At 74.3% G+C, this 112,814-nt stretch carries 110 protein-coding genes, 1 tRNA gene and 2 riboswitches (2 of these 113 only partly in view); of the genes, 69 read left to right on the forward strand and 42 right to left on the reverse strand.

Going from position 1 to position 112,814, the window contains the following annotated elements; translation table 11 throughout:
• A protein-coding gene (locus TK50_RS30920) for a helix-turn-helix transcriptional regulator (protein ID WP_255700159.1) crosses the window boundary here: on the forward strand, window positions 1-773 show its 3' portion. 7 nt of this gene lie to the left of the window's left edge; the window shows 773 of its 780 coding nt (coding positions 8-780); the start codon falls outside the window, past its left edge; it ends in the stop codon at window positions 771-773.
• A gap of 207 nt (window positions 774-980) precedes the next feature.
• Here TK50_RS30920 and TK50_RS30925 read toward each other — a convergent pair whose 3' ends face one another.
• A complete protein-coding gene (locus TK50_RS30925) occupies window positions 981-1,682 on the reverse strand; it encodes a maleylpyruvate isomerase family mycothiol-dependent enzyme (RefSeq protein WP_052504032.1) in 702 nt (233 codons plus the stop codon).
• Window positions 1,679-2,770 carry an SDR family NAD(P)-dependent oxidoreductase gene (locus tag TK50_RS30930; protein WP_043969049.1) on the reverse strand — a complete coding sequence of 364 codons (1,092 nt, stop codon included), beginning with the start codon at window positions 2,768-2,770 and terminating at the stop codon, window positions 1,679-1,681. Before TK50_RS30930 ends, TK50_RS30925 begins: the two co-directional genes overlap by 4 nt.
• Window positions 2,771-3,002: 232 nt before the next feature.
• Between TK50_RS30930 and TK50_RS30935 the strand changes: the two genes are divergently transcribed.
• Both TK50_RS30935 and TK50_RS30940 read left to right on the forward strand, forming a co-directional pair.
• On the forward strand, window positions 3,003-3,989 hold the full coding sequence (locus TK50_RS30935; protein ID WP_043969050.1) for a DUF1702 family protein: 987 nt from the start codon (window positions 3,003-3,005) through the stop codon (window positions 3,987-3,989).
• Window positions 3,986-5,353 carry a cytochrome P450 gene (locus tag TK50_RS30940; RefSeq protein ID WP_043969051.1) on the forward strand — a complete coding sequence of 456 codons (1,368 nt, stop codon included), beginning with the start codon at window positions 3,986-3,988 and terminating at the stop codon, window positions 5,351-5,353. The genes TK50_RS30935 and TK50_RS30940 overlap by 4 nt, the downstream gene beginning before the upstream one ends.
• A gap of 335 nt (window positions 5,354-5,688) precedes the next feature.
• Here TK50_RS30940 and TK50_RS30945 read toward each other — a convergent pair whose 3' ends face one another.
• From TK50_RS30945 to TK50_RS30965, 5 genes are read right to left on the reverse strand one after another with little or no spacing between them, the layout of a single operon-like run.
• Window positions 5,689-6,201 (reverse strand): flavin reductase family protein, encoded by a 513-nt coding sequence (locus tag TK50_RS30945; RefSeq protein ID WP_043969628.1) that lies wholly within the window; start codon window positions 6,199-6,201, stop codon window positions 5,689-5,691.
• Window positions 6,202-6,240: 39 nt separating this feature from the next.
• Window positions 6,241-6,717: an acyl-CoA thioesterase gene (locus tag TK50_RS30950; protein ID WP_043969052.1), complete on the reverse strand. Its 477-nt coding sequence runs from the start codon at window positions 6,715-6,717 to the stop codon at window positions 6,241-6,243.
• 4 nt (window positions 6,718-6,721) lie between these two features.
• A complete protein-coding gene (locus tag TK50_RS30955; RefSeq protein ID WP_082106793.1) occupies window positions 6,722-12,544 on the reverse strand; it encodes a type I polyketide synthase in 5,823 nt (1,940 codons plus the stop codon).
• Entirely contained in the window at window positions 12,541-13,524 is a 984-nt protein-coding gene (locus TK50_RS30960; RefSeq protein WP_043969053.1) for a hypothetical protein, read from the reverse strand. The genes TK50_RS30955 and TK50_RS30960 overlap by 4 nt, the downstream gene beginning before the upstream one ends.
• Window positions 13,521-15,437: a CRTAC1 family protein gene (locus TK50_RS30965; protein ID WP_229405493.1), complete on the reverse strand. Its 1,917-nt coding sequence runs from the start codon at window positions 15,435-15,437 to the stop codon at window positions 13,521-13,523. Before TK50_RS30965 ends, TK50_RS30960 begins: the two co-directional genes overlap by 4 nt.
• Before the next feature lie 638 nt (window positions 15,438-16,075).
• Here TK50_RS30965 and TK50_RS30970 point away from each other — a divergent pair.
• Entirely contained in the window at window positions 16,076-16,390 is a 315-nt protein-coding gene (locus TK50_RS30970) for a hypothetical protein (RefSeq protein WP_043969055.1), read from the forward strand.
• Between the two features lie 152 nt (window positions 16,391-16,542).
• Window positions 16,543-18,096, forward strand: a complete 1,554-nt coding sequence (locus TK50_RS30975) for an NAD(P)-binding domain-containing protein (RefSeq protein WP_043969056.1) — start codon at window positions 16,543-16,545, stop codon at window positions 18,094-18,096.
• 3 nt (window positions 18,097-18,099) lie between these two features.
• Here TK50_RS30975 and TK50_RS30980 read toward each other — a convergent pair whose 3' ends face one another.
• From TK50_RS30980 to TK50_RS30990, 3 genes are all read right to left on the reverse strand, one after another.
• The gene (locus TK50_RS30980; protein ID WP_199486227.1) at window positions 18,100-18,699 is read right to left on the reverse strand and encodes a nitroreductase family protein; all 600 of its coding nucleotides are present in this window, start codon (window positions 18,697-18,699) and stop codon (window positions 18,100-18,102) included.
• Window positions 18,700-18,880: 181 nt separating this feature from the next.
• Entirely contained in the window at window positions 18,881-19,999 is a 1,119-nt protein-coding gene (locus tag TK50_RS30985) for a carboxylate-amine ligase (RefSeq protein ID WP_043969057.1), read from the reverse strand.
• A gap of 50 nt (window positions 20,000-20,049) precedes the next feature.
• A complete protein-coding gene (locus tag TK50_RS30990; protein WP_043969058.1) occupies window positions 20,050-21,216 on the reverse strand; it encodes a M20/M25/M40 family metallo-hydrolase in 1,167 nt (388 codons plus the stop codon).
• 237 nt (window positions 21,217-21,453) lie between these two features.
• Between TK50_RS30990 and TK50_RS30995 the strand changes: the two genes are divergently transcribed.
• Window positions 21,454-21,999 (forward strand): carboxymuconolactone decarboxylase family protein, encoded by a 546-nt coding sequence (locus TK50_RS30995; protein ID WP_043969059.1) that lies wholly within the window; start codon window positions 21,454-21,456, stop codon window positions 21,997-21,999.
• Window positions 22,000-22,057: 58 nt separating this feature from the next.
• Here TK50_RS30995 and TK50_RS31000 read toward each other — a convergent pair whose 3' ends face one another.
• Window positions 22,058-22,990, reverse strand: coding sequence for a hypothetical protein (locus tag TK50_RS31000; RefSeq protein ID WP_043969060.1), 933 nt, complete (start codon window positions 22,988-22,990; stop codon window positions 22,058-22,060).
• Window positions 22,991-23,138: 148 nt separating this feature from the next.
• Between TK50_RS31000 and TK50_RS31005 the strand changes: the two genes are divergently transcribed.
• Complete coding sequence (locus TK50_RS31005) at window positions 23,139-23,984, forward strand: maleylpyruvate isomerase family mycothiol-dependent enzyme (protein ID WP_043969061.1); 846 nt, start codon at window positions 23,139-23,141, stop codon at window positions 23,982-23,984.
• Window positions 23,985-24,156: 172 nt separating this feature from the next.
• Complete coding sequence (locus TK50_RS31010; protein WP_082106795.1) at window positions 24,157-25,338, forward strand: acyl-CoA dehydrogenase family protein; 1,182 nt, start codon at window positions 24,157-24,159, stop codon at window positions 25,336-25,338.
• A gap of 61 nt (window positions 25,339-25,399) precedes the next feature.
• On the opposite strand, the gene TK50_RS31015 is transcribed toward TK50_RS31010, so the two are convergent.
• Window positions 25,400-26,974 carry an FMN-binding glutamate synthase family protein gene (locus TK50_RS31015; RefSeq protein ID WP_043969064.1) on the reverse strand — a complete coding sequence of 525 codons (1,575 nt, stop codon included), beginning with the start codon at window positions 26,972-26,974 and terminating at the stop codon, window positions 25,400-25,402.
• Between the two features lie 152 nt (window positions 26,975-27,126).
• Here TK50_RS31015 and TK50_RS34020 point away from each other — a divergent pair, with 152 nt between their 5' ends.
• Genes TK50_RS34020 through TK50_RS31035 form a run of 4 tightly spaced genes read left to right on the forward strand, consistent with a single transcriptional unit; the run spans window position 27,127 to window position 30,256 of the window.
• A complete protein-coding gene (locus tag TK50_RS34020) occupies window positions 27,127-27,543 on the forward strand; it encodes a TOBE domain-containing protein (RefSeq protein WP_144420444.1) in 417 nt (138 codons plus the stop codon).
• Window positions 27,540-28,337, forward strand: a complete 798-nt coding sequence (modA, locus tag TK50_RS34025) for a molybdate ABC transporter substrate-binding protein (protein ID WP_043969065.1) — start codon at window positions 27,540-27,542, stop codon at window positions 28,335-28,337. The genes TK50_RS34020 and modA overlap by 4 nt, the downstream gene beginning before the upstream one ends.
• A 6-nt stretch (window positions 28,338-28,343) precedes the next feature.
• Window positions 28,344-29,165, forward strand: coding sequence for an ABC transporter permease (locus tag TK50_RS31030; protein WP_043969066.1), 822 nt, complete (start codon window positions 28,344-28,346; stop codon window positions 29,163-29,165).
• Window positions 29,162-30,256: an ABC transporter ATP-binding protein gene (locus TK50_RS31035; protein ID WP_199486180.1), complete on the forward strand. Its 1,095-nt coding sequence runs from the start codon at window positions 29,162-29,164 to the stop codon at window positions 30,254-30,256. The genes TK50_RS31030 and TK50_RS31035 overlap by 4 nt, the downstream gene beginning before the upstream one ends.
• An 11-nt stretch (window positions 30,257-30,267) precedes the next feature.
• Here TK50_RS31035 and TK50_RS31040 read toward each other — a convergent pair whose 3' ends face one another.
• Window positions 30,268-30,813, reverse strand: coding sequence for a MarR family winged helix-turn-helix transcriptional regulator (locus TK50_RS31040; RefSeq protein ID WP_043969067.1), 546 nt, complete (start codon window positions 30,811-30,813; stop codon window positions 30,268-30,270).
• A 152-nt stretch (window positions 30,814-30,965) separates the two neighbouring features.
• The gene (locus TK50_RS31045) at window positions 30,966-32,099 is read right to left on the reverse strand and encodes a peptidoglycan recognition protein family protein (protein WP_043969068.1); all 1,134 of its coding nucleotides are present in this window, start codon (window positions 32,097-32,099) and stop codon (window positions 30,966-30,968) included.
• Window positions 32,100-32,429: 330 nt separating this feature from the next.
• Here TK50_RS31045 and TK50_RS31050 point away from each other — a divergent pair, with 330 nt between their 5' ends.
• The 3 genes from TK50_RS31050 to TK50_RS31060 all read left to right on the forward strand — a co-directional run bounded on the left by TK50_RS31050 (window position 32,430) and on the right by TK50_RS31060 (window position 35,959).
• Window positions 32,430-34,124: a serine/threonine protein kinase gene (locus TK50_RS31050; protein WP_043969070.1), complete on the forward strand. Its 1,695-nt coding sequence runs from the start codon at window positions 32,430-32,432 to the stop codon at window positions 34,122-34,124.
• 408 nt (window positions 34,125-34,532) lie between these two features.
• A complete protein-coding gene (locus tag TK50_RS35330; protein WP_228986239.1) occupies window positions 34,533-34,919 on the forward strand; it encodes a hypothetical protein in 387 nt (128 codons plus the stop codon).
• 89 nt (window positions 34,920-35,008) lie between these two features.
• Window positions 35,009-35,959: a mechanosensitive ion channel family protein gene (locus tag TK50_RS31060; RefSeq protein ID WP_043969071.1), complete on the forward strand. Its 951-nt coding sequence runs from the start codon at window positions 35,009-35,011 to the stop codon at window positions 35,957-35,959.
• A gap of 36 nt (window positions 35,960-35,995) precedes the next feature.
• On the opposite strand, the gene TK50_RS31065 is transcribed toward TK50_RS31060, so the two are convergent.
• The 5 genes from TK50_RS31065 to TK50_RS31085 all read right to left on the reverse strand — a co-directional run bounded on the left by TK50_RS31065 (window position 35,996) and on the right by TK50_RS31085 (window position 39,843).
• Entirely contained in the window at window positions 35,996-36,400 is a 405-nt protein-coding gene (locus TK50_RS31065) for a YchJ family protein (protein ID WP_043969072.1), read from the reverse strand.
• Window positions 36,401-36,471: 71 nt separating this feature from the next.
• Window positions 36,472-37,131, reverse strand: coding sequence for a C39 family peptidase (locus TK50_RS31070; RefSeq protein WP_043969073.1), 660 nt, complete (start codon window positions 37,129-37,131; stop codon window positions 36,472-36,474).
• A gap of 347 nt (window positions 37,132-37,478) precedes the next feature.
• A complete protein-coding gene (locus TK50_RS31075; protein ID WP_052504033.1) occupies window positions 37,479-38,588 on the reverse strand; it encodes a magnesium and cobalt transport protein CorA in 1,110 nt (369 codons plus the stop codon).
• A 63-nt stretch (window positions 38,589-38,651) separates the two neighbouring features.
• Window positions 38,652-39,275 (reverse strand): class F sortase, encoded by a 624-nt coding sequence (locus tag TK50_RS31080; protein WP_043969074.1) that lies wholly within the window; start codon window positions 39,273-39,275, stop codon window positions 38,652-38,654.
• An 82-nt stretch (window positions 39,276-39,357) separates the two neighbouring features.
• A complete protein-coding gene (locus TK50_RS31085) occupies window positions 39,358-39,843 on the reverse strand; it encodes a hypothetical protein (RefSeq protein ID WP_043969075.1) in 486 nt (161 codons plus the stop codon).
• A 183-nt stretch (window positions 39,844-40,026) separates the two neighbouring features.
• On the opposite strand from TK50_RS31085, the gene TK50_RS31090 reads away from it, so the two are divergent.
• Both TK50_RS31090 and TK50_RS31095 read left to right on the forward strand, forming a co-directional pair.
• Window positions 40,027-40,932: an aldo/keto reductase gene (locus TK50_RS31090; protein WP_241774152.1), complete on the forward strand. Its 906-nt coding sequence runs from the start codon at window positions 40,027-40,029 to the stop codon at window positions 40,930-40,932.
• Window positions 40,933-40,994: 62 nt separating this feature from the next.
• Window positions 40,995-42,185, forward strand: a complete 1,191-nt coding sequence (locus TK50_RS31095; protein ID WP_144420445.1) for a lycopene cyclase family protein — start codon at window positions 40,995-40,997, stop codon at window positions 42,183-42,185.
• A 15-nt stretch (window positions 42,186-42,200) separates the two neighbouring features.
• On the opposite strand, the gene TK50_RS31100 is transcribed toward TK50_RS31095, so the two are convergent.
• Window positions 42,201-43,310 (reverse strand): serine hydrolase domain-containing protein, encoded by a 1,110-nt coding sequence (locus TK50_RS31100; protein ID WP_229405502.1) that lies wholly within the window; start codon window positions 43,308-43,310, stop codon window positions 42,201-42,203.
• Between the two features lie 96 nt (window positions 43,311-43,406).
• Here TK50_RS31100 and rnhA point away from each other — a divergent pair, with 96 nt between their 5' ends.
• The 3 genes from rnhA to TK50_RS31115 all read left to right on the forward strand — a co-directional run bounded on the left by rnhA (window position 43,407) and on the right by TK50_RS31115 (window position 45,425).
• On the forward strand, window positions 43,407-43,889 hold the full coding sequence (gene rnhA, locus TK50_RS31105) for a ribonuclease HI (RefSeq protein WP_043969078.1): 483 nt from the start codon (window positions 43,407-43,409) through the stop codon (window positions 43,887-43,889).
• A gap of 94 nt (window positions 43,890-43,983) precedes the next feature.
• Entirely contained in the window at window positions 43,984-45,204 is a 1,221-nt protein-coding gene (locus tag TK50_RS31110; protein WP_229405503.1) for a cytochrome P450, read from the forward strand.
• Window positions 45,201-45,425, forward strand: a complete 225-nt coding sequence (locus TK50_RS31115) for a ferredoxin (protein ID WP_229405504.1) — start codon at window positions 45,201-45,203, stop codon at window positions 45,423-45,425. Before TK50_RS31110 ends, TK50_RS31115 begins: the two co-directional genes overlap by 4 nt.
• Window positions 45,426-45,636: 211 nt before the next feature.
• Here TK50_RS31115 and TK50_RS31120 read toward each other — a convergent pair whose 3' ends face one another.
• From TK50_RS31120 to TK50_RS31130, 3 genes are all read right to left on the reverse strand, one after another.
• A complete protein-coding gene (locus TK50_RS31120) occupies window positions 45,637-45,867 on the reverse strand; it encodes a hypothetical protein (protein WP_043969079.1) in 231 nt (76 codons plus the stop codon).
• A gap of 65 nt (window positions 45,868-45,932) precedes the next feature.
• Window positions 45,933-46,811: a pentapeptide repeat-containing protein gene (locus tag TK50_RS31125; RefSeq protein ID WP_043969080.1), complete on the reverse strand. Its 879-nt coding sequence runs from the start codon at window positions 46,809-46,811 to the stop codon at window positions 45,933-45,935.
• A 124-nt stretch (window positions 46,812-46,935) separates the two neighbouring features.
• The gene (locus TK50_RS31130; RefSeq protein WP_043969081.1) at window positions 46,936-47,745 is read right to left on the reverse strand and encodes an SDR family oxidoreductase; all 810 of its coding nucleotides are present in this window, start codon (window positions 47,743-47,745) and stop codon (window positions 46,936-46,938) included.
• 88 nt (window positions 47,746-47,833) lie between these two features.
• Between TK50_RS31130 and TK50_RS31135 the strand changes: the two genes are divergently transcribed.
• Window positions 47,834-49,252, forward strand: a complete 1,419-nt coding sequence (locus TK50_RS31135; RefSeq protein ID WP_043969082.1) for an RtcB family protein — start codon at window positions 47,834-47,836, stop codon at window positions 49,250-49,252.
• Window positions 49,253-49,260: 8 nt separating this feature from the next.
• On the opposite strand, the gene TK50_RS31140 is transcribed toward TK50_RS31135, so the two are convergent.
• Window positions 49,261-49,689: an archease gene (locus TK50_RS31140; RefSeq protein WP_043969083.1), complete on the reverse strand. Its 429-nt coding sequence runs from the start codon at window positions 49,687-49,689 to the stop codon at window positions 49,261-49,263.
• Between the two features lie 123 nt (window positions 49,690-49,812).
• Here TK50_RS31140 and TK50_RS31145 point away from each other — a divergent pair, with 123 nt between their 5' ends.
• Genes TK50_RS31145 through TK50_RS31155 form a run of 3 tightly spaced genes read left to right on the forward strand, consistent with a single transcriptional unit; the run spans window position 49,813 to window position 53,136 of the window.
• Window positions 49,813-51,327, forward strand: a complete 1,515-nt coding sequence (locus TK50_RS31145) for a flavin-containing monooxygenase (RefSeq protein ID WP_043969084.1) — start codon at window positions 49,813-49,815, stop codon at window positions 51,325-51,327.
• Between the two features lie 25 nt (window positions 51,328-51,352).
• Entirely contained in the window at window positions 51,353-52,288 is a 936-nt protein-coding gene (locus TK50_RS31150; RefSeq protein WP_043969086.1) for an SDR family NAD(P)-dependent oxidoreductase, read from the forward strand.
• Window positions 52,285-53,136, forward strand: a complete 852-nt coding sequence (locus TK50_RS31155; protein ID WP_043969088.1) for an alpha/beta fold hydrolase — start codon at window positions 52,285-52,287, stop codon at window positions 53,134-53,136. Before TK50_RS31150 ends, TK50_RS31155 begins: the two co-directional genes overlap by 4 nt.
• A 97-nt stretch (window positions 53,137-53,233) precedes the next feature.
• Here the strand turns inward: TK50_RS31155 and TK50_RS31160 are convergent, their stop codons facing one another.
• The gene (locus TK50_RS31160; protein ID WP_043969090.1) at window positions 53,234-54,685 is read right to left on the reverse strand and encodes a cryptochrome/photolyase family protein; all 1,452 of its coding nucleotides are present in this window, start codon (window positions 54,683-54,685) and stop codon (window positions 53,234-53,236) included.
• Between the two features lie 146 nt (window positions 54,686-54,831).
• On the opposite strand from TK50_RS31160, the gene TK50_RS31165 reads away from it, so the two are divergent.
• The 3 genes from TK50_RS31165 to TK50_RS31175 all read left to right on the forward strand — a co-directional run bounded on the left by TK50_RS31165 (window position 54,832) and on the right by TK50_RS31175 (window position 58,108).
• Entirely contained in the window at window positions 54,832-56,286 is a 1,455-nt protein-coding gene (locus TK50_RS31165; RefSeq protein ID WP_229405510.1) for an MFS transporter, read from the forward strand.
• A 107-nt stretch (window positions 56,287-56,393) separates the two neighbouring features.
• Window positions 56,394-57,482 (forward strand): S-(hydroxymethyl)mycothiol dehydrogenase, encoded by a 1,089-nt coding sequence (locus tag TK50_RS31170; RefSeq protein ID WP_043969091.1) that lies wholly within the window; start codon window positions 56,394-56,396, stop codon window positions 57,480-57,482.
• Window positions 57,479-58,108 (forward strand): MBL fold metallo-hydrolase, encoded by a 630-nt coding sequence (locus TK50_RS31175; protein WP_043969092.1) that lies wholly within the window; start codon window positions 57,479-57,481, stop codon window positions 58,106-58,108. The genes TK50_RS31170 and TK50_RS31175 overlap by 4 nt, the downstream gene beginning before the upstream one ends.
• A 52-nt stretch (window positions 58,109-58,160) precedes the next feature.
• Here the strand turns inward: TK50_RS31175 and TK50_RS31180 are convergent, their stop codons facing one another.
• Window positions 58,161-59,006, reverse strand: a complete 846-nt coding sequence (locus TK50_RS31180) for an MEDS domain-containing protein (RefSeq protein ID WP_043969093.1) — start codon at window positions 59,004-59,006, stop codon at window positions 58,161-58,163.
• A gap of 77 nt (window positions 59,007-59,083) precedes the next feature.
• Complete coding sequence (locus TK50_RS31185; protein ID WP_043969094.1) at window positions 59,084-60,499, reverse strand: FGGY-family carbohydrate kinase; 1,416 nt, start codon at window positions 60,497-60,499, stop codon at window positions 59,084-59,086.
• Between the two features lie 143 nt (window positions 60,500-60,642).
• Between TK50_RS31185 and TK50_RS31190 the strand changes: the two genes are divergently transcribed.
• The 12 genes from TK50_RS31190 to TK50_RS31245 all read left to right on the forward strand — a co-directional run bounded on the left by TK50_RS31190 (window position 60,643) and on the right by TK50_RS31245 (window position 72,998).
• Complete coding sequence (locus TK50_RS31190) at window positions 60,643-61,782, forward strand: DUF3626 domain-containing protein (protein ID WP_338390916.1); 1,140 nt, start codon at window positions 60,643-60,645, stop codon at window positions 61,780-61,782.
• Between the two features lie 196 nt (window positions 61,783-61,978).
• Window positions 61,979-62,683: a hypothetical protein gene (locus TK50_RS31195; protein ID WP_043969095.1), complete on the forward strand. Its 705-nt coding sequence runs from the start codon at window positions 61,979-61,981 to the stop codon at window positions 62,681-62,683.
• 91 nt (window positions 62,684-62,774) lie between these two features.
• Window positions 62,775-63,083, forward strand: coding sequence for a MazG-like family protein (locus TK50_RS31200; RefSeq protein WP_043969096.1), 309 nt, complete (start codon window positions 62,775-62,777; stop codon window positions 63,081-63,083).
• Between the two features lie 107 nt (window positions 63,084-63,190).
• Window positions 63,191-66,505: a formate dehydrogenase gene (gene fdh, locus TK50_RS31210; RefSeq protein WP_241774153.1), complete on the forward strand. Its 3,315-nt coding sequence runs from the start codon at window positions 63,191-63,193 to the stop codon at window positions 66,503-66,505.
• Window positions 66,498-67,427 carry a 4Fe-4S dicluster domain-containing protein gene (locus tag TK50_RS31215; protein ID WP_043969100.1) on the forward strand — a complete coding sequence of 310 codons (930 nt, stop codon included), beginning with the start codon at window positions 66,498-66,500 and terminating at the stop codon, window positions 67,425-67,427. Before fdh ends, TK50_RS31215 begins: the two co-directional genes overlap by 8 nt.
• Entirely contained in the window at window positions 67,424-68,437 is a 1,014-nt protein-coding gene (gene nrfD / locus TK50_RS31220; RefSeq protein ID WP_043969101.1) for an NrfD/PsrC family molybdoenzyme membrane anchor subunit, read from the forward strand. The genes TK50_RS31215 and nrfD overlap by 4 nt, the downstream gene beginning before the upstream one ends.
• Before the next feature lie 46 nt (window positions 68,438-68,483).
• Window positions 68,484-68,579 (forward strand) — tRNA-Sec (locus TK50_RS34270).
• 22 nt (window positions 68,580-68,601) lie between these two features.
• On the forward strand, window positions 68,602-69,900 hold the full coding sequence (gene selA / locus TK50_RS31225) for an L-seryl-tRNA(Sec) selenium transferase (protein ID WP_043969102.1): 1,299 nt from the start codon (window positions 68,602-68,604) through the stop codon (window positions 69,898-69,900).
• Window positions 69,901-69,938: 38 nt separating this feature from the next.
• On the forward strand, window positions 69,939-71,702 hold the full coding sequence (selB, locus tag TK50_RS31230) for a selenocysteine-specific translation elongation factor (RefSeq protein WP_043969103.1): 1,764 nt from the start codon (window positions 69,939-69,941) through the stop codon (window positions 71,700-71,702).
• A 107-nt stretch (window positions 71,703-71,809) separates the two neighbouring features.
• On the forward strand, window positions 71,810-72,481 hold the full coding sequence (locus TK50_RS31235; protein ID WP_043969104.1) for a hypothetical protein: 672 nt from the start codon (window positions 71,810-71,812) through the stop codon (window positions 72,479-72,481).
• 58 nt (window positions 72,482-72,539) lie between these two features.
• Window positions 72,540-72,737 carry a hypothetical protein gene (locus TK50_RS31240; protein ID WP_043969105.1) on the forward strand — a complete coding sequence of 66 codons (198 nt, stop codon included), beginning with the start codon at window positions 72,540-72,542 and terminating at the stop codon, window positions 72,735-72,737.
• Window positions 72,738-72,812: 75 nt separating this feature from the next.
• The gene (locus tag TK50_RS31245) at window positions 72,813-72,998 is read left to right on the forward strand and encodes a hypothetical protein (protein ID WP_043969641.1); all 186 of its coding nucleotides are present in this window, start codon (window positions 72,813-72,815) and stop codon (window positions 72,996-72,998) included.
• A 20-nt stretch (window positions 72,999-73,018) separates the two neighbouring features.
• Here the strand turns inward: TK50_RS31245 and TK50_RS31250 are convergent, their stop codons facing one another.
• On the reverse strand, window positions 73,019-73,669 hold the full coding sequence (locus tag TK50_RS31250) for a hypothetical protein (RefSeq protein WP_043969107.1): 651 nt from the start codon (window positions 73,667-73,669) through the stop codon (window positions 73,019-73,021).
• 125 nt (window positions 73,670-73,794) lie between these two features.
• On the opposite strand from TK50_RS31250, the gene TK50_RS31255 reads away from it, so the two are divergent.
• The gene (locus TK50_RS31255) at window positions 73,795-73,995 is read left to right on the forward strand and encodes a hypothetical protein (RefSeq protein WP_043969108.1); all 201 of its coding nucleotides are present in this window, start codon (window positions 73,795-73,797) and stop codon (window positions 73,993-73,995) included.
• Here the strand turns inward: TK50_RS31255 and TK50_RS31260 are convergent.
• From TK50_RS31260 to TK50_RS31270, 3 genes are all read right to left on the reverse strand, one after another.
• Window positions 73,992-74,471 (reverse strand): hypothetical protein, encoded by a 480-nt coding sequence (locus TK50_RS31260; protein ID WP_043969109.1) that lies wholly within the window; start codon window positions 74,469-74,471, stop codon window positions 73,992-73,994. The two genes, TK50_RS31255 and TK50_RS31260, sit on opposite strands and share 4 nt — an antisense overlap.
• Window positions 74,468-74,677 (reverse strand): hypothetical protein, encoded by a 210-nt coding sequence (locus TK50_RS31265; RefSeq protein WP_043969110.1) that lies wholly within the window; start codon window positions 74,675-74,677, stop codon window positions 74,468-74,470. The genes TK50_RS31260 and TK50_RS31265 overlap by 4 nt, the downstream gene beginning before the upstream one ends.
• Window positions 74,678-74,759: 82 nt before the next feature.
• Window positions 74,760-75,641 (reverse strand): universal stress protein, encoded by an 882-nt coding sequence (locus tag TK50_RS31270; protein WP_043969111.1) that lies wholly within the window; start codon window positions 75,639-75,641, stop codon window positions 74,760-74,762.
• Window positions 75,642-75,766: 125 nt separating this feature from the next.
• Here TK50_RS31270 and TK50_RS31275 point away from each other — a divergent pair, with 125 nt between their 5' ends.
• The 17 genes from TK50_RS31275 to gcvP all read left to right on the forward strand — a co-directional run bounded on the left by TK50_RS31275 (window position 75,767) and on the right by gcvP (window position 92,242).
• Entirely contained in the window at window positions 75,767-76,513 is a 747-nt protein-coding gene (locus TK50_RS31275; protein ID WP_043969112.1) for an SAM-dependent methyltransferase, read from the forward strand.
• A 122-nt stretch (window positions 76,514-76,635) separates the two neighbouring features.
• Window positions 76,636-77,823 (forward strand): PP2C family protein-serine/threonine phosphatase, encoded by a 1,188-nt coding sequence (locus TK50_RS31280; protein WP_043969642.1) that lies wholly within the window; start codon window positions 76,636-76,638, stop codon window positions 77,821-77,823.
• A 40-nt stretch (window positions 77,824-77,863) separates the two neighbouring features.
• Entirely contained in the window at window positions 77,864-78,331 is a 468-nt protein-coding gene (locus TK50_RS31285) for a MarR family transcriptional regulator (RefSeq protein WP_043969113.1), read from the forward strand.
• 307 nt (window positions 78,332-78,638) lie between these two features.
• A complete protein-coding gene (gene clsA / locus TK50_RS31290) occupies window positions 78,639-79,289 on the forward strand; it encodes a cardiolipin synthase ClsA (protein WP_043969114.1) in 651 nt (216 codons plus the stop codon).
• Window positions 79,286-80,248, forward strand: a complete 963-nt coding sequence (locus TK50_RS31295; RefSeq protein ID WP_043969115.1) for a DUF881 domain-containing protein — start codon at window positions 79,286-79,288, stop codon at window positions 80,246-80,248. The genes clsA and TK50_RS31295 overlap by 4 nt, the downstream gene beginning before the upstream one ends.
• Window positions 80,245-80,577 (forward strand): small basic family protein, encoded by a 333-nt coding sequence (locus TK50_RS31300; RefSeq protein ID WP_007071104.1) that lies wholly within the window; start codon window positions 80,245-80,247, stop codon window positions 80,575-80,577. Before TK50_RS31295 ends, TK50_RS31300 begins: the two co-directional genes overlap by 4 nt.
• Before the next feature lie 10 nt (window positions 80,578-80,587).
• A complete protein-coding gene (locus TK50_RS31305) occupies window positions 80,588-81,541 on the forward strand; it encodes a DUF881 domain-containing protein (protein WP_043969116.1) in 954 nt (317 codons plus the stop codon).
• A gap of 65 nt (window positions 81,542-81,606) precedes the next feature.
• Window positions 81,607-81,987, forward strand: coding sequence for a glycine cleavage system protein GcvH (gcvH, locus tag TK50_RS31310; RefSeq protein WP_043969117.1), 381 nt, complete (start codon window positions 81,607-81,609; stop codon window positions 81,985-81,987).
• A gap of 210 nt (window positions 81,988-82,197) precedes the next feature.
• Window positions 82,198-82,650, forward strand: a complete 453-nt coding sequence (odhI, locus tag TK50_RS31315; RefSeq protein WP_007071101.1) for an oxoglutarate dehydrogenase inhibitor Odhl — start codon at window positions 82,198-82,200, stop codon at window positions 82,648-82,650.
• A 50-nt stretch (window positions 82,651-82,700) separates the two neighbouring features.
• A complete protein-coding gene (ftsR, locus tag TK50_RS31320; protein WP_176734447.1) occupies window positions 82,701-83,405 on the forward strand; it encodes a transcriptional regulator FtsR in 705 nt (234 codons plus the stop codon).
• A 223-nt stretch (window positions 83,406-83,628) separates the two neighbouring features.
• A complete protein-coding gene (locus tag TK50_RS31325; protein WP_043969119.1) occupies window positions 83,629-84,096 on the forward strand; it encodes a bifunctional nuclease family protein in 468 nt (155 codons plus the stop codon).
• A 195-nt stretch (window positions 84,097-84,291) separates the two neighbouring features.
• Window positions 84,292-84,876, forward strand: coding sequence for a MerR family transcriptional regulator (locus TK50_RS31330; protein WP_043969120.1), 585 nt, complete (start codon window positions 84,292-84,294; stop codon window positions 84,874-84,876).
• Between the two features lie 346 nt (window positions 84,877-85,222).
• Window positions 85,223-86,410 carry a nitric oxide synthase oxygenase gene (locus TK50_RS31335; protein ID WP_043969643.1) on the forward strand — a complete coding sequence of 396 codons (1,188 nt, stop codon included), beginning with the start codon at window positions 85,223-85,225 and terminating at the stop codon, window positions 86,408-86,410.
• A gap of 2 nt (window positions 86,411-86,412) precedes the next feature.
• Window positions 86,413-87,615 (forward strand): globin domain-containing protein, encoded by a 1,203-nt coding sequence (locus tag TK50_RS31340; RefSeq protein WP_043969121.1) that lies wholly within the window; start codon window positions 86,413-86,415, stop codon window positions 87,613-87,615.
• On the forward strand, window positions 87,612-88,232 hold the full coding sequence (locus TK50_RS31345; RefSeq protein ID WP_043969122.1) for a DivIVA domain-containing protein: 621 nt from the start codon (window positions 87,612-87,614) through the stop codon (window positions 88,230-88,232). The genes TK50_RS31340 and TK50_RS31345 overlap by 4 nt, the downstream gene beginning before the upstream one ends.
• A 69-nt stretch (window positions 88,233-88,301) precedes the next feature.
• Complete coding sequence (locus TK50_RS31350; protein WP_043969123.1) at window positions 88,302-89,186, forward strand: NAD-dependent protein deacetylase; 885 nt, start codon at window positions 88,302-88,304, stop codon at window positions 89,184-89,186.
• Between the two features lie 58 nt (window positions 89,187-89,244).
• Window positions 89,245-89,343: riboswitch (glycine riboswitch) on the forward strand.
• 76 nt (window positions 89,344-89,419) lie between these two features.
• On the forward strand, window positions 89,420-92,242 hold the full coding sequence (gene gcvP, locus TK50_RS31355; RefSeq protein WP_043969124.1) for an aminomethyl-transferring glycine dehydrogenase: 2,823 nt from the start codon (window positions 89,420-89,422) through the stop codon (window positions 92,240-92,242).
• A gap of 165 nt (window positions 92,243-92,407) precedes the next feature.
• Here gcvP and TK50_RS31360 read toward each other — a convergent pair whose 3' ends face one another.
• Complete coding sequence (locus tag TK50_RS31360) at window positions 92,408-92,608, reverse strand: DUF5999 family protein (RefSeq protein ID WP_043969126.1); 201 nt, start codon at window positions 92,606-92,608, stop codon at window positions 92,408-92,410.
• A gap of 147 nt (window positions 92,609-92,755) precedes the next feature.
• Here TK50_RS31360 and TK50_RS31365 point away from each other — a divergent pair, with 147 nt between their 5' ends.
• Window positions 92,756-93,928: a chorismate-binding protein gene (locus TK50_RS31365; RefSeq protein ID WP_043969127.1), complete on the forward strand. Its 1,173-nt coding sequence runs from the start codon at window positions 92,756-92,758 to the stop codon at window positions 93,926-93,928.
• Window positions 93,929-93,937: 9 nt separating this feature from the next.
• Window positions 93,938-94,441 (forward strand): peptide deformylase, encoded by a 504-nt coding sequence (gene def, locus TK50_RS31370; RefSeq protein WP_043969128.1) that lies wholly within the window; start codon window positions 93,938-93,940, stop codon window positions 94,439-94,441.
• Window positions 94,442-94,534: 93 nt separating this feature from the next.
• Here the strand turns inward: def and TK50_RS31375 are convergent, their stop codons facing one another.
• Both TK50_RS31375 and TK50_RS31380 read right to left on the reverse strand, forming a co-directional pair.
• The gene (locus TK50_RS31375) at window positions 94,535-95,305 is read right to left on the reverse strand and encodes a GNAT family N-acetyltransferase (RefSeq protein WP_043969644.1); all 771 of its coding nucleotides are present in this window, start codon (window positions 95,303-95,305) and stop codon (window positions 94,535-94,537) included.
• 8 nt (window positions 95,306-95,313) lie between these two features.
• A complete protein-coding gene (locus TK50_RS31380; protein WP_043969645.1) occupies window positions 95,314-95,664 on the reverse strand; it encodes a winged helix-turn-helix transcriptional regulator in 351 nt (116 codons plus the stop codon).
• A gap of 102 nt (window positions 95,665-95,766) precedes the next feature.
• On the opposite strand from TK50_RS31380, the gene TK50_RS31385 reads away from it, so the two are divergent.
• Both TK50_RS31385 and TK50_RS31390 read left to right on the forward strand, forming a co-directional pair.
• Window positions 95,767-96,378, forward strand: a complete 612-nt coding sequence (locus TK50_RS31385; protein ID WP_043969129.1) for a malonic semialdehyde reductase — start codon at window positions 95,767-95,769, stop codon at window positions 96,376-96,378.
• A gap of 172 nt (window positions 96,379-96,550) precedes the next feature.
• A complete protein-coding gene (locus tag TK50_RS31390) occupies window positions 96,551-97,330 on the forward strand; it encodes an endonuclease/exonuclease/phosphatase family protein (RefSeq protein ID WP_043969130.1) in 780 nt (259 codons plus the stop codon).
• On the opposite strand, the gene TK50_RS31395 is transcribed toward TK50_RS31390, so the two are convergent.
• Both TK50_RS31395 and TK50_RS31400 read right to left on the reverse strand, forming a co-directional pair.
• Window positions 97,327-98,211 carry a bifunctional 5,10-methylenetetrahydrofolate dehydrogenase/5,10-methenyltetrahydrofolate cyclohydrolase gene (locus tag TK50_RS31395; protein ID WP_043969646.1) on the reverse strand — a complete coding sequence of 295 codons (885 nt, stop codon included), beginning with the start codon at window positions 98,209-98,211 and terminating at the stop codon, window positions 97,327-97,329. The genes TK50_RS31390 and TK50_RS31395 overlap by 4 nt on opposite strands.
• Window positions 98,212-98,225: 14 nt before the next feature.
• Window positions 98,226-98,302, reverse strand: a riboswitch (ZMP/ZTP riboswitch).
• 26 nt (window positions 98,303-98,328) lie between these two features.
• Window positions 98,329-99,336: a tyrosine-type recombinase/integrase gene (locus tag TK50_RS31400; RefSeq protein WP_043969131.1), complete on the reverse strand. Its 1,008-nt coding sequence runs from the start codon at window positions 99,334-99,336 to the stop codon at window positions 98,329-98,331.
• 690 nt (window positions 99,337-100,026) lie between these two features.
• Between TK50_RS31400 and TK50_RS31405 the strand changes: the two genes are divergently transcribed.
• A complete protein-coding gene (locus TK50_RS31405) occupies window positions 100,027-100,356 on the forward strand; it encodes a TraR/DksA family transcriptional regulator (protein ID WP_043969132.1) in 330 nt (109 codons plus the stop codon).
• Window positions 100,357-100,429: 73 nt separating this feature from the next.
• On the opposite strand, the gene TK50_RS31410 is transcribed toward TK50_RS31405, so the two are convergent.
• On the reverse strand, window positions 100,430-101,158 hold the full coding sequence (locus TK50_RS31410; protein WP_043969133.1) for an SDR family NAD(P)-dependent oxidoreductase: 729 nt from the start codon (window positions 101,156-101,158) through the stop codon (window positions 100,430-100,432).
• Window positions 101,159-101,265: 107 nt separating this feature from the next.
• Here TK50_RS31410 and TK50_RS31415 point away from each other — a divergent pair, with 107 nt between their 5' ends.
• Window positions 101,266-101,727 carry a peroxiredoxin gene (locus TK50_RS31415; RefSeq protein WP_144420446.1) on the forward strand — a complete coding sequence of 154 codons (462 nt, stop codon included), beginning with the start codon at window positions 101,266-101,268 and terminating at the stop codon, window positions 101,725-101,727.
• 66 nt (window positions 101,728-101,793) lie between these two features.
• A complete protein-coding gene (locus TK50_RS31420) occupies window positions 101,794-102,507 on the forward strand; it encodes a hypothetical protein (RefSeq protein ID WP_043969647.1) in 714 nt (237 codons plus the stop codon).
• 98 nt (window positions 102,508-102,605) lie between these two features.
• Here TK50_RS31420 and cydB read toward each other — a convergent pair whose 3' ends face one another.
• Window positions 102,606-103,604, reverse strand: coding sequence for a cytochrome d ubiquinol oxidase subunit II (cydB, locus tag TK50_RS31425; protein ID WP_043969136.1), 999 nt, complete (start codon window positions 103,602-103,604; stop codon window positions 102,606-102,608).
• 14 nt (window positions 103,605-103,618) lie between these two features.
• A complete protein-coding gene (locus TK50_RS31430; protein ID WP_199486228.1) occupies window positions 103,619-105,028 on the reverse strand; it encodes a cytochrome ubiquinol oxidase subunit I in 1,410 nt (469 codons plus the stop codon).
• 188 nt (window positions 105,029-105,216) lie between these two features.
• Between TK50_RS31430 and TK50_RS31435 the strand changes: the two genes are divergently transcribed.
• From TK50_RS31435 to TK50_RS31450, 4 genes are all read left to right on the forward strand, one after another.
• The gene (locus TK50_RS31435; protein WP_043969139.1) at window positions 105,217-105,990 is read left to right on the forward strand and encodes a lysophospholipid acyltransferase family protein; all 774 of its coding nucleotides are present in this window, start codon (window positions 105,217-105,219) and stop codon (window positions 105,988-105,990) included.
• 79 nt (window positions 105,991-106,069) lie between these two features.
• Window positions 106,070-106,837, forward strand: a complete 768-nt coding sequence (locus TK50_RS31440) for a glycerophosphodiester phosphodiesterase family protein (protein ID WP_043969648.1) — start codon at window positions 106,070-106,072, stop codon at window positions 106,835-106,837.
• Between the two features lie 18 nt (window positions 106,838-106,855).
• A complete protein-coding gene (locus TK50_RS31445; RefSeq protein WP_043969140.1) occupies window positions 106,856-108,244 on the forward strand; it encodes an MFS transporter in 1,389 nt (462 codons plus the stop codon).
• A 53-nt stretch (window positions 108,245-108,297) separates the two neighbouring features.
• Complete coding sequence (locus TK50_RS31450) at window positions 108,298-109,017, forward strand: thymidine kinase (protein ID WP_043969141.1); 720 nt, start codon at window positions 108,298-108,300, stop codon at window positions 109,015-109,017.
• An 18-nt stretch (window positions 109,018-109,035) separates the two neighbouring features.
• On the opposite strand, the gene TK50_RS31455 is transcribed toward TK50_RS31450, so the two are convergent.
• Entirely contained in the window at window positions 109,036-109,494 is a 459-nt protein-coding gene (locus TK50_RS31455) for an Rv0361 family membrane protein (RefSeq protein ID WP_043969142.1), read from the reverse strand.
• A 93-nt stretch (window positions 109,495-109,587) separates the two neighbouring features.
• Between TK50_RS31455 and TK50_RS31460 the strand changes: the two genes are divergently transcribed.
• Window positions 109,588-111,321, forward strand: a complete 1,734-nt coding sequence (locus tag TK50_RS31460) for an acyl-CoA dehydrogenase family protein (RefSeq protein ID WP_063838638.1) — start codon at window positions 109,588-109,590, stop codon at window positions 111,319-111,321.
• A gap of 4 nt (window positions 111,322-111,325) precedes the next feature.
• Here TK50_RS31460 and TK50_RS31465 read toward each other — a convergent pair whose 3' ends face one another.
• Window positions 111,326-112,327: a tyrosine-type recombinase/integrase gene (locus tag TK50_RS31465; protein WP_043969144.1), complete on the reverse strand. Its 1,002-nt coding sequence runs from the start codon at window positions 112,325-112,327 to the stop codon at window positions 111,326-111,328.
• Between the two features lie 13 nt (window positions 112,328-112,340).
• A protein-coding gene (locus tag TK50_RS31470; RefSeq protein ID WP_229405533.1) for an ABC-F family ATP-binding cassette domain-containing protein crosses the window boundary here: on the reverse strand, window positions 112,341-112,814 show its 3' end. 1,203 nt of this gene lie beyond the right edge of the window; the window shows 474 of its 1,677 coding nt (coding positions 1,204-1,677); its start codon lies off the right edge, out of view; its stop codon occupies window positions 112,341-112,343.

Raw genomic sequence — 112,814 nt, forward strand, 5'->3', positions numbered from 1 at the left:
ATCGTTACCACGAACCTCTGTCACTCGATGCAATGGCCGATTCAGCCTTTCTCAGCCGCTTTTACTTCTCTCGGCTGTTCCGGTCCAAGACGGGCACTTCGCCGGGCCGTTTCCTGACCGCGATCCGGCTCTACAAGGCCAAGAACCTGCTGCTCGAGACCGACATGAGCGTCACCGACATCGCCTACGCCGTCGGCTACAACAGCCTGGGCACCTTCATCAGCCGGTTCACCCGCAGCGTGGGCATCTCGCCGGCCCGCTACCGCTGGCTCGCCGAGAACGGCATCCCGCAGCTCTCCCGCACCCGCACGACCGGCCCGCGCCGCCGGGCCACCATCTCCGGACGCCTCGTCCTGCCCCCGGTCGACGTGCCGGTCAAGGTGTACGTCGGTGTCTTCGACAGCCCCATCGTGCAGGGCCTGCCCGCCTCCTGCGACATCCTGGAGGCCTCCGGCGAGTACGTGCTGCGCGACGTGCCGGAGGGCGAGTGGTACCTGCGCGCCGCGGCGATCGCGCTCGGTGACATCGCGGCCCGGCCGTCCATGCGCCGCCCCCTCGCCGTCGGCGCGTACGACGCGCTCACCGTGGGCTCCGGCGTCAACCTCACGGTGGACCTGGAGCTGCACCACACCGGCGTGTTCGACCTGCCCATCCTGATCGCGCTGCCCGAGCTGGACAGCACCGACCCGGCCGCCCGCAACCGCCGCGGCTTCGCCCGCAACGACCGGCGTACCGCCCGGCCGTCACGGGTGCTGCACCGGGCCAAGTCGTGACCGCCGCCCCCGGGCGGTGGCGACCCCCGACCCCGGGCCCCGGCCCGGCGCGACGGGGCCGCGGACCGGGCGGCGCGGCCGCCACCGGGGGATGAGGGCGCGCGCCGAACGGGACCCGGCGATGCGCCCAGATCGATCCCCCTTGCAAGAAGGCGGCGGGCCGGTGCCCCGGGGCACCGGCCGGCAGCCGACAGTGGTACGGCAGGCTCAGCCCACGGAGCCGGCGACGGGCGACTCCGGCACCCGGAACGGCCCCCAGGTGAACGCCGGCAGCCAGCGCCCCGGATCGGCGCTCCACCGCAGCGACCGGATCTGCGCCGCGCTGCGCCGACCGGCCAGCGACAGATAGACCTCGTGCCAGGGGCCGGCCACGGTCACCGTCGGCTCGCCCGTCCCCGCCACCGCGTCGCCGTGCTCGGTCCGCACCGCCAGCGGCGGCAGGCCGTGGCCGTCGAGCGAGGCGGACAACCCCTTCAGCAGGACGCCGGAGGCCACCGGCAGCGCCGGGTGCGCGACCGGCGGCGCGACGCCCAGCGCCTGGCGCAGGTCCAGCTCGTGGGTGAACGCGTCCATCACCAGGATGTGCCCGTCCATCGAGCCCGGGCCGGCGAGGAACCCCTCCACCGGCCCGCTCAGCCGCTCCCACTCGGCGAGCAGCTCCGGCACCCCGCCGTCGGGCGCCGGGCCGGGGACGTCGCCGGTGACCCGGCCGTGCACCCGGGCGCAGACCTCCACGAGGTGCGCGACGAGTTCCCGTACGGTCCATCCCGGACAGTGGGCCACCGGCAGCGCGGCTGCGCCGGGCGGCGCCTCGGCCAGCAGCTGCGCCGTGGCCACCCGGACCTGACGGTAGGCCGCCACGGCGGTGGTCCCGGACGGCCGGGACGGGTGTGGTTCGACGATGGTCATGATCGTGCCTCCCTGCGCGGCGGCGCCGCGGCTTCGACGGGACCCGCCGCGGACGCGGCGGGAACGACAGGTGTGCCGGCCCTGCCGGCCTGGCCGGCGGTGAGCCGCCCCGTGCGGTGCAGCCAACGCACGGTGTCGACGAGCGTCTCGCCGATCGGCCGGGGCGCCGGCCCCGCCGACCGGGCCACGTCCTGTGGGCGGGCGTCGGTGGCGCAGACGTAGCAGGCCCCGTACTCGGCGGGGATGTGCCACGGCCAGACCCGCTGCACCAGGTCGGTGGCGTAGGCGAAGGGCAGCATCGCCCGGGCCGGCAGGAACAACGTGGGCAGCCGGCGGCCGGTCGCCTCGCGGACGGCCCGCACGTAGTCGCGGGTGCTCAGGTAGCGGCCGGGGCCGAGGTGCCGCCCGCCGTCCTCGCCGGGCGCGGTGGCCAGCTCCGCGAGCAGCGCGGCGGTGTCCCGGACGTCGCCGACCGGGAAGCCGCCGGTGGGCCACATCGGCATCAGGCCGCGCAGCACGTTGCGCAGCCGGGCGTTCTGGTCGCCGAGCTTCGCATCGTGCGGCCCGAGCAGGGCGGGCGGATAGGCGATCACCACCGGGTCGCCGTGCGCCTGGTGGCCCCGGGCGACCCGCTCCGCGGCGGCCTTGCTCGCCAGGTACGTCTCCCGGGCCGTGGTCGGCGGCGACTGCGGGCCCACCGTCCCGGCCGGGGACGGCTCCAGCGCGCCGAACGTCGACACGTGCACCGAGCGCCCCACCCCGAGCCGGCGGGCCGCCGCCAGCACCACCTCGGTGCCGCGGGCGTTGGTCCGCCGGGTCGCCTCGTGCGACCGGCTGTCGAACGAGTAGACCGACGCGGCGTGCACCAGCGCGTCCACGCCACGAACCGCCCGGGCGACCGCCGTCTCGTCGACGACGTCGCCGTCGACCACCTGCACCGCGTCGTCCGGCACGGACAGTGGGGACAGGGCCGGGGCGACCCGGCGCGGGTCGCGGGCCAGCACCCGCACCCGGTGCCCGGCCGCGACGAGCGCCGCCACCGTGTGCGCGCCGACGAAGCCCGTACCGCCCGTCACGAGCACCAACATCGCGAGCTCCTCTCCGCCCGCGACCGGCGCGTGCCGCGCGGCGCGACGCCGCCGCCGAGGTGGCGGGCGGCTCGATCGTGTCCCGCGTGGCGTCGGCGCACTACTCCCAGCGTGCCGTTGTCCCGGCCGCTTCGCCGCAGGTCAGAGGGCAATCGGGAAGTGGCTGCGGGCGTCGGGTGGCCGGGAGGATAGGGCAGTTGAATCGTCGAATCTGGATGAATGGGAGCAGCAGGTGGCCGGCACCATCAGGGCGCTCAGGCGCCGCGTCCTCACCCCCGACGTCAAGGAGACCCTCGTCTCCACCCGGGGGTTCCACGTCAAGAACCCGGAGTCACGCACCATCCTGGAGACGGTCGGCTCGTCGTTCCTGACCGGGCTCTCCTCGGCCGCCGGCGCCCGCCGGGTGACCGACGTCGACACCGACCTCGCCCCGCTGCCGACCCGCTTCCAGGGGTTCGCCTACGAGGGCGCGGCCATGGGCTTCGCGCTGGTCGACGCGCTCACCCCGGGCGCGCCCCGGCGCAGCGCCGAGTTCCTCGCCGGCACCGGCGACCGGCACGTCTACATGGCGTACGTCGGGATCGGCTGGGCCCTGGCGCGGCTGCCGAAGTTCCTGTGGCGGCGGGCCCTGGCGGGGGCCACCGATCCGCTGCTGCGCTGGCTCGTGCACGACGGCTACGGCTTCCACCAGGCGTACTTCCACACCGCCGAGTACGTGCACGGCCAGCGCGCGGTGACCGACTTCCCGTGGCCGCCCGAGGGCCCCACCGCGTACGCCGCCCGCGCCATCGACCAGGGCATCGGCCGGGCCACCTGGTTCGTCGCCGGCTGCGACCCGACCGTCGCCGCCGACCTGATCGACCGGTTCCCGGCGGCGCGGCACGAGGACCTCTACAGCGGGGCCGGGCTCGCGGCGACGTACGCGGGCGGGTGCACCGCCGACGAGCTGCGGCTGTTCCTGGCCCGCTCCGGCGAGCACGCCCCGTTCGTCGCCCAGGCCAGCGCGTTCGCCGCGCAGGCCCGGATCCGGGCGGGGCTGCTGGTGCCGCACACGGAACTCGCCACGCAGGTGTTCTGCCGGGCGTCGGCCGCCGACGCGGGCCGGGTCACCGACGAGCTGATCCCCGCCGGCCCGGACGCCTCCGGCCTGCCCGCGTACGAGGTGTGGCGGCGGGCCGTGGCCGCGCGGTTCCGGGCCGACGCCCGGGTGCAGCCGTGACCGCGGTCGCCGACCCCGCCCGGGTGCGCCCGCCGGGCCCCTCGCCGTGGACCGCACCGGTGCTGCTCGGGCGGATGGCCCGCAACCGCCTCGACGTCATGCGGGCGGTCGCCGCCCGGCACGGCGACGCGGTGCGGCTGCCCCTGGGGCCGAAGACGCTGTGGTTCTTCAACCACCCCGACCACGCCAAGCACGTGCTGGCCGAGAACCCGGGCAACTACCACAAGGGCATCGGGCTGGTGCACGCCCGCCGCACCCTCGGTGACGGCCTGCTCACCAGCGAGGGCGAGCTGTGGACCAAGCAGCGCAAGGTGATCCAGCCGGTGTTCCAGGCCCGCCGCATCGCCCGCCAGGCCGACGCGGTCGCCGAGGAGTCGGTGCGGATGGCCGCCCGGCTGCAACGCGCCGTCGGCGCCGGCCCGGTCGACATCCGCCACGAGATGACCGAGCTGACCCTCGGCGTGCTGGGCCGTACGCTGCTCGACGCCGACCTCGGCGAGTTCGGCGGCATCGGCGCGGCGTTCGAGGCGGTGCAGGACCAGGCGATCTTCGAGATGATGTCGCTGGGCGCCGTGCCGCCGTGGGTGCCGTTGCCCCGGCAGCGGCGCTTCCGCCGGGCGCGCGCCGAGCTGCAGGAGATCGTCGACCGGCTGGTGGCGCACCGGCGGGCGCAGCCCGGCGGGATCGCCGGCCGCGACGACGTGGTGTCCCGGCTGATCGAGTCGACCAGCCGGGAGACCGACCCCCGGGTGGCCCGGCAGCGGATGCGCGACGAGCTGGTCACCCTGCTGCTGGCCGGGCACGAGACCACCGCCAGCACCCTGACCTGGACGTTCTACCTGCTCGACCGGCACCACGAGGTGTGGGAGCGGATGCACGCCGAGGCCGTCGAGGTGCTCGGCGACCGCAACCCGACGTACGAGGACCTGCACCGGCTGCGGTACACCGCGATGGTGGTCGAGGAGGTGATGCGGCTGTACCCGCCGGTGTGGCTGCTGCCCCGCATCGCCCAGGGCGACGACGTCGTGGGCGGCTGGCACGTGCCCGCCGGCGCGGACGTGGTGCTCTGCCCGTACACCCTGCACCGGCACCCGGAGTTCTGGCCCGATCCGGACCGCTTCGACCCGGACCGCTTCGACCCCGACCGGCGCGCCGACCGGCCGCGGTACGCCTACATCCCGTTCGGCGCCGGCCCGCGCTTCTGCGTCGGCAACAACCTCGGGCTGATGGAGGCGGTGTTCGTCCTCGCCTGCGTGACCCGGCAGCTGCGGCTGTCGCTGCAGCCCGGCTACCCGGTGGTGCCGGAGCCGATGCTGACCCTGCGGGTCCGCGGTGGCCTGCCGATGCACGTCCACGAGGCCTGACCCGCCTGCCCGGCGAACCTGGCGCAACCGGTGCTCCCCGGCCGGTTGCGCCTCGCCGTGTGCCCAGGACCCCGCCGGACCCAGCCCCCGCCGGACTCCAGGACCCCGCCGGACTCCAGCACTCGTAGGGGCTCTACCGCGCACCCGTCAGCCCCACCGCCCTCGGTGGAGCTGCCCCGGCAGCGCGCCCGGCGACGGCAGTCGGTGACGGCCAACGACCAACGGCGATGGCGGCAGCGGTGGACGGCGACACGGCGAACGGCCGGGCGACCACGCGGGGTGCGTGGCCGCCCGGCCGTCGGGTGGTCGGCCCGGCTGGCGCCGGGCCGACCCGGTCAACCCTTGCCGACCTCGCAGAACCGGCCGCCGTGGAACAGCAGCGCGTCGCTGCTGTCACCCCGGCCGGTGCCGAGCACGGAGCCGAGGAAGATGGAGTGGTCGCCGCCGTCGTACACGGCCGCCAGCTTGCACTCCACCCAGGCCACGTTCCCGGACACGATCGGCGCCCCGGTGTGCGGTCCCGCCTCGCACGGCACCGTCTCGAACTCCCGCTCGTCACGGGGCCGGCTGGAGCTGGCGAAGTAGCGCGCCAGCCCCTCCTGGCCGGCGGCCAGGATCGACACCGCGAAGGAGCCCTGCGCCAGGACGGTGTCGTGCATGACCGAGCTGCGCTTCACGCACACCAGCACCATCGCCGGGTCCAGCGACACCGAGGTGAACGCGTTCGCGGTCATGCCGTGCGGCAGGTCCCGGCCCGACGTCACCACCGTCACGCCGGTGGCGAACATCCCCATCACCGCCCGCAGCTCGGCGTGGTTGGCCGCCGTCGCCGGCGGGGGCACCGTCACCGCGCCGGCGACCGGTCGCTGGTCCGCTCTGGTCACCGCTCAGCCCTCCCCGACGCCTTCGAGGACCTTGCGTTGGCCGCCCGCGGCGGGGGCCACCGCGTACCGCGACAGCGCCGCCCGCAGCGTGTCCGGCACCCGGGTCGGCCGGGTGTCGGTGTTCGGGCCGCGCATGCACGCGATCCGCTGCCGCCCCCGGGCCACCAGCTCCTCGAACCCGTCGCGCAGCCGCACGTAGTCGAAGGCGAAGCCGATCTGGGTCTGCGTGAGGTCCTCCAGCCGCATCCGGATCGACAGCTCGTCGAACGCGGTGATCTCGGTGAAGAACTCGCACTCGCACTTGAGGGTGAACAGCTTCAGGTCGTCGCGGATGTCCGCCAGGACCTCCGGCGCCTGGTCCCGCAGGAACATCTCCCGGCACCGGCCCTGCCAGCGCATGTAGTTGACGTAGTAGACGTTCCCGACGAGGTTGGTCTCCTCGAAACCGACCAGGTGCCGGTACTCGTAGTAGGACTCCATGACTTCACCTGCTTCCTTCCGCCAGCATCGTGAACACCACCGGGTCGGCGACGTCGTTGAGCGCGGTGACGAAGGTGGCGACGCGCGCCGCCCCCGACCGCAGGGCCACCCAGCCGGCCGTGCCGTTCGGCTCGGCCACCAGGTCGACCCGGGCGTGGCCGTTCTTGCGCAGGCACTCCACCGCGCCCCAGACCCGGGTGGCGGCGACCGACAGGTCCTCGCCCTGCTCCCGGGCCAGCAGCGTGGCCAGGGCGAGGCCGTCGGCGCCGATCAGGCCGGCCCACTCGTCGGCGGAGCGGGCCGAGGCCAGCTCCACGTCGCAGCCCACCGCCGCGGAGGCGCCGGCGACGGCGACGGTAACCCCGGCGCCGTGCGAGGCGGAGATCCGGACGTCGGCGTCGACCTCCGGCTTGCCGTCCGGCCGGTAGCGCACCGTCGTCTCCGTGCCCAGCGCCCAACTCACCGCGCGGGCGGTCTGCCGGCGGCGGGCCTGCGTGCCGGTGGCGTCGGAGTCGTCGGGCCGCACCACGACGCGCAGCTCGTCGGGCAGGAACGCGCCGACCCGCCGCTCCAGGTACGGGCCGACCAGCGCCGGCAGCCACGGCCCCGTGCCGTCCTGCTTGCGCACGGCGTGCAGGCGCAGCCCCTGCCACCGCTCGACGAGGTTGCCGTCGGCGTCGCAGACGTCCACGTCGTAGTGGTAGGTGTCGCCCTGGCGCAGCCGCTCCACCGCGTGGATGGTGACCGTGTCCAGGGTCGCGGCGACCTTCGGGTCGGCCAGGTGCAGCCGCTCGATCGCGCCCGGCAGCAGGGTCGCGTCCGGCACGCAGCACTGCAACGCGTGCATCACCGTGTCCCGGGTGCCCGGGTCGCCGAGGACCAGGTCGCCGGGGCGGTACCGGGCGAACCACGCGTCGACCGGCCGGTTGGACACCCGCGCCGTGCAGCTCGTCGCCGCCAGGTCCAGGTAGCCCAGCAGGCGCTGGAACCGCCGCCCCTGGAACAGCACCGGGCCGTACAGGTCGCGGGCCGGGTCGATCGGCAGCAGCCCCGCCGCGGCGGTGCCCGCCCGGGCCTCGACCCGCAGCGGCCGGTCCCAGCGCAGCCGGGCCCGGAAGTGGTCGGCGGCGAAGTTGGTGTCGCTGCTGCGCACCACCGCCTCGACCGTGCCGTCGGCGGCGGCGAGCACCGCGATCCGGATCGTGTTGCTGCCGGTGGGCGGCACCACGATCGGACGCAGCAGCTCGACGTCCTCCAGCACCGGCGCCTCGGTGCGCCCGGTGAGCGCCGAGGCCGCCTGCGCCATGGCCTCCATGCCCAGCACGGCGGGGAAGAGCAGGTCCCCGTCGAGCAGGTGGTCGGCCAGGTAGAGGTCGTCGTCGGCGGTGAGGTCCGCGTCCACGACCAGCTCCACGCCCGGGTAGTGCACCTGCGGCCGGTCGACGAAGCGCAGCAGCGGCAGCTCGCGCCGTTCCAGCGTGACCGTCGCCAGGCCGTCGGCGCGGCCCATCACCACCAGCGCCTGCGGCGCGGCGGGGCTGGCCAGCACCTCCTTCAGCGTGGCGATGCCGGCCTCCACGGGGATCGGCGCGATGCCGTCGCGGGTGAGGGCCTCCAGCACCCCGAGCCGCTCGCCCATGCCGGCCCCGGACCACACCGACCACTCCAGCGCCAGGCACCGGATGTGCGGGTAGTCCTCGCCGACCTTGCGGGTCAGGTCGGTCATCCAGTCGTTGGCCGTGGCGTAGTGCCCCTCGCCGCGCAGCCCGGCCCGGCCGATGATGCTGCCGAAGGTGACCAGCAGCCGCAGCGTGTGCGGGTCGGTCGCGGCGAGCACGGCCTCCAGCCCGTCGATCTTCGGGGCGAGGGTCCGCCGGAACGTCGCCTCGTCGAGGTTGGCCACCGCCGTCGGCTCGTTGCGGCCGGCGCCGTGCAGCACGCCGGTGACCGGGCCGAGGACCCGCTCGATGTCGTTGACGGCCGCCTTCACCTCGTCCAGCGCGGTGATGTCCGCGCGGGCGTAGTGGAAGCGCACCCCGGCGGCGGTGAGCCGGTCGAGGTTGGCCGCCAGCTCCGCGTCGGTCGCCGGGTCGGAGCGGCCGATCAGGCCGACCGCCGCCAGGGTGTCCCGGCCCAGCGCGAGGGCGCACTCGGCGGTGATGCCCTTGCCGCCGCCGGTGACCAGCAGCACGTCCTCCACGCCCAGCCCCGGCCCGCCGTTGGGCGGCAGGGCCGCCGGCCGCAGCACGGGCACGTGCCGGTTGCCGTCGCGGTCGTAGTGGACCTCGCTGAACCCGGCGGTGGCCGCCACGTCGGCGACCACCCGGGCCACCGTGGCCGCCAGCGCCTCCTCGGCCGGCTCGTCGACCAGCGGCAGGACGACCACCGTGGTGACGATCTCCGGGTGTTCCTGGTGCAGCGTCTTGGCCAGGCCGGCGGCGGTGCGCCGGTCACCGACCGCCACGAACCGCACGGCGCCGCCCTGCGCCAGCGCGGACCGGGCCGCGCGCAGCATCACCGGGATGTGCTCGGGCTGGCCGTCGCGCGGCAGGCACAGCAGCACCCCGTCGCCCACCCGGGCGTGTTGCAGCGCCGTGCGCAGCGGCTCGGCGAGCGGGTTGTGCCCGGCGGTGAACACCTGCCACCCCCCGTCGACCGGGGCGCCGACGCGTGGACCCACCTCCGTGGGCACCAGGTCGACGGCGAACGCCCGCACCCACGGGGCCACCCCGGCGATCGACGCCTCCTGCTCGTCGCCGCCGGCCGCACCGCCGGCGGCGTCGTCGAGGATCTGCGCGATCTCCGCCACGGTGGCGGTGGCGTAGCTGGAGGTCAGCGTCGGCGCGGCCACGTTGAGCTCCCGGGCGGCCTGGTTGACGATCTGCCCGACGGTGATCGAGCTGAGGTGCAGCTCGTCCAGCGGCCGGCTGTCCGGCCGCACCGCCTCCAGCGGCAGCTCGGCCCGCTCGGCGGCGAGCCGGCGCAGCAGCTCCAGGCTGTCGAGGGTGGCGCCGGGTCCGGACACCGCCACCGACGTGCCGTTCGGCGTGGCCGCGACGGCGGCCAGCTCCTGCGCGGTACGGGCCACTGCGAAGTCACCGGCCGGGGCCGACTCGGCGGGGCTGGCGAAGAACCGCAGCGGCCGGCCCGGCTCCAGCGGCCGGGCGAACCGGTCCTGGAACAACGCCTCGTGGTTCACCGCCGCGCCCGCCGCGTACGCCGCGCCGACGGCGTTGAGCAGGCCCGCGAGGGAGAGGCTGTCGGTCTCCAGCGAGACCGTCGGCACCTGCGGGGCGATGTCGGCGGCCAGCCCACGCAGCACCCGACCCGGGCCGACCTCCAGCAGCAGGTCGGCGTCGTCGGCGAGGCGGCGCACCGCCTGGGTGAACCGCACCGGGTCCAGCACCTGCCGGCGCAGCAGCTCCGGCACGTCGGTGTCGGCCGGCAGCACGTCCCCGGTGACCGTGGAGACCATCGGCCGCGCCAGCGGCGCGAAGGTCCCGCCGCTCAGGTGCTCGGCGAACGCGACCGCCGCCGGGGCGACGGCCTCGGAGTGGAAGGCGTGCGACACCGCGATCCGGGTCCAGAACAGCCCGGCCCGCTCGGCCGCCGCGCCGACCTGCAGCACCGCGTCGACCGGGCCGGAGACCACGGTCTGCTGCGGGCTGTTGTAGCCGGCGATGACGACCGGCGTGCCGGCCAGCAGCGGCTCCACCACCTCGGGGGCGGCGGAGATGCTGGCCATCGTGCCGTCCCCGGCGCTGGCGTCGGCCATGATCCGCCCGCGTGCGCCGGCGGTCGCGATGAGCGTCTGCTCGTCCATGGCGCCGGCCCAGTGCAGGGCGGTCAGCTCGCCGAGGCTGTGCCCGGTCGCGCCGGTGGCCCGGATGCCGAGCATCGACAGCGCCCGCAGGCCCGCGACCGACCCGGTCACGATCCGCGGCTGCGCCACGGCCGTGGCCACCAGGTCCGCGCCGGGCGGCGGCTGGTGGGCCTGGTAGAGGGCGTCGATCTCCTCGAACCGGCGGCGCAGCGCGCCGCCGTCGGCACGCCGTCCCGCGCCCTGACCGGGGAAGAGGAACCCGATCCGCGGGGCGGGGCCCGCCGCGCCGAGGAAGACGCCGCCGGCCGCGTCGATCACCCGCTGCTCGCCCGCGTCGACCAGCTCGACCAGCCGCTCCAGGCGCTGCCGCGCCTGCTCGGGCGAGGCGACGACCACCGCCGCCCGCACCGGTCGCCCGGCAAGCTTCCCGGCCAGGGCCACCGCCAGGTCGCCCAGCTCCGCGTACGACAGGCGGCCCACCCACGGCGCCAGGTCCGACAGCCGCGAGCCCAGCTCCTCCGGGGTACGCGCGTCGAACATCAGCAGCTCGGTGTCCTGCCGGGAGCGCACCAGCGCGGTCGTCGACGCCCCGATGCGGGTGCGCCGGCCGCTCTCCGCGCTCTCGACCACCACGTGCGCGTTGATGCCGCCGAAACCCATCGACGACACGGCCGCGCGGATCGGCTTGTCGGCCGGCCACAGCTCCGCCGTGGCGGGCACCCGCAGGGCGGGCTCCTCCACGTCGAGCACCGGGTGCGTGTCCACGTGCCCGGTGGCCGGGGGGATGACCTGCTGGCGTACGGCGAGGATCGCCTTGAGCAGCCCGGCGACCCCGGCGGCGGCCTTGGTGTGGCCGAAGTTGCCCTTCACGGTGCTGATCGCGGCGGGCGCCGCCGCCGCGTCGGCCTCCTGCCGGGCCTCGGTGAACGCGGTCAGCTCCGTGGCGTCGCCGACGGCGGTGCCGGTGCCGTGGCCCTCCAGGTAGGACACCGAGTCGATGCCGAAGCCGGCCCGCTCGTACGCCCGGCGGATGGCCAGCCGGTGGCCGCTGGCCTCCGGCCGGGTGATGCCGCCCTTGCCGTCGGAGGAGTAGCCCCAGCCGGCGATGACGGCGTGCCGGCGCAGGCCGCGCGCGACCGCGTCCTCGTCGCGCATCAGCACCAGCATCCCGCAGCCCTCGCCGGGCCAGAACCCGTTGGAGTTGCGGTCGTAGACCCGCATCTCGCCGGTGGCCAGCGCGCCGGTCTTGGCGAAGCCGATCACCTCGAACGGGTCGATGCTCAGGTCCACGCCGCCGGCGACGGCGGCGTCGAGGTCGCCCCGGGCCAGGGCGTTGCAGGCGGTGGCGACCGACAGCAGCGACGACGAGCAGGCCCCGTCGACGGTGTAGCCGCCGCCCTTGAAGTCGAAGTGGTTGCAGACCCGCCCGGCGATGGTGTTGGCCAGCCCGCCGGCCAGGGTGTCCTCGTCGATCGGCGGGAACGGCGCCTTGTAGCGCGGCTCCAGCTCGTCGAGGAACGCGCCGACCGCGGCGTCGTCCCAGCCCTGCTCGCGCAGCGCCGCTCCGACCGTGCGCCGCACGTACGGCCAGCGCAGCCGCAGCAGGTTGGCCCGGCTGAACTCGCCGGTGAGGGTGTTGCCGATGACCACGCCGGTGGTGGCCAGCGGCAGCCCCTCGCCGTCGGCGAAGCCGGCGTCGGCCAGGGCCCGGGCGACGGTGTCCAGGGCCAGCCAGTGCGTCATGTCGGTGGACCGGAAGGTGCTCCCGGCGATCTTGTACTTGACCCGGTCGAACTCGAAGCCCTCGATCACGGCGGCCTTGGCCGAGTAGAACCGGTCGGGCGCGGCGGGGTCGGGGGAGTAGTAGTCCTCGGCGTTCATCCGCTCGTCGGGCAGCCGGCGGAACGCCCGGCGGCCGGTGAGCACGTTCTCCCACAGCTGGTTGGGGTCCTCCGCGTCGGGATACCGGCAGGCGATCCCGACGACGGCTATCCGGTCGCTCACGCGAGGCTCCTGGGGGTGTCGAGGGTCAGCTTGGCGGCGGCCCGGGACTTCTTGCGCATGTCCGCGATCCACCAGCCGATGCCGCGGATGCCGCAGACGACGACCACCGCGAAGAAGAGCGTGTAGACGACGTTGAACAGCATCAGCACGCCGTAGGCCATGGCCACGCCGGAGCCGAACATGAACTGGTTCATCGGCTTGACCGGGGTGGTGCCCGGGTCGGTGATCATGTAGTTGGTGAAGAGCACGAACGCCACACCGGTCATCACGGCCAGCGCCGAGAACAGGGCCACGTCCCAGATCCAGGCCCGCAGGAACGCCTGGATGGCGAAGCCGCCGAGCCAGCCCACGATCAGCGGGACCTTGCGGGTCAGCAGCGCGTTGATGACGGTGCCGGCGGTCACGATGATGATCGGGATCATGATCCGGAAGTACGTGTTGGCGTTCTCCGTGAACTGGTACGGCGGGGCGATGGAGATCCAGGAGCCGAAGCAGACCAGCGCCATCGTGATGCCGAAGTTCGACGGGTTCATGTAGTGCCGCATCCGGCCGTAGACCGGGGCCTGGAAGACGTACTTGCCGGTCACGCCGACGATCACGGCGAACGCGATCGGCAGGAACATGTCGTTGGCGTACAGGAGCATGTTGCAGGCCAGCGCGGTGATGTGCGAGGGCAGCAGGAACTCGTACACCCGGCGGCCGCCGCCGCCGAGGAACCGGGGGGTCTCCTTCTTGGCCCGGGCCCGGATCAGCTCGAAGGTCAGCTCGGTGGCATAGCCGGTGAGCACCGCGAAGATGGGCCACAGCCACGGCTGCTCGAAGCCGAGCAGCGTGTAGCCGAAGATGTTGAAGACGCTGATCGAGATGGCGAAGTTGCGCAGCGCCAGGTAGCGGCGGTCGGGCTCGGGCTTGGCCGGCGCGGGGCGGACGGGGGCCGCGGGCGCGGTGTCGATGCTGGGGGGCGGGGCGATCGTGGTCATCGGTTCGGAACCTCCTCGACGCGGTCGGTCAGCACGAGGGTGTGCGTGCCGGCGGTGAGCTGCTGGCTGGTGCTGTGCTGCTGGCCGCTGAGGTCGCGCCAACGCATGTCGACGGTGACCGGGCCGCTGCTGGCCCCCAGCCCGAAGTGGACCTCGAAGCTGCGCTTGCCGCCGTGGCCGCTGCCGCCGTCGAGCTGGGAGATCTGCTTGCGCCCGTCCGGCGTGGTGACCGTGACGGTGGCGCCGTACGCCGGGGTGCAGAGCATCTGGCCCTCCGCGGCGCCGACCGCGGGCCGGTACAGCCGCAGGTTCAGGTAGTTGCCCTTGGCGGGCGCCTCGTTGGCGTAGAACGCCGGCGGGCCCCACTGGCGGGCCACGGCGAGGTCCAGCGCCCCGATGCCGCGGGTGTCGGCGGTGGCGATGCCCCGGGTGGGGATCGGCACGTCCAGGCCGACCTGCTTGGTGATGTTGGCGAACTCGCCGCTTTCGGTGCGGGCGAAGAACGCCAGCGGCTGGCTGCCGGCGATGTCGTCACCGGGCTGCATGTTCGGCCACATCGCCGGGTTGGACATCAGGTCGTCGTTCATCATGGCCATCTCCTGCAGCCACGGCCAGCGGTCGATCTTGCCCTTGACGAAGCCGAGGGTCTGCACGACCTCCAGGTCGCCGCTGTTGAGGAAGTCGCCGAACTTCACGTCCCAGCCCCAGCCGCTCCAGGCCAGGCCGAGCGGGCGGGCCTCCTGGGTGAACGGGGCGACGCCCTTGTCGAGCTTGGCGAGCATGTCGCGCTCGTCGCGGGCCCGGTTGATCCAGACGAAGTTGCTCTCCTCCAGGCCCCAGGCCGTGGTGATGTTGGAGACCATCATGTCGAAGCTGCCGTTGCGGTCGAGGTCACCGAAGTCGATGCCCATGCCCTTGAACGAGCCGTTGCCGAGCACGAACGACTTGGGCGTGGTGGGGGTGCGCTCGCCGACGGCGACCTTGAACTCGATGCGGCCGGGCCGGGAGACGTTGTGCAGCAGGTGGTCGTGGCCGAAGTCGTTGGCGACGTAGACGTCGGGCAGGCCCCGGCCGGTAAGGTCGGCGGCGTTGAGGCCCAGCGTCCAGCCGGTCGACGCGACGAACGGGATCGCGGCGCGCTCCGGCACGAACGTCACCGACGGGTTGTCGCCCGAGGTCGCCGACACCCAGCGCAGGACGTGGCTGCCGCCGCCGTTGGTGGCGCTGGACAGCGTCTCGTTCATCTCGACGTTGTCCTGGCCCCGCGTGTTGAGCACGTCGGACTCGGGGAAGTAGTTGCCGATCACCACGTCCGGGCGGCCGTCGCCGTCGAGGTCGCTGACCAGCGAGGCGTTGGTGTGCCACTTCGGGCCGTGGTAGATCCCGTCGGGCGAGCTCTGCGGCAGCAGCTCCTGGCGCTGGTAGGTGGCGTTGGACACCGTGGTCGCGCTGGCCTTGTGCAGGAACAGGATCGGCACCCGGCCCCAGTAGGTGACCATGAGGTCCATCCGGCCGTCGAGGTTGTAGTCGCCCGGCACGCAGCCCATCGGGGCCATCGTGTCGTCGAAGGGCAGCGGCGCCGGGTCGAGCAGGAACGGCGCGAACTGGTCCTCCTTCGGCGCGGTGGGCGCGTACGTCACGACGACCTTGTTGGTGCGCACGTCCACGAAGCAGAGGCTGTTGGCGCGGCCGTGGCCGGTCAGGTCGTTGATCGCGATGCTCGCCCCGACCGACGAGATCCAGGCCCGGATCTTGTGGTACGAGCGGTTGACGTCGCGAATCGTTTTCTTCGGTAGCTGGTCGTAGCCGTCCGGGTAGGCGATCGACTGCTCGGTGAAGCGGTACTTTGTGGCGGCTTCGTCGGCGCCGGCGACCGACACGCGGCTGTCGATGATGAAAAAGAGCGAGGCCACGAGTAGAATCGCGACTATTCCGGGACTGAGCGAGCGTGCGCGTTGACCCAGCACGGTACGGTCTCCTTACAACAGAGCCATCGGCTTCTGCCAAAGCCGATGGCGTGAACAGGGCAGACGGCATCACCGCGACGGTGTTCCACGGGCGGTCCCGGGGTGCTGCGCGGCAAGGGATGGGGGAGTGTCGCCTGACGTCGGGGGCTTCGCGGCGCGACGGTCCGGCCGGAGGAAGATAGTTTCCCCGGCAATTTTCCGTCGGCGCGTCGAATCTGCTTTCTGAGTGCCTGGTTTCCTCCTGCGGCGGTCGGGAAAAGTGGATGCTCGGCGACCGGATCAGGCCAGGTTCATCGTGCGACGGTGGCGCCGGGGCGCGCTTCTTTCACATTGCTCCCGACGTTTTCGCAGCATGCGGCCGGTTTAGTTCGCGTATAGCGGACGATTTGACGCGTCGGATCCCTATTGGTCGATCTCACCGCGTTGACCCGCTGTGTCCACCCGTCGGCCCAAGACGGCAATATGGCGACTAACTGTCGTCGGCAGGGTGGCTAGCGTGGGTGGCGGCGCTGCCCGAGGCGCCGCCCGGGCGTCGTCCTGCGGGACCGCCCCCGCCCGGGACCCCGGGAAGAGAGGAAGCCGCCGTGTCTGTCGAGGGATTCTGGAAGGTGGCCGTGGCCACCCCGTTCGGCGTCCGCCGCACCGAGTTGGAGCTGTTCAGCAAGGATGGTGTCCTGCAGGGCATCTCCCGCGGCGAGAAGGAGACGCTCACCCTGAACGATCTCACGCTGGAGGGCAACCGGCTGTCCTGGTACCAGTCGATCAAGAAGCCGATGCGGATGGACCTGGCCTTCGACGTGACGATCGACGGCGACGAGATGACCGGCACCGCCAAGGGTGGACCGATGCCGGCGGCGAAGGTCAGCGGCCACCGTGAGCCGGCCGCCCAGCCCGCCTGAGCGCACCGCCCGCGCGCCGGCCGCCCCCGCCGCAGCGGCGGGGGCGGCCGACCGTCGATCTCCGTCCTTCGGCCGCACCATCCAACCCGGATATGTATTGACTTAAGTGCATTTATCCACAATGGTCATGGGTACTCGACGCGGGAGCAGCCATGACCGACTTGCCAGAGGGCACCGAGCACCACCGTTACCTGATCATCGGCGCCGGCCCGGCCGGCCTTCAGCTGAGCTACTACCTCCAGCAGGCCGGCAGCGACTACCTGACGCTGGAACGCGCGGCCGAACCCGGCGAGTTCTTCCGCCGGTTCCCCCGCCACCGCAAGCTGATCTCCCTGAACAAGGTGCACACCACCAGCACCGACCCCGAGATCCGGCTGCGCTGGGACTGGAACTCGCTGCTGCACACCCCGGCCGACCTGCCGTTCGCCGACTACAGCCGCGAATACTTCCCTTCCGCCGACGACATGGTCCGCTACCTCGGCGACTTCGCCCGCCACCACGGGCTCGCCGTCCGCTACGACACGACCGTCGAGCTGGTCACCAAGACCGACGACGGTTTCCTCGTGCGCGCCGGCGGTCGGCTGCTGCACGCCGACTGCGTGGTGTGGGCCGCCGGCTGGGGCCGGCCCAACATCCCCGACGTACGCGGCATCGAGCACGCGATCGGCTACGAGGACATGTCCACCGACCCGGCCGACTACGCCGACCAGCGGGTGCTCATCCTCGGCAAGGGCAACTCGGCGTTCGAGACCGCCTCGGCGATCCTCGGGCACGCCGCCATGATCCACCTGGCCAGCCCGCGTCCCCTGCGCCTGGCCTGGAACACCAAGCACCCCGGCGACGTACGCGGCCACCACGGCGCGGTCCTGGACAGCTACCAGTTCAAGACCCTGCACTCCGTGCTCGACTGCGTCATCGACGAGATCCGCCCGGTGGGGGACAAGTACGAGGTGCACCTGACCTACACCCACGCCGACGGCGAGACGGCCGTGATGGAGTACGAGACGGTGCTGCGCTGCACCGGCTTCGCCATGGACACCTCGGCCTTCGCCGACAACTGCCGCCCCGGCATGGTGCCCAGCGGGCGGCTGCCCGCCACCCGGCCCGACTGGCAGTCGGTCGACGTCGACGGGCTCTACTTCGCCGGCACGCTCGCCCAGGATCGCGACTTCAAGAAGGCGTCGTCCGCGTTCATCGACGGCTTCCGCTACAACCTGCGGACGCTCACCGCCCTGCTGCGCGAGCGGTACGAGGGCGCGCCGCTGGCGTACGAGAAGGTGGCGGCGGACGCCGAGGCGCTCACCGAGGTGGTGCTGGACCGGGTCAACTGGAGCTCGGCGCTGTGGACGCAGTTCGAGTTCCTCTGCGACGTCCTCGTCGTCGACGCGGCCGCCGGGGTGGTGCGCCACTACCACGACCTGCCCGAGGACCATGCGGTCGCCCGGTTCGGCGGCGAGAGCCACTACTACACGTTCTCGCTGCGCTGGGGCCGCGACGAGTACGGCGACGTGTTCGCCATCGAGCGGCACCCGCAGCCGGACCGGGCCGCCGAGAGCGCCTTCATCCACCCGGTGGTGCGCCGCTACCGGGGCGGGGAGCTGGTCGAGGAGCTGCACCTGCTGGAGGACCTGCTGGCCGAGTGGCGCCGGCAGGACCGGCACGTGCAGCCCCTGCGCGAGTTCTTCACCGCGGACCTGGGGCGCTGAGGCCTACCGCAGGACCATGACCTCCGACAGCGACTTGCGGGTCAGCTCCGGCACCGTGACCCCCTCGGCCGGGTAGCCGACCGGCATCACCAGGCAGGCGCGCTCCTCGGCCGGGCGGTCGCAGATCTCGTTGAGGAACCGCATCGGGCTCGGCGTGTGGGTGAGCGTGGCCAGCCCGGACAGGTGCAGGGCGGTGATCAGCACGCCGACGGCGATGCCGACCGACTCCTTGACGTAGTAGGGCTTCGGGGTCTGCGGCCCCTGGTGGACCTCGAACACCACGATGACCACCGGGGCGGTCTCCAGGAACGGCTTCTGCCAGTCGGTGCCCATCGGGGCCACCGCGTCGAGCCACTCCTGGGAGGCACGGCGGGTGTAGAACTCGATCTCCTCGGCCTCGGCGGCCTCGCGCAGCCGCCGCCTGCGGTCGGCGTCGGTCACCACCACGAACCGCCAGGGTTGCAGGTTGGCGCCGCTGGGGGCGGTCGCGGCGGCCCGGACGGCCTCCTCGACGACCTCCAGCGGCACCGGCTCGTCGGAGAAGTGCCGCACCGACCGGCGGGCCGCCATCCGGTCGGCGAACGCCCGGGCGGTGCGGTTCATCAGCGTGGGTTCCAGCCGGTGCAGGTGGAACGGGACGGTCGCGATCTGGTCCATGAACGGCCTCCATCAGCAGGTCGGGCCCTTCCAGCATCACCCACGCCACCCGCCGCCGGTTGTGCGCGATTGCCCAGATTCGCGGGGTCCGGCCGGGGGGACCGACCGCCCGCCGGCCCTCGGCAGGTCAGCCCGCCGTCCACTCCGAAAGCCGGTCGACGACGTCGGCGAGCGTCCCGCCGGCGTGCACGACCGCCCGTTGCCGCCGCGCCCCGGTGCCGTCGGCGGCGAGCTGCTCCAGCCACCGCGCGACGGGGTCGTGGTCGCCGTGGGCACGCAGCGCCGGCTCCACCGTGGCCAGCAACTCGCGGGCCAGCTCGGCCGCCGGCCGGAGCCGGCCCGTGCGCGGGTCCAGGCCCGCGCCGTCCAGGCCGTCGCGGGCGGCCCGCCAGTAGGCCACCCGCAGCAGCTCCCCGGCGACGTGCGGGGCGGGCTCGCCGGCGTCCACCGCCGCCGACAGGTGCGCCACGAGCGCCCGCACCAGCGCCGCGTAGCGCGCCGCGTCCTCGGCGGTGAGGGCCGAGTCGGCCACCCGGACCTCCAGCGTCGGATGCCGTTCCGAGGGGCGCACGTCCCAGAAGATGGTGGCCCGGTCGACGAGGGCGCCGGCGTCCAACAGTCGCCCCACCACCTCGTCGTAGTGCTCCGCCGAGTCGAACACCGGCGGCGGACCGGCCACCGGCCACCGGCCCCAGACCGTGGTGCGCCAGCTCGCGTAGCCGGAGTCGCGGTCGTCCCAGTACGGCGAGTTCGCCGTGAGGGTCAGCAGCAGCGGAAGGTAGGGCCGCAGGTGGTTGCCGACCAGCACGGCCCGCTGCCGGTCCGGCATCTCCACGTGCACGTGCAGCGCGCACAGCGCCAGCTCGTCGTGCAACCCCCGGAAGGTCTCGGTGCCCCGGCTCTGGCGCGGGCCGACGGTCATCGGCGGCGGCACCGCCCCGGCGACGGGGGCCGTGCCGGCGGCCACCACCCGCAGGCCCGCCGCCCGGGCGCAGTCCGCGACGACCTTGCGGGCCTCGCCGAGCTGGTCGGTCAGCTCGCCGAGGGTGCCGCAGGCGTGGGTCCTGGTCTCCAGTTGCAGGGTGGTGATCTCCCCGGACACCCGCTCCCCGAGCGACGCCGACGCCGCCGCGACGACCTCGGCGGCCCGGGGCACCGGGGCCCGGGTGGCGGCGTCGACGACGAGGAACTCCTCCTCCACCCCGAAGCGGGGCGGGGCCGGGTACCGGCGCGTGGTGCGGCTCATGACACACCATTATGGACGGTGTGTGGGCCCGTGGACAGCAGCGACGCGCCTCACAGGCGCGCGGGCACACCCCGGGCCGCGGGTGCCGGGCCCCGCCGCTGCCGGGTGAGCACCCCGGCGACGGTCGCGGCGAGCAGGGCGGCCCGGTCGGGCATCTGGCTGACGTCCACCCACTCGCTGCGGGCGTGCGACCCGCCGCCCACCCCGCCCAGGCCGTCGAGGGTGGCCACGCCCAGCGACCCGGTGAAGTTCGCGTCGGAGGCGCCGGCGGCGTGCGCGGCCTCCAGCGGCGGCAGGCCCAGCTCGCGACCCGCCCGGCGGGCGACCTCCAGCAGCGGCATCGCCACCGCCTCCTGCAGCGGGTAGCGGTTGATCCCGCCGCCCACCACGAGCGCGGCCTCGGCCAGCTGCGGGGTCAGCGCGTGGATCTGCCGGTCCACCCGGTCGAGCTCCTCCCGGGTCCAGGCGCGCACGTCGACGCAGAACGTCGCCGACTCGGGCACCTGGTTGCTGATGCTGCCGGCGCTGAGCACCGTCGGCGTGACGCTGGTGCCCTCGGCGGCGAACGCCCGCACGGCGAGGACCTGGTGGGCCAGCTCGACGGCCGCGTTCACCCCCCGGTGCGGCTCCACGCCCGCGTGCGCGGCGCGGCCGCGCACGGTGATCTCGTACCGCGAACCGCCCTTGCGGGCGACCTTGAGCGCGCCCGTCTCGGTGGACGGCTCGCCCACCAGCACGGCCCGCGACCGGCGGGCCTGCTGCTCGATCAGCGGCCGGGACGTCGGCGACCCGCTCTCCTCGTCGCAGGTCAGCAGCACCCCCACCCGGGAGGGGTCGGGCAGCAGGGACAGGGCGGTGACCAGCTGCACGATGCCGGACTTCATGTCGCACACCCCGGGCCCGGTGGCGATGTGCTCGGCGAGCGCGAAGGGCCAGTCCCGCGTGGTGCCCTCCGGCCACACCGTGTCGTAGTGCCCCAGCAGCAGCACCCGCTGGTCCTCGGCCTGCCAGAGCAGGTGCGGCAGCCCGTCGCGGGTGACCCGCACGGCGGGCCGGCCCAGCAGCGGGCTGATCCAGCTCTCCAGCAGGTCGGCGCAGGCGTGCAGGCGCCGCACGGCCCCGGGCGGGGATTCGGCGTGTACGAGTTGGCGAAGTCGGTCCACCATGGTCCCGGACTGCGCCCGGGCCCCCTGCCGTATGTGCGTCGTGTCGACCATGGTGCCGATCGTGGCAGCGGCTGCTGTGCAGCGGCAATACGCATCCGTGCCCTGCTCGTCGCCCTCCGTGTCGGCGCAGGTGCCGGCCCCGCGGACGGCATTCTCGAAGAGATCGCGGGCCGCGGACGCCGGTCGCAGTGAGCACGGTCGAAGAAGCGGACCGGCGGCGGGGCCGGCACCATGCGCAGCAGGACCGCGTCGCCGCCGGCCGCGGCCTGTCACGCCGAGGAGAGACACGTGGCACACATCGATCTGGGTCTGGACGAGACGCAGTACCCGGGCATCAGCGGGCTGATGCGTTACCGGCCGGAGACCGCCGTGGCGCTCAATGCCCTGGCCGAGGCGTTGCTGCACGCCCCGCACCCCACCCTCAGCGCCGGCGAGCGGGAGCTGATCGCCGCGTACGTCTCCGGGCTCAACGAGTGCACGTTCTGCTGCTCGTCGCACTCGGCGTTCGCCGCCGCCCAGCTCGACGGCGGCATGCCGCTGGTGACCCAGGTCCGGGCGGACCCGGACACGGCGGAGGTCTCCGCGAAGCTGCGCGGCCTGCTGCGGATCGCCGCCGCCGTCCAGGCGGGCGGCCGCACCGTGAGCGCCGCGCTGGTCGACTCGGCCCGCGCCGAGGGCGCGACCGACCTGGAGATCCACGACACGGTGCTGATCGCGGCCGCGTTCTGCATGTTCAACCGCTACGTCGACGGGCTCGGCACCCGGCTGCCGGAGGACCCGTCGGCCTACACCGAGACCGCGCAGCGGATCAAGGTCGGCGGGTACGTCGGCTAGGCCCGAGCGGCCCCGGCCCGGCGGGCGCGGCCCCGCGCCCGCCGGCACGACCGCCGTCCTAACCGTTGTACGGCATGGTGGGGAACCAGCCGTAGCCGAACATGGCGGGCAACCGCACGTCCCAGTAGACGACCATGAACACGCCCAGCGCGATCAGCAGCGCCCCGGTGACCGCGGCGGTGCGGGAGGGGCTGGCGGCGAGCCACTGCACGAACCGGCCCCGGGTGACCACGATGACCAGCGCGAACAGGGCGGCGACGATGGCGATGTTGCCCAGCGACTGGAGCACGAACGCTCCCGCGCCGTAGAGCGGGTTGCCGGTGTCCACCGCCCAGTGGAACAGCTTGTTGAACAGCGGGTACGGCCGGCCGATGAGGAACCCGCCGACGAGCGCGCCGAGCACCACGACCCGGGCGACCGGGCGGTGCGCGAACGGGTCCGGCAGCGTGCCGAGGGCGGCCAGGCCGAGGTAGACGAAGGCGAGGCCGATCACGCCGAAGACGACCATCGACTGGACCAGGCGCACGGGCAGCCCGCCGACGGTGCCGGTGGACAGCTGCGGCAGCCGGTCGCCGAGCAGCACGCCGACGAAGCCGTACGTCGCGGCGACCGCCACCATCCCGACGGTGAGCCAGCCGACCGGCCGCAGCAGGACGCGCAGCCCGGCCCGGGTCGCCCCCGCCCCGCCGGCCTGGCTCATCGGGCCGACGGCGGCGGCCATCGCGATGTTGCACGCCGTGAACGTGCCGGCCAGGCCGGAGACGAAGGCGAAGACCAGGCCCGCGACGGTGCCACCGATGGCGGTGCTCTTCGCGTCGTGGCCCAGCAGGGTGTTGGCGACGTTGTCGCCGATCACGTGGTCGACGAACTCGTACGACCACAGCACCGCCAGCAGGACTCCCGCCGCGACGCCGCCCAGGACGATCCCGCGCGAGCGCGGGTGGGTGTGCGCGGAGAGGTGGACCGCGCGTCCTCTTTCGGTGACAGCCATGGATGGATTGTGGGGACGGTTCCCCCGGTTGACTTCTTCCGTGTTGCCCTCTCCGCCGGGCAGGGCGGCGAGGCGACGCGGCGGGGCGGCGGGCAGGACGGCAACCTCGAACAAGTGTTCGCGCACCCGCATCCTCCATCGTGGACACATGTCGGTCAACCCGCACCAGTGGCGTCGCGTCCGCACCTCTGTGCCCGTCGTCCTCGGGCGGCTGCTCGACCTCGTCGACGACGCCCCGCCCGACCGGCCCGCCACCGCGCACTGGACGGTGGCGGACACCATGGCGCACCTGTGCGGCGTCGCCGCGATGGGCCTGGCCCTGGTCCGGGGCGGCCCGCCCGACCTGCCGGTGCCCGACCTGCTCGAACTGCGCCGGCGCACCACGGTCGACACGATCTCGGTGATGAACGCCGAGGTGCTGCGGCACTTCACCGAGCGGCGGCTGCCGGTGCTGGCCGACCGGCTGCGCGCCGACGTCGAGGAGGTGCTGCGGGCGGTCGACGAGGCCGGGCCGGAGCACGAGGTGTCCTGGCTCGGCGGGGCCCGGCTGCCGGTCACGGGCCTGCTGGCCCACCTGCTCAACGAGCTGAACCTGCACGCCTGGGACATCGCCCGGGCGGTCGGCCGACGCTGGGTCGTCGATCCCGCCGACGCGGCGCTCTTCGTGGACCTGTTCATGGTGGGCATGACCAGGCGCGGCTATGGCCGGCTGCTGGACCGGGACGGCCCGGCCCATCCGGGGACGATCTCGGTGAACTTCCGGCACCGCTTCGGCCCCGAGGTGACGATGGCCCTGGCCGATGGCCGGGTGACGGTGGCGCCGACCGAGTCCCGTCCGGACGTCCGGCTCTCCTTCGACCCGGCGGTGTTCACCCTGATGCTGTTCGGCCGGGTGTCCCGGCCGCGCGCGGTCCTCGCCCGCAAGCTGTGGGTGGGCGGCCGCCGGCCCTGGCTGCTGCCGGTCTTCCTGCGCACCATGCGCCTGCCGTCCTGACCTGGGGCGCCGCCCTCGCCGGGCCCCCGGACGGGGGCGGTGCCGGCGGACGACGGCCGGCCGGCGGCGGGAGGCGCGGGGCGCAACACGGAAGAAGTGCCCGCACGGCGACGGGTGCGACCGTGGGACGGACAAGGTCCACAAGACCGGAGAGCCTTCCCAAGGAGGACTGGTGACTGTAACCGAAACCCCCACGCGTGAGGAGATCCTCAGCCGCGTCGCCAAGGCCGAGCCGGTGCTGCGGGAGCACGTGGCCTGGTCGGAGGAGAACCGCCGTCTGCACGAGGCGACAGTCGAGGCGATGGCCGAGGCGGGCATCTTCCGGATGCGGGTGCCCAAGCGCTACGGCGGCTACGAGTGCGACGGCGCGACGCTGGTCGAGGTCGGCGCGGCCCTGGGCCGCATCGACGCCTCCGTGGCCTGGGTCGCGATGGTGAACTGGATCCCCACCTACCTGGTCTGCATGTTCCCCGACCAGGTGCAGGACGAGGTCTTCTCGACCCCCGACGTGCGGGTCTGCGGGACCAACGCCCCCAAGGGCACGATGGTGCCGGTCGAGGGCGGCTACCTCCTCAACGGCCGTTGGCCCTTCGTCAGCGGGGCGCACCACGCGCACTGGATGGAGGCGGCGGCCGTGATCCTGCGCGACGGCGCCGAGCCGGAGCCGGTCATGACCATGGTGCCGATGTCCGACATGGAGCTCGTCGACGACTGGCACACCACCGGGCTGCGCGGCTCGGGCAGCATCACGACGGTGGCCACGAACGTCTTCCTGCCCGCCGAGCGGGTCATCCCGCTGGGCGCGGCGCTGGCCCCGAACACGCTGTCGGAGACCAACCGGAACATCCCGATCTATTCCACCCCGGCCACGCTGGTCGCCGCGGTCTCCGGGGTCGGCATGCTGGTCGGGATCGCCAAGGCGGCGTGGGACACCTTCTTCGACCGGCTCCCCGACCGGAAGATCATCTACACCGACTACCCGAGCCAGGCCGAGGCCCCGCTGACCCACCTGCGGGTCGGGGCCGCCGCCCACAAGATCGACCAGGCCATGTTCCACGCCCGGCGGATCGCCGAGGTCGTCGACCACAAGGCGTTCAGCGGCGAGGCGTGGACGGTCGAGGAGCGGGTCCGGGTGCGCGCCGACCAGGGCGAGGCGGCCCGCCTGGCCAAGGAGGTCGCCGACACCTTCCAGATGGCCAGCGGCGGCACCTCCATCTACACCGACGTCCCGATCCAGCGCATCGTGCGGGACATCACCTCGGCCGCGCTGCACGGCCTCGTCGTCCCCGACGTCAACACCGAGCTGTACGGCCGGGTGCTGTGCGGGCTGGAGCCCAACACCCTCTACATGTGACGCCCGACCACCGCGCCGGCGCTCCCACCATCGTCGCTGGGAGCGCCGGCGCGGCGCGGCGTCAGCGCACGGCGGTGGGGGAGGGCGTCGCGGTGCCGCCCCGGGGCGCCTGCGGGGTCATCAGCCGGACGATCTCCGCCCGGTCGGCCGCCGAGGGCAGGCCCCAGTCGGGACGGTAGCCGTACACCTCGCGTAGCGGCGTGGCGGAGGTGCGCCCGTCGAGGATCTCCACCGAGTCCGCGTCGATCAGGCCCGGGTGCTCCACCCCGCACGCCTCGGCGACCTTCACCAGGTCCCGGCGCAGGGTCCGCAGGTAGTTCGCCGCCCGCACCGACTTGCGCGCCGGGTCCAGGCCCCGGGCCAGCCACGGGTGCTGCGTCGCCACCCCGGTCGGGCAGGTGTCGGTGTGGCACTTCTGGGCCTGGATGCAGCCGATCGCCAGCATCGCCTCCCGGCCCACGTTGACCATGTCGCAGCCGAGGGCGAACGCCACCACGGCGTTGTCCGGCAGGCCCAGCTTGCCGGCGCCGACGAACACCACCTGCTCGTGCAGCCCCCGCTCGGCGAAGACCCTGTAGACCCGGGAGAAGCCCTGCTGGAACGGCAGCGACACCGAGTCCGTGAAGATCAGCGGTGCCGCGCCGGTGCCGCCCTCGCCGCCGTCGACGGTGACGAAGTCGATCCCCCGGCCGGTGTCGCGCATCAGGGTGGCCAGCTCCGCCCAGAAGCCGAGGTCGCCGACGGCGGACTTGATCCCCACCGGCAGGCCGGTCTCGGCGGCCAGCAGCTCCACCCAGTCCAGCAGGCTGTCGCAGTCGGCGAACTCGGCGTGCCGGGACGGGCTGACGCAGTCGCGCCCCTGCGGGACGCCCCGGGTCGCGGCGATCTCCGCCGACACCTTCGCCCCCGGCAGCAGCCCGCCCAGGCTCGGCTTCGCGCCCTGGCTCAGCTTCACCTCCAGCGCCCGCACCGGCGCACTGGCGACCAGGTCCTTCAGCCGGGCCAGGTCGAACCGGCCGCGCTCGTCGCGGCAGCCGAAGTATGCGGTGCCGAGCTGGAACACCAGCTCCCCGCCGCGCCGGTGGTACGGCGACAGGCCGCCCTCGCCGGTGTTGTGCAGGCAGCCGGCCAGGGCCGCGCCCCGGTTGAGCGCCGCCACGGCGTTGCCCGACAGCGAGCCGAAGCTCATCCCGGAGATGTTGACCACCGACTCCGGCCGGAACGCCCGCGCCCGCCCCCGGGCCGCCCCGAGCACCTTCGCGCACGGCAGCCGCACGTCCTGCCCAGCGGCCGGCGCCGACGGCGGCACGGCCCGGCCGAACGTGCGGTGCTTGATGATCGGATAGCCGGCCGTGTACTCGATGTCGTTGTCCGTGCCGAACCCGAAGTAGTTGTTCTCCTGCTTCGCCGACGCGTACACCCAGCGCCGCTGGTCGCGGGTGAACGGCCGCTCCTCGTTGTTGCCGGCCACGATGTACTGCCGCAGCTCGGGGCCGAGCGACTCCAGCAGGTACCGGGCCCGCCCGAGCACGGGGAAGTTGCGCAGCAGGGCGTGGTCGCGTTGCAGGACGTCGCGGGCGGCGAGGGCCGCGACGGCGGCGGTGACGGCGGGTACGGCTCGGCGGGCCCATCTCATGCCGCCAGTCTCCCCGCACCCGCCGGCCGCCGCACGGTTCGTCCGCGCTCCGCCGCCTGCCGCACCTGCCATGGGCCTGGCCCTTGTCAGCTTGCTGATGCCAGGTAGAACCCGCAGTTTGCCCCGCAGAAGCGGCACGGTAGGGTGTCGGCGTGGCGATGTTCCGGATCGGCGAGGCCGCCGAACTGCTCGGCGTCAGCACCGACACGGTGCGACGCTGGGTCGACGCCGGCCGCCTCGCCGCCACCCGCGACGCGCAGGGCCACCGGGTGCTCGACGGCGTGGACCTGGCCGCCTTCGTCCGGGCCGCGGCCGCCGCGCCCGAGGAGCACGCCGAGCTGTCCTCGGCGCGCAACCGGCTGCGCGGCATCGTCACCGCCGTGGTCAAGGACACCGTTATGGCCCAGGTCGACATCCAGGCCGGGCCGTTCCGGGTCGTGTCGCTGATGAGCCGCGAGGCGGTCGACGACCTGGGCCTCGAGGTCGGTGCGATCGCCGTCGCGGTGATCAAGTCGACGACGGTCGTGGTGGAGCGGCCGTCCGCTGCGAAAGGCAGGACCGGCACGTGACCGGAGCGACGACCCGCACCGCCCTGGCCGGGGCGCTCACCCTGGCCCTCGCCCTTGCCGGTTGCGCCGGCGGGGCCGACCGGCCGGCGCCGGGGGAGAGCGGCGCCGAGGTGCGTGGCCCGGTCACCGTCCTCGCCGCGGCGTCGCTGACGGAGTCGTTCCACCGGCTCGGCGACGAGTTCGAGGCCGCCCACCCGGGCACCACCGTCACCTTCAGCTTCGCCGGCAGCTCGGCCCTCGCCACCCAGGTCAACCAGGGCGCCCCCGCCGACGTGTTCGCCGCCGCGTCCCCGGCCACCATGCGCCCGGTCACCGACGCCGGCAACGCCGCCGGCGAGCCGACCACCTTCGCCCGCAACCAGCTGGTCGTCGCCGTGCCGAAGGGCAACCCGGGGGGCGTCGGCACACTGGCCGACCTGACCCGGCCCGGGGTGAAGGTGGCGCTCTGCGCCGAGCAGGTGCCCTGCGGCGCGGCGGCCCGCACCGCCCTGGACGCTGCCGGCGTGGCGCTCACCCCGGTCACCCTCGAATCCGACGTCAAGGGCGCGCTGGCCAAGGTGCGCCTCGGCGAGGTCGACGCCGCGCTGGTCTACCGCACCGACGCCACCGCCGCCGCGTCCCAGGTGGACGCCGTGGAGTTTCCCGAGTCGGCCCGGGCCGTCAACGACTACCCGATCGTCGTGCTGCGGCAGGCCGGCAACCCGACGGCCGCGCGGGCCTTCGTCGCGTACGTGCTGTCCGACCGGGGCCGGGCCGCGCTGACCGCCGCCGGGTTCCAGCCGCCCCGGGCCTGACCGCCGGTGGTACGCCCACCCGCCCCGGCCCCGCGCCGCCGCGTCCCCGGCCGGCGGGTGCCCGTCGCCCTGTTCGTTCCCGCCGGCCTCGGGCTGGCCTTCCTCGTGCTGCCCCTGACCGGGCTGCTCGCCCGCGCCCCGTGGGCCACCCTGCCGCAGCGGCTCGCCGCGCCGGGGGTGCTCACCGCGCTGCGGCTGTCCCTGCTGACCGCCACCGGAGCGACGCTGCTCTGCCTCGCCCTCGGCGTACCCCTGGCCTGGGTGTTGGCGCGGGTGCGGTTCCCCGGCCGGCGGCTGGTGCGGGCGCTGGTCACGGTGCCGTTGGTGCTGCCGCCGGTGGTCGGCGGCGTGGCCCTGCTGCTGGTCTTCGGCCGCCGGGGGCTGCTCGGCGGCTGGCTCGACGCCACCTTCGGCGTCACCCTGCCGTTCACCACCGCCGGGGTGGTCCTCGCCGAGGCGTTCGTGGCCATGCCGTTCCTGGTCATCGCCGTCGAGGGTGCCCTGCGCGCCGCCGACAGCCGGTACGAGGAGGCCGCCGCCACCCTGGGCGCGGGCCGGTGGACGACGTTCACCCACGTCACGCTGCCGCTGGTCGCCCCCGGGGTGGCGGCCGGCGCGGTGCTGTGCTGGGCCCGCGCCCTCGGCGAGTTCGGCGCGACCATCACCTTCGCCGGCAACTTCCCCGGCCGCACCCAGACCATGCCGCTGGCCGTCTACCTGGCCCTGGAGACCGACCTGGAGGCCGCGATCGTGCTGAGCCTGGTGCTGCTCACCGTCTCGGTGGCGATCCTCGCCGGCCTGCGTGACCGCTGGGTCACCGGCCCGTGACCGCCGCCGGGCCGTGCCGCCGGGCGGCCGGGACCCCGCTGCTCGACGCCCACCTCGTCGCCGACCGGGGCGGATTCCACCTCGACGTGGCGCTGCGGGTGCGGGCGGGGGAGGTGGTCGCGCTGCTCGGGCCCAACGGCGCGGGCAAGACCACCGCGCTGCGCGCCCTGGCCGGCCTGCACCCGCTGGCGGCCGGGCACCTCACCCTCGACGGGGTCGACCTCGACCGCCCCGACGGGCGGGTGTGGGTCCCGCCGGAGCGCCGCCCGGTCGGCGTCGTCTTCCAGGACTACCTGCTCTTCCCGCACCTGAGCGCCCGCGACAACGTCGCCTTCGGTCCCCGCCGGCGCGGCGCGGACCGGCGCGCCGCCCGCGCCCGCGCCGACGCCTGGCTGGACCGGGTCGGCCTCGCCGGCTACGCCCGCCGCCGTCCCCGGCAGCTCTCCGGCGGCCAGGCCCAGCGGGTGGCGCTGGCCCGGGCCCTCGCCGTGGAGCCGACCCTGCTGCTGCTCGACGAGCCGCTCGCCGCCCTCGACGCCCGCACCCGCGTGGACACCCGCGCCGAGCTGCACCGCCACCTCGGCGCGCACCCCGGCGCGACCGTGCTGGTCACCCACGATCCCCTCGACGCGCTGGTGCTGGCCGACCGGCTGGTCATCGTGGAGGGCGGCCGGGTGGTCCAGGAGGGGGACGCGGCCGCCGTCACCGCCCGCCCCCGCACCGACTACGTCGCCCGACTGGTCGGGCTGAACCTGCACCGGGGCCACGCCGACGGCCACCAGGTGCGCGTCGGGGCGCTGACCCTGACCGCCGTCGACCGCGTCGTCGGGGAGGCGTTCGTCGCGTTCCCGCCCGCCGCCGTGGCCCTGCACCCGGCCCGGCCCGACGGCAGCCCCCGCAACACCTGGCCCGCCACGGTGGCCGGGGTGCAGCGGCACGGGGACCATCTGCGGGTCGAGTTGGACGGCCCGCTGCCGGTCTCCGCCGACGTCACCCCGGCGGCCGTCGCCGCGCTGCGGCTGCGCCCCGGCCAGCAGGTGTGGGCGGCGGTGAAGGCCGCCGAGACCCGCGCGTACCCGGCGGGCGGCTGATCCGCACCGGCTCAGGTGGTCGACGCCTCCGGCCCGGTCGGCACGCGGCCGGCGCGTGGACGCGGGGCGTGCTCCCGCGCCAGCGACCAGCCGTGGCACCACTGCCGCTCCGGCGTCTCGTCCGCGGCCACCGCGAACGCGGTCAGGGCCGCGACCGCCTCCGGGCACCAGTGCGCGGCCGTCTGCGCGACGATGCGGGACAGCGCCTCCCGCCGCCGGCGGAACACCTCGTCGACCAGGCCGGCCCCCGTGGCGCTCAGCCGCAGCCGCACCACCCGGCGGTCGCTGGCCGAGCGGGTCCGCTGGACCAGCCCCTTGGCGGCCAGCCGGTCGCACATCCGGGTGCCCGCGGAGGGGGCGACGCCGAGCTCGGCGGCAATCTCCGCCGCGCGTTGGGGCCCTCGCGCGGCCAGGACGACCAGCGTGCGGAACTGGGACAGGGTGACCTCCGGGCCGATCCCGGCCAGCGACCGGGTGGTCAGCCCGACGAGGGCCCCGCTGGCGGCCAGGAGCGCCGCCACCGCCTCGTCCTCGATGCCCGGCGGTGGATCGGCCATGGTGGACCTCCGGCTGCGGTGCGGGCGGCGGGAGTCCATCATGGCAGCAATAAATCCGTTTTGCGTAGCGACAGGCCGGTATGCGCACCCGCCCTGCGCGGGCGCGACGACGCCGGGCGGACCGGCCGTCACCGGTCCGCCCGCCGGGCTCGTCAGGGCCGCCGCAGTGACTGTCGGACGACTCCGCCGACGATCGCGCACCACGTGCTCGTGCCGACCTTGCCGTTGGGCGGCAGGCCGTGCAGCCGCTGCACGTCCTGCACGGCCCGGCGGGTGGCGTGGTCGAACTCGCCGGTCACCGCCACGTCGGCGTAGCCCTTCCAGTTGAGGATGAACTGCACGGCGCTGACCGGCGCGCCGCTGGCGTCCCGGTCCAGCTCGGGGGCGAGGGTCTCCCAGGTGGGCGTGGTGAGGGTGGCGTCCACGTCGACCGGGATGCCGTTGCGGGCCTGCCAGTCCTGCACGGCGGCGACGGTGGCGGTGTCGAACGTGCTGTTGACGGGCACCGCGTAGCCACGGTGGGTGAGCAGGTATTGCACCACCCGCACCGAGGGGGAGCTGACGAACCGCCACAGGTCCGGCCAGCGCCGGGCCGGCACGTCGCCGAGGCTGGTGCCCAGCTCGCGGGCCACCCGCCTGCGCAGCTCCGGGAACTGCCGGTAGAACGCCGTCCCGGGGCACGCGGTGGTGCGGAAGTCCCAGTGGCCGAAGATGTCGTGGGCGTGCAGGCCGTACTGCCGGCCGATCGTGGCGCAGAGCCTGACCAGCGAGTCCAGCAGCGCCTCCGGCGGGGTCTCGTCGACGTACGTGCCCTCGTTCTCGATGCCGATGGCGCGCCCGTTCTCGCCCGGGCAGTGCGCGGAGACCATCTGCCGGTCGCCGGCGGCCAGCCGTTCGAGGCTGCCGTGCCGGCCCTCCAGCACGTAGCCGCCGCGGCTGACGGTGAAGTGCTGGCCGGTGTCCGACCAGCCGTTGCCGTCCATGTGCAGGTCCTGGCAGTCCCGGGCCAGCTTCACGGCCTGCTCGCGGGAGTAGTCGGTGACGTTCGGGAACGCCATGTGATGCACGATGATCTTGTTGGTGGCGATCTCGCTGACCGAGAGCGGATCGGCCGGTGGCCGGGCGTCCCACTCGTCGCAGCCGATGATCCAGTCGAGGTCCGCACCGGACGCCGCCCGCGCGGAGGCGGGGGTCGCGAGCTGCGTGCCGACGACGGCGACCGTGGCCGCGCCGAGCCCGGCCCGCAGCAGGGTGCGGCGGTCGAGCTCCGGATGGTCGAAGTGCATGGCATCTCCTCTGTGGCCGACGGCGGCGCATGAGTGAAAAGGAGCTCCAGGAGCAATGCGTGATGTGGAGGATATTGCCAACGCGGGTCGCGCGCCAGGGGTCAGTCGCCGCCCCGACGGTCCGGCCCACTTCACCTAGCCTCCTAGGATGCCTTAGGCGACGTGCGCCACGTCGCCACCACCAACCGACACCGGCGAACGAAAGCACACCCGGGGAAGGGGATGCAGCCGTTGCGCCGATGGCCGACTGGACGGCGCCGGTCACAATGAGCGGCGTCGGATTCGGGTGTGTGCGGGCCAGCGGCCCGGGGGAGCGGTGGAGACCGTCGAATGAGCGCCAACAGCTGGCTGGTGTCCGGCTACACCGAGGTCCGTGAGCTGGGCTCGGGTGCGTCGGGTCGGGTGGTGCTGGCCACCCACGACGCGACCGGCACCCCGGTCGCCGTGAAGTACCTCGTCGGTGGCCTCGGCGGTGACCCGTCGTTCCGTGAGTCCTTCCGCGCCGAGGCCCGCCTGCTGGCCGACATCGACGACCCGCACGTTTCCCGCCTCTACGAGTACGTCGAGTCGCCCACCGGGGCGGCGATCGTCATGGAGCTGGTCAACGGCGTCTCGCTGCGGCAGATGCTGCGGGCCAACGGGCCCACCGGGCCGGAGGCGGCGCTCTGCGTCCTCAAGGGTTCGCTCGCCGGCCTGGCGGCCGCGCACGACCGGGGCGTGGTGCACCGCGACTACAAGCCGGAGAACGTGCTGGTCACCGCTCAGGGGGAGAGCAAGCTCGCCGACTTCGGCATCGCCATGCCGATCGGCGGGGAGTCGACCACCATCGTCAGCGGCACGCCCCGCTACATGGCGCCGGAGCAGTGGACCGGCGCGGCGGCGGCCCCGGCCTGCGACATCTACGCCGCGACGGCGACCTTCTTCGAGTGCCTGACGGGCCGTCCCCCGTACGACGGGCGGAGCCTGCTGGCCCTGCGTGACCAGCATGCCAGCGCGCCGGTGCCCACCGATCCGGCCCCGCCGCCGGTGCACGAGCTGCTGCGCCGGGGGATGGCCAAGCGGCCCGACGACCGGCCGCAGCCGGCGCAGGTCTTCCTCGGTTTCCTGGAGCAGATCGCGGGCGGGGCGTACGGGCCGGACTGGGAGGAGCGCGGGGTGCGGGAGCTGGCCCGGCGGGCCGCCCTGCTGGCAGCGTTCTTCCCGTTTCCGGATTCCTCGGGCGGCAGCACGAGCGTGGCCAGCACGGTCCTCGGGTCGGACGCCGGGTTGGGCAGGGGTCGGGAGATCCGCACCGGTCGGCGGATGCGGACGGGGCGGGCGCGTACGGCCCTGGTCGGGGGGGCGTTGGTGGCGGCGGTGCTGGTCGGCGGTGCTGGTTACCGGTACGCCTCGGGTGCGGAGCCTGACGTCGCGGCGCCGGTGGAGGCGAAGGACCCGACCGGGGCGGTGACGCCGGTTTCGGGCGGTGGTTCCGCGTCGGTCGCGCCGGAGGTCACGGTGAGTCCGTCGGGCGGTACCCCGACGCCTGCGCCGACGTCGGCGAGTCCGACGGTGGCGGCCCCGACCACGGGTGCGCCGGCCACGACGCGTCCGCCGTCGCCGACGAGCCGGCCCACCCGGACGGCGTCGGCGACTCCCAGCCCGAGTGCGAGCACGTCGTCCCCGCCGTCGGATGTCACCGCGCCCTCGGTGGGGTCGCCGAGCACCGGGTCGACGACGTTGGAGCCGGAGAACTGCAAGTACGGGCCGAGGTCGACGTCGGTGACGGTGAGTGTGACCGACGATCGTTCGGAGGCGGGGGAGTTGCGGGTGACGTTCCGGTACACCGTGGGTCGGTTGTCCACGTCGGTGGGCATGGAGTCGGTGGGGAAGGGCGTCTTCCAGGGCACGTTGGGTCCGTTCGCGGCGCCGGAGACGACGGTTCGTATCCCGGTGTCCGTCACGGCGGTCGACGCCGCGGGGAACTCGGCCGGGCCGGTGGGGCCGGTGTATGTAAGTCTGCAGCCGTTCTGCACGCCGGGTTGATCGCGGGTGGGGTCGAGTGGGTGGGGTCGAGGTTGATGGGGGGCGGCGTTGAGTAGTCCGAACGAGCCGACGGCGGCGTTGCCCGCTGACGGTGCGCCGACGGAGGCGTTGCCGGTTGCGGGCGCGTCGGTGGGGGAGCCGACCGTGGACCTGGGTAGCACCGTGGTTCTGGGTCGGACGGTGGGTGTGGGGCGTACGCAGGTGTCCGGTGCCGGTTCGGAGGCGACGGTGGCGGGGGCGGTGTCGTCTCGTACCGTCGGGGTTTCCACCGAGCCGGTGGCCGCGGCCGGGGGTGAGACGCGGTTTGGTCCGGGGGTGCCGGTGGGGCCGCCGGCGGCCCCGGCCTGGCCGCAGCCGGGTGCGGGTGCGGGGGTGCGGTCGCGGTCGGTGTGGCGTCGGGTGGTTTCCGTGCTGTCCACCCTGCTGACGGTGGTGTTGCTGGTGGCGGTCGGGTTGTTCCTGTGGCAGCGGCTGAGCCCGTTGGAGATCGAGGGTGTCACGGTGGCGGTGGTCGAGCCGGCCGGGACCCGGTGTGACGTGACGGTGGAGGTGGCGGCGACGGTGCGGACGAACGGCAACGCCGGGACGATTCGTTACCAGTGGCTGCGTTCGGGTTCGCCGCCTGGTGCGCTGGTCAGCGAGCGGGTCGGCCGGGGACAGCGGTCGGTGAGTCTGCCGTTGAAGTGGTCGTTCACGGGTGTGGGCACGGCTCGGGAGACGGCGACGGTCAACATCGTGGAGCCGTCGGTGACGCAGGCGGGTACGGAGGTTCGGTACGCCTGTCGTCGTCGTTGACGGTCGCGCCGGGGGTGCCGTTTTCGCGCGGGTGGGTCAGGGTAGAGCGGACGGGTTGTTCGCTGTCCCTGGTGTGAAGGATCTGTGCGATGAGAGACGATTTCGGCGACGCGGTGGGTGACGTGCTGCGTGCGGTGTTGCTTTTCCTGCCCAAGGCCGTGGGTTTCGTGGTGGTCCTGGTGGTCGGGTGGTTGGTCGCCAAGGCTGTGGTGCGGGTGGTGGGCAGGGTGTTGGCGCGGGTCGGGTTCGACCGGGCGGTGGAGCGTGGGGGGATCAAGACGGCGTTGGCGCGGTCGCGGTACGACGCGAGTGAGATCGTGGCGAAGCTGGCGTACTACGGGGTGCTGTTGGTGACGTTGCATGTGGCGTTCGGTTTGTGGGGGCCGAATCCGATCTCGGATCTGATCGCTGCGGTGGTGGCCTGGTTGCCGAGGGCGTTCGTGGCGATCGTGATCGTGGTGGTGGCTGCCGCGATCGCTCGGGCGGTGAAGGACATCATCAGCAGTGCGTTGGGTGGGTTGTCGTACGGGCGGGTGTTGGCGGGCGTGGCGTCGGTGTTCATCGTGGGGTTGGGGGTGATCGCGGCGCTGAATCAGGTGGGCGTGGCGACGGCGGTGACGACGCCGGTGCTGGTGGCGGTGCTGGCGACGGTGGGCGGGATTCTGGTGGTCGGTGTCGGTGGTGGGTTGGTGCGTCCGATGCAGAGTCGGTGGGAGTCGTGGTTGAGCCGGGCGGAGCGGGAGTCGCGGGTGGTGGCGACGCACGCGCGGGCGTATCGGGCGGGGCGGCGGGATGTGGAGGAGCGGTTGGCTGCGGCGGCTGCGCCGGTGGCGGGGGAGGATGTGGATCGGACGCAGGTGGTGCCTCGGGTGGGTGAGGAGTCGGAGCGTACCCAGCCGGTGGGTCCGTACGCGGAGTCGGAGGTGACGCGGCCGATTCCGCCGTTCGCGCAGCGTGGTGGCGGGCACGAGGCTGTGGTGGGTGACGACGAGGCGACGGTGGTGATTCCTCGGCCGGACGGGGGTGGTGTCGGCCGGTGAGGTGGGGGCTGTTGGCGTCGGCCGGGGTGGTGCGGTTCAGTCGGGTTGGGCGTCGAGGTAGACCCAGCGGCCGTTCTCGCGGGTGAAGCGGCTGTGTTCGGTGAGGGTCGCGGGTCGGCCGGCCTGTCGGTAGTGGGCTTGGAAGGTGACGGTGCCGGTGGTGTCGAGCAGGCCGCCGCGTTCGGTGTGGAGGATGTCGAGTCGGGTCCATCGTTGGCCGGGTTCGGGGTGCAGGTGGGTGGGGCGGGTGGAGGTGTGCCAGCTGCGCAGCAGGTAGGTGGTGTCGCCGATGGCGTAGGCGCTGTATCGGGAGCGCATGAGTGCTTCGGCGGTGGCGGCGTCGGCTTGGCCTCGGTGGAGTTTGCCGCAGCAGTCGGGGTAGGGCTGGCCGGTGCCGCACGGGCAGGGGTGGGTTGCCGGGTTGCGGTGTCGTTTCGCCACGTGGTCATCCTGCCGTAGTGGTGCAGAAAGGGCCGGCCCCGGTGGGGCCGGCCCTTTCTGGTGGTTGCGGGTCAGGAGGTGGCGTAGCCGCGGGTGGCGATCCAGTCGGCGAGGTGGTCGACGGTGATCCAGTAGCTGGCCTGGTCGGGGTTGGCCGAGTCGGCGATCTTGACGGTGTGGCCGTTGTCGCGGTAGCCGACGACGCTGATGTAGTGGCCGCCCTCGAAGGAGTGGGTGACGCCGTCGGTGTCGGTGGTGGTGCCGGCGATGTTGGCGACGACTGCGCGGCCGTTGTCGACGGTGCGGACGATGTCGGCCCGCAGGGTGTCGGTCTGCTTGTCGTCGGCCTTGTGGGTGCGGATCTCGACGCTGCGGTAGGCGTCGGGCTTGCCGGTCTCCTTGTTGAGTACGGGGGTGATGTCGTTGATGGAGTTGGTGCCGGCCTCGGTGGTGCCCATCTCCTTGGCCATGGTGTCCACGTCGATGTTCTTGCCCTGCACGCTCAGCGCGTTGCGCGCCGCCGCCGGGCCACAGTAGAAGAAGTTCGGCTGCGCCTCGTAGCGCACGTCCAGCTGACGCTCACCCGCCGGCCGACGCTCCGCCTGCACCGACGCGGCGGCCCGCTCCGCGGGAGCGGCCTGCGCGGCCAGCGCCGGACCCGCGATCCCACCAGCGGTCGCAGCGATACCAGCAACGGTCAGAGCGGTACGACGAATCAGATCGGTACGCATAACAGCGTGCTCCTCTGCTCGGGGGAAGGTCGCGACGCCGTCCAGGGGACGCGGCGCCGCGGGAAGAACTGAGGGGGACGAACTCCCGGCGGCCGGGGGGCCTGCTCGGGGTGTCGGGAGGATGTAACGACCCTGGCCCGTCCGCCATTCCCCGACCCGGCATCCGGGCTCACGGGGCGGGGCCGACCAGGGAACCGACCAGGCGGCAGAGCCCCGGTCGCATGCCAGATACAACGCCCCCACCCCCACGCCGATTCCGCCACCGCGGTGACCCGGGCCACGGGACGCCGTGGGATGGACCGGACAGGTGGGTGGTGGGTGGCGTGCCGGGTTGTCGTGGTGGGTGGTCAGAGCCAGCCGGAGCGGCGGAACAGTCGGTGCAGGGTCAGTGCGGCGGTGGCCATGAGCAGGAGTGCGGCGCCGTAGCCGTAGCGCCAGTGCAGTTCGGGCATGTGGGTGAAGTTCATCCCGTAGATGCCGGCGACGGCGGTTTGGGTGGCGGCGATGGCGGCCCAGGCGGCGATCTTGCGCATGTCGTTGTTCTGTTCGACGGCCAGTTGTGCCAGTCGGGTCTGCAGGATGGAGTTGAGCAGGTCGTCGTAGGCGTTGACGCGGTCGACTGCTCGGGCGAGGTCGCCGTCGACGTCGGTGAACCAGCGGCGTAGTGCGGGGGGTGGGCCGTCGGTGGGTGGTGTGGCCAGGGTGCGCAGTGGTGCCTGTGCGGGTAGGACGGCGCGTTTGAGTTCGACGATTTCTCGTTTGAGTTGGTAGATGTGCGGGATGTCGGCGGTGCGTTCGCGGGCGAAGACGGTTTCCTCGAGTTGTTCGAGGTCGGTTTCGACGTGGGTGGCGACGTCGAGGTACTGGGTGACCATGCGGGCGCAGATGGCGTATGCGACGGCCCAGGGGCCTTCGGCGAGGATGGTGCGGCGTTGTTGGAGGTCCTGGCGGACGGTGGTGAGTGCGCCGGGTGCGCCGTGGCGGACGGTGACGACGAAGCGGTCGCCGATGAAGATCATGACGTCGCCGGTGTCGACGACTTCGGAGGTGTCGGTGAGTTCGGTGTGTTCGACGTATGCGGCGGTGCGGAGGACGAGCAGGGTGACGTCGTCGTGGCGTTGCAGGGTGGGTCGGTGTCCGTCGGTGAGGGCCTGGGTGATGTGGAATTCGTCGAGGCCGAAGGTGTGTCCGACTGCGGTCATGACGGCGGGGGTGGGGTCGTGCAGGCCGAGCCAGACGAAGGAGCGTCGGTTGCGGCGGCTGTGGGTGTGGGCGTCGGTGTAGTGGGGGCGGCCGGGTTGGCGTTGGCCGTCGACGTAGACGGCGCAGTCGACGACGGCGTCCGGGTTGGTCGGTCCGGTGGCGGGTGGTGTGGTGCGGGTGGGGCGGCGCAGTGCGCGTCGGAGCAGGTCGGGCAGGGTGGTGCGCCGTCGGGTCGGTGCGGGTCGTTGGTCCACCGGTCACCTCCGCCTTGCGGGGACTGACGGCAACCGTAGGGGATCTTCGGGTGGGGTGGTGGGTCAGGGCACGGCGGTGGCGAAGACGATGAGGTTGTCGGGGTAGGTGTGGTGGCGTTGGTCGAAGCGGCCGCCGCAGGTGATGAGGCGGAGTTGGGGTGTGGGGCTGGTGCCGTAGACGAGGGCGGTGGGGAAGCGGGTCTTGGGGTAGGCGCGGATGTCGTCGACGGTGAAGGTGGCGGTGCGGTTGTCGGCGCGGGTGATGTGGATGCGGTCGCCGGGTCTGAGTCGGCCGAGGTTGAAAAAGACGGCGGGGCCGGTGTCGCGGGAGTCGACGTGTCCGACGATGACGGCGTTGCCGGCTTCGCCGGGGCTGACGCCGGGGCGGTACCAGCCGGCGGCGGGGGGTGGGCCCGCCGGGGGGACTTCCAGTTGGCCGTCGGTGGTGGTGGCGACGGGGACGATGTCGGCGTGTACGTCGATGGTGGGGATGGTGATGTGCAGGGGGGTGGCGTGGGGCAGGGGTGGTGCGGGGCTGGTGGTGCTGGTGGTGGTGGGCCTGGTGTCGGGTTGGGGTGGTGGGGGTGGGGTGTGGGTTGCGGCGGTGGCGAGGAGGCCGAGTCCGGCGGCGGCGGTGAGGGTGGTCAGTGTGACGGCGGCCCGGTGGGTGTGGTGGGGGGCTGCCACGGTGTCTCCTTTCGGGCAGGTGGGGGTGCCCGCGTCGGTGGTGGCCGGCGCGGGCACCCGTGGCAGGGATGGGTGGTGTGGTTCAGGCTGGTGCGGTGGTGCGGCGGCGTCGGCGGCGGGTGAGGATGAGTGCGCTGGTGGCGGCGGCGGCGACGAGGGTGCTGCCGGTGGCGAGGAGGCCGGTGGTGTCGCTGTCGGTGCCGGTGCCGGCGGGTGCGGCGCCGATCGGGGTGACGGTGAAGGTGGCGCTGCCTGAGGTGGTGCCGTCGCCGCAGGTGGCGGTGACCGTGTAGGTGCCGAGGGTGAATCCGGCGGTGAATAGTTCCGCGCTGAGTCCGCCGCCGGCTGCGGCGGTGGTGGATCGGACGTTCTGGTCCCGGTCGGGGCCGGTGACGCGGAAGAGCGCGTCGCCGGATTTCGGGTTGCAGGTGGAGGTGAGAACGACGGTGCCGCCGACCGGGGTGGTGGCCGGTGAGACGGTGGTGTCGGCGAGGGCGGCGGCGGGGAGCAGGAGTGTGCCGAGGCCCGCGCCGAGCGCTGCCGATCCGAGGATTGTCTGTGCCTTCATACGCGTCTTCCCTCACTTTTCGTCCGCTGTCGCGTGGGACGTCGTTCGGGTGGCCAGCTCCGTGTGTAGCACCGGTGTGTCCCACACTAGGAGGGTTGGGTCCTCGATCCGGTGGGATTGAGAATTCTTCGTTGCCGTCCTGTGGCGGGGCTGGTGGGGCGGTGTGGTGGGCCCGCCTGTGCCATGATCGTGATCATGGATACGGGGACTGTTACCGCGGACGCCGCGGGCACGTGGACGCTGGGCGATCTCACGGTCAACCGGATGGGTCTGGGCGCGATGCGGTTGACGATGACGGCGGATGGTGGGCCCAGCGATCGGGGGCGGGCGGTCGGGGTGTTGCGCCGGGCCGTGGAGTTGGGTGTGAACCACATCGACACGGCCTCGTTCTATTTCTCGGCGTTGCGTTCGGCGAACGAGTTGATCAATACGGCTCTCGCCCCGTACCCGGAGGATCTGGTGATCGCGACGAAGGTCGGGCCGGGCAAGGACGCGTCGGGGGAGTGGTTGCCGTTGGCGCGGCCCGAGCAGTTGCGGGGGCAGGTGGAGGAGAACCTGCGGCAGTTGGGTCGTGACCATCTGGACCTGGTGTATCTGCGGCAGGCTGGTCTGGAGTCGGTGGCGGAGCATTTCGGCGCGTTGGCGGAGCTGCGTGAGGCGGGTCTGATCCGGCAGCTGGGCATCTCCAACGTCCGTCCGCATCATCTGCCGCAGGCGCAGGCCGTCGCGCCGGTGGTGAGTGTGCAGAACGCGTACGGGCTGGGGTACCGGCCGCGCCACGACCAGTTCCTGCGGGACTGCGCCGCGCAGGGTGTGGCGTATGTGCCGTTCTTCTCCCTGGCGACCACGGGCCGGGAGGCGGGCGCGAGCGGTGTGGAGGACGCGGAGGTGCGGGCGGTCGCCGCGGAGCGTGGGGTGTCGCCGGTGCAGGTCCGGCTGGCGTGGACGTTGGGGCGAAGCCCGAACGTGTTGGCGATTCCCGGCACGGGCGATCCGGATCATCTGGTGGCGAACGTGGCGGCGGGGGCGTTGCGGTTGACCGACGGGGACCTGGCCCGGTTGGAGGCCGTGCACCGGCGCGGCGAGTGACGGTGGCGTTGTCGCCGCCGGCCGGTGTCGGGTGGCGGCGGGTGGTGTGACAGCGTGTCGGGGTGAACGATGGCGTGCCGGTCGACGTCGACGTCGCCCTGGTCGGCGGTGGGGGTGCCGCGTCGCTGGTCCTGGCGGCGCTGGACCGGCACGGGTTGGCGGGGTTGCGGGTCGCCGTGGTCGATCCGGTGCGCAGGCGCGGCCAGGATCGCACGTGGGCGTTCTGGGGTCGTCCCGGTGGTGAGCTCGACGGGGTGCTCAGCGCCAGTTGGGGGCACGTGGAGGTGGTCACGCCGGCTCGCCGTCGGGTGCTGGACCTGGCGCCGCTGCGGTATGCGATGGTGCGGTCCGCGCCGGTGTATGCGCGGGCGGCGGAGGCGGAGCGGCGGCTGGGGGCGGTGCGGTTCGACGCGGCGGTGGCGGGGCTCGACGACGACGGCACGCGGGTGGTGGTGCGCGGCGGGGACGGTGCGCCGCTGGTGCGGGCGTCGTGGGTGCTCGACTCGCGTCCCCGGCCGCCGGCGCGGCCGGGCCGGACGAGCTGGTTGCAGCATTTCCGGGGTTGGTGGGTCGCCTCGGAGGTGGCGTTGTTCGATCCGCGGCGGGCGGTGTTGATGGATTTCCGCACCCCGCAGCCGGGGCGGGGGGTGTCGTTCGGTTACGTGTTGCCGGTCAGCGACCGGTTCGCGCTGGTGGAGTACACCGAGTTCTCCCCGGCCCGGTTGACGGGCGACGGGTACGACCGGGCGTTGCGCGGCTATCTGGGCCGGTTGGGGTGGGATCCGGCGGCGTTGGTGGTGCGGGAGGTGGAAGACGGGGTGATTCCGATGACCGATGCGCCGTTTCCGCGTCGTCCCTCGCCGCGGGTGGTGCGGTTGGGCACGGCGGGTGGGGCGACCCGCCCGTCGACGGGGTTCACGTTCTCGGCGATGCTGCGGCAGGCCGAGCAGGTGGCGGCGGCGTTGGCGGGTGGGCGGGCGCCGGTGCCGGCGCCGGCGTATCCGCGTCGGCACCTGTGGATGGACGCGGTGGCGTTGCGGGCCCTGGACACGGGTCGGGTCGGTGGTCCGGAGTTCTTCGACCGGTTGTTCGACCGTAATCCGGCGTCGCGGGTGCTGCGGTTCCTCGACGGTGACACCGGGGTGGTGGAGGATCTGGCGGTGATGCGGTCGAGCCCGTTGGCGCCGATGACGTCCGCGGTGCTGGGTGACGCGGTGGGCCGGTTGTGGGGTCGGCTGCGCCGGCCCGGTTGAGCGCGGGGTCGCCGGTCAGCGGGCGTTGGCGGCGACGGTGTCGCGGATGCAGGCCCGCAGGTGCTGCAGGGGGTCGCCGTCGCCGACGGCGAGGCGGTTGCGGGTCGCGGCGACGGTGAGGCCCCACCGGGGGTAGGCGAAGGCGAGGCTGCCGCCGCTGCCGGCGGCGCCGAAGGACCCGTCGTCGTCGATGGCGTAGCCGAGGCCCCAGGTCGTTTCCCGGCCGAAGACCCATTCGGTGCCGTGGACGGCGGGGCGGGACACGGCGCGCAGCCGGTGCGGTGAGATCAGTCGTACGCCGTCGACGGGGCCGAGGAGCGCGGCGTACATGCGGGCGGCGGCGCGGGCGGTGAGGGTGCCGACGGCGGGTACGTCGACGGCGAGCACGTCGGGTCGGGTGGCGAGGGTGGTGTCGGGGCGGACACCGGGCGGGGCGACCTGGTCGAGGTGGGGTAGTTGGCCGGCGAACGCCTCCAGCATGGCCGAGAGGTTGCCGTCTTCCATGCGGGCCAGGCCGGGTTGGGCGGTGGGGTGGACGCCGCAGAGCAGTTCCCCGGCGACGCCGAGGGGCGCGGCGACATCCTCGGTGAGGATGTCGCCGACGCGGCGGCCGGTGACGCGGCGGATCACCTCGCCGACGATCCAGCCGAACGTCCACGCGTGGTAGGCGAGTTGGTGGCCGGGTGTCCACAGGGGTCGGGCGTCGGCGACGATGCCGCACATGCGGTCCCAGTCGGCGAAGTCGTCGAGGGTGACGTCGGCGGGTAGCGCCGGTATCCCGGCGGTGTGGGTGAGGGCGTGGCGCAGGGTGATGTGGTCCTTGCCGTGGCGGCCGAACTCGGGCCACACGTCGGCGATGCGCAGGTCGTAGTCGAGGTGCCCGCGTTCGGCCAGCACGTGCACGACGGTGGCGGTGAGTCCCTTGCCGGTGGAGACGCCGTAGACGCCGGTCGCGGCGGTCATGGGCCGGCCGGTGGTGGTGTCGGCGACGCCGGCGTGGGCGTCGACGATCGGTTCGCCGTGCAGGTAGGCGGCGACCTGTACGCCTGCCTCGCGGCCGGTGCAGACGAGGTCGTCGATGGTGGCGTGGATCTCGGCCCGGAGGTTGTCGAGGCGGTCGGTCACGGTGAGCCACCCTGCCATGCCGCGGGTGGTGGCGCCGCCGGTTTTCTGCCGGCGGGGGTGGTCGGTGCCGGTCGGGGCGGCCGGTAGGTTGCGGGCATGGTGGATGCGGCGGCCGGTGGGGTCGTGGAGATCTGGACCGACGGGGCGTGCAGCGGCAATCCGGGTCCGGGTGGGTGGGGTGCGGTGCTGCGGTACGGCACCCACGAGCGGGACCTGTGCGGGGGAGAGGCGACGCCGACGACCAACAACCGGATGGAGTTGATGGCGGCGATCCGGGCGTTGGAGAGCCTGACCCGGCCGGTGTCGGTGCGGTTGCACACCGACAGCACGTATGTGCGTAACGGCATCACCGGTTGGTTGGCCGGGTGGAAACGCAACGGGTGGGTGACGGCGGCGCGGCAGCCGGTCAAGAACGCGGACCTGTGGCAGCGGCTGGAGGCGGCCTGCGCCCGGCACGAGGTGACCTGGTTGTGGGTGAAGGGGCACAACGGGCATCCGGAGAACGAGCGGGCCGACGCCCTGGCCGGCCGGGGCATGGCGCAGGCGCGGGCGGAGGTGGCGACGGCCCGCCGGGGGTGACGTTGCGTCACGGTGTGGGGTTGTGCCGGGACACACCGGTGGGTAACGTTGCGGATCGATGGCGTTACCTTCGGTTGTCACGGGAGGTGTCCGCGTGACCGCGACCGCCGCTACCGACCTGCCGCTCTGGCCGGCGTCCACTCTCGATCACGGCCCGTTCGCGCTGCTCGACGAGGAGCAGCGGCATCGGCTCGCGGGGCCGGTGACCCGGGTCCGGCTGCCGACCGGCGCGCCCGCCTGGCTGGTCACCCGGCACGCCGACGTGCGTCAGGTGCTGCGCCACCCCGGGTTCAGCGCCGACCTGGAGCGTCCCGGGTTTCCGCTGCTGCGTCCGCTGCCCCCGCAGTCGGAGTCGGACCGGCAGGGCGGCTTCATCCGGATGGACGGTGAGGAACACTTCCGGCTGCGTCGGATGCTCACCGCCGAATTCATGATCAAGAATGTGCGGCGGATCGAGCCGTTGATCCAGCAGACCGTCGACGCGGCGTTGGCCGACCTGGCCGCGGCGGGTCCACCCGCGGACCTGGTCGAGACGTTCGCCCTGCCGGTGCCGTCCATCGTGATCTGTCACCTGCTCGGTGTCCCCTACGCCGACCACGACTTCTTCCAGGTCCGCAGCCGCACCCTGCTGGACCGCACGACGTCGATGGAGCTGGTCCGGGCCCACGCGCAGGAGCTGCGCGACTACCTGCGCGAGCTGGTCGTCGCCCGGCACCGCGACGCCGGCGGCGACGACCTGATCAGCCGGCTGGTGCGCGACCGGGTCGCCACCGGGCAGCTCACCGTCGACGAGCTGGTCGGCATGGCCCTGCTGCTGCTCGTCGCCGGCCACGAGACCACGGCCAACATGATCGGCCTGAGCACCCTGCTGCTGCTGCGCGAGCCGGGCCGCTTCGCGGCGCTGCGCGAATCGCCGCACCGGGCGGCCGAGCTGGTCGAGGAGCTGCTGCGCTACCTCAGCGTGGTGCGCACGGGGCTGCCCCGGCTGGCCCTGGTCGACGCCGAGATCGGCGGCCAGGTCATCCGGGCGGGAGAGGGCGTCATCGCGGTGTTGTCGCTGGCCAACCGCGACCCGGAGGTCTTCGACGACCCGGAGGAGTTCGACCCGTACCGGCAGGCCCACCAGCACCTCGCGTTCGGCTTCGGGGTGCACCAGTGCATCGGTCAGCCGCTGGCCCGCGCGGAGCTGCGTATCGCCCTGGTGGGGTTGGCCGACCGTTTCCCGACCCTGCGGGCCGCGGTCGTGCCGCAGCAGGTGTCGACCCGCGACACGTCGGTCGTGTTCGGCCTCAACAGCCTGCAGGTGACCTGGTGAGCCAGGTGGGCGTGGTGCGGGTGGCGGTGGACCGGGGCAGGTGCTGCGGGTCCGGCAACTGTGTGGTCGTCGCGCCGGAGGTCTTCGACCAGGACGACACCGACGGGCTGGTGCTGCTGCGGCGGCCCGAGCCGCCGCCGGAGGCGGCCGAGCGGGTCCGCCGCGCCGTCGAGGTCTGCCCGGCCGGCGCCATCCGCTTCACGTCGACGACGCAACCCTGACCGGCCGGGCCCGCCGGTGCGGGGCGGCGGCCCAGGCCGCCGCGCACCGGCGGGTTGTGGTCAGCCGGTGTGGGCGGCGACGTCGAGGATCCCGGTGACGCCGAAACGGTCGGTCAGCATCCCGAAACCCGGCGTCCACGGCGGCGGGCCGTACTCCTCGACGACCGACGCCGACGGTTGACGTCGCCGGCACCGCCCGCCGGGTGAGAGGTCAGGGTTCGCGGGAAGGGTCGGCGGCGCCGGAGACGGCGTCGACGTCATAGCCGGCCCGGCTGGTGTCCCGGGCCGGGCGGGCCTGTTCGGCCGGCAGGTCGGCGAAGTCGTCCCCGCTGTCGGTGCTCGTGCGCACCGAATCGCCCGGCGGGCGCAGGGAGCCCTCCATGGCCGGCACGCCGTCCGGCTCGTCGGTGCTGGCACGGTCGTAGCGTCGCTCACTGGTCATGGGGGCCTCGTGCCCGGCTGGCCGGCCGGCAAACGTCCCCCGGGCCGGCGGCGAGCGTCGGCCGGTCAGCGGCGGCGGACCCGGCCCGCCGGGTTCGCGCCGCGGCGGCGGGCCGGGACGACCGGCAGCGACCAGTGCGCGGGGCGGGTCACCGTCGCCGGGAGGCCGGTGCGGTGGTCGCCCCGGGCCGCGTCGACCTGCGACTGGTGCACGAACAGCGTGCCGCGTAGGTCCGCGCCCCGCAGATCCGCGCCGCGCAGGTCGGCGCCGGTGAGGTCGGCCAGTGTGAGGTCCACGCCCCGCAGGTCCGCCCCGAGCAGCACCGCGCCGCGCAGGTTCGCCCCCACCAGGTCGGCCCGGCGCAGGTCGGCGGCGACCAGCACCGCCCCCCGCCGGTCCGCGCCGGCCCGCTCACCCCGGACCCGTTCGCTCACCCGCACCAGCAGCGGGTTCACCCGCCCCCGGTGCGCGTCGACGTCCACGGCCAGCAGCTGCGCGGCGGTGCCGCCGGCCAGCCGCCGGGTCTGCGCCAGCGCCGCGTCCAGCTCGACGCGCAGCGGCCCCGGCGCGGTCAGCGTCACCGCCTGCGTCAGATACCACAGCAGCTCGTGCAGCGGCCGCATCACGGCGAACACGTCGAACATGCGGGTCGCCTCGCCGGGGGCCGCCCGCCAGTCTCGGCCGGCGAAGGTGACCTGGGCGACCCGCTGGCCCGCCCCGAAGCAGTCGAAGACGGTGCACCCGGGGAAGCCCCGGGCCCGCAGGTCCCGGTGGATGCCGCAGCGGAAGTCGTCGCCGAGGTTCGGGCACGGCCGCCCGGCCGGCTTGTCCACGGCAAAGTCCGACGAGGCGGCGAACGCGGGCGCGACACAGCACAGCCCGACGCAGCGGGCGCAGTCGGCCCGCAGCTCGTCGCCGGGGTCGGGCGGGGCGGTCTCGGACACCTCGGGCCCTCCTCGAAGACGCCGGGACGGCACCGGCGACACCCCGGGCCCCGCCCATTGTCGCGCCGGCGGCCCCCCACCCGCACGGAGGGTGGGGGGCCGCCGGCGGTCCGCGTCGTGGCCGTCAGCCCTGCCGCCAGTCGTCGGCGCTCAGGTGCGAGCCCGCCTGCGGGCCCATCAGCAGCATCCCGCCGTCGACCGGCCACGACGCCCCGGTCACGTACGCGGCGGCGGGGGAGGCCAGCAGCGCCACCACCGCCGCGACCTCCCGGGCGTCGCCGGGCCGACCCACCGGCACCCCGGGGCGCGCCTGCGTCAGCGGGTCGACGTCCTCCTGCCCGGTCATCGGGGTGGCGATCTCACCGGGGGCGACCGCGTTGACGGTGATCCCGTCGGCGGCCAGTTCCTGCGCCATCACCCGGGTCAGCAGGCCCAGCCCGCCCTTCGCGGCGCAGTACGCCGACGAACCCACCCGGGGGGCGTGCTCGTGGACGCTGGTGATGTTGACGATCCGGCCCCCGGTGCCCGCCGCCCGCATCCGCCGGGCGGCCCGCTGACCGCACAGGAACGGCCCGTCCAGGTCCACCGCCAGCACGTCCCGCCACTGCTGCCAGCTCGTCTCGACGAACGGCGCGGACGCGCCCGTGCCCGCGTTGTTCACCAGCACCCCGAGCCCGCCGAGCCGGTCGGCCAGCTCGTCGACGACGGCCGCCGCGTCCGGCAGCCGGGTCAGGTCCAGCTCGGCGGTGGCGCAGCGGCGGCCGGCGGCGCGTACCTCGTCGGCGGTGCGCCGGGCGCCGTCGGCGTCGTCGTACCAGGTGATGCCGATGTCGAAGCCGGCGTCGGCGAGCGCCACCGCGCACGCCTTGCCGATGCCGGAGTCGGCGCCGGTGATGATCGCGATGCGGGGATAGTCGTCGTAGCGCTGAGGCATGCGGGGGCACTACCCCCGTTGGCGGCGTCGAACCGCCTGGGTGCGTCCGCGACGTGTAGCCGGCCGCCGGGCGGGTAGCCGCAGCGGCATGGAGCTGGTCGAGGAGTCGCCGTACCGGTTCCGGATCGACCGGCGCGACCCGATGCGGGTGCCGGGGGTCGTGTTCGCCTCCCGGGCGCTGATCCCGCACGTCGACGAGGACCGGTGGCCGCAGCAGGTGGCGAACGTGGCGACCCTGCCCGGGATCGTCGGCGCCTCGTACGCGATGCCCGACGTGCACTGGGGGTACGGGTTCCCGATCGGCGGCGTCGCCGCCACCGACGTGGCCGCCGGTGGCGTGGTCTCCCCGGGCGGCGTCGGCTTCGACATCTCCTGCGGGGTGCGGCTGCTCGCCGCCGACCTCGACCGGACCGACCTGCCGAGGGTGCGCGACGCGCTGATGGACGGCCTCGACGCGGCCATCCCGCGCGGCATGGGCCGGGGCGCGGTGTGGCAGCTGGCCGACCGGGCCGAGCTGGACGCGGTGCTGCGCGGCGGCTCCCGCTACGCCGTCGAACGCGGCCACGGCGTGCCCCGCGACCTGGCGCGCTGCGAGGACGCCGGCGTGGTCGACGACGCCGACCCCGGGCAGGTCAGCGACCGTGCCGTGCAGCGCGGTCAGCAGCAGGTGGGCAGCCTCGGCTCCGGCAACCACTTCCTGGAGGTGCAGGCGGTCGACGAGGTGTACGACGAGGCGGTGGCGGCGGCGTTCGGGCTGCGCGTCGGCCAGGTCGTCGTGATGATCCACTGCGGGTCGCGGGGGCTGGGCCATCAGATCTGCACCGACCACGTCCGGGCGATGGAACGGGCGATGCCCGGCCACGGCATCGAGGTGCCCGACCGGCAGCTGGCCTGCGCGCCCGTGCGGTCGCCGCAGGGCCGGGCGTACCTGGGGGCGATGGCCGCCGCCGCGAACTACGCCCGCGCCAACCGGCAGTTGCTCACCGCCGCCGCCCGCCGGGTCTTTGCCCGCACCGCCGGCAGCGGCCTGCACCTGGTGTACGACGTGTCGCACAACCTCGCCAAGATCGAGACGCACGGGGTGGACGGGGCGGACCGGCGGCTGTGCGTGCACCGCAAGGGCGCCACCCGGGCCCTGCCGCCCGGGCACCCGCAGCTGCCCGCCGACCTGCGCGCCGCCGGGCAGCCCGTGTTCGTCCCCGGCTCGATGGGCACCGCCTCGTACGTGCTCACCGGCGTGGCCGGTGCGCCCGCGTTCGCCTCGACCTGCCACGGGGCGGGCCGGGTGCGCAGCCGCGCGCAGGCGGGGAGGTCGGTGCGCGGGCAGGAGCTGCGCCGGGAACTCCAGGCGCGGGGCATCGCGGTGCGGGGGGCGTCGTGGCGGGGGCTGGCCGAGGAGACACCGCAGGCGTACAAGGACGTGTCGGCGGTGGTCGACGTCGCCGAGGCGGCCGGGTTGTGCCGCCGGGTGGCCCGGCTGGTGCCGCTCGGCGTGGTCAAGGGCTGAGCGGGCGCTCACACGTCGAGGGTCACCGCGCAGGACCAGCCGCGCGGGCCGGGGCCGAAGCGCAGCTCCTGCAGGGCCACCGCCTTCGGCACCGCGCCGACCAGTTCCACCGCGCCGGTGTCCACCAGCCGCCAGCGCACCCGCAGGCCGCCGGAGCCGGTGGCGCTCACCCGTGTCGTGACCGGCAGCGTCCCTGCGGTCTCCAACCGGAAGATCACCTCGTCGAGGACGCCCACCAGCAGGTCGGCGTCGTCGCCGGCCGGCACGTCGAACTCCGCCTCGACGCCCGGGCCCGCGCCGGTGGTGTCGGCGAACGTCTCCACCATCGCCGCCACGGCCTCGGCCACGCAGCCCTCCCGGTCCGGTGCCCACGCCTCGATCCGCACGTCGGCGGTGTGCGCGACACTGCGCCTGCCCCGCCCCGATCCTGGCCGCATGCCCCGATCATGCCGGCCGCCGGGCCCGCCCCGGCCCCGATCGCGCCACCCGAGGCCGGGCGTTGACCGCCGTCGACGGCGGTGGATAGTGTCCGTTTCACCGCCTGCGACGGGAGACACGTCATGGCCTGCGAGCACGTCGACGTGCTGATCGTCGGCGCCGGCCTCTCCGGCGTCGGCGCGGCCTGCCACCTACGCCGCACCTGCCCCGACAAGACGTACGCGGTGCTGGAGGCCCGCGACGCGATCGGCGGCACCTGGGACCTGTTCCGCTACCCGGGCGTGCGGTCGGACTCGGACATGTTCACCCTCGGCTACTCGTTCAAACCGTGGACGAACCCGCGCGCCATCGCCGACGGCGAGTCGATCCGCGCGTACGTGCGCGACACCGCCCACGAGTACGGGGTGGACCGGCACATCCGATTCCACCACCGGGTCCTCGCCGCGCGGTGGGACAGCGCCACGGCCCGCTGGACGGTGCGCGCCCACCGCGACGACACCGGCGAGGACGTCACCGTCACCTGCGCATTCCTGTTCGTCTGCTCCGGCTACTACCGCTACGACGCCGGCTACACCCCCGACCTGCCAGGCGTCGACTCGTACACCGGGCGGCTGGTCCACCCGCAGCACTGGCCGGCCGACCTCGACCACACCGGCGCGCGGGTCGTCGTGGTCGGCAGCGGCGCCACCGCCGTCACTCTCGTCCCGGCTCTGGCGCGGCGGGCCGCCCACGTCACGATGCTGCAGCGTTCGCCCACGTACGTCATCGCGTTGCCGTCGCGCGACGTGCTCGCCGACGCGCTGCGGCGCTGGCTGCCGGCGAAGGCCGCGTACCCGGTGGTGCGGTGGAAGAACGTGCTGCTCGGCACCGCCAACTTCCAGCTCAGCCGCCGCGCCCCGACGCTGGTCAAGCGGTTCCTGCGGCGCGCGGCGGCCGGCCGCCTCCCGGCCGGCTACGACGTCGACCGGCACTTCTCCCCCCGCTACGACCCGTGGGACCAGCGGCTGTGCGTGGCCCCCGACGGGGACCTGTTCGCCGCCCTCGGCACCGGCCGCGCCGACGTGGTGACCGACCGGATCGACACGTTCACCCCCACCGGCATCCGGCTCGCCTCCGGCGTCGAACTGACCGCCGACGTCGTCGTCACCGCCACCGGCCTCGACCTGCTCGCCCTCGGCGGCATGACGCTCACCGTCGACGGGCGGGACGTCGACCTCGGCGCGACGGTCGCCTACAAGGGCATGATGCTGTCGCAGGTGCCGAACTTCGCGATGACCATCGGCTACACCAACGCCTCCTGGACGCTCAAGGCCGACCTCGTCGCCACGTACGTGTGCCGGCTGCTGCGGCACCTGGACGCCACCGGTCAGCAGGTCGTCACCCCGCTGGCCCCCACCGGCGGCCCGCTGGAGCCGATCATCGACCTCAAGGCCGGTTACGTGCTGCGCAGCGTCGACGCGCTGCCCAAGCAGGGCGCGTCCGCGCCGTGGCGGCTGCACCAGAACTACGTCCGTGACGTGCTGCTCATGCGGCACGGCCGGCTCACCGACGCCGGGGTGCGGTTCTCGCGCGCCCCGCAGGCGTCCCCGACGCAGCGACGCGACCCGGCCCACCCGGCCGGCAGCGGCGTCGGCTGACCGGTCGGGGCGAAGGGAGATCGACGTGCGCAGGTTCGACTTCACGGCCGGCACGGCCGTGGTCACCGGGGCGGCCGGCGGCATCGGCGAGGCCCTCGCCCACGGCCTGGCCCGGCGCGGCACCGACCTGGTGCTGCTCGACCGCGACGCCGACCGGCTCGCCGCCGTGGCCGCCGCGCTGCGCGCCGCCCACCCCGGCCGGCAGGTCGACACCGTCGTGGTCGACCTGGCCGACGCCGCCGCCACCGCCCGGGTGGCCGGGGAGCTGCGGCGGGGGCACCCGCGGCTGCGGCTGCTGGTCAACAACGCCGGTGTCGCGCTGGGCGGCCGCTTCGACCAGGTCACCCTGGACGAGTTCGGCTGGGTGGTCGACGTCAACTTCCGGGCCGTGGTGCAGCTCACCCACGCCCTGCTGCCCGCCCTGAAGGCCGAGCCGGGCGCGCATCTGGTCAACGTGTCCAGCCTCTTCGGGCTCATCGCCCCCGCCGGGCAGGCCGCCTACGCGGCCAGCAAGTTCGCCGTGCGGGGCTTCACCGAGGCGCTGCGCCAGGAGCTGGCCGGCGACGGGGTCGGGGTGACGTGCGTGCACCCCGGCGGCATCCGCACCCGCATCGCCGCCGACGCCCGCGTCGGCAGCGGGGTGCCCGTCGAGGAGTACGAGGCCGCCCGCCGCCGCTTCGAGCGGCTGCTGTCCATCGACCCGGCGACCGCCGCCGAGGCCATCCTGCGTGGTGTGCAGCGGCGTCGGGGGCGGGTGCTGATCGGCTGGTCGGCGCGGCTGCCCGACCTGCTGGCCCGGCTCGCCCCCGCAGGCTACGGCCGGGTGCTCGCCCTCGCCGTGAACCGGCCCGCCGCCGCGCCGGCACCCGCCGCGAGCGGGCCTGCGGTGTCCGGCCCCGCCGCGCCGGCCGGCAACCGGGGCGCCGGGGCGGCCGACGGCCCGGCGGGGGAGCTGGGGTGAGCGGACCGGCCGACACCATCGTCACCGTGCGGGGGCGCGTCGCCCGGTGCCGGGTCGCCGGCGACGGCCCGCCCGTGGTGCTGCTGCACGGCATCGGCCGCACCCTCGCCGACTTCGCCGAGCTGCACGGGCGGCTCGCCCGCGACCACCGGGTGATCAGCCTCGACCTGGCCGGGCACGGCGGGTCCGCGCCGCTGGACGAGCCGCACACCCTGCCGGCGTTGGCCCGGGCCGCCGCCGACTGCCTCGACGCGCTCGGCGTGCCCGGCCCCGCCCACCTGGTCGGCAACTCCCTCGGCGGGGCGGTGGCCATGCGGCTGGCCGTCGACGACCCGGCCCGCGTGGCCAGCCTGGTGCTGGTCGCCAGCGCCGGCTTCGGCCGCGAGGTGACCATCGGGTTGCGGCTGCTGGCGGTGCGACCGCTGGCCCGGCTGCTGCTGCGGCCGAGCCGGGCCGTGGCCCGCCGCACCGAGCGGGCCCTGTTCCACGACCGGCGGCACGTCACCGCCGCCCGCCTCGCCGAGGCGCTGGCGGTGGCCCGCCGCCCGCACGCCGCCCGGGTGATGCGCGAACTCGTCGCCAGCCTCGGCACGGTGCGGGGCGTCGCCGCGCCGTGGCGTCAGGAACTCCTCGACGCGGTGGCCCGGCTGGACCTGCCCGTCCTGGTCGTCTGGGGCGACCGGGACCTGATCCTGCCCGCCGTCCACCTCGACGCCGCCCGGGCCCGGCTGCCCCGGGCCCGCACCCACCTGTTCGCCGACACGGGGCATTTGCCGCAGATCGAGCGGGCCGAGGAGTTCCACCGCCTCGTCACCGGCTTCTGGGCGGGCCGCCCCGCCGACCACTGACGCACGCCGACCCCGCTGGAGGGCGACCCCCCGGCGGCCCGGGGCGTCGCCGACCGGCGTCGCGGGTGAACCGACGCGCCGGGCGCCGCCGCCTGGGTCAGGGCGGGCTGCTGCCGCGCTTGTCCTCCTGCGCCAGCACCGCGTCGCGCAGCTGCGGGTCGTCGCGTTCGGCCAGCTCCGCGGCCAGCCGGGCGTCGCCGACGAGCCGGTCGTGGTTGCGGTGCAGGAACGCGTCGAACCCCCCGGTGTACGGGCAGGCCAGGTCGCCCAGCGTCGTCTCCGGCTGGTAGCGGCACCCGGTGCAGTAGTCACTGAGCTCGTCGATGTAGCGGCCGTCGACGGCGTACGGGCGGGTGTCGATGCGGCCCAGGTCGGCGTACTGGCTCATGCCGATGACGGTCGCGTTCATCACCCAGTCGGTGCCGTCGACGAAGCAGTCCCGGAACCAGTCCGCCAGCTCCGCCGGCCGCCAGCCGCGCTGCAGCGCGTAGTTGCCGAGCACCAGCAGGCGCTGCGCGTGGTGCGCCCAGGCGCGGTCGCGGACCCCGGCGAGCACGTCGGCCAGGCAGCGCGCCTCCACGGCGTCGGCGTCGAGCCCGGCGAACCAGTCGGGCAGCGGCTCGGTCGCGGCCAGCCAGTTGCCGCCCCGGTAGCCCGGCTCGTGATACCAGTAGAGCTGCCAGAGGAACTCCCGCCAGCCCAGCAGGCCCCGGATGAACGGCTCCACCGCCGACAGCGACGCGGCCCCGTCCCGCCAGGCGCCCTCGGCGGCCCGGACCGCCTCCGCCGGGTCGAGCAGCCCCAGGTTGAACGACGACGACAGCACGCTGTGGGTCAGCAGCGGGTCGCCCGCGCTCATCACCTCCTGGTAGCGGCCGTAGTCGGGCAGCCGGTGCGCCACGAAGTGCCGCAGCCTCGCGTCGGCCTCGGCGTGGGTGGCCGGGTAGCGGCGGGGGCCGTCGCGGCCGACGAACCGCACGCCGTCGCGCTCCCAGCCGTCCAGCTCGGCGCGGACCTCCGCGTCGATGTCGTCCTCCACGATCGGTGGGGGAGCCGGCGCCACCAGCCCGGCGGTGGCGGCGCGGCGGGGACGGCGGGGAACCCGCCCCGGCGGGCCCTCGAACACGCCGTGCTCGCGCCGCGCCCAGCGGTAGAAGTCGGACACCCGCAGCGGCCCCCGACGGTCGGCGTCGGCCCACGCCGCGAAGTCCTCCCGGCGGACGAGGAAACCACGCGGCGGCAGGACGGTCAGCCCCGGCACCGAGCGGGCGAAGGCCAGCCCGGCCCGCGACGGCGGGTGGCAGACTTCGACCGGCCCGTCGACGCGCTCCAGGGCCTGCCGGAACGTGTCGGCGCGCACCAGCAGGGCCCGGTCGCCCAGCTCGGCGGCGCGGTGCCGCAGCGCGGAGAGCAGCAGGTGCGCCTTCTGTCGGTGCATCGGGCGGCGCCGGAACAGCTCCCGGGCCTCCACGAGCAGCACCGGCTGCGCCGCGTCGTCGAGGAAGTGGGGCCCGAGTTGATCGGCGAGCAGCCACCGGCGGGAAGACATGTGTCGATTCTGCCCAGTCCGTTCCGACGCCGCCGCCCGGCACCGGCGTGTCCATCAGGTGGCGCACGCCACAGCGCCGCCCGGGTGGGCCGCGCCACGTTCCGCCCGCCCGTGGCGGACACCTGCGCGAGCGACGCCCATCATGGATGGATGACGCATCCCAGCCCGGTGGCGGGCGCCGCCGCGCGGCGGCCGGCGACGTCGCCGCGCTGATGGCCGCCGACCGGGCGTTCCACGCCGCCGCCGCGGTCGAGGCGACCGCCGCGCCCGGCCGCCGGGCCGTCGGGGTCTGGGCCGTAGCCCTCAGCGCGTACGTGGCGGCGGTGTTCCACCGCGGCTCGCTGGGCGTCACCGGGGTCGACGCGGCGCACCGCTTCGACATCAGCGCGGCCACGTTGGCCACCTTCACCGTCGCCCAGCTCGCCGTGTACGCGGCGATGCAGGTGCCGGTGGGCGTGCTGCTCGACCGGTACGGCTCGCGCCGGCTGCTCGTCGCCGGCGGCGCGTTGATGGTCGCCGGTCAGCTCTGCTTCGCGGTCGCCACGGACGTCGGCCTCGCCGTCGCCGCCCGGGTGCTGGTCGGCCTGGGCGACGCGATGACGTTCATCAGCGTGCTGCGCATCGTCGCGTTCTGGTTCCCCGGCCGGCGCAACCCGATGATGGTGCAGCTCACCGGCACCCTCGGTCAGCTCGGTGCGGTGCTGGGCGCCGTGCCGCTGGTCGCGCTGCTGCACCACGCGGGCTGGACCCCGGCGTTCCTCGGCGCCGCCGCGCTCGGCGCGACCGTGCTCACCATGGTCGTCGCGGTCGTCCGGGACACCCCGCACCGCGGGCCGGCCGCCGTGCCGGCCCCCGACCTGACGACGGTACGCCGGCAGCTCGCTGCGGCCTGGGCGCAGCCCGGCACCCGGCTGGGACTGTGGACGCACTTCGTCGCCCAGTTCTCCGGCTCGGTTTTCGCCCTGCTGTGGGGGTACCCGTTCCTGGTGCAGGGGCAGGGGATGGCACCCACCGCCGCCGCGTCCCTGCTCACCCTGATGACCCTGGCCAGCCTGGCGGCGGGCCCGGTCGTCGCCCACCTGTGTGCCCGCTACCCGCTGCGCCGCTCGGTGCTCGTGCTCGCCGTCACCGCGGCCACCGCCGCGGTGTGGGCGGTGGTGCTCGCCTGGCCGGGCCGTGCCCCGGGCTGGCTGCTGGTCGTGCTGGTGCTGGTGCTCGCCGCGAACGGCCCCGGCTCCGTCATCGGCTTCGACTACGCCCGCACGTTCAACCCGGCCAGCCGGATCGGCAGCGCCATCGGCATCGTCAACGTGGGCGGCTTCGTCGCCTCGATCGCGCTCGTGCTGGCCGTCGGGATCGTGCTGGACCTGGCGACCCCCGCCGGCCGGGCCGCCCCCGACCTGGACGCGTTCCGGTGGGCCTTCGCCGTGCAGTACGTCCTCTGGGCGCTCGGCGCGGTCCAGGTGCTGCGCTACCGCACCGCCGCCCGCCGGGTCCTCGCCGCCGCGCAGAGCATCGGCCGACCGGCCGAATCGGTCCAGGCCGCCCCGCCGGTGGTAACCCCCGCACGTCGGTGGGTCCGGCGAGGTGATCGGCGGTAGTTTCGCCGGGGAACGTGATCGGCGCGGGCAGCCCGCCGGCGCGTACCGCGTCGTCGGCCGGGGCCCGGTGGCGGCGACACCGACAAGCGCGTGGACCAGGAGGAATCGTGAGCCAGGAAGTCCGGGGAGTCATTTCACGGCGCAAGGGCGCGCCGGTCGAGGTCACCACCATCGTGGTGCCCGACCCGGGGCCCGGCGAGGCGGTGGTCCGCGTCCAGGCGTGCGGGGTCTGCCACACCGACCTGCACTACCGCGAGGGCGGCATCAACGACGAGTTCCCGTTCCTGCTCGGCCACGAGGCCGCCGGGATCGTCGAGCAGGTCGGCGACGGCGTCACCGACGTCGCCCCCGGCGACTTCGTGGTGCTCAACTGGCGGGCCGTGTGCGGGGTCTGCCGCGCCTGCCGCCGGGGCCGGCCGTGGTACTGCTTCGCCACCCACAACGCCGCCCAGAAGATGACGCTCACCGACGGCACCGTCCTGTCGCCGGCGCTGGGCATCGGCGCGTTCGCCGAGAAGACCCTCGTGCACGCCGGGCAGTGCACGAAGGTCAACCCGGCGGCCCGGCCCGCCGCCGTGGGCCTGCTCGGCTGTGGGGTGATGGCGGGTCTCGGCGCGGCCATGAACACCGGCGGCGTCACCCGCGGCGACTCCGTGGCCGTCATCGGCTGCGGTGGGGTCGGTGACGCCGCCGTGGCCGGCGCGGTCCTGGCCGGCGCGACGACGATCGTCGCGGTGGACACCGACTCCCGCAAGCTCGACTGGGCCCGCAGGTTCGGCGCCACCCACACCGTCAACGCCTCCGAGGACGACCCTGTGGAGGCGATCCGGGCCGCCACCGGCGGATTCGGCGCGGACGTCGTCATCGACGCCGTCGGTCGGCCCGAGACGTGGAAGCAGGCGTTCTACGCCCGCGACCTCGCCGGCACGGTCGTGCTGGTCGGCGTGCCCACCCCGCAGATGAGCGTGGAGCTGCCGCTGCTGGACGTGTTCGGCCGCGGCGGCGCCCTCAAGTCCAGCTGGTACGGCGACTGCCTGCCCAGCCGCGACTTCCCGCTGCTCACCGAGCTGTATCTGCAGGGCCGGCTCGACCTGGACGCGTTCGTCACCGAGGAGATCGCCCTGGACCAGGTCGAGGAGGCGTTCACCCGGATGCACCACGGCGACGTGCTGCGGTCGGTGGTGGTCTTCCCGTGACCGCCCGCGTCGACCACACCGTCACCTCCGGCACGTTCTCCCTCGACGGGCAGACCTTCGACGTCGACAACAACGTGTGGGTGATCGGCGACGACAGCGAGTGCGTCGTCGTCGACGCCCCGCACGACGTCGACGCGATCCTGCGTACCGTCGGCGGCCGGCGGGTGGTGGCGATCCTGGCCACCCACGCCCACGACGACCACGTGCGGGTCGCCCCGCAGCTCGCCCGGGCCACCGGCGCGCCGGTGCTGCTGCACCCCGACGACCGGGTGCTGTGGGACATGGTGCACCCCGACGCGGCCCCCGACGGCGAGCTGCGCGACGGCGCGACGGTCGAGGTGGCGGGCACCGAACTGCGGGTGCTGCACACCCCCGGCCACAGCCCCGGGGCGTGCAGCCTGCACGCCCCGCAGCTCGGCGTCGTCTTCACCGGCGACACCCTCTTCGCCGGCGGGCCGGGGGCGACGGGCCGCTCGTACAGCGACTTCGGCACCATCATCGAGTCGATCCGGACCCGGCTGTTCACCCTGCCCCCGGAGACGGTCGTGCACACCGGCCACGGCGACAGCACCACCATCGGCGCGGAGGAGCCGCACCTCGCGCAGTGGCTGGCCCGGGGCCACTGACGGTCAACGGTCACCTGACGCCGGCCGGCCGGGGGTGCCCGGCCGGCCGGCGTCAGTCCTCGTCGGCCAGGCCGCCGCGCACCAGCTCCAGCAGCCGCGCCAGCCCCGGCCGGCAGCCGACCAGCCGTACGCCGCGCGGGCCGGCCCGCACGAGCGTCGCGGCCGAGCGCACGTCGACGAAGCTCAGCCCGGACAGGTCCAGCACGACGGGCTGCCGCGCCGGCGTCTCCTCGGTGACCGCGGCGAGCAGCGCCGCGAAGGCGTCCCGGTTGCTGCGGTCGACCTGCCCCACCAGCCGCAGCCCCGCCGGGTCGGCCGTGCGGTGGGCGCGCAGCAGCGGTGTCCAGCGCGGCCCGCACGCCGGGGCGGCGGCGGCCGGGTGCGCGGACATCATCGCCTGACACCACTCGGTGGAGAAGATCCGCCGGTCGTAGAGGCACAGGCCGGCCGCCCGGCCGTCGAGGAAGAGCGCGCTGGCGGCGGCCTCGTAACGGCGCAGCGTATCGATGCCGACCTGCCGGCGCGCCGCCCAGGCCATGTCCCCGACCAGCCGTACGCCGGGGTGGCCCTCGCGGTGCGCCGAGGCGATCTCGGCGGCGAGGGCGTCGACGACCCGTTCGGGCCGGAACCGGCCCCCGGCGAGGTAGCTGTAGCCGCAGGGCACGATGCGCAGCTCACCGGCGTGCGGCGCGGGCCCGGGGGCCGCGCCGTGGCGGGCGGCGGACGCCCGCACGTCTTCGGCGGACAGCGCGTCGAGGAAGCAGACGACCCGGTGGCCGAGCCGCAGGCCGGCGGCGGCGAACCGGCCCACGGCGTCGAGACCGTCGGTCTCGTCGTCGTGGAACCAGCAGACGTGGTCGCCCAGCTCCACCTGGTCCACCACCGCGGACGTGGTCACCTCATCGCCTTCCGGTCGACGCGCCTCCCACTGTAACCCCGCAGCGGTGCGGCGACCGGTGTCGCGGCCTGCCGCCCTCAGCCGGCGCGGTCGAGAACGTTCGCCCTGGCCGCCGCGTACCGTTCGCGGATCGCCGGCACGGCGTCCGCCTCGTGCGTCTCCACCTGCCCGATCGTCCACGGTGGCGGCTGCGGCCCACCGGAGAGCGTCCAGGCCGCCTGGCGGGCGGCGCCGTCGGCGACGTACTCCCCGGGTGGGGGGACGAGCACGGGGCGGCCGAAGACGGCGGGCGCGATCCGGCGGACCGCCTCCGAGTGGGCGCCGCCGCCGACCAGGATGACCCGGTCGACCGTCGTGCCCTGCGCGAGCATCGTGTCCAGCCCGTCGGCGAGCGCGCACAGCATGCCCTCCACCGCCGCGCGGGCCAGGTGGGCGGGGGTGGAGGTCCGCAGGGTCAGGCCGTGCACGGCCCCGGTGGCGTGCGGGCGGTTCGGGGTGCGCTCGCCCTCCAGGTAGGGCACCAGGACCAGCCCGTCGGCGCCCGCCGGGGCGGACAGGGCCAGCGCCGACAACCCCGCGTGGTCCACCCGCAGCATGGCCGCGGCCGCGTCCAGCACCCGGGCGGCGTTGAGCGTGCACACCAGCGGCAGGAACCGGCCGGTCGCGTCGGCGAACCCGGCGACGATCCCGCTCGGGTCGGCGGTCGGCACGTCGGAGACGGTGGACACGATGCCGGAGGTGCCGATCGACACGATCACGTCGCCCGGCCCGGCGCCGACACCCAGCGCCGCGGCGGCGCAGTCGCCGGCACCGGCGCCCAGCGGCGCGCCGGTGCGCAGCCGACCGGCCCGGCCGGTCGGCGCGAGCACCTGCGGCAGCAGCACGTCGTCGCGGCCGAACGCCAACCCGAACAGGTCCTGGCGGTAGCCGCCGGTGGCGGCCGACCAGTATCCGGTCCCGCTGGCCTCGCTGCGGTCGGTGCGCAGCGCGTCGAGCCCCGGCGCACCGGACAGCCGCCAGGTCAGCCAGTCGTGCGGTAGACACACCGCAGCGGTACGGGCGGCGTTGCGCGGCTCCGCCGAGGCCAGCCAGCGCAGCTTCGTGACGGTGAAGCTGGCCACCGGCACCAGGCCGACCGCCTCGGCCCAGGCCCGCCGGCCCGCCTCACCGCCGCCCAGGTCGGAGATCAGGTCGGCGGCGGCGTCGGCCGAGCGGGTGTCGTTCCACAGCACGGCGTCCCGGACCACCGCGCCGTCGGCGTCGAGGCACACCATGCCCTGCTGCTGCCCGGCGATCGAGGCGGCCGCCACGTCGTCCAGCCCGCCGGCCCGCGCGACGGCGTCGGCCAGCGCGGCCTCCCACGCGGCCGGCGGCACCGCCGTGCCGGCCGGGTGCGGTGCGCGCCCCTCGCGCACCAGCCTGCCTGTCTCGGCGTCGCGGACGACGACCTTGCACGACTGGGTCGACGAGTCGACTCCGGCCACGAGCGGCACGGGCCCTCCTGCGCGGCTCGGGGACACGGGCGGGAATTTGTTCAGCAGATGAATTATTCGAATCGGGTCCGGCCCCTGTCAACCGGCCGGCGGCGCGAAATGCGCTACGAGCCTCGGGCAGCGGCCCGGCACAATCGGCCCTTGTGCCCCGCCCACCCCGAACGGCGCGCCCCGGCCCTGCCGCCGGCCACCCACCGCTGACCCCGGCGCAGGCCGCCGCCCTGGCGCACGTGCGCCGGTCGGCGCTACTCCGACGCCCGGCGACCCGCGCCGTGATCGCGCGGCACCTGGCCGCCTCCGGCGTCGGCCGCCGGCCGCAGGAGCTGGTCGCGGCGGTCGCCGCGCACGGCCGGCTGACCGTGAACTTCCACCCCGACCGGCTGCTCGCCGACGGGCGGACGGTGGCCGACGCGCTGGCCGCGCAGGGCGTCTACCGCAGCCAGTTCGCCACGGGCATCTCCAACGGCGGCCTGACCGCGTTCCCCGGCGGCGACCGGGACCGCTGGGAGGAGGCGATGTTCGGCGGCGCCTACCAGGCGACAGGCGTGCTTCCGGCCGACCGCCCGACGTACGGCGGGCTCAACCTGCTCGACCACCCCGACGGCGCGTGTCCCCGGTTCGGCTCCTGCCACCTGCGGCTGCGGCCGCAGGTGCTGGCCCGCGCCACGTTCTGCTTCGGCGACAGCCACCTGGAGCCGCCCCACCTCGGCACCGTCGACGTGCCCGAGCCGGTGCTGGCGGAGCTGCTCGACGCCACCGCCGGCACGGGCGTCAGCCTCGGCGTCGCCGGGACGGACCCGGCCACCCTGCTCGGGGCCCTGTTGCGCCGCCGCGACCGGGACGCCTGGCGCGCCGGCCCGGCCGTCCGCGCGCTGGACGACTACGTCGAGGCGCAGATCCACGGTGCGGTCGTCCTCGGCCGCGACGTCGAGGCGTTCGTGCTCGACCCGTCGTTCGCGGGCACCCGGGTGGGCCGGGTGCTGGCCGACCTGGCGGCGCGCCACGGGGCGGCGCTGCACTGGCACGCGGGCTTCGAGCTGCCGGTCGACGGGGTCGACGCCGAGTTCCGGGGGTCCGGCATCCCGCCGCTGGCCGCCCGGATCCACGCCGAGTTCGCCCGCCCCGGCGAACCGGTCGACGCCGCGCTGATCGGCCGGGCCGCCGCCTCGGCGGTCACCGAGCCCGACCGGTGGGCCGACCGCGGCCCGCTGGCGGCCACGCTGCAGGACCTCAAGATGCTCTGGCACGTTCTCGTCCGGTTCGGGGCGCCGCGCGCCCGCTGACCGGTGTCGACCGTCGTGTCCGGTTGCGGGCGTGACCGGGACCGCACCCCGGCCGCTGCCACCCGTATCCGGAATGACGGACACGTGAAGCTGGTTGTGTCCCCCGTACCGCCCGCCGGTAAACCCCACCGGCCGGGGCGGGTCCCGAGGGGCGCTCACTCCGGAGCGCGTCGTGTCGACCGAAAGGGCAACCATCGTGAAGGCCGACTTCACTCGATGGCTCCCGGCCATCGCGAAGACCACGAACCGCAGGACCGTCCTGACCATCAGCGGCGTCGCCGTCCTCGGCGGCCTGGCGTTCGGCCCCACGGCCGTCGCCGCCCCCGTCACCACCGGCCCGCACGCGGGCGCCGTCGCCGCCATTGACCTGGCCACCGGCAAGACCCGGGAGGGTGCCACCGCCGAGTCCGCGCTGACCACCGGCGCGGGTGCCGGCACGTCCACCCCGTCGACGGGCAAGCCGAGCCGCGACGAGCTGATCCCGCACGGCGTCGAGGGCGCGCAGTCGCGCATCCCGCTCGACGACGCGCAGGTGGCCAACGCCAGGGCCATCGTCGAGGCCGCCAAGGAGAGCGGCGTCGGCGAACGCGGCGCCGTGATCGGCGTGGCCACCTCGCTGCAGGAGTCGAAGCTGTACAACCTCGGCCACCTCGGCGCGTACAACGACCACGACTCGCAGGGCCTGTTCCAACAGCGCCCGTCGTCCGGTTGGGGCTCGCCCGACCAGATCACCGACCCCGAGTACGCGTCGAAGGCGTTCTTCGGGGCGCTGAAGAACGTCGGCGGCTGGCGGGAGCTGCCGCTGACCGCCGCGGCGCAGACGGTGCAGGTGTCGGCGTACCCGTACGCGTACGCCCAGTGGGAGGAGCAGGCCGCCGACATCGTCGCGCAGCTGTGGTGAGGTGACGACACCCGAACGCCCCGTGCCGCCGGCACGGGGCGTTCGCCTCCCCGGGTGCGGCCCCGCACCGCCGTCGGGGTTCACTTCCCCCATGGACGAGTCGATCTGGGATGCGGTGCGGGCGGCGCGCGGGTGGCTCGACGCCGCCAACGGCGCCGGGGACGCGGAGTTGACCTGCCGGATCCTCAAGCTGACCGAGGAGGCGGGTGAGGCCGCCGGGGCGTGGATCGGCGTGCTCGGGCAGAACCCCCGCAAGGGGGTCACCCACACCCGCGACGACGTGGCCGCCGAGCTGGCCGACGTGGCGTTCACGGCGCTGGTGGCGATCGAGAGCCTCGGCGGCGACGCGCGGGCCGCGCTGCTGGCGTGCGCCGAGAAGGTCCGCGCCCGGCAGCGGTGAGCACCGCCCCCGGCGGCGGAAAAAGATCCGCTGAGGGTCGCGGCGCGGCGGGCGCTGGCCTATGTTCAGAACGTCAGCTTCTGTCGCCGGGGAGGGGGTGCGCGCCGATGGGTCTGCGGACGTTCCTCGCGGGCTGGCCCGTCTACCGGCAGCTCACCGGCACCGACCCGCTCGGCCGGGGCGCGGCGGCCCAGTCGGCCCGCTCGGCGGCGCTGACGGCCCGCACCGAGACCGCCGACAGCGTGGCCCGCTCGGTCTGCCCCTACTGCGCCGTCGGCTGCGGGCAGCGGGTCTTCGTCACCGACGGCCGGGTCACCCAGATCGAGGGCGACCCGGACAGCCCGATCTCCCGTGGGCGGCTGTGCCCGAAGGGCTCGGCCAGCAAGAGCCTGGTCACCAGTCCGCTGCGGCAGACGACGGTGCGCTACCGCCGGCCGTACGCGACCGAGTGGGAGGACCTGGACCTCGACACCGCGCTCGACATGATCGCCGACCGGATCCTCGCCGCCCGCGAGGACACCTGGGAGGACGTCGACGACGCGGGCCGGCCGTTGCACCGCACGCTGGGCATCTCCAGCCTCGGCGGGGCGACGCTGGACAACGAGGAGAACTACCTCATCAAGAAGCTGTTCACGGCGATGGGGGCGCTCCAGATCGAGAACCAGGCCCGCATTTGACACTCCGCCACCGTCCCCGGTCTGGGGACCAGCTTCGGTCGCGGCGGCGCGACGGACTTCCAACAGGACCTGGTCAACGCTGACGTCATCGTCATCCAGGGCTCCAACATGGCCGAGGCCCACCCGGTGGGTTTCCAGTGGGTGATGGAGGCCAAGCGGCGCGGCGCGAAGGTCTTCCACGTCGACCCCCGGTTCACCCGCACCAGCGCGGTCGCCGACACGTACCTGCCGATCCGGGCGGGCACCGACATCGCGCTGCTCGGCGGCGTGGTGCGCCACATCCTGGAGAACGAGCTGGACTTCCGGGAGTACGTGCTGGCGTACACCAACGCGGCGACGATCGTCAGCGACCAGTTCGCCGACACCGAGGACCTCGACGGGCTGTTCTCCGGCTACCGCCCCGACACCGGCTCGTACGACACGTCGAGCTGGCAGTACGCCGGCCACGAGGGCCACGCCGAGATCACCGGCACCGGCAAGGAACGCGACAGCGCGGCCGGGCTGCGCCACGAGTCGCACGGCATGCCGGTGCCCACGCCGGCGCAGCGGGACGAGACGCTGCAGCACCCGCGCTGCGTCTACCAGATCCTGCGGCGGCACTTCGCCCGCTACACCCCGGAGATGGTGGAGCGGGTCTGCGGCATCCCGCAGGAGAAGTTCCTGGAGCTGGCCGACGCGTGGGCGGCCAACTCGGGCCGGGAACGCACCGGCGCGCTGGTCTACTCGGTGGGCTGGACGCAGCACAGCGTCGGCGTGCAGTACATCCGCACCGGCGCGATCATCCAGACCCTGCTGGGCAACATGGGCCGCCCCGGCGGGGGAATCCTGGCGCTGCGCGGGCACGCCAGCATCCAGGGCTCCACCGACATCCCCACGCTCTACAACCTGCTGCCCGGCTACCTGCCGATGCCGCACCACGCCGACCACGAGACGTTCGACGACTGGGTCGACAGCATCCGCCACCCCGGCCAGAAGGGCTTCTGGAGCAACTCCCGGGCGTACGCGGCGAGCCTGCTCAAGGCGTACTGGGGGGACGCGGCGACGCCGGAGAACGACTTCTGCTACGACCACCTGCCCCGGATGACCGGCGACCACGGCACCTACCAGCAGGTCCTCAACATGATCGACGGGAAGATCCGGGGCTACTTCCTGCTCGGCCAGAACCCGGCGGTCGGCTCCGCGCACGGCCGCGCCCAGCGCCTCGGCATGGCCAACCTCGACTGGCTGGTCGTGCGCGACCTGTTCCTCATCGAGAGCGCCACGTTCTGGAAGAACAGCCCCGAGGTGGCCACCGGGGAGATCGTGCCGGAGCAGTGCCGCACCGAGGTGTTCTTCCTGCCGGCGGCCTCCCACGTGGAGAAGGAGGGCACGTTCACCCAGACCCAGCGGCTGTTGCAGTGGCGGGAGAAGGCCGTCGACCCGCCGGGCGACGCCCGCTCGGAGCTGTGGTTCTTCTACCACCTCGGCCGGCGGCTGCGGGAGAGGCTGGCCGGGTCGCCGCACCCGCGCGACCGGGCGCTGCTCGACCTGACCTGGGACTACCCGACGCACGGCCCGCACGCGGAGCCGAGCGCCGAGGCGGTGCTGCGGGAGATCAACGGCTACGAGGTGGCCACCGGCCGCCCGCTGTCGGCGTTCACGCAGGCCCGCGACGACGGGTCCACCGCGATCGGCTGCTGGATCTACACCGGCGTCTACGCCGACGGCGTCAACCAGGCCGCCCGCCGCCGCTCCCGCCACGAGCAGGACTGGGTGGCCGCGCAGTGGGGCTGGGCGTGGCCGGCGAACCGGCGCACCCTCTACAACCGGGCCTCCGCCGACCCGCAGGGCCGCCCGTGGAGCGAACGCAAGAAGTACGTGTGGTGGGACCCGGACGCGGGGGAGTGGACCGGCTACGACGTGCCGGACTTCGAGAAGACGAAGCCGCCGACGTACCGGCCGCCGGAGGGCGCCTCCGGGGTGGCGGCCATCGCCGGCGACGATCCGTTCATCATGCAGGGTGACGGGAAAGCGTGGCTGTACGCGCCCAGCGGCGTGCTCGACGGCCCGCTGCCGGCGCACTACGAGCCGGCCGAGTCCCCGATGCGCAACCCCCTGTACGGGCAGCAGGCCAACCCGACCCGCAAGGTCTACGAGCATCCGGTCAACTCGGTCAACCCGAGCCCGCCGGAGGCGCACAGCGCCGTCTTCCCGTACGTGTTCACGGTCAGCCGGCTCACCGAGCACCACACGGCCGGCGGGATGAGCCGCACCGTGCGTCCGCTGGCCGAGTTGCAGCCGGAGATGTTCGTGGAGGTGTCCCCGGAGCTGGCCGCGGAGGCGGGCCTGGCGCACCTGGGCTGGGCGCACCTGGTCAGCGGCCGGGCGGTGATCGAGGCGAAGGTGCTGGTCACCGACCGGCTCACCCCACTGCGGGTCGACGGCCGGATCATCCACCAGTTGTGGCTGCCGTACCATTTCGGCACGGAGGGGCTGGTCACCGGCGACTCGGCCAACGACCTGTTCGGCATCACCCTGGACCCGAACGTGCTGATCCAGGAGAGCAAGGTCGGCACCTGCGACGTGCGGCCCGGCCGGCGGCCCACCGGGCCGGCCCTGCTCGACCTGGTCGCCGACTACCGGCGGCGGGCCGGGATGACCCCGCAGCGCCGCGTCCCGATCGTCACCACCGACGCGGCCGGCAGCACCGACGAACGCTCGCCGGAGGCGTCGGCCGACGAGCAGAACAGGGGCGGGGATGCCTGACGCCAACAGCCTCTACGGGCCGCTGGACCCGGCCCCGGACGCCGGCTGGACCGACGCCCAGCCCCGGATGGGTTTCTTCACCGACACCAGCGTCTGCATCGGCTGCAAGGCATGCGAGGTCGCCTGCAAGGAGTGGAACGACGTGCCGGGCTCCGGGCTGGACCTGCTCGGCATGTCCTACGACAACACCGGCGCGCTGACGGCGAACTCGTGGCGGCACGTGGCGTTCGTCGAGCAGCCCCGCCCCGCCGCCCCGGCCGCCGACGCGCCGGGCAGCAGCGCCGCCGGCCCGCAGTTCCTCGGCATGCCCGGCGCGCAGCCGCCCGGCCGCGGCACCGGCGCCCAGACCCGCTCCGACTTCCGCTGGCTGATGATGTCGGACGTGTGCAAGCACTGCACCCACGCCGCCTGCCTCGACGTGTGCCCCACCGGGTCGCTGTTCCGCACCGAGTTCGGCACGGTCGTGGTGCAGGAGGACATCTGCAACGGCTGCGGCTACTGCATCCCCGCCTGCCCGTACGGGGTGATCGACCAGCGTAAGGGCGACGGCCGGGCCTGGAAGTGCACCCTGTGCTACGACCGGCTCGGCGCGGGCCTGACCCCCGCCTGCGCGCAGGCGTGCCCCACCGAGTCCATCCAGTACGGCCCTCTCGACGAGTTGCGGGAACGGGCCGCGCAGCGGGTCGCCACCCTGCACGAGCGCGGCGTGCCGCAGGCCCGGCTCTACGGCCACGACCCCACCGACGGCGTCGGCGGCGACGGGGCGTTCTTCCTGCTGCTCGACGAACCGGAGGTGTACGGGCTGCCGCCCGACCCGGTGGTCACCACCCGGGACCTGCCCCGGATGTGGAAACGTGCCGGGCTGGCCGCCCTGGCCATGGCGGCGGCGGCCGTCGCCGCGTTCGTCGGAGGTTCCTCGTGAGCGCACCGCACCGGCCGGTCGGTGACCGGTTCCGCCGCTACCGCAGCGGACGCGGCGGCGGGGAACAGGTGACCGTCCCGCCGGCCGAGTTCACCTCCTACTACGGCCGCCCGATCCTGAAGCCGCCGGTGTGGAAGTGGGACATCGCGGCGTACCTGTTCACCGGCGGGTTGGCCGCCGGGTCGTCGCTGCTGGCCGCCGGTGGGCAGCTCACCGGCCGGCCGGCGTTGCGTCGCGCCGGCCGGGTCACCTCGCTGGCGGCGGTCACCGCCAGCGCGTACTTCCTCGTCAACGACCTGGGCCGGCCGGCCCGCTTCCACCACATGCTGCGGGTGGCGAAGCCGACCTCCCCGATGTCGGTGGGCACCTGGATCCTCACCGTCTTCGGCCCGGCCGCCGGGGTCGCCGCCGTCGCCGAGGCCGCGCCGTGGCTGCCCGAGCGGGGCGTGCTCGGCGTGGGGCGGCGGCTGCTGCCCGCCGCCGGGCGGGCCGCCGGACTGGTCGCCGCCGCCACCGCGCCGGCCCTGGCCACGTACACGGGGGTGCTGCTCGCCGACACGGCCGTGCCGTCGTGGCACGAGGCGTACCCGGAACTGCCGACGATCTTCGCGGGCAGCGCCCTGGCCAGCGGCGCCGGCGTGGGCCTGCTCGCCGCGCCCTGCGCCCAGGCCGGCCCGGCCCGGCGGTTGGCCGTGGCCGGCGCGGCCCTGGAGCTGTGGGGCGCGCACCGGGTGGAGACCCGCCTCGGCCTGCTCAGCGAGCCCTACCGCACCGGCGTGCCCGGCCGGCTGTTGCGTGCCGGCCGGGCGCTGACCGCCGCCGGGGTCCTCGGCGCGCTGGTCGGCCGCCGCAGCCGGCTGCTGTCCGGCCTGTCCGGCGCGGCGCTGCTCGCCGCGTCGGTCGCCACCCGGTTCGGCATCTTCCACGGCGGCGTCGCCTCCGCCCGCGACCCGAAGTACACGGTGGTGCCGCAGCGCGCACGCGTCGACCGTCGCGCCGCGCAGGGCTGACGCCCTCCCCGCACGCCGGGCAGGGCGCTGTGGTCAAATGGCCGGTGGAGGCGTTCAGGCGGCTGGTGCCCCTCCCGGTCTTCAAAACCGGTGTGGTCCGGGACCCGGGCCAGGCGGGTTCGATTCCCGTCCGTCTCCGCCAGGCAACCCGTGGGAAGGACGCGATGCGCGACGCCGATCCCCGACGGCGGGTCCCGCGCACCGACGTCCTGCTGGCCGACCCCCGGCTGGCCGCCGCCGCCGACCGGCTGGGCCGCGACCGGGTCAAGGCCGCGATCGTCGCCGCGCAGGCCCGCGCCCGCGCCGGTGAGATCACCCCCGATCGGGTACGCGACGCCGCGGTCGCCGCGCTGCCCGCCGCGACGCCGGCGGCGGTGCTCAACGCCACCGGCGTCGTCCTGCACACCAACCTGGGTCGGGCCCCGCTGTCGGCCGCCGCCGTGGCCGCCGTGGCCGCCGCCGCCGGGCACACCGACGTGGAGCTGGACCTGGCCACCGGCCGGCGGGCCCGGCGGGGCCGCGACGCCCTCGCCGCGCTCGCCGCCGCCGTGCCCGACGCGGGCGGCGTGCACGTGGTCAACAACGGCGCGGCGGCCCTCGTCCTGGCCGCCACCGCCCTCGCGGCGGGTCGGGAGATCGTGGTCAGCCGGGGCGAGCTGGTGGAGATCGGCGACGGGTTCCGCCTGCCCGACCTGCTGGCCAGCACCGGCGCGCGGCTGCGGGAGGTCGGCACCACCAACCGCACCAGCCTCGCCGACTACGCCGACGCGGTCGGCCCCGACACCGGGTTCGTGTTGAAGGTGCACCCGTCGAACTTCGTGGTCACCGGCTTCACCAGCGCCGTCGGCGTCGACCGGCTGGCGACCCTGGGCGTGCCGGTCGTCGCCGACATCGGCTCCGGGCTGCTCGCGCCCGACCCGCTGCTGCCCGCCGAGCCCGACGCGGCGAGCACGCTGCGCGCGGGCGCGCACCTGGTCACCGCCAGCGGCGACAAGCTCCTCGGCGGCCCGCAGGCCGGGCTGCTGCTCGGCGACGCCGACCTGGTCGACCGGCTGCGCCGCCACCCCCTGGCCCGCGCCCTGCGGGTCGACAAGCTGACCCTCGCCGCGCTGGCGGCCACCCTGCACGGCCCCGACACCCCCACCCGGGCGGCCCTGCACGCCGACCCGGCCGCCCTGCGGCGGCGCACCGAGCACCTGCGCGACCGGTTGGCCGCCGACGGCTGCAAGGCCGAGGTGGTGCCCACGGCCGCCGTGGTCGGCGGCGGCGGCGCGCCCGGCGTCGAGCTGGACTCGTGGGCCCTGGCCCTGCCCGAGCGGTACGCCGGGCTGCTGCGCGTCGGCGACCCGCCGGTGCTCGGCCGGGTCGCCCGGGGCCGGCTGCTGCTGGACCTGCGCTGCGTGCCCGCCGCCGCCGACGACGCGCTGCGCGCCGCCGTGCTGGCCGTGCCGGCGGAGGACTGACGTGCCGGCGGACGCCGACCTGCGGGCGGTGGGCTGACGTGCGGGTGGTGGCCACCGCCGGGCACGTCGACCACGGCAAGTCCACCCTCGTGCGGGCGCTGACCGGGATGGAACCGGACCGGTGGGCCGAGGAGCGCCGCCGGGGCATGACCATCGACCTCGGCTTCGCCTGGACCACGCTGCCCTCCGGCGGCACGGTCGCGTTCGTCGACGTGCCCGGCCACGAGCGGTTCGTGCCGAACATGCTCGCCGGGGTCGGCCCCGCGCCCGCCGCGCTGTTCGTCGTCGCCGCCGACGAGGGCTGGATGCCCCAGTCCGCCGAGCACCTGGCCGCGCTGCACGCGCTCGGCGTGGCGTACGGGCTGCTGGTGGTGACCCGCGCGGACCTGGCCGACCCGGGGCCGGCGCTGGCCCGGGCCCGCGCGGAGATCGCCGCCACGTCGCTGGGCCACGTGGAGGCCGTCGCGGTCAGCGCCGTCACCGGTGTCGGCCTGCCCGATCTGCGGGCGGCCCTGGACCGCCTGGCGGCCCGGCTGCCCGACCCGCCGGCCGACGCGCCGGTGCGGCTGTGGGTGGACCGGTCGTTCACGATCACCGGCTCCGGCACCGTGGTCACCGGCACCCTCGGCGGCGGCCGGCTGGCCGTCGGCGACCACCTGGAGCTGGCGGGCACCGGCGAGCAGGTGCGGGTGCGGGGCCTGCACCGCCTCGGCGTCGCCCGCGACCGGGTCGACGCGGTGGCCCGGGTCGCGGTGAACCTGCGCAACGTGCCCCGCGACCGGCTGGGCCGCGGCGAGGCGCTGCTCACCCCCGGCCGGTTCGGCCGCACCGACCTGCTCGACGTGCGCGTCACCGGGGAACCGGCGGCCGACCTGCCGGCCACCCTCACCCTGCACGTCGGCTCCGCCGCCGTGGCCGCCCGGGTGCGCCCGCTCGGCGTCGACACCGTCCGGCTGCGGCTGGCCCGGCCGCTGCCGCTGCTCGTCGGCGACCGGGCGCTGCTGCGCGACCCCGGCCGGCACCTGATCGCCGGCGGGGTGACCGTGCTGGACGTGGCCCCGCCGCCGCTGACCCGGCGCGGGGCCGCCGCCGCCCGCGCCCGGGTCCTCGCCGACCTCGACGGCCGCCCCGACCTGGCGGGGGAGCTGCGCCGCCGCGCCCTGGCCCGGGTCGGGGAGCTGACCCGGATGGGGGTGCCCGTCACCACCGCCCCCGTCGCCGGGGACTGGCTGGCCGACCCCGAGCACTGGGCGGCCCTGGCCGCCCGGCTGGCCGCCGAGACCACCCGGTACGCCGCCGCGCACCCCCTGGAGGCGGGTGTCCCCGTCGACGTGCTGCGCCACCGCCTCGGCCTGCCCGACCGGGTCCTGGTCGAGGCCCTCGTGCGCCCGCCGCTGCGGGTGGCCGGCGGGCGGGTCACCGCGTCGGCCGGCGACGCGCTGCCCGAGCCGGTGGCCCGCGCGGTGGCCCGCGTCCGCGCCGAGTACGCCGACCGGCCGTTCCAGGCCCCGGAGGCGCACCGCCTCGCCGAGTGGGGACTCGGGCCCCGGGAACTCGGGGCGGCGGTGCGGGCCGGGGCGCTGCTGCGGCTGGCCGACACCGTGGTGCTGCTGCCCGGCGCCGTGGACGCCGCCGCCCGGGTCCTCGCCGGGCTGCCGCAGCCGTTCACGCTCAGCGCCGCCCGGCAGGCCCTGGACACCACCCGCCGGGTGGCGGTGCCGCTGCTGGAGCTGCTGGACCGCCGGGGCGTCACCCGTCGCCTGCCCGACGACGCCCGCAGCGTCGTGTCCCCGCCGCCCTGACCGGCCGGCCCGCCCGGCCGGCGGTGTGCTTTGTTGCGCGGTGCTGCGATCGTGGCGTGGTGACCGATTCGGCTCCCGCCTCCGCTGCCGGAGGCCGGTGGGGCCGGGTGTTCCTCCTGACGATGGTGCTGGGCTGGTCGGCCTGGGCGGTGCTGGCCTGGTGGGCTGCGCCCCGCGAGTCCGACGTCGGGCAACTGGGGAGGGACGTGGCCGCCGGCCGGGTCGTCACCGTCCAGCGCGGCGACGGCTGGCAGCGCCCGGGTGCCTTCTGGGGCACGACGCCGAACCTGCGGCCCGGCCCGCGGGGCCCGACGCTCGCCTGGAGCCTGCCCGACGGCCGGATCCGCTACGCCGACGTGGGGGTGCCGCTGGGCGACCCGGAACCCACGCCGGACGGGACGGACGGCCGCCTGACCCGCGTCGCGGAGCCCTGGCCGAGCACCTCCGCGCCCGCGCACCGGATCACCGCCGCCGCGGAGGTGCTCGCCGCCGCCGTGGCGCTGGGCTGGCTGGCGATGCTCGTCGTCGGCCCCGACCCGGTCGTCGGCACCCGCTGGTTCTGGTTCTGGCTGGGCTCGCTGCCGTTCGGGCTGGGCGTGCTCGCCTGGCTGCACCGGGAACGCTGGCGCCCGTCGCGCCGGCAGGGGTCCACTCCGCCGGCTGCGGCCCGCCGGTCCGGGTGGGCCGGCCTGGGGTGGAGCCTGCTGGCCACGGTGGGGCTGTCCCTCGCGGTGGTCGCCCTGCGCGGGCTGCTCGGCGGCGCGCTCGTCCCCGGCTGACCGGGCGGGTTTCGCAGGCGCGGCCCCGGCGGGCAACGGGTGGCCTAGCGTGGCGGTCATGGACCCTTCGGCGGTCTGGCGGGACAAGAGCCACCGGTGGCGGATCGAGGCGTACCGGGCACCGGACCTGCGCTTCGCCATCTTCGCCACGAACGGCCCCACCGAGTCGGCCCCGCTGTGGCTGTTCGGGATGGCCGCCCTGGCCCGCTGGCTGATGACCCACGCGATCTCCCTCGACGACCTGGAGACCGACTGACCGGCACCGCCCCGGTCGGGTGAAAAGAGGCTTTCGCCCACTTATGCGCGAATGGTGCTCCGTACCGTGCGGGGGATGAAGGACCGGGGAATGCGGACGGTCGTGGCGGTGCTCGCCGGCCTCGCGGTCATCTACTTCGGCAGCAAAGGCCGCAGCGCCGACGACGGCGGCGGCGTGTCCGGCGGGGTGGTGATCCTCGCCGTGCTGGCCGCCGCCCTGGCCTGGCACCTGACCAAGCCGAGCGACACCGCGGCCAAGTGACCCCGCGCCCCGCTGCGGCCTCAGCGGGCGGCTGCCCGCTTGACCTCCCGCGCGGAGTCCTCGTCGAGGGCCACCCGGACCAGCGCCGAGGCGAGCCGCCCGAAGTCCGCCCCGTCGACCAGCCCGCCGAGCCCACGCGGGTCGGCCGGCAACCCCAGCAGCCCGGCACCGGCCAGGGCCCGCCGGTCGGCGTACGGGCGCACGTCCGGCCAGACCGACTGCGCCTCGCGCAGGAAGATGTCCGCACCGGTCGGCCCGATCCCGGGGAACTCGGTGAGCAGCCGCCGCAGTGCCGCCGGTGACCCGCCGGCCTCCCGGTGCAGGCGGCGCAGGTCGCCGTGCCAGCGGTCCAGGCACAGCCGCGCGCCGGTGCCGAGCATGGTGGCGGTCCGCTCGTCGTAGCGGCGGTAGTGCCCGCGGCCCAGCGCGTCGACGCGGGCCTGCCAGCTCGCCGCCTCCATCGCCTGCGGCGTGCGGTAGCCGCAGGCGAACAGCTCCCGGGCCGCCGCCACCGCCACGCCCGCCCGGATCCGGGTGCTCAACAGCGTGGCCAGCACCAGCAGCTGGTAGAGCGGGCCGGGCCGGTCGGCGAGCCGGATGCCGGCCTCCTGCGCGTACGTGCGGCCCTGCTGCTCCAGCAGTGCCTGGGCGGTCCTGCGATCGTCTGCCACGCCTGCGGGATACCCACGCCGCAGCCGTCCACCCGCGCGGAGCTCGGCGCATGGGGGGTGCCGTGGCGGGTAGACGCGACGTGGCGCGGCCCACGCCGCGCCGTCCACCCGGAAGGGAGAATCCCGTGACGAACCCGCAGCAGCCAGAGCTGCGCCGCAACGCGCGCAACGACGCGGTGCAGGACTCCAAGGGCCCCGGCGTGTCCGGAGGTCCCCGCCACGGCGGCGCGTCGCAGGGCGACCGGGGCCGCACCGTGCCGCGCGGTCAGGTGTCGCCGTACGGGCCGGCCGGGGCACAGGTCGCCGACGACGACAGCGACGACTAGCCCCGCCGCGACGAGGGCGGCCGCAGCCGGTTCCAGGTGGCTGCGGCCGCCATCCCGTACGCCAGGTGCGGCACGACGTCCGACAGCCAGTCGGTGCGGCTCCACCGACGCGGGTCGGTCACCCCCAGCGCCGTCATCGACGCGTCGGAGGCGGCCATCACGCCCCCGCCGAGCAGCAGGACCGCCACCGGCAGGGGCGGGGTGCGCCGCCGAGCGACCAGCACGGCGAACGCCGCGCCGGCGGCGATGCCCAGCCCGTACCCGAGCAGGGGCCCGAGGCCCGCGCGACGGTTGGCCGCCCGGTCCTCGGGTCCCAGGTCCACGTGCGCCAGCCCGGCCACGCGCCGGGCGCTCTCCTCGGGGGTGCTGCTCGCCGGTCGGGCGCGCAGCACCATGTCGACGTAGCTGACCGCGTTGAGCGCGACGCTGCCGACCGCGCCGGCGACGGCCCCGTCGACCAGTGGCGTCCGGTTCACTTCGGGTCGCCCGGTTCGCGTTCGCCCTTCGGGCCGTACGTCCGTTCGCCCCGCACGATGCCGCGTTGTCCCCGGTCGTCCTGCAGGATCCGGTTGGCGACCTGGTTGGCCTCGGAGTCGGCCGCCCGTCCGGAGTTCTCGATCAGGTCGCGCAGCCGCGCCCGCTCCTTGTCGTACGCGTTGCTGCCCGGTCGTGGTCCTGGCATCGCCGCCTCCTCGCGGTGGTGGGGCCGTTGGCGCAGGTCGTCTACCCGCCTGTGCCGCGGCCAACCGTCCCCCGGCCGCCGCTCAGGCCGGTGCGCGCACCACGGCGACGGGGCAGTCGGCGCGGTGCAGCACGGCGTGGCTGACCGAGCCGAGGAGCAGGCCGGTGAACTCGCCGTGGCCGCGCCCGCCGACCACCAGCAGTTGGGCGTCGCGAGAGGCGTCGGTGAGCGCCGCGACGGGCCGCCTGCGCACCACCTGCGCCTCGACGGGCACCTGCGGCCAGCGTTCGCCGAGACCGGCCAGGGAGTCGGCCAGCACCCGCTGTTCCTCGCCGCGCAGGCGGTCCTCGTCGTACACGAGGGGCTGCATGTCGCCGGGCCCGGCGGAGGCGGGGTGCCGGTAGGCGTGCACGGCGCGCAGCGCGACGCCGCGCGCCGCCGCGGCCTCGGCGGCGAACTCCACGGCCGCCCGCGACAGCGCGGAGCCGTCCACCCCGACCGCGACCGGCCCGCCGGGGCGCGTCGCGCCGCGCGCCACGAGCACGGGACAGTCGGCGTACGCGGCGACCTGCACCGCCACCGAGCCGAGCACCAGCGTCGCGAACCCGCCCAGCCCTCGGTCACCGACGACGACCAGCGCGGCGGTGGGGGACTCGCCGACCAGCACGGCGGCCGCCTCCCCGTCGATGATCTCCCCGGTGACCCGGACGTCCGGCGCGGCCTTCTCGGCCTCGGCGACGGCGTCGGCCACGAGCTGTTCGGCCTGCTGGCGCAGCCCGGCGCCGGGCGGGGCGCCGGCCGCCGGGCCGAGGGGCACCCGCAGCAGCGGCCAGATGAAACCGTGCACCACCCGCAGCGGCCGGTCCCTGCGGGCCGCCTCCGCGGCGGCGAGCCCCACGGCCCGCAGGGACGACGGCGAGCCGTCCACGCCGACCACCACCGCCGCGCCGTTGGCCGCGTTCACCGTCGTACCTCCTTCGCCGTGCGCCCGCGGTCAGTATCGCGGCCCGCCGGCCGTCGCCGAGGCGATACCGCCCACGCCCCGGGGGCCGATACGGTGACCGGACTCTCCGCAGGGAAAGGACGCCGATGGACGACGCCGCGCAGCCGAGCACCGCCCGCATGATCGACTTCTGGCTCGGCGGGGAGCACCACCTCCCGGTCGACGTGGCGGCGGCCCGGGCCTTCGAGGGGGCGTACGGGCCGTGCGCCCCGCTGTTTCGCGACCTGCGGGCGTTCCTCGGCCGGGCCGTGCGGGCGATCTCCGCCGCCGGGGTGGACGCCTTCCTGGTCTTCGGTGCGGGCGTGCCCACCCGCGGCAACGTGCACGAGGCGGCGCCGGAGGCCACGGTGCTCTACACCGACGTGGACCCGGTCACCGTCGGCATCGGGCAGCGGATCCTGGCCGGCAGCGACCGGGCCGGCTACGGCTTCGGCGACGCCACCGACCTCACCACGATCGACCCGGCGCTGCTGCACCGGTTCGTGCCGGGGTGGGGCAGCCGCCCGGTCGGCGTGGTCTTCCTCGGCCTCGCGGCGTTCCTCGACGACGCGACGCTGCGGCGCACCCTCGACGATCTGTACGCGGCCACCGCCCCCGGCAGCCTCCTCGCCGTGGACTTCGACAGCGAGGAGTTGGCGGCGTATCCGCAGGCCCTGGCGATGATGGGCCCGACGTTCCGGATGCGGCCGCCCAAGGCGTTCGGTCCGCTTCTCGGCCGGTGGACCCCGACGCCGGAGGGCATCGTCCCGGTGACCCGGTGGCGTCCCGACGGCCCGCCGGCGGACCTGCCCGACGCCTTCCACGGCGGGCTCGCCGTCCGGCACGCCGACTGAGACGGCGGCTCCCACAGCGCCCGGTGACGCGCCCGACGGGGTTCGGGGTGACCGTGCCCGCCGGCTGGCCGGAGCCCTCCGTATGATGCTTGCCCTACAGCAAGAGTTGTCGGAGGGTGATCATGCCGGAGGCGTCCGGAACGGTGTCCCGCGCGCTGCGCGAGGCGCCGCCCGACCGGTTGGCGGAGGCCGCCGACCGGGCCATCCGCGCTGCTCTCGGCGCGTCCCGGACCGACGTGTTCGTCGCCGACTACCGCATCAGCGGCCTGTGGCCGGTGCTGGACCCGGACCTGCCCGACGCCGGCTTCCTCGCCTGCCACGGCGTGGCGCAGCGCTGCTTCAGCAGCCAGCAGCCGGTCCTCGACGGCGGGGACGACGGCCGCTGCCGGGTCTACCTGCCGCTGACCGTGTGGGGCGAGCGCCTCGGCGTGCTCCTGGTCGAGCTGCCGGCCACCCCGGCCGCGTCGACCGTGGAGGCGGCCCGGGACATCGCCGGTGAGCTGGCGCTGGCGCTGCGCGCCGCCGACCGGGGGACCGACCGGTACCGCCGGGCCCGCCGCCGCGAGCGGCTGAGCATGGCCGCCGAGATGCAGTGGGACCTGCTGCCGGGCCGTAGCGTCACGCACGGCGCGTTCCTGCTGGCCGGGCAGCTGGAGCCGGCCTACACCGTGGGCGGCGACCACTTCGACTGGTCCGTCGACGGCGACCGGCTCGCGCTGACCGTGCTCAACGGCGCGGGCACCGGCCTGTCGGCGTCGCTGCTGACGGCGGTGGCGGTCAACGCGATGCGCAACGCCCGCCGCTCCGGCGGCGGGCTGGTCGAGCAGGCCGAGCTGGCCTCGGACACCGTCTTCTTCCAGCACCGCGGCGAGCGGCACGTGGCGACGCTGCTGCTGGAGTTGGACGCCACCGACGGCCGGGTCCGCGCGGTGGACGCGGGCTCGCCCCACGTGCTGCGGCTGCGGGGCGGCTCGGTGCAGCGGGTGCCGCTGGAGCAGCAGCTGCCGCTGGGCATGTTCGCCGAGACCCGCTACGAGGTGCAGGAGTTCACCGTCGAACCGGGCGACCGGCTCTTCGTGGTCAGCGACGGCGTGTACGCGGCGGCGCCGGACGGCGGCGAACCGTACGGCGAGCGGGCCATGGCGCGCTCGATGCGCGCGACGCGCTTGCAGCCGGCGACCGAGGCAGTTGGTACGGTGATGCGCGGGCTGCAGTCCTACCACGCCGACGCCGATCTGCGCGACGACGCGGTGGTCGTCTGCCTCGACTGGCGCGGCCGGGCCGGCGGTCCGGGCGGCGGGGCGCGGTGACGGGGCGGTAGCGGGACACGGACATCGCAGGGGACGTCGGGTGGAGCAACCGGATCTCGCCGCGGCGATCGACGCCGCAGCCGAGGCGCTCGTGCGCGTGCTCGACCCCACGGGCTCCCGCCACCAGATGACGGTCTCACCCACGCAGCTGCGGGTGCTGTCGCTGATCAGCGCCCGCCCCCGCACCAACGTGAACCGCCTCGCCGAGCTGCTCGACGTGGTGCCGTCGTCGGCGAGCCGGCTGTGTGACCGGTTGGAGGCGATCGGGCTGCTGCGCCGGGTCGCCGACCCACGGGACCGGCGGGAGGTGCGGCTGGTGCCGACGGCGGCGGCCGAGGCGCTGCTGCGGGAGCTCACCGAGCGCCGGCACCGGGCGGTCCGCGCGGTGCTGGAGCGGATGCCGTCGCGTACGCAGCACGAGCTGCTGTTGGCGCTGCTGGCGTTCGGCCAGGCGGCGGCCCCGGCGCCGGCGGTGGCCCAACCCGAGCCGGGCGCCCGGACGGCCTGACCGCGCCCCCGGCCCTCGCCGGCGTGATCGACCGCGGGGTGGTCGCGCCGCGACGACCGGCGCGACGTGAGCTGAGCCACATTGACGCGACCGCCCCGGCGAGGCGAACGCGGGCCGCCGGGAGCCGGAACCAGGCCCGATATAGTGGCAGCGCAACTCACCGGCCCCTGATCCTGCGATCGGGGGCCGCACCAGGGGAGGTCCCAGCCCGGGATCCGAGGGCGCCGGCGGCGGCCGGCCCGGCAACGCGCACGTCCCTCCGCAGCGCCCGTCCCGGGCGCCGGACCGTGCTGCGGAGGGAGGTTCGGTGTCGCGTCGGCCGGCGGGGGGCCCACCCCCGGATGAGACCCACGGCCCGCACGCCGCGCCGACCGGGGACCGCGTCCTCACCCTGCCCAACCTGATCAGCTTCGTCCGGCTGCTCGGCGTGCCGCTCTTCCTCTATCTGCTGCTGGTCGCCCACGCCGACGTCGCCGCGGTGGTGGTCCTGGCGCTCGGGGGCACCACGGACTGGGTCGACGGCTGGATCGCCCGCCGCCTGCGGCAGGTCAGCCGGCTGGGCGAGCTGCTGGACCCGCTGGCCGACCGGCTCTACATCCTGGCGACCCTGCTGGCGTTCACCGCCCGCGAGGTGGTGCCCTGGCAGTTCACCGTGGCGCTGCTGGCCCGGGAGTTGCTGCTGCTGGGCTCGCTGGGGGTGCTGCGCCGGCACGGGTACGGCCCGCCGCCGGTGCACTACGTCGGCAAGACCGCCACGTTCCTGCTGCTGGCCGCCTTCCCGATCCTGTTGCTGGCGCACGCCACGTCGGCGGTCACGGCGACGGTGGCCGGGGCGGTCGGCTGGGGGCTGGCCTGGTGGGGTCTGGTGCTGTACTGGGCGGCCGGCGCGCTCTACGTGCTGCAGGCGGCGCGGCTGGTGCGGGCGGTGCGGTCCCCGGCGGCGGGGGCGGCGGCGTGAGCGCCCCGCAGCGGCGGCCCGACGCCCCGCAGGGCGACGGCCCGGCGGCCCGGGTGTACGCGCCGGACTTCCTGACCGAGCTGTTCCGCAACCCGCTGGACCCGGGGTACGCCGACGCGGCGGCCCGGCGCCGGGACGCGCCGCCGTCGGGGTGGCGCGGCCGGTCGGCGCGGTCGGTCAGCCTGGTGGTGCTCGTGGCGTTGGGGTTCCTGTTCGCCGTGGCGTACCGGCAGACGATGGCGGAGGAGCCGGGGCGCAGCAAGGCGCGGGCGGACCTGGTGGCGCAGATCAAGGAGCGCGAGGCGGAGACCGACGAGATGGCGGCCCGGGCCGACCGGCTGCGGGAGGAGGTCGGCCGGCAGCGGGACGCGGCGCTCAGCGGCTCGCAGGCGTCGCGGTTGCGGCGGCTGGAGGCGGGCACCGGCCTGGGGCGGGTGCGCGGCGACGGCGTGGTGGTGCGGTTGGCGGACGCACCGCCGAAGGACGACGGGGCGGTGACCGGCTCCGAGGGCGGGCCGCCGCGGGTGCTGTACACGGATCTGCAGAAGGTGGCCAACGACCTGTGGGCGGCGGGCGCGGAGGCGGTGGCGATCAACGGCCAACGGTTGACGGCGACGTCGACGATCCGGTCGGCGGGCGCGGCGATCCTGGTGGACTTCCGGCCGGTGACGGGGCCGTACGAGGTGTCGGCGATCGGGCCGGGCTCGCTGCGGGACCGGTTCGACGACAGCCGGGCCGCGTTCCTGATGCGGGAGCTGGTGAACTCGGTGGGGCTGTCGTTCCAGGTCCGGGAGGTGGAGGACCTCACCCTGCCGGCGGCGCCGGAGCCACGGCTACGCTACGCCGAGCCTTCGGTCAGTCCGAGCCCGTCCGTGTCGGGTTCGGGCGTCGAGGGTTCGTCCGGTCCTGAGCCGTCCGGCTCTGGTTCGTCTCCCAGTCCTTCCGGAGGTGGCCGATGATCGCGGTGCTGGCGTTGCTCGCCGGGGTGGTGCTCGGGGTGTACCTCGATCCCACGGTTCCCGCGGCGTTGCAGCCGTATCTGCCGATCGCGGTGGTGGCGGCGTTGGACGCCGTGTTCGGCGGGGTGCGGGCGAAGCTGGACCGGATCTTCGACGACAAGCAGTTCGTGGTGTCGTTCATCTCGAACGTGCTGGTGGCGGGTCTGATCGTGTATCTGGGTGACCAGTTGGGCGTGGGTGGGCAGTTGTCCACCGGCGTGGTGGTGGTGCTCGGGGTGCGGATCTTCGGCAACGTGGCGGCGATCCGTCGCCACCTGTTCCGGGCGTAGGCTCGAGGCGATGAGCGAGGAGCAGTCCGAGACGGGCACGGGGTGGCCGCAGCCGGCGGTTCCGGGCCGGCCCACCGGGCCGGACCCGCGGCCGGGGGCACCGGATTCCGACGAGATGTCGCCGCTTTCGCCGCAGGGTGAGCCGCCGGGCCGCCAGTCGCCGCCGGACGAGCCGGACGCCGGCGACGCGGTGACGGTGGACCTGTCGTCGGTGACCGCGCCGGCGGGCGCGGAGCAGACCCCGCCGACGGGGCCGGCCGCGGTGGCGCGGCGCTTCACGTCGGCCGGGGCGATGATCGCGTTGTTGCTGGGCCTGTTGGGGTTCACCCTGGTGGTGCAGTTGCGCACGACGTCGACGGATCCGACGTCGGCGGCGACCCGCCAGGAGGACCTGGTGCGGATCTTCTCGGATCTGGATTCGCGGGAGAAGCGGCTGCGCCAGGACATCGAGGCGTTGGAGGAGAGCCAGCGGCAGTTGCGCTCGGGTGAGCAGGGGCGGCAGGCGGCGCTGCAGGAGGCGACGCGGCGGGCCGACGAGCTGGGCATCCTGGCGGGGACGCTGCCGGCGCGGGGGCCGGGGTTGAGCGTGCGCTTCGAGGCCGGGTCGAAGCCGATCTCGGCGTACCGGGTGCTGGATGCGGTGCAGGAGCTGCGGGGTGCGGGCGCGGAGGCGATGCAGATCTCGGGCGGCGACGGCGCGGCGGTGCGGATCATCGCCTCGACGTACTTCCTGGACGGCTCGGGCGGGGATCTGGTGGTCGACGGACGCCGGTTGTCGGGGCCGTTCACGATCACGGTGATCGGTGATCCGACGACGATGGCGACGGCGTTGAAGATTCCGGGCGGGGTGGCCGCGTCGGTCGCCGGTGACGGCGGTAACGTGATCGTCGAGGATCGTGAGGTGGCCGACGTGTCGGCGCTGCACGCGCCCGTGAAGTTGGAGCACGCCCGTCCGGTCTCCTGACCGGTGCGGCCCGCGCCGGTCCGCCGGCGCACCACTGGTCGGCACGACGATGAAGGACGCGTCTGGTGATTCCCGAGGATCTGCGGTATACCGCTGAGCACGAGTGGGTGGCGGGTGACGGTTCGGGCGCGGTCCGGGTCGGCATCACGCACTTCGCACAGGACGCGCTGGGTGACATCGTCTTCGTCCAGTTGCCCGAGGAGGGCGCGGAGGTGGCCGCGGGCGACTCGTTGGGTGAGATCGAGTCGACCAAGAGCGTGTCCGAGATCTACGCCCCGGTGAGCGGGGTCGTGGCGGCGCGGAACGAGGCGTTGGTGGACACTCCGGAGGTGATCAACTCTGATCCGTACGGTGCGGGTTGGCTGGTGGAGATCACGCCGGGTGATCCGGCGGCGGTGGACGGGCTGCTGACCGCCGGGGCTTACCGCGAGCTCACCGAGAGCTGAGTGCCCGTTGGGCGTGTGGTGTTCGTGCCGCGCGTCCGGTTGCCCTGCATTTCGGCGCTGGCTAGGCTCGCCCAGTCGACCGAGAACCCATAAGTTGAGCGTTGCGGAATTGCCTTTCCGGGCACGGGGAGCCAGCCGCCGGGTGTGCTGCCCGGCGGCCAGACCCGAATCACCCGACGCCGACGCGAAACAGATCCGTGAGGTGGTCCCATGACGCGGCCAGACGACGAGTTCCCCCCGCTCGACGTCACTTCGACGCTCAATCTCGGTTCGCTCGACGAAGTGCTGGAGGGGCCGGACACCGATGTGGTGCCGAGCCGGATGTCCGGTTCGTTGCCGCCGGGTATGGCGCTGCTGGTGGTTCGTCGGGGCCCGAACGCGGGCGCCCGGTTCCTGCTGGATCACGACGTGACGACGAGTGGCCGGCATCCGGACAGTGACATCTTCCTGGACGATGTGACCGTGTCGCGTCGGCACGCGGAGTTCCACCGGGACGGCGGGACGTTCACGGTGCGGGACGTGGGCAGTCTGAACGGCACCTACGTCAACCGGGAGCGGGTCGAGGCGGCCACGTTGAGCAACGGTGACGAGGTGCAGATCGGCAAGTTCCGAGTGGTGTTCATCGCCGGTCCGCGCCCGGAGGAGGAGGCCGGCCGGGGGTGAACGAGCCTGCGGCTTCGACGCCGCCCGGTGCGGCCCGCGCGCAACCGCTGATGAGCATCGGCGAGGTGCTGGGGCAGTTGCGGGTGGAGTTTCCCGACGTCACGATTTCGAAGTTGCGGTTCCTGGAGGCCGAGGGCCTCGTCGAGCCGCAGCGCACCGCTGCGGGCTACCGGAAGTACAGCTGGGACGACGTGGCGCGGTTGCGGTTCGTGCTGACCGCGCAGCGTGACCAGTACCTGCCGTTGCGGGTGATCCGTGAGCAGTTGGCGCAGTGGGACGCGGAGGACGGGCCGGCGCCGTCGCGGCCGACGCTGGTGGCGGTGGGCCCGGGCGGTGAGGTGCCCGGTCGTTCCGCGCCGGCGGATCAGCCGGTGGATTCGGCCCAGGTGCGGTTGGGCCGGTCCGACCTGGTCGCGCGCAGCGGGATCGACGAGTCGACGTTGGGCGAGTTGGAGCGGCTCGGGGTGTTGGTGTCCGATCCGCCGGGTTGGTACGACGGGGACGCGTTGATCATCGCGCGGGCGGTGGCGGGTCTGGCGGCGTACGGGCTGGAGCCTCGGCACCTGCGGGGTTACCGGACGGCGGCGGACCGGGAGGTGGGTTTGTTCGCGCAGTTGGTGGCGCCGTTGGTGCGGCAGAGCGACCCGGCGGCGCGGGCGCGGGCGGCGGAGACGGCGCGGGAGTTGGTGGCGTTGTCCCAGCAGTTGCACGCGGCGTTGGTGCGCGTGGGGCTGCGCTCGACGTTGGGTCGGTGACCCTGGGGTGGTGCGCGCGGCCCGGGCGTTGGCCCGGGCCGCGCGGCGTTTGGCGGGCGCGGTGGGCGGGGTCGGCTTCCGGGGGCGTGTCGTAGGCTTGCCGGGGTAACCCTTCTCTGGCGCGGGGCGTGCGGGTAGCGCATGGGATGTGCGTGTCGCGGTCCGTGTACCGTGCAGGGAAGGTCGCGGTACGGGCGTAGGTGACAACGACACGGAGGCGGCGGTGCGCGAGCTGAGCGTGGTCGGGGTTCGGGTGGAGCTGCCCAGCAACCAGCCGATCGTCCTGCTGCGGGAGGTCGAGGGGGATCGCTACCTGCCGATCTGGATCGGTGCGGTGGAGGCGACGGCGATCGCGTACGAGCAGCAGGGGGTCAAGCCGGCCCGGCCGTTGACGCACGATCTGTTGCGGGACGTGCTGGCGGCGCTGCAGGCGCCGCTGCGGGCGGTGGAGATCACCGAGCTGAAGGAGAACGTCTTCTACGCCGACCTGTTGATCGGTGACGACGGGGTGCGGGTGTCGGCGCGGCCGAGTGATTCGATCGCGTTGGCGTTGCGGGTCGGTGCGCCGATTCGTTGTGCCGAGCAGGTCCTCTCCGAGGCGGGGATCGTGATCCCGGACGAGCAGGAGGACGAGGTGGAGAAGTTCCGCGAGTTCCTGGAGCAGGTGCGTCCGGAGGACTTCGCGGGCTGACCGCGTTTCCCGACCCACCGGATGGTGGTCACTGTGGGTGACCTGCCGGCGTGTCGGTGATCTTTGCCGTGGCTGCGCGGCGTGTCGCGACCGTTCCTGCGCGGTAACTCTTCAAGGGCGCTATAGGGTTGCCGTGTCGAGGGGTGCACGTCCCGGATGCGACGTGTCACCGCACTGGCGGGGAGGTTGGTCCGGATGCACGAGCCGCGAGATCCCGAGCCTGGCACGCAAGCGCAGGAGACGGGTGTGGTGCCGGCGGGGCCGGCGACTGAGGGTGACGGTGCGGTGGGCTACCGGGGTGTGACCGCGTGCCACGCGGTGGGCATCACCTACCGGCAGCTGGACTACTGGGCGCGCACGACGCTGGTGGTGCCGAGCGTGCGGGACGCCTCGGGGTCGGGGACGTCCCGGTTGTACTCGTTCCGCGACCTGGTGGTGTTGAAGGTCGTGAAGCGCCTGCTGGACGCCGGGGTGTCGTTGCAGAACATCCGTAAGGCGATCGAGGCGCTGCGCTCGCGCGGGGTGGCCGACCTGGCGGGGATCACGCTGATCTCGGACGGCACGACGGTGTACGAGTGCCGCTCGCCGGAGGAGGTGGTCGACCTGTTGCAGGGCGGCCAGGGCGTGTTCGGCATCGCCATCGGCGGCGCGTTCAAGGAGATCGAGGGGTCGTTGTCGCACCTGCCGGCGGAGCCGGCCGAGCCGGCGCCGGGGGCGGCGGGCGACGACGCCGTGCAGGACGAGCTGGCGGCCCGCCGGGCGCGCCGCCGCGCGGGCTGACCCCGGGCCGACGGCGGCCGGCGGCGCTGGTCGGGCGGTCGGGAACTGTCCCGGGTGGTCCGCTTTGATGTAGGACGATCGTGTGTGTGCGTTCACGGGACGTGTCGGGCCGGTTGACAGCTTTTGCGTTGCCAGGAATCCTATGGGGCGGCATTCGCGGCTCGCTGCGGTCGCGTCACCGTCGGTGAGTGCGGTGGCGAGCCGCCGGCCGGTGGACGGGACGACCCACGGTGTGGCGACGGCGCCGCCCGACGATCGGATTTGAACCGAAGTGCAGACTGACAGTCAGGCCGGCGTGACCCTGGTGGACGTCGGCGGGCGGGCCGTGGGTGGATCCGGCTGCCCGGTGGCACACGCGCCGTTGCCGCCGCCCGCGCCGGCAGGTGACGTGCTGGCGGAAGCAACCGAGTTCCTGCATCTGTTCCACGCGGAGCGGCGGCTGCCGGGGGTGGCCGCGCGGATCGCGCAGGTGCGGGAGGAAATCGCCGTGACGGGCACGTACCGGCACACCCGGGAGGAGCTGGCGCACGGCGCGAAGGTGGCGTGGCGGCAGTCGGTGCGGTGTGTGGGCCGGGTGCGGTGGGCCGGTCTGCGGGTGCGTGACCGCCGGGACGTGACGACGGTGGCGGGGATCGCGGAGGAGCTGGCGCGGCACCTGGCGGCGGCGGACAACGGTGGCCGGATCCAGTCGGTGATGACGGTGTTCGCACCGGACCGGCCAGGGGTGGGGCCGCGGGCGCGGATCTGGAACGACCAGTTGATCCGCTACTGCGGTCACCGGGGCGCCGACGGGTCGGTGCTGGGCGATCCCGCCCAGGTGCCCATGACGGAGGCGGCGCTGGCCCTGGGGTGGCGGCCTCCGCCGGCGCCGGGCCGGTTCGACCTGTTGCCGTGGGTGATCGAGACGGCGTACGAGGATCCGACGCTGGTGCGGGTGCCCCGGGAACTGGTGCGGGAGGTTGCGCTGACGCATCCGGCGTATCCGTGGTTCGCGGGGTTGCGGCTGCGGTGGCACGCGTTGCCGGTGATCAGCAACATGCGGTTGCGCGTCGGCGGGGTCGACTACAGCTGCGCGCCGTTCAACGGCCACTACCTCAGCGACGAGATCGGCACCCGCAACATGGGCGACCGGGACCGGTACGACCAACTGCTGACGGTGGCCCGGGGGCTGGGACTGGACACGTCGCGGGAGGACACGCTGTGGCGGGAACACGCCGCGTTGGTGATCAACCAGGCGGTGTTGCACTCGTTCCGCCTGGCGGGGGTGCGGGTGTCTGATCCGCACACCGAATCGGAGTTGTTCATGCGGTTCTGCGCGCAGGAGGAGCGGGCGGGACGGCCGGTGCACGGCGACTGGTCGTGGCTCAACGGCAGCGTCGGATGGGCGGCTCTACACGCGGTGCACCACCGCTACTACGACCCGGGGGTGCCGAACCCGAACCTGTGGCCGGCACCGCGGGCGTACGGATCGGCCGGCGTGCCGGAGGCGACCCTGCGGGGGCGTCACGACGCGGCCCGCCGGCGGGAGGACTGAGGATGGACGTCGCGGCGTTGCGGCAGAGTTGGGCGCAGTTGCGGGTGGCGGGTCCGGAGGCGGCGAAGTACTTCTACGCGACGCTGTTCACGATCGCCCCGGAGGTGCGGTCGATGTTCCCGACGAACATGCGTTACCAGGAGGACAAGCTGCTGGCGGCGTTGGGGCACATCGTGAGCCACGTCGACGACGAGCGGGAGCTGGCGGGCTTCACGCGGCGGCTGGGCGCCGATCACCGTCGGTTCCGGGGCGAGGACCGGCAGGGCCGGGTGGTGCCGCTGGGCCAGGGGCACTACCGCTGGGTGGGCCAGGCGTTGCTGGCGACGTTGGAACGGTTCCTCGGGCCGCGGTGGACGCCGGGGCTGCGGGCGGACTGGGCGACGGCGTACGAGGTGGTGTCGGGCCTGATGCTGGCCGGCGCGGCGGACGCGGAACGGTCGTCGCCGCCGCTGTGGGAGGCGCAGGTCCTCGCGGTGCAGCGACGCCGCGCGGACCTGTGCGTGTTCACGGTGCGCCCCAACTATCTGTGCGAGTACCTCCCGGGGCAGTCGCTGCCGGTGCAGGTGCCGCAGTTGCGGCTCTGGCGATACCTGTCACCGGCCAACGCGCCGCGCCCCGACGGCACGATCGAGTTCCACGTGCGCGCGGTGGGTCGCTTCTCGACGCATCTGGTGCGCCGCCTGCGGGTGGGGGATCAGGTGCTGCTCGGCTCGCCGACGGGCACCGCGCTGGCGGCGTACGACCGTTCGCCGCAACTGCCGTTGCTGCTGGTGGCCGGGGGGACGGGGCTGGCGCCGTTGCGGGCGGTGGTGGAGGCGTTGCGGGCAGGCCCGGGGCGGCCCACGACGTTGGTGGTGGGCGGCCGGGCCCCGGAGGACCTCTACGACGACGCGACCGTGCGAAAGTTGGCGGACGCGACGGGTTGGCTGCGGTACGTGCCGACGGTGCAGACCGGCTGGGGATGGTCGGGGGCCGTGGGCACGGCAGGCGACACGGCGGTGCGGCTGGGGCCGTGGGAGGAGGCCGACGTGCTGGTGTGCGGCAGCCCGGAGATGACGCGCGAGACGATCGGGGCGCTGCTCGGGTCGGGGGTGGCCCCGCACCGGATCCTGGCCGAGGCCTACGACCACTGCCAGTATCCGCCGCTGGCCGGTTCAGCCGCCGCGGTGGCGGTGCGGGACTTCAGCGCGACGGGGGTGCGATGAGCATCGACGCGGGTGACCATGGCGGTACGGCCAGGGTGGTGGGCACGTTGACGGCCCGCCGGTTCCGTGGGGGTGACTGGCTGCCGGTCGACCAGGTCGCCGACGTGGCCCGGTCGGCCGACGAGCGGATCGGGTTGCTGCACGGTGAGCTGGAGCGGCTGCGGCGGGAGAACGAGACGCTGGTGCGGCAGGTGGAGATGCTGCGGCACGGGGCTCTGCCGAGCGCGGCCCCGCAGGGCCCGGACTCGATGGTGATCGAGTTGGCGGTGCGGGCGCAGGAGGAGGCGAACCGGACGATCGAGGACGCCGGCGCGGAAGGCGCGGAGATCATCGCGGACGCGCGGCGGCAGGCCGAGGAGATCGTCGCCGAGGCGCACCGGCGGGCCGGCGCGCTGCTCGGTACGCGCCCGGACGCGGCGGATGCCCGCGCCGAGGAGCTGCGGCTGCTGGGGCGGGTGCGCGAGTTGGAGAGCCGGCAGGCGGCTCTGGCGGCGGCGGCGCAGCAGCAACTGGGCCGGTGGCAGGCCTACCTGGCGGGGCAGGCGGAGCAGGTGCGGGCGCAGGCGGAGCAGACCGCCGAAGCCGACCGGCAGTTGCGTCAGGTCCTCGGCGGGTAGCCCGCCGGGGCCGCGGGCGAGCAGCGTCACGCGGCCGGCGGTCGCCGACGCGACGCACGCCGAGGCAGCATGGACGACGTGACGCAGACGATCGACGCGGTGGCGGGCCTGCTCACCGGCGGTGGTGTCGTGGTGCTCAGTGGCGCCGGCCTGTCGACGGACTCGGGCATCCCCGACTACCGGGGGCCCAGCGGCGTGGCCCGCCGGCACACCCCGATGACGTTCCAGGCGTTCACGCAGGACCCGGCGGCGCGGCGCCGCTACTGGGCGCGCAGTCACCTGGGGTGGCGCACGATCGCCCGGGCGGCGCCCAACGACGGGCACGCCGCGGTGGCCCGGTTGCAGCACGCCGGCCTCGTCGACGCGGTGATCACGCAGAACGTCGACGGTCTGCACACGGCCGCCGGGTCGACGCCGGTGGTGGAGCTGCACGGGAGTCTCGACGCGGTGGTGTGCCTCGACTGCGGCGACCGCACCGCCCGCGAGGAGCTGGACCGGCGGCTGCGGGAGGCGAACCCGGGGTTCTCGGCGGCGGTGGCGGCGGTCAACCCGGACGGTGACGTGAACCTGCCCGACGCGCAGGTGGCCCGGTTCCGGCCGGTGGACTGTGAGTGGTGTCGCACCGGCATGCTGAAACCGGACGTGGTGTTCTTCGGGGAGACGGTGCCGCCGGCGCGGGTCGCCGCGTGTTTCGACCTGGTGCAGCGGGCCCGGGCGGTGCTGGTGCTCGGCTCGTCGTTGACGGTGATGTCGGGGCGCCGGTTCGTGATCCGGGCGGCGAAACGGGGCATTCCGGTGGCGATCGTCAACCAGGGGCCCACCCAGGGCGACGGGTACGCCACCGTGCGTGTGGACGCCCCGCTGGGCGTGGTGCTGCCGGAACTCGCCGACCGCCTCACCCCCCGCGCGCCCCTGGCCGCGTCGGGCGCCGACGCCGGGGTTACGCGCGGGTGATCCCCGCCGGGGACGACATCCGCCGGAAACGGTGGCGCTGGTAGCGTGGTCGGTGCCGGTACCCCGCGTGGGAGAGACCGCCCGAGTTGTTCGGGGCGGCGCCGAAGGGGCAGCTTCCTCCCCGGAACCTCTCAGGCAGAAGGACCACGTGGGCAGGCACTGTGGAGCGCCCTGCCCGGGGTGCGACTCAGGGGGAGGCCGACCTGTCGACCTCACCCCGGGGAGCGCCGCCCATGACCGCAGAGCAGTTCGCCGCCCGCCACATCGGCCCCGACGGCGACGACGAGCGCCGCATGCTCGACGTCGTCGGCTACGACTCGATCGACGAGCTGATGGATGCGGCGATCCCCGAGGTGATCCGCTGGCACGGCACCCTGGACCTGCCGGAGCCGGCCAGCGAACACGACGCCCTCGCGCAGCTGCGCGAGATCGCCGGCCGCAACACCGTCGCCGTGTCCATGATCGGCTTGGGCTACCACGGCACGCACACCCCGGCGGTGATCCGCCGCAACGTGCTGGAGAACCCGGCCTGGTACACGGCGTACACGCCGTACCAGCCGGAGATCAGCCAGGGCCGGCTGGAGGCGCTGCTGAACTTCCAGACGATGGTGACGGACCTGACGGGGCTGGCCACGGCGAACGCGTCGATGCTCGACGAGGCCACGGCCGCGGCGGAGGCGATGACCCTGGCCCGTCGGGCGTCGAAGTCCCGCAGCAGTGTGTACGTGGTCGACGCCGACGCGTTGCCGCAGACCGTCGCCGTGATCACCAGCCGGGCGCAGCCGTTGGGCATCGAGGTGCGGGTGGTGGACCTGGACGCCGACGAGCTGCCGGGGGAGTTCTTCGGCCTGCACCTGCAGTACCCGGGGGCGTCGGGGGCCGTACGCGACCACACGCCGCTGGTCGAGGCGGCCCACGCGGCCGGGGCGCTGGTGACGGTGGCGGCGGACCTGCTGGCGTTGACGCTGCTGCGCGCGCCGGGGGAGATCGGCGCGGACATCGCCGCCGGCACCACCCAACGGTTCGGGGTGCCGATGGGCTTCGGTGGCCCGCACGCCGGCTACCTGGCGGTGCGCGCCGGCCTGGAGCGGATGCTGCCCGGCCGGCTCGTCGGGGTGTCCCGCGACGCCGCCGGCAACCCGGCGTACCGGCTGGCGTTGCAGACCCGCGAGCAGCACATCCGGCGGGAGAGGGCGACCAGCAACATCTGCACCGCGCAGGTGCTCCTGGCGGTGATGGCCGGCATGTACGCCGTCTACCACGGCCCCGACGGGCTGCGGGCGATCGCGCGGCGTACCCACGCCATGGCGGCGCGGCTCGCGGCCGGGTTGCGCGCGGGCGGGGTGGGCGTCGCGGACGTCGCGTTCTTCGACACGGTCGTGGCGACCGTGCCGGGCCGCGCCGCGCAGGTGGTCGCCGACGCGCAGCGGCGGGGGGTGAACCTGCGGCTGGTCGACGCCGACCGGGTGGGGGTCTCGTGCGACGAGACGACCACCGCGGCGCACCTGGCGGCGGTGTGGACGGCGTTCGGGGTGCCCGCGTTCGACGGCGCCGTCGACGCGGCGTGGCCGGCGGGGTTGGCGCGCACGTCGGCGTTCCTGACCCACCCGGTGTTCGGCGCGCACCGTTCCGAGACGGCGATGCTGCGCTACCTGCGGCGGCTGGCGGACTTCGACTACGCCCTGGACCGGGGCATGATCCCGCTGGGCTCGTGCACGATGAAGCTGAACGCGACCACGGAGATGGAGCCGGTGAGCTGGGCGGAGTTCGCCCACGTGCACCCGTTCGCGCCGCCGTCGCAGACGGCCGGCTACCGCGAGCTGATCGCCCAGTTGGAGGGGTGGCTGGCGGAGGTGACCGGCTACGACGCGGTCAGCGTGCAGCCCAACGCCGGGTCGCAGGGGGAGCTGGCGGGGCTGCTGGCGATCCGCGCCTACCACGCCGACCGGGGGCAGGGGCACCGCGACGTGTGCCTGATCCCGTCGTCGGCGCACGGCACGAACGCCGCGTCGGCGGTGATGGCGGGGATGCGGGTGGTCGTGGTGGGCTGCGACGACGACGGCAACGTCGACCTGGTCGACCTCGACGCGAAGATCGACAAGCACCGGGACGCGCTCGCGGCGATCATGGTGACGTACCCGTCGACGCACGGGGTGTACGAGACGGGCATCGCGCAGTTGTGCGCGAAGGTCCACGACGCCGGCGGCCAGGTGTATGTCGACGGGGCGAACCTCAACGCCCTCGTCGGGTTCGCCAAGCCGGGCCGGTTCGGCGCGGACGTGTCGCACCTCAACCTGCACAAGACGTTCTGCATTCCGCACGGCGGCGGCGGGCCGGGGGTGGGTCCGGTGGCGGTGCGGCAGCACCTGGCCCCGTTCCTTCCCGGCGACCCGTGCGGCGACGGCGGCGACGGCCGGCCGGTGATCTCGGCCGCCCGGTACGGGTCGGCGGGGATCCTGCCGATCCCGTGGGCGTACCTGCGGATGATGGGCGCGGCGGGCCTGACCCGGGCCACGGGGGTGGCGGTGCTCGCCGCGAACTACGTGGCGGCGCGGCTGCGGGAGCACTTCCCGGTGCTGTACGCGGGCAACAAGGGCCTGGTGGCGCACGAGTGCATCCTGGACCTGCGGCCGGTGACGAAGGCCGCGGGGATCAGCGTCGACGACGTGGCCAAGCGGCTCATCGACTACGGGTTCCACGCGCCGACGATGTCGTTCCCGGTGGCGGGGACGCTGATGGTGGAGCCGACCGAGAGCGAGGGCCTGGCCGAGCTGGACCGGTTCTGCGACGCCATGATCGCCATCCGCGCGGAGATCGACGCGGTGGCGTCGGGGCGGTGGCCGGCCGGCGACAACCCCCTGGCCAACGCGCCGCACACGGCGGCGATGGTGTCGGCCGACGAGTGGCCGCACCCGTATCCGCGGTCGGTGGGTGGCTACCCGGTGGGCGTGGACCGGGCCGGGAAGTACTGGCCGCCGGTGCGGCGCGTCGACGGCGCGTACGGCGACCGGAACCTGGTCTGCTCGTGTCCCGCGCCGGAGGCGTTCGAGGACTGAGCGCCGCGGGCGCGCGGGGGAGTGGCGCGGTTCGAATGCCTGCGCGCGACGCCGGGGCGGTGCACGTGGCCGCCCCGGCCGGTGCGTCGACCTGGGGAGGGCGGCCCCGGCAGCGGGGACTAGCCTGAGGTCGACGTGTGCGTCAGGTTGACGCTGGGTGAACGGTCAGGCCACGAGGGCGTGTCGGGCGGGGCCGCGGTGGGGGGCGATGGTGCTGCCGTCGGGAAGGAGCTCGCCGGTGTCCTCGAAGACGATGACACCGTTGCAGAGCAGGCTCCAGCCCTGCTCAGGGAAGCAGGCGATGATCCGGGCGGCTTCCCGGTCGGTCGCTTCGGCGGAGGGGCAGGTGGGTTGGTGCTGGCACATCGGGTTCTCCGGACTGTGGGGGCACTGTGTCATGGTTCACATGACCAGTGACGCACAGTACCAAGCGACAGTGAGCCGCATCGAGCAGGTTCACGCCATGTTGCCGGGAAATCCACTGAACGGACGAGGCGGAATGGGCCGGACGGCGTGGAAGCGCTCCCACTGAGGCGGGTTGACGCCCCCGCCGCCCCCGCGCGCTGCCGCGACCGCCTCGCCGAACGCGACCGCCTCGAATGGCGCCTCACCGACGGCGGTGACCCCGCCGCCCTCGCCCAGGACTTCCTCACCGCCCACGGCCTCGGCGCCGACGACCTCACCCGCCCCGCCACCCACCACCGCCCCGACGGCCCCTGCGGCGCCGCCCTCTACCTCTCCGCCGCCGCAGCCGCCACCATGACCGCCGCCGCACCCGGCGCACCCACCCCCGCCCCCGCCCTGCCCGACCTCGCCGTCGTCGTCTACGACCACACCGCCACCGGCCCCACCGGACCACCACCACCCGAGAGCACCTGGTGGGTCGGCGACTGGACCCCCAGCTGGACCCCCCACCAACACGCCGCCGCCGTCACCGCCGTCCGCGCCGCCATCGGCCGCGGCGACGTCTACCAGACCAACCTCGTCGGCCACGCCGCCGCCCCCTACACCGGCAACCCCCACCCCGCCCTCGCCCGACTAGCCCGCCTACCCGGAGCCCGCTACGGCGGCACCCTGCACGGCCCCGGCTGGGCCATCGGCTGCGCCTCCCCGGAAACCCTCATCGCCGTCGAAGCCGGCCGCCTCGTCACCCGCCCCATCAAAGGCACCCGCCCCGCCACCCCCGCCGGCCGCACCGAACTGCTCACCTCCGCCAAGGAACGCGCCGAACACATCATGATCGTCGACCTGGAACGCAACGACCTCGCCCGCGTCGCCGCCACCGGCACCGTCACCGTCGACGAACTGTTCGCCGTACGCCGCTGGTGCGACCTGTGGCAGGCCGAATCCACCGTCTCCGCCGCCCCCGCCGACGGCCTCGGCCTCGCCGACCTGCTCCACGCCATCTGCCCCGGCGGCTCCGTCACCGGCGCACCCAAACTCGCCGCCTGCGACGTCATCGCCGCCTGCGAACCCGTCGGCCGCGGCGCCGCCATGGGCGCCCTCGGCTGGATCGCCCCCGGCCACCTCGACCTCGGCCTCACCATCCGCACCGCCGCCGCCGACGCCCACCACCTGCACACCTGGGCCGGCGGCGGCATCACCTGGGACAGCGACCCCGACGCCGAAGTCGCCGAAGCCGCCGCCAAGGCCCACCCCGTCCGCGCCGCCCTCACCAACCGATAACCTGATCACATGACGATGCGGCCCATCCGGATCATCGGCGACCCGGTGCTACGCGCCGCCTGCGAGCCGGTCACCACCTTCGACGCCGACCTCCGCGCCCTGGTCACCGACCTCATGGACACCCTCCTCGGCGCCCCCGGCCGCGCCGGCGTCGCCGCCAACCAGATCGGCGTACCCGCCCAGGTCTTCGTCTACGACGCCGACGGCCACCGCGGCCACATGATCAACCCCACCCTGGAACTGTCCGACGAAACCCAGGACGACGACGAGGGCTGCCTGTCCATCCCCGGCCTCTACTTCCCGACCCCCCGCGCCCTGCACGCCACCGCACACGGCTTCGACCAGCACGGCGAACCACTCACCATCTCCGGCAGCGGATTCCTCGCCCGCGCCCTGCAACACGAGACCGACCACCTCCACGGCCGCCTCTACGTCGACACCCTGCGCGGCGACACCCGACGCAAGGCCCTGCGCGAAATCCGCGCCGGCCGCTTCGACGCACCCCGCCGCTGACGGCCACCGCCCGGTCGACACACCGGCGCCACCCGCGGGCGGCGACCGGGCGGGGCGTCATCGCGGTGTTGTCGCTGGCCGACCGCAGCGCCCTCAGCCCAACCGGGCCGTCAACGTGTACTCCCCGTACTCCGCCACCGCCGTGAACCCCAACCCCCGGTACAGGCGCAACGCCGCCACGTTGTCGCCCCGCACGTTCAACGTCACATGCTCCACCTCACCGACCAACCGCCCACACAACGCCGCCACCACCGCCGCACCCAACCCCCGCCTCCGAAACCCCGGATGCGTCGTCACGTTCCCCAACGCCGCCACCTGCCACGTCGGCGAATACACGTGCACCCCCGCCACCGCGACCAGCGCACCACCCCGACGCACCCCCACGTACCGGCCCGTGTCGAGCATCCGCGCGTCGAACCAGTTCCCCGGATACGCCGCCGCGTACAGACCCCGCAACTCCGGCAGGTCCGCCACCGTCAACGGCCGCCCCTCGGCCACCACCCCCGCCAACCGGGCCCGATCCGTCAACGCCATCTTCACGTGCCCCACCCCACCACCGACGTCGAACCCGCCACCCAACGCCGCCACCAGGCCCGGCGACAGATGCGCGTGCAGCCGCGCCGGCAACACCGGCGTCAGATCCGTCAGCAACCCCGCCAACTCCGCCCGCCCACCCGGCCCGGCCAACGCCAACAGCGTCGGCGGCACCGCACCGTGATACAGCAACGCCACCTGCCTACCACGACGAAACCACGACGTGTACGGCCAGAAGAAGTCGTCGAGATCACCCAACTCGTACGCGTGCAACGCCGGATCCCGACCCAGCAGCCGACCCAACAACCCCCGGTCGCGCTCGGCACGCACCAACCCGTTCAGCGGCACCCCTCGGCCGGCAGATTCTCGTGCGCCCACCGCGCCAACGCGTCCAACGCCGGCAACACCGCCGCACCCCGCTCCGTCAGCTCGTAACTGACCCCCACCGGCGGACCCTCCCGCACCGTGCGACTGACCAGCCCCACCCGCACCAACTCACCCAACCGGTCCGACAACACCGACTCGCTGATCCCCGGCAACGCCCGCGCCAACTCCGCGAACCCCGCCGGCCCCAGCCCCAGCGTCCCCAGCAACACCCCGTTCCACCGCTTGCCCAGAAACGCGAACGCCCGCGTCAGACCCCGGTCACACACACGGGGAGCCTCGTCGGCGGGGGAGCGCAGCGTCATGACCCCAGGATACGTGGCACCCACCACGACCACAGCAGCTTCGAAAAAGCTAGCTGCTACCGTAGGCGCAGCAACAACCCCACACCCCTGCTGGAGGACACCATGACCGACACCACCACACCCCTGATCACCCTCCACCCCGACGCCCAAGCCCAACTCTTCACCGACGCCCGCACCGCCAACACCTTCACCGACGAACCCGTCACCGACGAACACCTGCACGCCATCTTCGACCTCGCCAAGTACCCACCCACCGCCGCCAACACCCAACCCCTACGCGTCCTCTACATCCGCCCCGGCGACGCCCGCAACCGCCTCCTCACCCACATGGCCGAAGGCAACCGCACCAAGACCGCCACCGCCCCCGTCGTCGCCGTCCTCGCCGCCGACACCGACTTCCACGACCACATCCCCCGCATCTTCCCCATCCGCCCCGAACTCCGCGACGGCCTCGCCGCCGACCCCGCCGCCCGCGACACCATGGCCCGCTTCAACGCCACCCTCCAGATCGCCTACTGGCTCCTCGCCGTCCGCGCCGCCGGCCTCGCCGCCGGACCCATGGCCGGCTTCGACGCCGCCGGCGTCGACCGCGAATTCTTCGCCGACAGCAGCTGGCGCTCCCTGCTCGTCGTCAACATCGGCAAGCCCGGCCCCGACGCCTGGTTCCCCCGCCTGCCCCGCCTCGACTACGACGACGTCGTCCGCCACGCCTGACCCACCCCGGGTCGGCGCGCACCCCGCGCGCCGACCCGGCACCACCCCTCACCGACCCCGACGCCGCCGCAACCACACACCCACCCAACCCACCGCCACGAACACCACCATCGAACACACCAACACCCTCAGCACCCCACCACCCTCCCCTCACCCACGTAAGCTGCACAGAGTGCGCCTGGCCACCTTCAACCTGCTCCACGGCCGATCCCTCACCGACGGACTCGTCGACCCCCACCGACTCACCACCGCCGTCGCCGCCCTCGACGCCGACGTCCTCGCCCTCCAAGAAGTCGACCGCGACCAAAGCCGCAGCGGCAACCACGACCTCACCGCCATCGCCGCCCACGCCCTCCACGCACCCCAACACCGCTTCGCCGCCGCCCTCGTCGGCACCCCCGGCGAACACTTCCGCCCCCTCCGCCACGACGACGACGGACACGGCGAACCCCGCTACGGCATCGGCCTCATCACCCGCCACCCCGTACGCACCTGGCAGGTCACCCGCCTCAAACCCGCCCCCGTCCGCTCACCCGTCTACATCCCCGGACCCGACGGCGGCCTCCTCCTCCTACAAGACGAACCCCGCGTCGTCCTCGCCGCCGTCCTCGACACCCCCCACGGCGACATCACCGTCGCCGCCACCCACCTCTCCTTCGTCCCCGGCTGGAACGCCCACCAACTCCGCCAAACCGTCCGCGCACTCCGCGCCCTACCCGCCCCCCGCATCCTCCTCGGCGACCTCAACCTCCCCGCCACCCCCGCCCGCCTCATCTCCGGCTGGACCCCCCTCGCCCGCCGCCCCACCTACCCCGCCACCCACCCCCGCATCCAACTCGACCACATCCTCGCCGACCGCCACCTCCGCCACCGACTACCACCCGTCACCGCCACCGCCACCCCCCTCTCCACCATCTCCGACCACCGCCCCCTCCTCGTCGACCTCGGCTAACCACCCACCGCCCGCCGCACCGCACCCACCGCATTACGGAACAACATCGCCACCGTCGTCGGACCCACCCCACCCACCCGCGGCGTGATCGCCCCCGCCACCCGCGCACACGACGGATCCACATCCGGCAACAACCGCCGCCCCGCATACCGCACCCCACCACCCACCACCACCGCACCCGGCCGCACATGCTCCGGCCGCACGATCCCGGGCACCCCCGCAGCCGCCACCAACACCTCCGCCCGACGCGCAAACCGCGGCCAATCCGCCACCCCCGTGTGCACCACCGTCACCGCCGCATTCGTCGTCGACCGCTTCTGCGCCAACAACATCGCCAACGGCCGCCCCAACGTCGCACCCCGACCCAGCACCACCACCTCCCGACCCGCCACCGACACCCCGTGAAACGCCAACAACGCCTCGATCCCCGCCGGCGTACACGGCACCGGCCCCGGCAACCCCAACGCCAACCGCCCCAGATTCACCGGATGCATCCCATCCACATCCTTGTCCGGATCCAGCACCTGCAACGCCCGCCCGTAATCCAGCCCGCCCGGAACCGGATGCTGCACCAACACCCCGTGCACCCCACGGTCGGCATTGAAATCCTCGATCACCCGATGCAGATCCACCTGCGACGCCGACGCCGGCAACCGCACATGCGGCGACACGAACCCCAACTCCGCCGCCTGCCGCTGCTTGATCCGGATGTACCCGGCACTCGCGTCGTCGTCACCGACCAGCACCGTTGCCAACGACGGCGTCACCCCCGCCGCCCGCAACGCGACGACCTCCGCCGCCACCTCACCCAACACCCGATCCGCCACCGGCCCACCCGGCAACAACCGAGCCACACCCACGGAATCCATCGAAGAGGACATGACACCACCCCGCCCGCAGGGGCCCAGGCGGACGACCCCCACGACGAGCTCCCCGATGGTCAAACCCATCCCCGGTGCCGCCAGTCGCGTACCACCCCATCCTGCCCCACCCACCCCTCACCCCAGGTCCCCCCGCGCCGCCACCAACCCCCCCAACACCCGATTCGTACGGTTCGACCGCACCGCCGCCCGCTGCTGACCCGCCGTCACCTCGATATACGTCTGCGACGACGCCAACGACGCATGCCCCAACAACCGCATGATCTCCGCCGCGCTCGCCCCGTCCTCCGCCAACCGCGTCGCGAACGTGTGCCGCAACGCGTGCAACCGCGCCCCCCGCGGCACCCGATCGGCCACCCCCGCCCGCCGATAACAGGACTCCACCAGATACTGCAACCCACCCCGCCGCAACGGCTCACCCTGCCGATCCACCAGCAACGGCGACTCCGGCCGCACCGACCGCGACCCGAACCGCCGCGCCCGACTCTCCAGATACGCCACCAGCACCCCGTCCAGCTCCGGCTCGACCGGCACCACCCGCGGCCGACCCCCCTTGCCCGCCACCTCCACCCGACGCTCACCCGGCCGCCCCGCCAGCGACGCCACCCGCAGCGCCAACAACTCCGACAGGCGCAGCCCCGCACACAGCGCCAACGCCAACACCGCCACGTCCCGCTCCGGCCACGGATCACGCTGCCGACCGTCCTCCCGGGACACCGCCGCGAGCAGCTGCTCCGGGGTGTCCTCACCACGCAGCGGCTTGGGCTGGGGGAGCGGGGCGCGGGGACGGCCCACCGCCGGCATCGGGTTGCCCGCCACCACGCCCTCCGCCACCAGGAACGAGAAGAAGCTGTTCCACGTCGACCAGGCACGGTGCACCGACGCCACGGCGCGGGGCGCGGCGAACCGGGCGAACGCGGCCCGCATGACCCTGGGGGAGAGGGCGGCGACGGGCAGCGCCTCGGGTGGCAGGACCGGGGTGACGACCTCCGCCGCCAGCGCCGCCACCGCCCGCAGGTCCCGCCGGTACGCCGCGAGGGTGTGCGGGGACGGCTTGCGCGTCGCCAGGGCGGTCAGGAACTCCTCGACGAGGCTCGTGACTGATTCGTCCTGTTTGTCATGCATAAGGGATATTATGCATGATCCTCGGGTTCGCGGCGACCCGCCGCGAGAGGGGAGCGGGACGACCTGCCCGGCCTGGTCGACACGGGAACCGGCATTGGCGCTATCGGAGGCGTCGGTCGGTCCCGGCGCGCGAGAGCCACGAAGACGTCTCCGCCGGGCCGGGACGCAGCGGCCGGTCCTGCATGGGACCCGGCGAGGATGATCACCGGGCCCGAACGGGTGAGCCGACGGCGACCGGGCGCGGGACGGGGCGACCGGCGGGGTGCCAGCCGGCGGCTGCCGGCGGCCCGCCCGGCGCAGGGCTCGACCCCTCTCGGAGGAGCCCCCGACCGGTCAACTTGACATAATGTACATTATCGAATCACCACGGGGCCGTCTCGTTTACCGTTGGCTTCCCCTTCATGATCACCCTATGCTGGTCCGATGTACCCGCTGTCGACCTGTCCGCCCGCCGTCACGTCGGTGACGCGGGCGCGCGTCGCGCGCGGTGCGGTCGTCCCGGCCGCGTCGGTCGTCGTCTGCCAGGCGAGCGCGGTGGTGACGTACGGGCTGCCGAGCCCGACCGGCCGTGGCCCTCCGGCGGCGGTCCCCTCCCCGAAACGACCGCCAGGGCGAAGCCGTAGAGCTTCGGCCCTTTTTCTTTTCCCGGGCTTCTCAGCGTTCCCGGGTTTCTGATCGGAAGGATCGACCATGAGTCTGGATCATCGCACCGTCGACCAGCAGTGGCTGGCCGAGCTACGCGTGTCGCTGGCGGACGAGTTCGCCACGCAGACGGCTCGGCTCAGGGAACTGACCGAGCTCAACGCCGACACGGGCGACCCGGGCGAGGCGCACACCCGGGCGGCGCTGGTCGTGGCCGCCCGGCGCGGCGTCGAGCAGGTCGCCGATGCGTTGCGGCGCATCGACGAGGGTGGGTACGGCGTGTGTGAGAGGTGCGAGCGGGCGATTCCGGTGCAACGGCTGGAGGTGGTGCCGTACGCCCGCTTCTGCGTGCCGTGCCAGGAGAAGTCGGCCGGCTGACGGGTGCGGCGGGCCGCCATCCCTCGACGGGGTGGCGGCCCGCCGCCGTGTGGGTGGGTGGCGGGCCGCCGGGTCAGAGGCCGCCGGAGACGCGTAGGACGGTGCCGGTGGCGTAGCTGGCTTCGGGGCTGAGTAGCCAGGCGATGGCGGTGGCGATCTCGTCGGGTTCGCCGGCGCGGCCGAGTGGGATGCGGCCGGCGGCGGTGTCGGCGCGGTCGGGTGCGCCGGAGAGGGCGTGCAGGTCGGTGCGGATGATGCCGGGGGCGACGCCGTTGACGCGGATGCCGTGGGGGGCGAGTTCCTTGGCGAGGCCGACGGTGAGGGTGTCGGTGGCGGCTTTGGCGGCGGCGTAGTGGACGTACTCCCCTGGGCTGCCGAGGGTGGCGGCGGCGGAGGAGACGTTGACGATGGCGCCGCCGCGGGTGAGGCGGCGGGCGGCTTGTTGGGCGCAGAGGACGTACCCGATGAGGTTGACGTCGACGACGTGGCGTAGGTCTTCGGCGCGCAGGTCGGTGAGGGGGCCGATGGGGCTGGTGACGCCGGCGTTGTTGACCAGGCCGGTGAGGGGGCCGAGGGTGGCGGCGGTGTCGAAGAGGTGGGTGACGGCGTCGGGGTCGGTGGTGTCGGCCTGGACGGCGATGGCGTTGCGGCCGGTGGCCTGGATGTCGGCGACGACGCCGGTGGCGGCGGTGTGGTCGCGGCGGTAGGCGATGGCGATGTGGTGGCCTGCGTGGGCGAGGCGGCGGGCGGTGGCGGCGCCGATGCCGCGGCTGCCGCCGGTGACGATGGTGACGGGTTGCATCGGGTGCTCCTCCCCCGGTTGTGGTGGTGACGTTACCGGTGGGGTGGGGGCGTTGGCGGGTGTGATCGCTTACGCTGCCGGCGTCGGTTCGTGGCGAGGGGGTTGTGGTGGCGGGTGTGCGGGTCGGTGACCTGGTCGAGGATTTCGAGTTGCCGGACGAGACGGGTGCGCCGCGGCGGTTGTCGGAGTTCCTGGCGTCGGGGCCGGTGGTGTTGTTCTTCTATCCGGCGGCGATGACGCGGGGGTGTACGGCGGAGAGTTGTCATTTCCGGGATCTGGCGGCGGAGTTCGCGGCGGTGGGTGCGCAGCGGGTGGGGATCAGTCGGGATGCGGTGGAGCGGCAGGCGGAGTTTTCGCGGTTGCACGGGTTCGACTATCCGTTGTTGTCGGATGTCGACGGTGTGGTGGCGCGGCGGTTCGGGGTGTTGCGGCGGTTGCCGTTGGGGCCGTTGAGTACGCGGCGGATGACGTTCGTGATCGGTGTGGATCGGCGGGTGGTGGAGGTGGTGCACAGCGAGTTGGGGATGAACGAGCATGCGGATCGGGCGTTGCGGGCGTTGGGGGGTTGATCTTCGGGGTGTCGGTGTGGGCTGGTATCAAGGCAGGATCAAACAGGTGTACGGAAGAGGGTTGTGATGGTTGCCGCGGGCCAGGGTTTGTCCACTGACGAGGTGCAGAGCATCCGGGAGGCGTTGGCGGCGGGCCGGAAGCCGAGGGTGGTGTTCACCTCGTCGGCTGGTCAGATCGCCGGTCAGGTGGGTCAGGTGGTGGAGTTGACGGATCCGGCGGTGTCGGACGAGTTCGTGGTGGTGCGGTTCGGGCGGGACGAGTTGCCGTTCTCCCCCGCTGATGTGGCGGTGGCGCCGCGGGGGGCGGGTCGGAAGGCGGCTGCGGTGTCGGTGGAGGCGCAGCCGGAGCCGGAGCCTGAGCCGGTGGTGGAGCCGGAGTTCGTGTTGGACACGCCGCGGGTGCCGGCGCAGCGGCGGGAGGAGCCGAGGGTGGAGCAGGAGCAGGAGCTGGCGGAGGCGAAGCCGGCGCGTAGGCCGGTAAAGGCGGCGAAGGTGGTGAAGCCGAAGGGGCCGGCGGGGTTGACGGTGACGTTGGCGTATGCGGATGGTGAGTGGACGGTGGCGGCGCAGCAGGGTGCGAAGGCGTTGGCGAAGCCGTATGTGGTGAAGCCGGCGGAGGCGTTGCGGATGGTGGCGTTGGTGGATGTTCCGGGGGTGCAGGAGGCGGTGGAGCAGATTCTGGCGGCGGAGCGGGCGGAGGCGGAGCAGCAGGCGGAGAAGTTGCGGGCGGAGTTGGCGGAGATCGAGGCGCGGTTGGCGGAGTTGCGCGAGGCGGGTTGATTGGTGTGTCTCCCCGCCCCCGTCGCTGTGTGCGGCGGGGGCGGTTTTGTGTGCGAGGGCCGGCGCGTGGGGAGTCGCGCCGGCCCCGGGGTGGGTGGTCAGTGGGTGGGGATGTGGGCGATGCCGATGCGCTTGCGGAAGACCCAGTAGGTCCAGCCTTGGTAGGCCAGGACGATGGGGGTGAAGATGACCGCCACCCAGGTCATGATCTTGAGGGTGTAGGGGGTGGAGGCGGCGTTGGTGGCGGTGAGGGTGCCGGCGGGGTCCAGTGTGGAGGGCATGACGTTGGGGAAGAGTGCGGCGAAGAGGGTGGCGACGGCGAGGGCGATGGCGAGGGCGGTGCCGGTGAAGGCCCAGCCTTCGCGGCGGGCGCGGGCGGCGGTGAGGCCGGCGAGGAGGGCGATGGCGGCGCCGGCGGCGAGGGCGATGGCGGCGGTGCTGGAGCGGATGGTGAGCGTCCAGCCGAGGAAGGCGACGGCGGCGACGGCGGTGCCGGTGCCGAGTTTGAGGGCGAGGTTTCGGGCGCGGTGGCGGATGTCGCCGGTGGTCTTGAGGGCGAGGAAGACGGCGCCGTGGGTGAGGAAGAGGCCGAGGGTGGTGAGGCCGCCGAGGAGGGCGTAGGGGTGGAGCAGGTCGGTGAGGCCGCCGACGTATTCGTGGTCGGCGTCCAGGGGTACGCCGCGGAAGATGTTGGCGAAGGCGACGCCCCACAGGACGGCGGGGATGGCGGAGCCCCAGAAGATGGCCTGGTCCCAGCGGCGTTTCCAGGTGGGTTCGGGGCGCTTGTGGCGGTATTCGAAGGCGACGCCGCGGGCGATGAGGGCGAGCAGGATGAGCAGCAGGGGCAGGTAGAAGCCGGAGAAGAGGGTGGCGTACCACTCGGGGAAGGCGGCGAACATGGCGCCGCCGGCGGTGATGAGCCAGACCTCGTTGCCGTCCCAGACGGGGCCGATGGTGTTGATGAGGACGCGGCGTTCGCGGTCGTCGCGGCCGAGGACGGGTAGGAGCATGCCGACGCCGAAGTCGAAGCCTTCGAGGATGAAGTAGCCGGTGAAGAGCACGGCGACGAGGAGAAACCAGATGGTGGTGAGTTCCACGGTGGGGCTCCGGGTCAGTAGGCGAAGGCGAGCGGGCGCTCGGTGTCGTCGTCGGTGGGTTCGGGTTCGGGGGTGAGGTCGGGTACGCCGGCTTTGGCGTAGCGGAGGAGGAGTTTGAATTCGATGACGGCGAGGGTGGCGTAGATGAGGGTGAAGGCGGTGAAGGAGGTGAGGACTTCGGTGAGGGAGACGGTGCGGGAGACGCCGTTGCGGGTGAGCATCTCGCCGAAGACGATCCAGGGTTGGCGGCCCATTTCGGTGAAGATCCAGCCGAAGGAGTTGGCCAGCAGTGGCAGTACGGGCATGGCCAGGCCGGCGCGGAGCAGCCAGCGGCTGGTGGGGGTGCGGCCCTTGCGTTGGCTCCAGAGGACGAGGAGGGCGATCGCGGCGGCGGCGAGCCCGAAGCCGATCATGAAGCGGAAGCTCCAGTAGGTGACGGGGATGATGGGGGCGTAGTTGCCGGGGCCGTACTGGGTGGCGTATTGGGCTTGGAGGTCGTTGATGCCCTGGACGGTGCCGTTGGGGTCGCCGGTGCCGAGGAACGACAGCAGGTAGGGGATCTTGAGGGCGAAGACCTCGCGGCTGCCGTCGAGGCTGCCGACGGTGAGCACGGAGAAGGAGGCGGGGCTCTCGGTGGTGTAGAGGCCTTCGGCGGCGGCCATCTTCATGGGCTGCACCTCGGTCATGATCTTGCCTTGGATGTCGCCGGTGAGCAGGACGAGGGTCGAGGAGATCAGGACGACCCAGGAGCCGAACTTCGTGGCGAAGCGGTAGGCGCCGGTGTCGGCGCTGCCGCGGTTGCGCATCACGTGCCAGAGGCCGACGGTGACGACGAGGGAGCCGGCGACGAGGAACGATCCGGCGAGGGTGTGCGGGAAGGTGACGAGGGCGACCTTGTTGGTGAGGACGGCGACGAAGTCGGTGAGTTCGGCGCGGCCGCTGTCGGGGTTGATCCGGTAGCCGACGGGGTTCTGCATGAACGAGTTGGCGGCGAGGATGAAGTAGGCCGACAGGTTGGTGCCGATGGCGGCGGCCCAGATCGCGGCGAGGTGCAGTCGTTTGGGCAGCCGGTCCCAGCCGAAGATCCACAGGCCGATGAAGGTGGATTCGAGGAAGAACGCGACGAGGGCTTCGATGGCCAGGGGTGCGCCGAAGATGTCGCCGACGAAGCGGGAGTAGTCGCTCCAGTTCATGCCGAACTGGAATTCCTGGACGATGCCGGTGACGACGCCCATGGCGAAGTTGATGAGGAAGAGTTTTCCGTAGAACTTGGTGAGTTTGAGGTAGCGCTCGTTGCCGGTGCGGTGCCACATGGTCTGGAGGATGGCGACGAGTACGGACAGGCCGATGGTCAGCGGCACGAACAGGAAGTGGTAGACGGTGGTGACACCGAACTGCCAGCGGGCGACGTCCAACGCGTCCACCTGGAACCCCCAGCCTTTCATACTACGAGACGTAGTAGATACTACTCGTCGTCGTAGACGGTTCGGCAGGGGCGGAGGTCCCGACCGGGCCCGGGACCAATGACCTTGATCACCTCGGCCGGGCGGCCCCCGCAGGCGCACTCCCCTGTCCCCCGGGCCTGGCGTGGGCGTGCGACCATCGACCGCTGATGGACACGCCCACCGCCCGCTGGCGCCCGCCCCTGATCTGGCGCGGCGCCCAGCTGCTCGCCCGCGCGGTCGTCGGCGCCCTGGCCCGCCTCGAGGTCACCGGCGACGTGCCCGACGGGAGACGCCGGGGGCCGCTGATCCTGGCGGCCAACCACCTGAGCCCCTTCGACCCGCTCGTGCTGGCCGCCGCCTGCCGCGCCCGCGGCGTCTCCCCCCGGTTCATGGCCACCGGCGGGTTGTTCCGCGCCCCGCTGCTGGGGGCGGCGATGCGCCGCGCCGGGCACCTGCGCGTCGACCGGGGCACCGCCGCCGTGCACCGGGCCCTGGACGACGCGGCGTGCGCCGTGGCCGCCGGGTCGGTGATCCTGGTGTATCCGGAGGGCCGCATCGGGCTGGACCCGGGCCTGTGGCCCGAGCGCGGCAAGACGGGCACCGCCCGGCTAGCCCTGGCCAGCGGCGCGACCGTGGTGCCGGTGGCCCAGTGGGGCTCGCACGAGGTGCTGCCGTACCGGGCGCCGAAGGGCATGCTGCGCGCGGTGGCCCGGGCGGTGTGGCGGCGGCCGGTGGTGCGGGTGCACTTCGGCGACCCGGTCGCGCTGGGCGACGTCGCCGCCGACGCGCCGGGCGCGGCCCGGCGGGTCACCGACCGGATCATCGACGCGATCACCGACGCCCTGGTGCCGCTGCGCCCCGACGAGCCCGACGTGCCGCGCCACGTGGACCCGGGCCGTCCCGTCGACACCTCCCGGGCGCACCGCCGCCGGCTGCCCTGACGCCCCTGACGCGTGGGTGTGGCGGGCCGCTCACCTGCCGGTCATCCGGCGTCGGCCCCGGCGGGGCATACTGCCGGGCGTGCCCTCCCCCTCCGCCTACCTCGACGCGCCCGCGCCGCTGGCGTTCGCCCACCGCGGCGGCGCGGCCCACGGCGACGAGAACACCGCCGAGGCGTTCGCCCGCGCGGTCGGCCTGGGCTACCGGTACGTCGAGACCGACGTGCACGGCACCGTCGACGGGGTCGCCGTGGTGTTCCACGATGCGACCCTGCGGCGGGTCACCGGGCAGCCGGGGCGCATCGCGGATCTGCGCTGGGCGGACCTGGCGTCGGTGCGCGTCGGCGGGGCCGCCGTGGTGCCCCGCCTCGACGACGTCCTCGGCGCGTGGCCGCAGGTGCGGTTCAACGTCGACGTGAAGGCCGACGGGGCGATCGCGCCGACCGTCGCCGCGCTCGAGCGGGTCGCCGCCGGCGACCGGGTGCTGCTGGCCTCGTTCAGCGACGCCCGGCTGGCCCGGCTGCGGGCGGCCACGCACGGGCGGGTCGCCACGGGTCTGGGCGCGCGCGGGGTGGCCCGGCTGCGGGTGGCGTCGCTGCACGGGCGGCCGGTGCGGCTGCACCCGTCGGTGGTGGCGGTGCAGGTGCCGCCGCGCTACGGCCGGCTGCCCGTGGTCGACCGCCGGTTCCTGGCGTACGCGCACGGGCTGGGGTTGCACGTGCACGTCTGGACGATCGACGAACCTGCCGAGATGCACGAGTTACTTGATCTTGGTGTGGATGGCATCATGACCGATCACGTCGGCGTGCTGCGCGACGTCTACCGCAGCCGCGGCCACTGGGCCGCCTGAGATCGGCGGAGGAAACCGATGGCCGAGACGGTCACCCCCGACGTGGCGACCCCGCCGCCTGCCAGCACCGCCCGCGAGCGGCGCGGCTGGTACCTCTACGACTGGGCGAACTCGGCGTTCCAGACGACCGTCATCACCGTGTTCCTCGGCCCGTTCCTGACCACCGTCACCGAGCTGGCCGCCGGCTGCGCGCTGGGCGCCGAGCGCTGCGACGGGTACGTGCACCCGCTGGGCATCCGGGTCGCCGCCGGCTCCTACTACCCGTACCTGATCTCCCTGTCGGTGTTCCTGACCGTGTTCGTGCTGCCGGTGGTCGGCGCGGTGGCCGACCGGTCGGCGCACAAGAAGCGGCTGCTGGGCACGGCGGCGTTCACCGGCGCGGGCGCGACGATCGCGTTCGCGTTCGTCACCGGCGAGCGGTACCTGCTCGGCGGGGCGCTGTTCCTGGTGGCCAACATCGCCTTCGGCGCGGCCGTGGTGGTCTACAACTCGTTCCTGCCGCAGCTGGGCGGCCCCGACGAACGCGACGGCATCTCCAGCCGCGGCTGGGCCATCGGCTACCTCGGCGGCGGGCTGCTGCTGGCCGCGAACCTCGTCGCGGTGACCATGCTCACCGAGGAGGGCAACCCGCAGCGCACCCTGGACCTGGCCCGCTGGTCGATCGTGTCGGCCGGCGTGTGGTGGGCGGCGTTCACCCTGGTGCCGCTGCGTTGGCTGCGCGAGCGCCCGCCCGCCGCCGCGCCGGCCGGCGGCGGCAACGTGCTCACCGACGGGTTCCGGCAGCTCGGCCGCACCCTGCGCGAGGTCAAGGCGTACCCGTTGACGTTGTTCTTCCTGCTGGCGTTCCTGGTCTACAACGACGGCATCCAGACCGTGATCACCCTCGCCAGTCAGTACGGCACCGAGGAGCTGAAGCTGGGGCAGAGCACCCTGATCACCACCATCCTGCTGGTGCAGTTCCTCGCCTTCGGCGGCGCCCTGGCCCTGGGCGCGCTGGCCCGGCGCATCGGGGCGTGGAAGACGGTGCTGCTCAGCCTCGTGCTGTGGACCGGCGTGATCATCGCCGCGTTCCGGCTGCCCGCCGAGGCGCCGCTGCCGTTCATGATCCTCGGTGGCTGCATCGGGCTGGTCCTCGGCGGCAGCCAGGCGCTGAGCCGGTCGCTGTTCAGCCAGCTCATCCCCGCCGGCAAGGAGGGCGAGTACTACGGCTTCTACGAGATCAGCGACAAGGGCACCAGCTGGCTCGGGCCCCTCGCCTTCGGGCTGGTGTTCCAGCTCACCGCCTCCTACCGGGTGGGCCTGGTCTCCCTGCTGATCTTCTTCGTGGTCGGGTTCGCGTTGCTGGCCGCCGTGCCGATCCGCCGCGCGATCGTCGCCGCCGGCAACACCCCGCCGAGGGTGCTGTAGGCCGACACGCACCCGACTGATCGGCGGTGCTCGATCGGCTAGGCTGCCCCGACGTGACCGACGACGCCGCTGCCACCCCGATCTGCCTGGCCCGGCCCCTACCGGGCCCGGACGACGACCCCCGCCGCGGCTGCGCCGCGACCCGGGGCGCCGACGGCCGGCCGCTGCACGCCGCCGCCCTGCGGTTCTTCTGGGGGCCGATGGACTGCGGCAAGTCCACGATGGCCCTGCAGATGAACCACAACCACGCCCGGCAGGGCCGCCGCGGCCTGGTCACCACCCGCATCGACCGGTCCCTGGGCCCGCAGGTCACCACCCGCATCGGCCTGGCCCACGCTGCGATCGAGGTCACCGACGGCCTCGACCTGCGCGACCTGGTCCGCGACGCCTGGGCCGACGGGGTACGCGTGGACTACCTCATCTGCGACGAGGCGTCCTTCTACAACCTGGAACACATCGAGCAGATGGCCGACCTCGTCGACAACGACGACGTCGACGTGTACGCGTTCGGCCTGGCCACCGACTTCCGGTCCAGCCTGTTCCCCGCCGCCCGGCGGCTGTTCGAACTCGCCGACTCCGTCGCCCGCATCCAGGTCGAGGTGCTGTGCTGGTGCGGCCGCGAAGGGCTGCTCAACGCCCGCGTCATCGGCGGCCGGGTCGTCCGCGAAGGCGAACAGGTCGTCATCGGCGACACCGTGGACACCGCCGACGTGCGCTACCAGGTGCTGTGCCGGCGGCACTACCGCGCCGGTGAGCTGGGCCCCCGCGACTGACCCGCCGGCGGCAGCGCCTCAGAACGGGTCACCGCAGACCCGCCACCGGCCGTCCTCCTTCACCATCGTCACCGTGCGGTCCTCGCCCGCGCCGCCGTCGCGGGTCAGCCGTGCCCGCACCGTCCCGGTCGGCCGGCCCCCCTTGGTGCGCACCGACACGTCGACGATCTCGTAGCCGGTGACCACCGGCGGCGTGCGCACCCAGCCGGCGAAACCGACCGCGCTCCACCGGCTGCGCGACTGCGCGCACAGCCGCTCGTAGGCCCGCTCCACGTCGCCCGCGGCGACCTCCCGCAGGAACCCGTCGGCGCCGTCGCGGACCTGGTCGCCGGCACCGGCCAGCATCTGCACGTTCCACGCGCCCAGCCCGGCCACCCCCACCAGGCACAGCCCCAACCCCGCGCCGGCGGCCAGCAGACCGGTGCGTGCCGGCCGGCCCCGCCGCGCCGGCCGCGTCCACGGCTGCTCACTGCCCATCACGTCGACCGTAGGCCCACCCGCCGCCGCCGCGCAGGCACTCGCCCCGGGTCGCCCCGCCCGGCCGCATCGTCTACGGTCGGCGGCACACGGATGGCAACCCGCGGAGGCGAGGCGACGATGACCCGTTACGTGCAGCCGGTGCCCACCCCCGACGACCCGTACACCGGTGACCGGCTGCTGCGGTCCTGGCTGCGCCGCCTGCTCGGCCCCGCCGGGCACGACGCCGCGCAGCCCCGGCTGGTCGACCTGGCCGCCGACGTGGCCGGGTCGCTGCGCGCCGCGCACGCCGACGCCGAGGCCCACCCGCCGGTCCTGGTCCGCTACGACGGGTGGGGCGCACGTGTCGACCGCATCGACACGTCCGCCGGCTGGCAGGCCCAACGCGCCGCCGCCGCCCGCCACGCCGTGGTCGCCCTGCCCTACCAGGCGTCCGCGCGGCAGCGGTGGGGAGCCGGCGCGCGGGTCGTCCAACACGCCCTGCTGCACCTGTACGGGCCGGAGTCGGCCACGTTCTCCTGCCCGGTGGCCATGGCCGACGGCGCGGCGGCGCTGCTGAGCCTGCCCGACGTCGACGCGACCGTGCGCGACGCGTGGCTGCCCCGGCTGACCTCCACCGACCCCGACACGGCGATCGTGTCCGGGCAGTGGATGACCGAGTCGCAGGGCGGCTCCGACCTGTCCGGGTCCGCCACCGTCGGCCGGCCCGCCGCCGACGGGTCGTGGCGGCTCACCGGCCAGAAGTGGTTCTGCTCCGCCGCCGACGCGCCGATGGCGGTGGCCCTGGCCCGCCCCGAGGGCGCCGGTCGGGGCAGCCGCGTGCTCGCCCCGTTCCTGGTGCCCCGCTACGCCGCCGACTCGCCCCTGGCCGGGGTCACCGCCGCCGCCGGCGCACCCGCCCCCGGCGTCACCGTGCACCGGCTCAAGGACAAGCTGGGCACGTGGGCGCTGCCGACCGCCGAGATCGGCCTCACCGACGCGTACGCGCTGCCGCTGGGCGACCCGGCGGTGCCCGGCCTGGCCCGGGCGATGACCCTGGTGGTGGTGACCCGGGTGCACAACGCCGCCGCCGCGGCCGGCGGGATCCGCCGCGGCCTGGACTACGCCCGCGCCTACGCCACCGCCCGCGCCGTCGCCGGGGGACGCCTGGCCGACAGCCCGCTGCACCGGGCCACCCTCGGCGCGCTCGCCGTCGACGCCGCCGCCGCGTTCGCCCTGGCCGGGCACGCGTTCGCGCTGCTCGGCCGCGTCGAGACCGACGCCGACGTGGACGCCGCCGCCGAGCTGCGGGTCGTCGCGCCCCTGGCGAAACTCGCCACCGGCCGGCTCGCCGTGGCCTGCGCCAGCGAATACGTGGAGGCGTTCGGCGGCGCCGGGTACGTCGAGGACACCGGCGTGCCCCGGCTGCTGCGCGACGCGCAGGTCCTGCCGATCTGGGAGGGCACCACCAACGTGCTCGCCCTGGACGTGCTGCGCGCCGTCGCCCGCGAGAACGCCGACGCGCCCCTGCTGCGCCGCCTCGCCGCCGCCGTCGACCTGGCCCGGCCGCTGTCGCCGGCCCTGGCCGACACCCTCGCCGACGTCACCGGCCAGTTGACCGCCGCCCTCGCCGACGTCACCGCCGACCCGCGCGCCACCGACGTCGTCGCCGGCGCCCGCGCGCTGGCGTTGCGCCTGGCGGCGGCGCTGACTTGCGCCCTGCTCGTCGAACACGCCGCGTGGGGCGACGAGCAGGCCCGTGTCGCCGCCGAGCTGTGGGCGCGGCGGCGGCTGCGCCACGACGACATCTCCGCCGACGCCCACCGCCACCTCGACCTGCTCTGCTGACGGGTCAGGCGCGCCGGCGGGCCCGCGCCGCCCAGATCGCGTACGCCGGGTCGCGGTCCAGGTTGTGCCGGTCCCGGTCGTAGCGGCGGGTCGTCCGCGGGTCCGCGTGCCCCATCGCGTCCTGCACGTCCTCCAACGGCACCCCCTCCGCGCGGGCCGTCGTGGCGAACGCGTGCCGAAGCGAGTGCGGCGACAACTTCTCCCACGCCGGGATGCCCGCCACCCGGGCCAGCCGCCGCACCAGCCGGAACACCGAGTGCCGGTCCAGCCGCGCGCCGGTCGCGGTCACCAGCAGCGGCCCGGTCACCTCGTGGACGCCCACCCCCTGCGCCGCCGCCCGCTCGGCCAGGTAGGCGTCCACCTCGTACGCCGTGGACGGGGTCAGCGCCCGCCGCCGCGGCTTGCCGCCCTTGCCGACGAACCGGACACTGCGGTGCCCCCGCTCCGCGCCCAGGTCCGCCACGTCCAACGACACCAGCTCCCCCACCCGCAACCCGAGGTCGGCCAGCAACGCCACCGCCGCCCGGTTCCGGGCCGCCGTCGGCCCGGTCTCGGCCTGCGCCGCGGCCAGCAGCGCATCCACCTCCTGCGGCGTCAACCCGATCGTCGAGGAGTGGTCCCGGTCGACGCGGGGCCGGTCCGCCGCGGCCACCGGGTTCGCCTGCACCGCCCGCAGCTTGACCAGGAAGTCGTACCAGCTCGACAGGGCCGACAGCTTGCGGGCCACCGTCGCCGGGGTCAACGGCCGGCCGCTGCGCGCCGCCGGGGTGGCCTCCAACTCCCGGCCGTAGGCGTTGACGTCGAGGAAGTTCGCCCGCAGCGGGTCCAGCTCCCGCGCCCGGCACCACGCCAACCAGCCGGCCACGTCCCGCCGGTAGGCGTCGCGGGTGTGCTCGGACAACCGGCGGTTACGCAGCCACGCCTCGGTGAAGTCGCCCGGACCGGCCCCGCGCAGGGCCGGCCGGGCCGCGCCACGCGGCAGCACCGGAAACTCGGGACGAAGCATGGGTGAAAGGTTCTCAGTCTCCGCGCGCGTCGGCGGTGAGGCGCGCCCGAGGGCTTTCCCGTCCCGGCCGCCCGCCGCCGGCCGGCTCCTCGTGAACCCCGCCGCCGGTGACCCGCCAGCACCGGTCGTAGCCGACGGCGTCGGCGAACCACACGTCGTGGGTCACCAGCACCACCGTGCCCCGGTACGCGCGCAGCGCCTCCTCCACCACGTCCAGGGAGTCGAAGTCGAGGAAGTTCGTCGGCTCGTCGAGCAGCAGCACCCGCGCCGGACCGTTCACCATGACCGCCAGCAGCAGCCGGCGCAGCTCCCCGGCCGACAGCAGCCGCAGCGGCTGGTCCCACTGCTCCGGGCCGAACAGGTGCGCGTCGAGCAGCCGCTCGGCCTCGTCGACGTACACGGGCACCTGGGAGCGGAACCACGTCAGCACCGGGACGTCGGTGCGCAGCGCGTCGTGGGTCTGCGGCAGCAGCGCCACCGGCGCACC

The sequence above is a fragment of the Micromonospora haikouensis genome, from assembly GCF_000876225.1.
GTDB lineage: Bacteria > Actinomycetota > Actinomycetes > Mycobacteriales > Micromonosporaceae > Micromonospora > Micromonospora haikouensis.

Coding starts and splice junctions, on each gene's coding strand:
- TK50_RS31385 (WP_043969129.1), top strand. CDS start 95,767: ATGACCGACACCACCACACCCCTGATCACCCTCCACCCCGACGCCCAA.
- TK50_RS31005 (WP_043969061.1), top strand. CDS start 23,139: ATGTCGGTCAACCCGCACCAGTGGCGTCGCGTCCGCACCTCTGTGCCC.
- TK50_RS31140 (WP_043969083.1), bottom strand. CDS start 49,689: ATGCGGCCAGGATCGGGGCGGGGCAGGCGCAGTGTCGCGCACACCGCC.
- TK50_RS31460 (WP_063838638.1), top strand. CDS start 109,588: ATGGCAACCCGCGGAGGCGAGGCGACGATGACCCGTTACGTGCAGCCG.
- TK50_RS31000 (WP_043969060.1), bottom strand. CDS start 22,990: ATGGCTGTCACCGAAAGAGGACGCGCGGTCCACCTCTCCGCGCACACC.
- TK50_RS31340 (WP_043969121.1), top strand. CDS start 86,413: ATGGACGTCGCGGCGTTGCGGCAGAGTTGGGCGCAGTTGCGGGTGGCG.
- TK50_RS31240 (WP_043969105.1), top strand. CDS start 72,540: ATGGACCCTTCGGCGGTCTGGCGGGACAAGAGCCACCGGTGGCGGATC.
- def (WP_043969128.1), top strand. CDS start 93,938: ATGACGATGCGGCCCATCCGGATCATCGGCGACCCGGTGCTACGCGCC.
- TK50_RS31360 (WP_043969126.1), bottom strand. CDS start 92,608: ATGTGCCAGCACCAACCCACCTGCCCCTCCGCCGAAGCGACCGACCGG.
- TK50_RS31050 (WP_043969070.1), top strand. CDS start 32,430: ATGAGCGCCAACAGCTGGCTGGTGTCCGGCTACACCGAGGTCCGTGAG.
- TK50_RS31245 (WP_043969641.1), top strand. CDS start 72,813: ATGAAGGACCGGGGAATGCGGACGGTCGTGGCGGTGCTCGCCGGCCTC.
- TK50_RS31445 (WP_043969140.1), top strand. CDS start 106,856: ATGGCCGAGACGGTCACCCCCGACGTGGCGACCCCGCCGCCTGCCAGC.
- TK50_RS31400 (WP_043969131.1), bottom strand. CDS start 99,336: ATGCATGACAAACAGGACGAATCAGTCACGAGCCTCGTCGAGGAGTTC.
- gcvP (WP_043969124.1), top strand. CDS start 89,420: ATGACCGCAGAGCAGTTCGCCGCCCGCCACATCGGCCCCGACGGCGAC.
- TK50_RS31165 (WP_229405510.1), top strand. CDS start 54,832: ATGGATGACGCATCCCAGCCCGGTGGCGGGCGCCGCCGCGCGGCGGCC.
- odhI (WP_007071101.1), top strand. CDS start 82,198: ATGACGCGGCCAGACGACGAGTTCCCCCCGCTCGACGTCACTTCGACG.
- TK50_RS31045 (WP_043969068.1), bottom strand. CDS start 32,099: ATGCACTTCGACCATCCGGAGCTCGACCGCCGCACCCTGCTGCGGGCC.
- TK50_RS30930 (WP_043969049.1), bottom strand. CDS start 2,770: ATGTTGGTGCTCGTGACGGGCGGTACGGGCTTCGTCGGCGCGCACACG.
- TK50_RS31145 (WP_043969084.1), top strand. CDS start 49,813: ATGGCCTGCGAGCACGTCGACGTGCTGATCGTCGGCGCCGGCCTCTCC.
- TK50_RS31265 (WP_043969110.1), bottom strand. CDS start 74,677: ATGCCAGGACCACGACCGGGCAGCAACGCGTACGACAAGGAGCGGGCG.
- rnhA (WP_043969078.1), top strand. CDS start 43,407: ATGGTGGATGCGGCGGCCGGTGGGGTCGTGGAGATCTGGACCGACGGG.
- TK50_RS31465 (WP_043969144.1), bottom strand. CDS start 112,327: ATGCTTCGTCCCGAGTTTCCGGTGCTGCCGCGTGGCGCGGCCCGGCCG.
- TK50_RS31060 (WP_043969071.1), top strand. CDS start 35,009: ATGAGAGACGATTTCGGCGACGCGGTGGGTGACGTGCTGCGTGCGGTG.
- TK50_RS31455 (WP_043969142.1), bottom strand. CDS start 109,494: ATGGGCAGTGAGCAGCCGTGGACGCGGCCGGCGCGGCGGGGCCGGCCG.
- TK50_RS30960 (WP_043969053.1), bottom strand. CDS start 13,524: ATGACCACGATCGCCCCGCCCCCCAGCATCGACACCGCGCCCGCGGCC.
- TK50_RS31215 (WP_043969100.1), top strand. CDS start 66,498: ATGCCTGACGCCAACAGCCTCTACGGGCCGCTGGACCCGGCCCCGGAC.
- TK50_RS31120 (WP_043969079.1), bottom strand. CDS start 45,867: ATGACCAGTGAGCGACGCTACGACCGTGCCAGCACCGACGAGCCGGAC.
- TK50_RS31345 (WP_043969122.1), top strand. CDS start 87,612: ATGAGCATCGACGCGGGTGACCATGGCGGTACGGCCAGGGTGGTGGGC.
- TK50_RS31410 (WP_043969133.1), bottom strand. CDS start 101,158: ATGCAACCCGTCACCATCGTCACCGGCGGCAGCCGCGGCATCGGCGCC.
- TK50_RS31300 (WP_007071104.1), top strand. CDS start 80,245: ATGATCGCGGTGCTGGCGTTGCTCGCCGGGGTGGTGCTCGGGGTGTAC.
- TK50_RS31160 (WP_043969090.1), bottom strand. CDS start 54,685: ATGTCTTCCCGCCGGTGGCTGCTCGCCGATCAACTCGGGCCCCACTTC.
- TK50_RS31090 (WP_241774152.1), top strand. CDS start 40,027: ATGATCGTGATCATGGATACGGGGACTGTTACCGCGGACGCCGCGGGC.
- TK50_RS31085 (WP_043969075.1), bottom strand. CDS start 39,843: ATGAAGGCACAGACAATCCTCGGATCGGCAGCGCTCGGCGCGGGCCTC.
- TK50_RS31280 (WP_043969642.1), top strand. CDS start 76,636: ATGCCGGAGGCGTCCGGAACGGTGTCCCGCGCGCTGCGCGAGGCGCCG.
- TK50_RS31200 (WP_043969096.1), top strand. CDS start 62,775: ATGGACGAGTCGATCTGGGATGCGGTGCGGGCGGCGCGCGGGTGGCTC.
- TK50_RS30985 (WP_043969057.1), bottom strand. CDS start 19,999: ATGAGCCGCACCACGCGCCGGTACCCGGCCCCGCCCCGCTTCGGGGTG.
- TK50_RS31275 (WP_043969112.1), top strand. CDS start 75,767: ATGGACGACGCCGCGCAGCCGAGCACCGCCCGCATGATCGACTTCTGG.
- TK50_RS31405 (WP_043969132.1), top strand. CDS start 100,027: ATGAGTCTGGATCATCGCACCGTCGACCAGCAGTGGCTGGCCGAGCTA.
- TK50_RS31435 (WP_043969139.1), top strand. CDS start 105,217: ATGGACACGCCCACCGCCCGCTGGCGCCCGCCCCTGATCTGGCGCGGC.
- TK50_RS31070 (WP_043969073.1), bottom strand. CDS start 37,131: ATGCGTACCGATCTGATTCGTCGTACCGCTCTGACCGTTGCTGGTATC.
- TK50_RS30990 (WP_043969058.1), bottom strand. CDS start 21,216: ATGGTCGACACGACGCACATACGGCAGGGGGCCCGGGCGCAGTCCGGG.
- TK50_RS31130 (WP_043969081.1), bottom strand. CDS start 47,745: ATGCCTCAGCGCTACGACGACTATCCCCGCATCGCGATCATCACCGGC.
- TK50_RS31380 (WP_043969645.1), bottom strand. CDS start 95,664: ATGACGCTGCGCTCCCCCGCCGACGAGGCTCCCCGTGTGTGTGACCGG.
- TK50_RS31330 (WP_043969120.1), top strand. CDS start 84,292: ATGCACGAGCCGCGAGATCCCGAGCCTGGCACGCAAGCGCAGGAGACG.
- selA (WP_043969102.1), top strand. CDS start 68,602: ATGCGCGACGCCGATCCCCGACGGCGGGTCCCGCGCACCGACGTCCTG.
- ftsR (WP_176734447.1), top strand. CDS start 82,701: ATGAGCATCGGCGAGGTGCTGGGGCAGTTGCGGGTGGAGTTTCCCGAC.
- TK50_RS31040 (WP_043969067.1), bottom strand. CDS start 30,813: ATGGCCGATCCACCGCCGGGCATCGAGGACGAGGCGGTGGCGGCGCTC.
- TK50_RS30980 (WP_199486227.1), bottom strand. CDS start 18,699: ATGAACCGCACCGCCCGGGCGTTCGCCGACCGGATGGCGGCCCGCCGG.
- TK50_RS30950 (WP_043969052.1), bottom strand. CDS start 6,717: ATGGAGTCCTACTACGAGTACCGGCACCTGGTCGGTTTCGAGGAGACC.
- TK50_RS31015 (WP_043969064.1), bottom strand. CDS start 26,974: ATGAGATGGGCCCGCCGAGCCGTACCCGCCGTCACCGCCGCCGTCGCG.
- TK50_RS30975 (WP_043969056.1), top strand. CDS start 16,543: ATGACCGACTTGCCAGAGGGCACCGAGCACCACCGTTACCTGATCATC.
- TK50_RS30925 (WP_052504032.1), bottom strand. CDS start 1,682: ATGACCATCGTCGAACCACACCCGTCCCGGCCGTCCGGGACCACCGCC.
- TK50_RS31395 (WP_043969646.1), bottom strand. CDS start 98,211: ATGTCCTCTTCGATGGATTCCGTGGGTGTGGCTCGGTTGTTGCCGGGT.
- TK50_RS31420 (WP_043969647.1), top strand. CDS start 101,794: ATGGTTGCCGCGGGCCAGGGTTTGTCCACTGACGAGGTGCAGAGCATC.
- TK50_RS31305 (WP_043969116.1), top strand. CDS start 80,588: ATGAGCGAGGAGCAGTCCGAGACGGGCACGGGGTGGCCGCAGCCGGCG.
- TK50_RS31135 (WP_043969082.1), top strand. CDS start 47,834: ATGGAGCTGGTCGAGGAGTCGCCGTACCGGTTCCGGATCGACCGGCGC.
- TK50_RS31350 (WP_043969123.1), top strand. CDS start 88,302: ATGGACGACGTGACGCAGACGATCGACGCGGTGGCGGGCCTGCTCACC.